Origin of the sequence: Marinobacter sp. F4206 (assembly GCF_019392195.1) — a bacterium.
GTDB lineage: Bacteria > Pseudomonadota > Gammaproteobacteria > Pseudomonadales > Oleiphilaceae > Marinobacter.
Genome location: NZ_JAHXKI010000003.1, coordinates 286,487 through 401,214, shown reverse-complemented (window position 1 = coordinate 401,214; position 114,728 = coordinate 286,487). Strand labels below are relative to the sequence as shown.

At 58.6% G+C, this 114,728-nt stretch carries 109 protein-coding genes and 1 pseudogene (2 of these 110 running past the window's edge); 51 read left to right on the top strand and 59 right to left on the bottom strand.

What is annotated here, in order from left to right; genetic code table 11:
* Window positions 1-367, bottom strand: partial view of a methyltransferase family protein gene (locus KZO34_RS15045; protein ID WP_219477663.1) — the 5' portion only. Its footprint begins 242 nt before the window's first position; 367 of the gene's 609 nt are visible here — the first part of the coding sequence; it begins with the start codon at window positions 365-367; its stop codon lies beyond the left edge, outside the window.
* Window positions 368-552: 185 nt separating this feature from the next.
* On the opposite strand from KZO34_RS15045, the gene KZO34_RS15040 reads away from it, so the two are divergent.
* A complete protein-coding gene (locus tag KZO34_RS15040; RefSeq protein ID WP_219477662.1) occupies window positions 553-2,040 on the top strand; it encodes an amidase in 1,488 nt (495 codons plus the stop codon).
* On the opposite strand, the gene KZO34_RS15035 is transcribed toward KZO34_RS15040, so the two are convergent.
* Entirely contained in the window at window positions 2,007-3,893 is a 1,887-nt protein-coding gene (locus tag KZO34_RS15035) for a sensor domain-containing diguanylate cyclase (RefSeq protein ID WP_308318830.1), read from the bottom strand. The two genes, KZO34_RS15040 and KZO34_RS15035, sit on opposite strands and share 34 nt — an antisense overlap.
* Before the next feature lie 283 nt (window positions 3,894-4,176).
* On the opposite strand from KZO34_RS15035, the gene KZO34_RS15030 reads away from it, so the two are divergent.
* Window positions 4,177-6,057 carry a sensor domain-containing phosphodiesterase gene (locus tag KZO34_RS15030; RefSeq protein WP_219477661.1) on the top strand — a complete coding sequence of 627 codons (1,881 nt, stop codon included), beginning with the start codon at window positions 4,177-4,179 and terminating at the stop codon, window positions 6,055-6,057.
* Here the strand turns inward: KZO34_RS15030 and KZO34_RS15025 are convergent.
* Genes KZO34_RS15025 through KZO34_RS15015 form a run of 3 tightly spaced genes read right to left on the bottom strand, consistent with a single transcriptional unit; the run spans window position 6,045 to window position 10,947 of the window.
* Complete coding sequence (locus KZO34_RS15025; RefSeq protein ID WP_219477660.1) at window positions 6,045-6,761, bottom strand: pseudouridine synthase; 717 nt, start codon at window positions 6,759-6,761, stop codon at window positions 6,045-6,047. The genes KZO34_RS15030 and KZO34_RS15025 overlap by 13 nt on opposite strands.
* Window positions 6,758-9,859, bottom strand: a complete 3,102-nt coding sequence (locus KZO34_RS15020) for an efflux RND transporter permease subunit (protein ID WP_219477659.1) — start codon at window positions 9,857-9,859, stop codon at window positions 6,758-6,760. The genes KZO34_RS15025 and KZO34_RS15020 overlap by 4 nt, the downstream gene beginning before the upstream one ends.
* Window positions 9,860-9,864: 5 nt before the next feature.
* Window positions 9,865-10,947 (bottom strand): efflux RND transporter periplasmic adaptor subunit, encoded by a 1,083-nt coding sequence (locus tag KZO34_RS15015; RefSeq protein WP_219477658.1) that lies wholly within the window; start codon window positions 10,945-10,947, stop codon window positions 9,865-9,867.
* 332 nt (window positions 10,948-11,279) lie between these two features.
* Here KZO34_RS15015 and ilvG point away from each other — a divergent pair, with 332 nt between their 5' ends.
* Together ilvG and KZO34_RS15005 are read left to right on the top strand one after the other, a co-directional pair.
* Complete coding sequence (gene ilvG / locus KZO34_RS15010) at window positions 11,280-12,980, top strand: acetolactate synthase 2 catalytic subunit (protein ID WP_219477657.1); 1,701 nt, start codon at window positions 11,280-11,282, stop codon at window positions 12,978-12,980.
* Window positions 12,977-13,255, top strand: a complete 279-nt coding sequence (locus tag KZO34_RS15005; protein ID WP_219477656.1) for an ACT domain-containing protein — start codon at window positions 12,977-12,979, stop codon at window positions 13,253-13,255. Before ilvG ends, KZO34_RS15005 begins: the two co-directional genes overlap by 4 nt.
* 146 nt (window positions 13,256-13,401) lie before the next feature.
* Here KZO34_RS15005 and cynS read toward each other — a convergent pair whose 3' ends face one another.
* The 4 genes from cynS to KZO34_RS14985 are packed head-to-tail and all read right to left on the bottom strand — an operon-like array spanning window position 13,402 to window position 17,087.
* A complete protein-coding gene (gene cynS, locus KZO34_RS15000) occupies window positions 13,402-13,845 on the bottom strand; it encodes a cyanase (protein WP_219477655.1) in 444 nt (147 codons plus the stop codon).
* 27 nt (window positions 13,846-13,872) lie between these two features.
* Window positions 13,873-14,775 carry an ABC transporter ATP-binding protein gene (locus tag KZO34_RS14995; RefSeq protein ID WP_219477654.1) on the bottom strand — a complete coding sequence of 301 codons (903 nt, stop codon included), beginning with the start codon at window positions 14,773-14,775 and terminating at the stop codon, window positions 13,873-13,875.
* Window positions 14,776-14,832: 57 nt separating this feature from the next.
* Window positions 14,833-15,660 carry a nitrate ABC transporter permease gene (gene ntrB, locus KZO34_RS14990; RefSeq protein WP_219477653.1) on the bottom strand — a complete coding sequence of 276 codons (828 nt, stop codon included), beginning with the start codon at window positions 15,658-15,660 and terminating at the stop codon, window positions 14,833-14,835.
* A 2-nt stretch (window positions 15,661-15,662) separates the two neighbouring features.
* On the bottom strand, window positions 15,663-17,087 hold the full coding sequence (locus tag KZO34_RS14985) for an ABC transporter substrate-binding protein (protein WP_219477652.1): 1,425 nt from the start codon (window positions 17,085-17,087) through the stop codon (window positions 15,663-15,665).
* A gap of 300 nt (window positions 17,088-17,387) precedes the next feature.
* Between KZO34_RS14985 and KZO34_RS14980 the strand changes: the two genes are divergently transcribed.
* Window positions 17,388-19,301, top strand: coding sequence for a sigma 54-interacting transcriptional regulator (locus KZO34_RS14980; protein ID WP_219477651.1), 1,914 nt, complete (start codon window positions 17,388-17,390; stop codon window positions 19,299-19,301).
* 89 nt (window positions 19,302-19,390) lie between these two features.
* Here the strand turns inward: KZO34_RS14980 and KZO34_RS14975 are convergent, their stop codons facing one another.
* From KZO34_RS14975 to KZO34_RS14965, 3 genes are read right to left on the bottom strand one after another with little or no spacing between them, the layout of a single operon-like run.
* The gene (locus KZO34_RS14975) at window positions 19,391-20,572 is read right to left on the bottom strand and encodes a thiolase family protein (RefSeq protein WP_219477650.1); all 1,182 of its coding nucleotides are present in this window, start codon (window positions 20,570-20,572) and stop codon (window positions 19,391-19,393) included.
* 20 nt (window positions 20,573-20,592) lie between these two features.
* The gene (locus KZO34_RS14970; RefSeq protein ID WP_219477649.1) at window positions 20,593-21,744 is read right to left on the bottom strand and encodes an acyl-CoA dehydrogenase family protein; all 1,152 of its coding nucleotides are present in this window, start codon (window positions 21,742-21,744) and stop codon (window positions 20,593-20,595) included.
* A 24-nt stretch (window positions 21,745-21,768) separates the two neighbouring features.
* A complete protein-coding gene (locus KZO34_RS14965; RefSeq protein ID WP_219477648.1) occupies window positions 21,769-22,530 on the bottom strand; it encodes an SDR family NAD(P)-dependent oxidoreductase in 762 nt (253 codons plus the stop codon).
* 104 nt (window positions 22,531-22,634) lie between these two features.
* On the opposite strand from KZO34_RS14965, the gene KZO34_RS14960 reads away from it, so the two are divergent.
* The 8 genes from KZO34_RS14960 to KZO34_RS14925 all read left to right on the top strand — a co-directional run bounded on the left by KZO34_RS14960 (window position 22,635) and on the right by KZO34_RS14925 (window position 32,171).
* Window positions 22,635-23,084, top strand: a complete 450-nt coding sequence (locus KZO34_RS14960; RefSeq protein ID WP_219477647.1) for a MerR family transcriptional regulator — start codon at window positions 22,635-22,637, stop codon at window positions 23,082-23,084.
* Window positions 23,085-23,171: 87 nt separating this feature from the next.
* On the top strand, window positions 23,172-24,338 hold the full coding sequence (locus KZO34_RS14955) for an isovaleryl-CoA dehydrogenase (RefSeq protein WP_219477646.1): 1,167 nt from the start codon (window positions 23,172-23,174) through the stop codon (window positions 24,336-24,338).
* A 167-nt stretch (window positions 24,339-24,505) separates the two neighbouring features.
* Window positions 24,506-26,113 carry a carboxyl transferase domain-containing protein gene (locus tag KZO34_RS14950; protein WP_219477645.1) on the top strand — a complete coding sequence of 536 codons (1,608 nt, stop codon included), beginning with the start codon at window positions 24,506-24,508 and terminating at the stop codon, window positions 26,111-26,113.
* A 14-nt stretch (window positions 26,114-26,127) separates the two neighbouring features.
* Window positions 26,128-26,934, top strand: coding sequence for an enoyl-CoA hydratase-related protein (locus KZO34_RS14945; RefSeq protein WP_219477644.1), 807 nt, complete (start codon window positions 26,128-26,130; stop codon window positions 26,932-26,934).
* A gap of 1 nt (window position 26,935) precedes the next feature.
* Entirely contained in the window at window positions 26,936-28,930 is a 1,995-nt protein-coding gene (locus KZO34_RS14940; protein ID WP_219477643.1) for an acetyl/propionyl/methylcrotonyl-CoA carboxylase subunit alpha, read from the top strand.
* Window positions 28,930-29,835 (top strand): hydroxymethylglutaryl-CoA lyase, encoded by a 906-nt coding sequence (locus tag KZO34_RS14935; RefSeq protein ID WP_219477642.1) that lies wholly within the window; start codon window positions 28,930-28,932, stop codon window positions 29,833-29,835. Before KZO34_RS14940 ends, KZO34_RS14935 begins: the two co-directional genes overlap by 1 nt.
* 17 nt (window positions 29,836-29,852) lie before the next feature.
* Window positions 29,853-30,431, top strand: coding sequence for a peroxidase-related enzyme (locus KZO34_RS14930; RefSeq protein ID WP_219477641.1), 579 nt, complete (start codon window positions 29,853-29,855; stop codon window positions 30,429-30,431).
* Window positions 30,432-30,488: 57 nt separating this feature from the next.
* Window positions 30,489-32,171, top strand: coding sequence for an AMP-binding protein (locus KZO34_RS14925; RefSeq protein WP_257900466.1), 1,683 nt, complete (start codon window positions 30,489-30,491; stop codon window positions 32,169-32,171).
* An 84-nt stretch (window positions 32,172-32,255) separates the two neighbouring features.
* Here the strand turns inward: KZO34_RS14925 and KZO34_RS14920 are convergent, their stop codons facing one another.
* Window positions 32,256-36,383: a hypothetical protein gene (locus tag KZO34_RS14920; RefSeq protein WP_219477639.1), complete on the bottom strand. Its 4,128-nt coding sequence runs from the start codon at window positions 36,381-36,383 to the stop codon at window positions 32,256-32,258.
* 218 nt (window positions 36,384-36,601) lie between these two features.
* Between KZO34_RS14920 and KZO34_RS18855 the strand changes: the two are divergent.
* Window positions 36,602-36,691 (top strand): annotated as a pseudogene (locus KZO34_RS18855) (AMP-binding protein); the annotation flags it as partial.
* Window positions 36,692-36,871: 180 nt separating this feature from the next.
* The gene (locus tag KZO34_RS14915; RefSeq protein ID WP_219477638.1) at window positions 36,872-38,767 is read left to right on the top strand and encodes a DUF3604 domain-containing protein; all 1,896 of its coding nucleotides are present in this window, start codon (window positions 36,872-36,874) and stop codon (window positions 38,765-38,767) included.
* Window position 38,768: 1 nt separating this feature from the next.
* Here KZO34_RS14915 and KZO34_RS14910 read toward each other — a convergent pair whose 3' ends face one another.
* The 3 genes from KZO34_RS14910 to KZO34_RS14900 are packed head-to-tail and all read right to left on the bottom strand — an operon-like array spanning window position 38,769 to window position 40,765.
* Window positions 38,769-39,386, bottom strand: a complete 618-nt coding sequence (locus KZO34_RS14910) for a TPM domain-containing protein (RefSeq protein WP_219477637.1) — start codon at window positions 39,384-39,386, stop codon at window positions 38,769-38,771.
* Window positions 39,387-39,446: 60 nt separating this feature from the next.
* Entirely contained in the window at window positions 39,447-40,205 is a 759-nt protein-coding gene (locus KZO34_RS14905; RefSeq protein WP_219477636.1) for a TPM domain-containing protein, read from the bottom strand.
* Window positions 40,205-40,765 carry a LemA family protein gene (locus tag KZO34_RS14900; protein ID WP_374706537.1) on the bottom strand — a complete coding sequence of 187 codons (561 nt, stop codon included), beginning with the start codon at window positions 40,763-40,765 and terminating at the stop codon, window positions 40,205-40,207. Before KZO34_RS14900 ends, KZO34_RS14905 begins: the two co-directional genes overlap by 1 nt.
* Window positions 40,766-41,365: 600 nt before the next feature.
* On the opposite strand from KZO34_RS14900, the gene KZO34_RS14895 reads away from it, so the two are divergent.
* From KZO34_RS14895 to KZO34_RS14885, 3 genes are all read left to right on the top strand, one after another.
* A complete protein-coding gene (locus tag KZO34_RS14895; protein WP_219477634.1) occupies window positions 41,366-42,148 on the top strand; it encodes a DUF5602 domain-containing protein in 783 nt (260 codons plus the stop codon).
* A gap of 181 nt (window positions 42,149-42,329) precedes the next feature.
* The gene (locus KZO34_RS14890; RefSeq protein WP_257900436.1) at window positions 42,330-42,476 is read left to right on the top strand and encodes a DUF2959 domain-containing protein; all 147 of its coding nucleotides are present in this window, start codon (window positions 42,330-42,332) and stop codon (window positions 42,474-42,476) included.
* 90 nt (window positions 42,477-42,566) lie between these two features.
* Window positions 42,567-44,543, top strand: coding sequence for a hypothetical protein (locus tag KZO34_RS14885; protein WP_219477633.1), 1,977 nt, complete (start codon window positions 42,567-42,569; stop codon window positions 44,541-44,543).
* On the opposite strand, the gene KZO34_RS14880 is transcribed toward KZO34_RS14885, so the two are convergent.
* Both KZO34_RS14880 and KZO34_RS14875 read right to left on the bottom strand, forming a co-directional pair.
* A complete protein-coding gene (locus tag KZO34_RS14880; protein ID WP_257900465.1) occupies window positions 44,515-44,772 on the bottom strand; it encodes a rhomboid family intramembrane serine protease in 258 nt (85 codons plus the stop codon). The two genes, KZO34_RS14885 and KZO34_RS14880, sit on opposite strands and share 29 nt — an antisense overlap.
* A gap of 87 nt (window positions 44,773-44,859) precedes the next feature.
* On the bottom strand, window positions 44,860-45,816 hold the full coding sequence (locus KZO34_RS14875; protein ID WP_219477631.1) for an adenosine deaminase: 957 nt from the start codon (window positions 45,814-45,816) through the stop codon (window positions 44,860-44,862).
* A 246-nt stretch (window positions 45,817-46,062) separates the two neighbouring features.
* Here KZO34_RS14875 and KZO34_RS14870 point away from each other — a divergent pair, with 246 nt between their 5' ends.
* The 3 genes from KZO34_RS14870 to KZO34_RS14860 all read left to right on the top strand — a co-directional run bounded on the left by KZO34_RS14870 (window position 46,063) and on the right by KZO34_RS14860 (window position 49,625).
* Window positions 46,063-47,256: a hypothetical protein gene (locus KZO34_RS14870; protein ID WP_219477630.1), complete on the top strand. Its 1,194-nt coding sequence runs from the start codon at window positions 46,063-46,065 to the stop codon at window positions 47,254-47,256.
* A gap of 106 nt (window positions 47,257-47,362) precedes the next feature.
* Window positions 47,363-47,980: a TetR/AcrR family transcriptional regulator gene (locus tag KZO34_RS14865; RefSeq protein WP_219477629.1), complete on the top strand. Its 618-nt coding sequence runs from the start codon at window positions 47,363-47,365 to the stop codon at window positions 47,978-47,980.
* Between the two features lie 19 nt (window positions 47,981-47,999).
* A complete protein-coding gene (locus KZO34_RS14860; protein ID WP_219477628.1) occupies window positions 48,000-49,625 on the top strand; it encodes a phytoene desaturase family protein in 1,626 nt (541 codons plus the stop codon).
* Here the strand turns inward: KZO34_RS14860 and KZO34_RS14855 are convergent.
* The 3 genes from KZO34_RS14855 to KZO34_RS14845 all read right to left on the bottom strand — a co-directional run bounded on the left by KZO34_RS14855 (window position 49,622) and on the right by KZO34_RS14845 (window position 54,875).
* Window positions 49,622-52,723, bottom strand: coding sequence for an efflux RND transporter permease subunit (locus tag KZO34_RS14855; RefSeq protein ID WP_219477627.1), 3,102 nt, complete (start codon window positions 52,721-52,723; stop codon window positions 49,622-49,624). The two genes, KZO34_RS14860 and KZO34_RS14855, sit on opposite strands and share 4 nt — an antisense overlap.
* Window positions 52,720-53,901 carry an efflux RND transporter periplasmic adaptor subunit gene (locus KZO34_RS14850; RefSeq protein ID WP_219477626.1) on the bottom strand — a complete coding sequence of 394 codons (1,182 nt, stop codon included), beginning with the start codon at window positions 53,899-53,901 and terminating at the stop codon, window positions 52,720-52,722. The genes KZO34_RS14855 and KZO34_RS14850 overlap by 4 nt, the downstream gene beginning before the upstream one ends.
* Before the next feature lie 152 nt (window positions 53,902-54,053).
* The gene (locus KZO34_RS14845) at window positions 54,054-54,875 is read right to left on the bottom strand and encodes a hypothetical protein (protein ID WP_219477625.1); all 822 of its coding nucleotides are present in this window, start codon (window positions 54,873-54,875) and stop codon (window positions 54,054-54,056) included.
* Between the two features lie 156 nt (window positions 54,876-55,031).
* Between KZO34_RS14845 and KZO34_RS14840 the strand changes: the two genes are divergently transcribed.
* Window positions 55,032-55,826 carry a bestrophin-like domain gene (locus KZO34_RS14840; protein WP_219477624.1) on the top strand — a complete coding sequence of 265 codons (795 nt, stop codon included), beginning with the start codon at window positions 55,032-55,034 and terminating at the stop codon, window positions 55,824-55,826.
* Between the two features lie 226 nt (window positions 55,827-56,052).
* On the opposite strand, the gene KZO34_RS14835 is transcribed toward KZO34_RS14840, so the two are convergent.
* The 12 genes from KZO34_RS14835 to KZO34_RS14780 form a co-directional block, all read right to left on the bottom strand.
* Complete coding sequence (locus KZO34_RS14835) at window positions 56,053-57,048, bottom strand: branched-chain amino acid ABC transporter permease (RefSeq protein ID WP_219477623.1); 996 nt, start codon at window positions 57,046-57,048, stop codon at window positions 56,053-56,055.
* 2 nt (window positions 57,049-57,050) lie between these two features.
* Entirely contained in the window at window positions 57,051-57,938 is an 888-nt protein-coding gene (locus KZO34_RS14830) for a branched-chain amino acid ABC transporter permease (protein WP_219477622.1), read from the bottom strand.
* A gap of 105 nt (window positions 57,939-58,043) precedes the next feature.
* Complete coding sequence (locus KZO34_RS14825; RefSeq protein WP_219477621.1) at window positions 58,044-59,258, bottom strand: ABC transporter substrate-binding protein; 1,215 nt, start codon at window positions 59,256-59,258, stop codon at window positions 58,044-58,046.
* A gap of 78 nt (window positions 59,259-59,336) precedes the next feature.
* Entirely contained in the window at window positions 59,337-60,059 is a 723-nt protein-coding gene (locus KZO34_RS14820; RefSeq protein WP_219477620.1) for an ABC transporter ATP-binding protein, read from the bottom strand.
* Window positions 60,056-60,859 (bottom strand): ABC transporter ATP-binding protein, encoded by an 804-nt coding sequence (locus tag KZO34_RS14815; RefSeq protein WP_219477619.1) that lies wholly within the window; start codon window positions 60,857-60,859, stop codon window positions 60,056-60,058. The genes KZO34_RS14820 and KZO34_RS14815 overlap by 4 nt, the downstream gene beginning before the upstream one ends.
* Window positions 60,860-60,930: 71 nt before the next feature.
* On the bottom strand, window positions 60,931-61,755 hold the full coding sequence (locus KZO34_RS14810; RefSeq protein WP_219477618.1) for an alpha/beta fold hydrolase: 825 nt from the start codon (window positions 61,753-61,755) through the stop codon (window positions 60,931-60,933).
* Complete coding sequence (locus KZO34_RS14805; protein WP_219477617.1) at window positions 61,742-62,176, bottom strand: PaaI family thioesterase; 435 nt, start codon at window positions 62,174-62,176, stop codon at window positions 61,742-61,744. Before KZO34_RS14805 ends, KZO34_RS14810 begins: the two co-directional genes overlap by 14 nt.
* Entirely contained in the window at window positions 62,173-63,822 is a 1,650-nt protein-coding gene (locus KZO34_RS14800) for an AMP-binding protein (protein ID WP_219477616.1), read from the bottom strand. Before KZO34_RS14800 ends, KZO34_RS14805 begins: the two co-directional genes overlap by 4 nt.
* A gap of 113 nt (window positions 63,823-63,935) precedes the next feature.
* Window positions 63,936-64,985 carry a proline racemase family protein gene (locus KZO34_RS14795; protein WP_219477615.1) on the bottom strand — a complete coding sequence of 350 codons (1,050 nt, stop codon included), beginning with the start codon at window positions 64,983-64,985 and terminating at the stop codon, window positions 63,936-63,938.
* Window positions 64,985-66,127 (bottom strand): zinc-binding dehydrogenase, encoded by a 1,143-nt coding sequence (locus KZO34_RS14790; protein ID WP_219477614.1) that lies wholly within the window; start codon window positions 66,125-66,127, stop codon window positions 64,985-64,987. Before KZO34_RS14790 ends, KZO34_RS14795 begins: the two co-directional genes overlap by 1 nt.
* A gap of 100 nt (window positions 66,128-66,227) precedes the next feature.
* On the bottom strand, window positions 66,228-67,331 hold the full coding sequence (locus tag KZO34_RS14785) for an AI-2E family transporter (protein ID WP_219477613.1): 1,104 nt from the start codon (window positions 67,329-67,331) through the stop codon (window positions 66,228-66,230).
* A gap of 133 nt (window positions 67,332-67,464) precedes the next feature.
* Window positions 67,465-69,396 carry a type VI secretion system Vgr family protein gene (locus KZO34_RS14780; protein WP_219477612.1) on the bottom strand — a complete coding sequence of 644 codons (1,932 nt, stop codon included), beginning with the start codon at window positions 69,394-69,396 and terminating at the stop codon, window positions 67,465-67,467.
* A 346-nt stretch (window positions 69,397-69,742) separates the two neighbouring features.
* Between KZO34_RS14780 and KZO34_RS14775 the strand changes: the two genes are divergently transcribed.
* The 6 genes from KZO34_RS14775 to KZO34_RS14750 all read left to right on the top strand — a co-directional run bounded on the left by KZO34_RS14775 (window position 69,743) and on the right by KZO34_RS14750 (window position 75,319).
* Complete coding sequence (locus tag KZO34_RS14775; RefSeq protein ID WP_219477611.1) at window positions 69,743-70,696, top strand: hypothetical protein; 954 nt, start codon at window positions 69,743-69,745, stop codon at window positions 70,694-70,696.
* Between the two features lie 67 nt (window positions 70,697-70,763).
* Window positions 70,764-72,158: an ATP-dependent nuclease gene (locus KZO34_RS14770; protein WP_219477610.1), complete on the top strand. Its 1,395-nt coding sequence runs from the start codon at window positions 70,764-70,766 to the stop codon at window positions 72,156-72,158.
* A gap of 105 nt (window positions 72,159-72,263) precedes the next feature.
* The gene (locus KZO34_RS14765) at window positions 72,264-72,665 is read left to right on the top strand and encodes a GFA family protein (protein ID WP_219477848.1); all 402 of its coding nucleotides are present in this window, start codon (window positions 72,264-72,266) and stop codon (window positions 72,663-72,665) included.
* A gap of 84 nt (window positions 72,666-72,749) precedes the next feature.
* Window positions 72,750-73,157: a hypothetical protein gene (locus KZO34_RS14760; RefSeq protein ID WP_219477609.1), complete on the top strand. Its 408-nt coding sequence runs from the start codon at window positions 72,750-72,752 to the stop codon at window positions 73,155-73,157.
* 81 nt (window positions 73,158-73,238) lie between these two features.
* The gene (locus tag KZO34_RS14755) at window positions 73,239-73,952 is read left to right on the top strand and encodes a ZIP family metal transporter (RefSeq protein WP_219477608.1); all 714 of its coding nucleotides are present in this window, start codon (window positions 73,239-73,241) and stop codon (window positions 73,950-73,952) included.
* A 518-nt stretch (window positions 73,953-74,470) separates the two neighbouring features.
* Window positions 74,471-75,319: a sulfurtransferase gene (locus tag KZO34_RS14750; RefSeq protein WP_219477607.1), complete on the top strand. Its 849-nt coding sequence runs from the start codon at window positions 74,471-74,473 to the stop codon at window positions 75,317-75,319.
* A gap of 37 nt (window positions 75,320-75,356) precedes the next feature.
* Here the strand turns inward: KZO34_RS14750 and KZO34_RS14745 are convergent, their stop codons facing one another.
* A complete protein-coding gene (locus tag KZO34_RS14745) occupies window positions 75,357-75,881 on the bottom strand; it encodes a cytochrome b (RefSeq protein WP_219477606.1) in 525 nt (174 codons plus the stop codon).
* A gap of 257 nt (window positions 75,882-76,138) precedes the next feature.
* Here KZO34_RS14745 and KZO34_RS14740 point away from each other — a divergent pair, with 257 nt between their 5' ends.
* The 3 genes from KZO34_RS14740 (at window position 76,139) to KZO34_RS14730 (ending at window position 79,287) form a co-directional block, all read left to right on the top strand.
* Complete coding sequence (locus tag KZO34_RS14740) at window positions 76,139-76,864, top strand: response regulator (RefSeq protein WP_219477605.1); 726 nt, start codon at window positions 76,139-76,141, stop codon at window positions 76,862-76,864.
* The gene (locus tag KZO34_RS14735) at window positions 76,861-78,291 is read left to right on the top strand and encodes an ATP-binding protein (protein WP_257900435.1); all 1,431 of its coding nucleotides are present in this window, start codon (window positions 76,861-76,863) and stop codon (window positions 78,289-78,291) included. Before KZO34_RS14740 ends, KZO34_RS14735 begins: the two co-directional genes overlap by 4 nt.
* An 81-nt stretch (window positions 78,292-78,372) precedes the next feature.
* Window positions 78,373-79,287, top strand: coding sequence for an MFS transporter (locus KZO34_RS14730; protein ID WP_308318829.1), 915 nt, complete (start codon window positions 78,373-78,375; stop codon window positions 79,285-79,287).
* Between the two features lie 11 nt (window positions 79,288-79,298).
* Here KZO34_RS14730 and KZO34_RS14725 read toward each other — a convergent pair whose 3' ends face one another.
* Complete coding sequence (locus tag KZO34_RS14725) at window positions 79,299-79,745, bottom strand: YbaY family lipoprotein (protein WP_219477604.1); 447 nt, start codon at window positions 79,743-79,745, stop codon at window positions 79,299-79,301.
* Window positions 79,746-79,973: 228 nt separating this feature from the next.
* On the opposite strand from KZO34_RS14725, the gene KZO34_RS14720 reads away from it, so the two are divergent.
* From KZO34_RS14720 to KZO34_RS14705, 4 genes are all read left to right on the top strand, one after another.
* The gene (locus KZO34_RS14720; protein ID WP_219477603.1) at window positions 79,974-80,333 is read left to right on the top strand and encodes a VOC family protein; all 360 of its coding nucleotides are present in this window, start codon (window positions 79,974-79,976) and stop codon (window positions 80,331-80,333) included.
* A gap of 65 nt (window positions 80,334-80,398) precedes the next feature.
* The gene (locus tag KZO34_RS14715; protein WP_219477602.1) at window positions 80,399-82,258 is read left to right on the top strand and encodes an amidohydrolase; all 1,860 of its coding nucleotides are present in this window, start codon (window positions 80,399-80,401) and stop codon (window positions 82,256-82,258) included.
* 83 nt (window positions 82,259-82,341) lie between these two features.
* Window positions 82,342-82,671: a hypothetical protein gene (locus KZO34_RS14710; RefSeq protein WP_219477601.1), complete on the top strand. Its 330-nt coding sequence runs from the start codon at window positions 82,342-82,344 to the stop codon at window positions 82,669-82,671.
* Entirely contained in the window at window positions 82,653-82,973 is a 321-nt protein-coding gene (locus KZO34_RS14705; RefSeq protein ID WP_308318828.1) for a DUF3175 domain-containing protein, read from the top strand. The genes KZO34_RS14710 and KZO34_RS14705 overlap by 19 nt, the downstream gene beginning before the upstream one ends.
* A 68-nt stretch (window positions 82,974-83,041) precedes the next feature.
* Here KZO34_RS14705 and mmsB read toward each other — a convergent pair whose 3' ends face one another.
* From mmsB to KZO34_RS14680, 5 genes are all read right to left on the bottom strand, one after another.
* Entirely contained in the window at window positions 83,042-83,929 is an 888-nt protein-coding gene (gene mmsB / locus KZO34_RS14700; RefSeq protein ID WP_219477600.1) for a 3-hydroxyisobutyrate dehydrogenase, read from the bottom strand.
* Window positions 83,930-83,989: 60 nt separating this feature from the next.
* Window positions 83,990-85,063: an enoyl-CoA hydratase/isomerase family protein gene (locus tag KZO34_RS14695; protein ID WP_219477599.1), complete on the bottom strand. Its 1,074-nt coding sequence runs from the start codon at window positions 85,061-85,063 to the stop codon at window positions 83,990-83,992.
* Between the two features lie 34 nt (window positions 85,064-85,097).
* Window positions 85,098-85,877 (bottom strand): enoyl-CoA hydratase, encoded by a 780-nt coding sequence (locus tag KZO34_RS14690; protein WP_219477598.1) that lies wholly within the window; start codon window positions 85,875-85,877, stop codon window positions 85,098-85,100.
* 39 nt (window positions 85,878-85,916) lie between these two features.
* A complete protein-coding gene (locus KZO34_RS14685) occupies window positions 85,917-87,083 on the bottom strand; it encodes an acyl-CoA dehydrogenase family protein (RefSeq protein WP_219477597.1) in 1,167 nt (388 codons plus the stop codon).
* 91 nt (window positions 87,084-87,174) lie between these two features.
* Window positions 87,175-88,665, bottom strand: a complete 1,491-nt coding sequence (locus tag KZO34_RS14680; protein ID WP_219477596.1) for a CoA-acylating methylmalonate-semialdehyde dehydrogenase — start codon at window positions 88,663-88,665, stop codon at window positions 87,175-87,177.
* 163 nt (window positions 88,666-88,828) lie between these two features.
* On the opposite strand from KZO34_RS14680, the gene KZO34_RS14675 reads away from it, so the two are divergent.
* From KZO34_RS14675 to KZO34_RS14665, 3 genes are all read left to right on the top strand, one after another.
* Window positions 88,829-89,704, top strand: a complete 876-nt coding sequence (locus tag KZO34_RS14675; protein ID WP_219477595.1) for an AraC family transcriptional regulator — start codon at window positions 88,829-88,831, stop codon at window positions 89,702-89,704.
* Between the two features lie 105 nt (window positions 89,705-89,809).
* Window positions 89,810-90,238 carry an SRPBCC family protein gene (locus KZO34_RS14670; RefSeq protein WP_219477594.1) on the top strand — a complete coding sequence of 143 codons (429 nt, stop codon included), beginning with the start codon at window positions 89,810-89,812 and terminating at the stop codon, window positions 90,236-90,238.
* A gap of 148 nt (window positions 90,239-90,386) precedes the next feature.
* A complete protein-coding gene (locus tag KZO34_RS14665) occupies window positions 90,387-91,187 on the top strand; it encodes an oxygen-binding di-iron domain-containing protein (RefSeq protein ID WP_219477593.1) in 801 nt (266 codons plus the stop codon).
* A 91-nt stretch (window positions 91,188-91,278) separates the two neighbouring features.
* Here the strand turns inward: KZO34_RS14665 and KZO34_RS14660 are convergent, their stop codons facing one another.
* Window positions 91,279-91,683, bottom strand: coding sequence for a hypothetical protein (locus KZO34_RS14660; RefSeq protein WP_219477592.1), 405 nt, complete (start codon window positions 91,681-91,683; stop codon window positions 91,279-91,281).
* Window positions 91,684-91,988: 305 nt separating this feature from the next.
* Between KZO34_RS14660 and KZO34_RS14655 the strand changes: the two genes are divergently transcribed.
* On the top strand, window positions 91,989-92,726 hold the full coding sequence (locus KZO34_RS14655) for a YebC/PmpR family DNA-binding transcriptional regulator (RefSeq protein WP_219477591.1): 738 nt from the start codon (window positions 91,989-91,991) through the stop codon (window positions 92,724-92,726).
* A complete protein-coding gene (locus KZO34_RS14650; RefSeq protein ID WP_308318827.1) occupies window positions 92,723-93,451 on the top strand; it encodes a glutamine amidotransferase in 729 nt (242 codons plus the stop codon). Before KZO34_RS14655 ends, KZO34_RS14650 begins: the two co-directional genes overlap by 4 nt.
* A gap of 14 nt (window positions 93,452-93,465) precedes the next feature.
* On the opposite strand, the gene KZO34_RS14645 is transcribed toward KZO34_RS14650, so the two are convergent.
* The 3 genes from KZO34_RS14645 to KZO34_RS14635 are packed head-to-tail and all read right to left on the bottom strand — an operon-like array spanning window position 93,466 to window position 96,215.
* Window positions 93,466-93,816 (bottom strand): FHA domain-containing protein, encoded by a 351-nt coding sequence (locus KZO34_RS14645; protein WP_219477590.1) that lies wholly within the window; start codon window positions 93,814-93,816, stop codon window positions 93,466-93,468.
* A gap of 15 nt (window positions 93,817-93,831) precedes the next feature.
* Window positions 93,832-94,569, bottom strand: a complete 738-nt coding sequence (locus KZO34_RS14640) for a Stp1/IreP family PP2C-type Ser/Thr phosphatase (RefSeq protein ID WP_219477589.1) — start codon at window positions 94,567-94,569, stop codon at window positions 93,832-93,834.
* Window positions 94,569-96,215: a serine/threonine-protein kinase gene (locus KZO34_RS14635; protein ID WP_219477588.1), complete on the bottom strand. Its 1,647-nt coding sequence runs from the start codon at window positions 96,213-96,215 to the stop codon at window positions 94,569-94,571. Before KZO34_RS14635 ends, KZO34_RS14640 begins: the two co-directional genes overlap by 1 nt.
* Window positions 96,216-96,371: 156 nt before the next feature.
* On the opposite strand from KZO34_RS14635, the gene KZO34_RS14630 reads away from it, so the two are divergent.
* The 3 genes from KZO34_RS14630 (at window position 96,372) to KZO34_RS14620 (ending at window position 99,323) form a co-directional block, all read left to right on the top strand.
* The gene (locus tag KZO34_RS14630; protein ID WP_219477587.1) at window positions 96,372-97,835 is read left to right on the top strand and encodes a phospholipase D-like domain-containing protein; all 1,464 of its coding nucleotides are present in this window, start codon (window positions 96,372-96,374) and stop codon (window positions 97,833-97,835) included.
* A 129-nt stretch (window positions 97,836-97,964) separates the two neighbouring features.
* Entirely contained in the window at window positions 97,965-98,324 is a 360-nt protein-coding gene (locus KZO34_RS14625; protein WP_257900460.1) for a PA2779 family protein, read from the top strand.
* Window positions 98,325-99,323, top strand: coding sequence for a PA2778 family cysteine peptidase (locus KZO34_RS14620; RefSeq protein WP_308318826.1), 999 nt, complete (start codon window positions 98,325-98,327; stop codon window positions 99,321-99,323).
* Here KZO34_RS14620 and KZO34_RS14615 read toward each other — a convergent pair.
* Genes KZO34_RS14615 through KZO34_RS14595 form a run of 5 tightly spaced genes read right to left on the bottom strand, consistent with a single transcriptional unit; the run spans window position 99,304 to window position 102,786 of the window.
* Window positions 99,304-99,954, bottom strand: a complete 651-nt coding sequence (locus KZO34_RS14615) for a class I SAM-dependent methyltransferase (RefSeq protein WP_219477585.1) — start codon at window positions 99,952-99,954, stop codon at window positions 99,304-99,306. The genes KZO34_RS14620 and KZO34_RS14615 overlap by 20 nt on opposite strands.
* Entirely contained in the window at window positions 99,951-100,961 is a 1,011-nt protein-coding gene (locus KZO34_RS14610) for a CobW family GTP-binding protein (protein WP_219477584.1), read from the bottom strand. The genes KZO34_RS14615 and KZO34_RS14610 overlap by 4 nt, the downstream gene beginning before the upstream one ends.
* A 16-nt stretch (window positions 100,962-100,977) precedes the next feature.
* Window positions 100,978-101,784: an ABC transporter permease gene (locus KZO34_RS14605; protein ID WP_219477583.1), complete on the bottom strand. Its 807-nt coding sequence runs from the start codon at window positions 101,782-101,784 to the stop codon at window positions 100,978-100,980.
* Entirely contained in the window at window positions 101,771-102,376 is a 606-nt protein-coding gene (locus KZO34_RS14600; RefSeq protein WP_219477582.1) for an ABC transporter ATP-binding protein, read from the bottom strand. The genes KZO34_RS14605 and KZO34_RS14600 overlap by 14 nt, the downstream gene beginning before the upstream one ends.
* Before the next feature lie 17 nt (window positions 102,377-102,393).
* Window positions 102,394-102,786: a hypothetical protein gene (locus KZO34_RS14595; protein ID WP_219477581.1), complete on the bottom strand. Its 393-nt coding sequence runs from the start codon at window positions 102,784-102,786 to the stop codon at window positions 102,394-102,396.
* A 152-nt stretch (window positions 102,787-102,938) separates the two neighbouring features.
* On the opposite strand from KZO34_RS14595, the gene rluF reads away from it, so the two are divergent.
* A complete protein-coding gene (gene rluF, locus KZO34_RS14590; protein WP_219477580.1) occupies window positions 102,939-103,871 on the top strand; it encodes a 23S rRNA pseudouridine(2604) synthase RluF in 933 nt (310 codons plus the stop codon).
* A gap of 30 nt (window positions 103,872-103,901) precedes the next feature.
* On the opposite strand, the gene thpR is transcribed toward rluF, so the two are convergent.
* The 5 genes from thpR to KZO34_RS14565 form a co-directional block, all read right to left on the bottom strand.
* A complete protein-coding gene (gene thpR / locus KZO34_RS14585) occupies window positions 103,902-104,447 on the bottom strand; it encodes an RNA 2',3'-cyclic phosphodiesterase (protein WP_219477579.1) in 546 nt (181 codons plus the stop codon).
* Between the two features lie 4 nt (window positions 104,448-104,451).
* The gene (locus KZO34_RS14580) at window positions 104,452-105,210 is read right to left on the bottom strand and encodes an SDR family oxidoreductase (protein WP_219477578.1); all 759 of its coding nucleotides are present in this window, start codon (window positions 105,208-105,210) and stop codon (window positions 104,452-104,454) included.
* Window positions 105,211-105,251: 41 nt separating this feature from the next.
* Window positions 105,252-105,680: an organic hydroperoxide resistance protein gene (locus KZO34_RS14575; protein WP_219477577.1), complete on the bottom strand. Its 429-nt coding sequence runs from the start codon at window positions 105,678-105,680 to the stop codon at window positions 105,252-105,254.
* Window positions 105,681-105,793: 113 nt separating this feature from the next.
* Complete coding sequence (locus KZO34_RS14570) at window positions 105,794-106,486, bottom strand: SDR family oxidoreductase (protein WP_219477576.1); 693 nt, start codon at window positions 106,484-106,486, stop codon at window positions 105,794-105,796.
* Between the two features lie 100 nt (window positions 106,487-106,586).
* Window positions 106,587-106,904, bottom strand: a complete 318-nt coding sequence (locus tag KZO34_RS14565; RefSeq protein ID WP_219477575.1) for a putative signal transducing protein — start codon at window positions 106,902-106,904, stop codon at window positions 106,587-106,589.
* A 109-nt stretch (window positions 106,905-107,013) separates the two neighbouring features.
* Here KZO34_RS14565 and KZO34_RS14560 point away from each other — a divergent pair, with 109 nt between their 5' ends.
* Window positions 107,014-108,090, top strand: coding sequence for an alpha/beta hydrolase (locus KZO34_RS14560; protein WP_219477574.1), 1,077 nt, complete (start codon window positions 107,014-107,016; stop codon window positions 108,088-108,090).
* On the opposite strand, the gene arfB is transcribed toward KZO34_RS14560, so the two are convergent.
* A complete protein-coding gene (gene arfB, locus KZO34_RS14555) occupies window positions 108,081-108,494 on the bottom strand; it encodes an alternative ribosome rescue aminoacyl-tRNA hydrolase ArfB (protein ID WP_219477573.1) in 414 nt (137 codons plus the stop codon). The genes KZO34_RS14560 and arfB overlap by 10 nt on opposite strands.
* Window positions 108,495-108,551: 57 nt before the next feature.
* Here arfB and KZO34_RS14550 point away from each other — a divergent pair, with 57 nt between their 5' ends.
* On the top strand, window positions 108,552-109,220 hold the full coding sequence (locus KZO34_RS14550; protein ID WP_219477572.1) for an SOS response-associated peptidase: 669 nt from the start codon (window positions 108,552-108,554) through the stop codon (window positions 109,218-109,220).
* A gap of 101 nt (window positions 109,221-109,321) precedes the next feature.
* Window positions 109,322-109,819 (top strand): C40 family peptidase, encoded by a 498-nt coding sequence (locus KZO34_RS14545; protein WP_219477571.1) that lies wholly within the window; start codon window positions 109,322-109,324, stop codon window positions 109,817-109,819.
* A 15-nt stretch (window positions 109,820-109,834) separates the two neighbouring features.
* Here the strand turns inward: KZO34_RS14545 and KZO34_RS14540 are convergent, their stop codons facing one another.
* Both KZO34_RS14540 and KZO34_RS14535 read right to left on the bottom strand, forming a co-directional pair.
* Window positions 109,835-110,305: a DUF4442 domain-containing protein gene (locus KZO34_RS14540; RefSeq protein ID WP_219477570.1), complete on the bottom strand. Its 471-nt coding sequence runs from the start codon at window positions 110,303-110,305 to the stop codon at window positions 109,835-109,837.
* Window positions 110,306-110,421: 116 nt separating this feature from the next.
* Window positions 110,422-111,027 (bottom strand): LysE/ArgO family amino acid transporter, encoded by a 606-nt coding sequence (locus KZO34_RS14535; protein ID WP_219477569.1) that lies wholly within the window; start codon window positions 111,025-111,027, stop codon window positions 110,422-110,424.
* 88 nt (window positions 111,028-111,115) lie between these two features.
* On the opposite strand from KZO34_RS14535, the gene KZO34_RS14530 reads away from it, so the two are divergent.
* Genes KZO34_RS14530 through KZO34_RS14515 form a run of 4 tightly spaced genes read left to right on the top strand, consistent with a single transcriptional unit; the run spans window position 111,116 to window position 113,398 of the window.
* Window positions 111,116-111,991: a LysR family transcriptional regulator ArgP gene (locus tag KZO34_RS14530; RefSeq protein ID WP_219477568.1), complete on the top strand. Its 876-nt coding sequence runs from the start codon at window positions 111,116-111,118 to the stop codon at window positions 111,989-111,991.
* A gap of 13 nt (window positions 111,992-112,004) precedes the next feature.
* Window positions 112,005-112,574, top strand: a complete 570-nt coding sequence (locus tag KZO34_RS14525) for an NnrU family protein (protein ID WP_219477567.1) — start codon at window positions 112,005-112,007, stop codon at window positions 112,572-112,574.
* A 19-nt stretch (window positions 112,575-112,593) separates the two neighbouring features.
* Complete coding sequence (locus tag KZO34_RS14520) at window positions 112,594-112,947, top strand: gamma-glutamylcyclotransferase family protein (RefSeq protein ID WP_219477566.1); 354 nt, start codon at window positions 112,594-112,596, stop codon at window positions 112,945-112,947.
* 37 nt (window positions 112,948-112,984) lie between these two features.
* The gene (locus KZO34_RS14515) at window positions 112,985-113,398 is read left to right on the top strand and encodes a DUF2721 domain-containing protein (RefSeq protein ID WP_219477565.1); all 414 of its coding nucleotides are present in this window, start codon (window positions 112,985-112,987) and stop codon (window positions 113,396-113,398) included.
* Here the strand turns inward: KZO34_RS14515 and KZO34_RS14510 are convergent.
* Window positions 113,395-113,994 carry a CPBP family intramembrane glutamic endopeptidase gene (locus KZO34_RS14510; RefSeq protein ID WP_219477564.1) on the bottom strand — a complete coding sequence of 200 codons (600 nt, stop codon included), beginning with the start codon at window positions 113,992-113,994 and terminating at the stop codon, window positions 113,395-113,397. The genes KZO34_RS14515 and KZO34_RS14510 overlap by 4 nt on opposite strands.
* Window positions 113,994-114,728, bottom strand: partial view of a crotonase/enoyl-CoA hydratase family protein gene (locus KZO34_RS14505; RefSeq protein WP_219477563.1) — the 3' portion only. It continues 120 nt past the right edge of the window; the window shows 735 of its 855 coding nt (coding positions 121-855); the start codon falls outside the window, past its right edge; its stop codon occupies window positions 113,994-113,996. The genes KZO34_RS14510 and KZO34_RS14505 overlap by 1 nt, the downstream gene beginning before the upstream one ends.

Here is a 114,728-nt window from a genome sequence, read left to right as displayed (position 1 = left end):
CCCGGCGATCAATGCCGGAACGCCAGTCTTCATGCATGTACGCCTGCAGATAGTTCACCGAAACGAACGACGCCAGCAGCAGCAACATGCCCAGCAACAATACCGGCCACTGGTACAACGCGCTGAACACACCCAGCCAGCCGTCGATATCCGCGAAGATGCGAACCACGCAAACCGACAGAATCAGCGCCCGGAACACGTTAAAGATGTGCCGGTGCCACCAGGGGGCAGATCCACGGTCGCCGTAATTGATGTGGGAGAAATGCATGCGCTGATAAAGGCCCAAGGCCCGGCCAGCAAACTGCAAACCAATCATCAGGAAGAAAATACCGAGGAAGTTTCGTACTAGGGGTTCAATAATGTCCATCGGGCTCGCTTGGTGCTTGATTACACCGCAAGCTTATTACTTGAAAAGTCCTGTGAAAAGCACATTGAGGGGCGATGCAAAAGAAAACCGCTCCGGACCCCGTCACACTTTCCCCAAATGACATGTCTCCCTCTTTGGAAATTCCGTACAGTCAGGAAACGTTGATCTGAATGGAGTGCTTCGCCATGGCCGCTTCCACGGTACCACGATCGGTTCATGCCTTTACCAATGATGCTCTCGGAACGGACGATGCGACGGCCCTGGCCGACCGGATCCGTCGTCGCGACGTCTCGGCGGTAGAACTTGCCGAGGCGGCCATATCCCGCGCACAGGCAGTGGATCTGCTGATTGGCGGTCTGGTCGCATCCGACTATGACAAGGCACTGGAGGCTGCCCGCCGCATCGACACGCAAGCAGACCGTACCGCCGCCGGCTTTTTCGCCGGGGTGCCTACAGTCATCAAGGACAACACGGATATCCAGGGACTGCCTTCTGGCCATGGCTCTGCCGCAGTGCCGGCATCCGTCTCGGACAGGACCAGTCCGTTCGCCCTGCAAATGCTCGATCAAGGCTACGTCTGCCTGGGCAAAAGTGCCCTGCCCGAGTTCGGATTCAATGCGACCACCGAGCCGGCTCACCGGCCGCCGTCGCGGAATCCATGGAATCTGGCTTTCTCGACAGGTGCATCCTCAGGCGGCGCCGCAGCCTTGGTCGCAGCCGGCGTAGTCCCGGTGGCACATGCCAATGATGGCGGGGGGTCCATTCGTATCCCGGCAGCCTGCTGCGGCCTGGTTGGCCTGAAACCAAGTCGTGGTCGCCTGATCGACAATGACGCTGCACGAACCCTCCCCGTCAACATCATTACCGACGGAATCGTCAGTCGGTCTGTTCGCGATACCGCCCACTTCATGGAACAGGCCGAAAAGTATTTCCACCGGCCCGGCCTGCCGGCCATTGGTCGCAACGAGGGACCTTCCGGTGAAGCCCTGACCATCGGTCTGGTTCTGGACTCAGTTAACGGACATGCAACCGACGATGACACTCGTCGCACCGTGGAAAACACCGCGCACAGGCTGGAGAGACTCGGGCACCGGATCGTCCCCATGGACGTGCCGGTTGCTGCCTCGTTCCCGGAGGACTTTGCCCTGTACTGGGCGTTCCTCGCGTTTGGGGTCAAGGCCAACGGCCGCAAGCTTATCCACCCGGGCTTCGATAAAGATCACGTTGATGGCCTGACCGAGGGCCTCGCGGGCAAATTTAAGAAACAGTTTTACCGATTGCCGGCCGCACTCTGGCGGCTGCACCGCTCCTACCATCACTACGCTCGGGCAATGGCCGGTTTCGACGCGGTCCTGACGCCGGTTTTGGGCCACACCACACCGGCGATTGGCCACCTCAGCCCAAACGTACCCTTCTCCACCCTCTTTGAACGCCTCACCCGTTACGTCGGTTTCACGCCGCTGGCCAACGCAACCGGCGCACCCGCGATTTCCCTGCCTATGGGGTTGAACCGGGACAACCTGCCTGTTTCCGTCCAGTTCATGGGCCAGCACGGAGGCGAGCGAACCCTGCTCGACATTGCCTATACACTGGAATCAGAGATGCCCTGGCCGGCACTGCATGAGACCAGCGGTGATTCTCAGACCGGAATGACTGCCGAAACCATGCTCTGACCGTTGCCCTTCCGGGCAACAACCCGGTTACGCCCCTGGCCCTTGGCTTCATAAAGGGCCTCATCCGCCCAATTGAAGATGTCCTTGGTGGCATCGGCCTTTTCGGGTGAAACACTGCAAACTCCGGCACTGACCGTGAGGTGCAACACGTCACCGGAAACCCGGAACGCCGTCGCCTCAATGTCAGAGCGGATTCGTTCCGCAACCCGGATAGCTCCGTTGACCGGGGTGTCCGGCAGCAGGACAACAAACTCCTCGCCACCATAGCGCGCGGCAAGATCCTGGGGACGCGTTACATGTCGGCGAATACACTGGGCCACCATTTTCAGGCAATCATCCCCCACCAGGTGGCCATAGGTGTCGTTGAATTTCTTGAAGTGGTCAATGTCCAGAACCAGCAGCGACAATGGCTCCTGGTAACGGAAAGCCCGAACAACGGCAGACTGGAAAGTCCGGTCGAAATGCCCCCGGTTTTTCAGGCCGGTCAGCGCGTCGGTGGCGCTCAGTTCCAGCAACTGCTCGTTGAGACTCTCAAGATCCCGGGTTCGCGCATGCACTCGTTCTTCGAGCAGAGTGTTGGCCTCGCGTTGCACCTGCAGCGATTTCTCCTGCGCCATTCTCGCCTTACGCTCTTCCCTCAAAAGCCGTTGCTGAGCCCTGAACGCCCGTTTCTTTTCCCTGTCCAGGCGGTCCGCCAGGGCAAGAGACAACAGAATCACACCCAGCGCCGACCCAACCTGGGTGGCATTCTCAGTCAGAAGGTTACGGGGCAACACCGTAAACTTGCTCAGGGCCAGAACAATGCCGCCAAAGAGCATAAAGACCCACGCCAGAGTGTAATAACGCGCGGCCGGATCTCGTCTGCGCCAGCGGATGATGCTGAGTGTAAGCATGGTCGAACAGCCCACGAAGGCCACCAGAATGGTAGGAAGGATCAGGAGCCTGTAGGGCACCAGTAGTCCCCCCGCCGCCAGCAAACCCGCTGCCATGATCACGGCAACGGTCCACCGGTTAAAACCGGGATGATTCTCGCGGGTCACGTTGATGAAACGGATACTGAACGTGCCGCCGAACAGCACCGCCAGGTTCAGGAACACGATGATCGACTGGTCGTTCCACCAGGTCGACTCCGGCCAAAGGTACTGGAACGCCACTCCATGGAGACTGGCAAGAAACAACGGCATGGCGGTGATGTAGCCAACATAGTGCAGAAAGCTCCGTTCGCCGACCGCCATGAACACGAACAGGTTGTACAGGATCATCACCAGGACAATGCCGTAGTAGATCCCTTCAAACATGGTTCGGGACTGCTCGGCCGCGTAGAAACTGTCCTGATTCCAGAGGATGAGGGGAACTTGCATGGAGCTGGTGGTATTCACCCTCAGGTAGACCCGGGTCGGTTCATCAGCGGCCAGCGTAAGAGGCACGACGAAATTGCGGTGTTCGATGGGCCGCTCGGAAAAGGGTTGCTTGTCGCCAAGCACAAGAGACTCGGCGCCTGAGGTCTCCGGATCAATGTAGATTTCGATACGGTCCAACACGGGATAGCCGATCTCGAGAAAGGTCTGCGCCTGGTTCGCCGTTGTGTTTTTGAGCGTGACCCGGAACCAGAAGATGCCGCTCCCATACCCCAGGCTGACACTGTCGCTACCGTTGCGAGTCCAGTTTGCCTCATCAAGCGCTGTCACCGTCTTGATGTCCGCCGGGGCAGCAGGCTCCTGCCAGTAATCGACAAACCGGGAAAGTTCTACGCGAGTGGAGCCCGATTCCCACGTCGCCAACGCCTGCGCTGAAACTGCAGCAGCGGGCCAGGCAAGCAGGAAGAGGCACAAAAAACCGACGACTCTTTGCACAATGGGCCTCAATGAACCACGGATTACATTTTGTTATTGTCGTTGGTCGGATTATGAGCTAAAAGGGCAGACTTCGTCCCTTCTCGCTACCAATCGACGCAAATCGACAATAAACTGATACAAAAACCAACTCGAGCCGATTTCAGGGCGACATGCCCGCAAGTAGACAGGCATTGGCGACCCTGTCATATTTTGAGGATGATTCAGGGCTTTCCGACGCGTTAACACGCTTTTCCGTGGTTGTTCGTTCAATCGCAAAACACCAGAAGAACTGTGCTCCACTATGCGTGACAGCGAGATACTGGTTACCCATCACAAGGCATTGATGGAACTCAGCCACGATGCCGACTTTATTGAGCAGCCAAGACATCACAAACTGGCAGCCCTGACCGAATTGTGCGCCCGGCGTCTCAACGTGGAACGGGTAAGCATCTGGTCATTCCCCCCCAAGGGCGACCGTATCAACTGCGAGTGGCTCTACGATGCCTCCGCGGCCCCGCCCGACAGGGCCAATACCGGCGGGCCTCTCAGTCTCTACCAGTCCGAACACCCCGCCTACTTTGCCACCATCAGTACGGAAAGGGTGGTTGCCGTGGACAATGCGCAGGAAGACTCGAGAACCCGTTCATTCGCAAGCAACTATCTCGCCATTCACAACATCAACGCCATGCTGGACGCGCCCATTTTCGACGGTGCCCGGATGAGCGGTGTGATCTGCCTGGAGTCGCGTAATCACAGGCTCTGGAGCCCGCCTGACATTTCACTGGCGGTGGCCGTGGCCGACACCGTGAGCCTGATGAACACCCACGAAGCCTGGATCCGCTCCAAACAGGCACTGGACTACGTAACCCGTTTCGACTCCCTGACCGGGCTCGCCAACATGGATTCGCTCAGGGATCGGATCAACCACCTGATCAGAAAGGTCAGGAAGCGCGATCGTGGCGGACTTGGACTGATCTGGATTGATATCGATCGACTCAAGATCATCAACGATGGGCTCGGTCCCCAGGCAGGCGACCAGGTCATCGCCGAAGTGGGCCGGCGGCTCAATGACCTGCAACTCACGGGCAAGGATTTCCTGGCGAGGATTGGCGGGGATGAATTTGCCGTGATTATCCGAAACAAGACCCTGCCCGAGCTCCTGGTCAGTGCCGCGGAGCTCATTCAGCAACGAATCCGGTCGCCTATTCGGGTCAATGAACAGGATCTGATCATCAGTGCAAGTTTGGGCATCAGCCACTTTCCCGGAGACTGCGACGATGGCGAAGAGCTGCTTCGCAGCGCGGAAGCCGCGATGTATCACTCCAAGTACCGTGGTCGGGGCCAGTCCACCCAGTACGACTCGGAAATTCAGATGACGGCCCGCTCCCGATTCGCCGTCGAAAGCGAATTGAGGTTGGCCATGGAAAACGATGGCCTTGATGTGTTCTATCAACCCATCATGGACAGCACCGGAACCCGGATAGAAAGCGCGGAAGCCCTGGTTCGCTGGCATCACCCCGACCGGGGCTGGCTTTCTCCTATCGAATTCCTGGATGTGGCCCGCAGCGCCGGCCTTATGTACCGGCTCGGCGAATGCGTCGTGGAGAGGGTGTGCCGCGACTGGCGGGCATGCCGCGCCAAAGGCATCAACCTGGCCACCATCTCGGTAAATCTGGCGCCGGAACAGGTCATGGTGAGCGGTTTACCGGGATTAATCCGCGACGTCTGCGGCAGCTACGCTATGCCCGTCAGTGCGCTTCAGTTCGAAGTGACCGAAGACGCCCTTCAGGGTGAGCTCCGGGTACTGAGCAGGGTTCTGGAAGATCTGGTGGATTCCGGCGCCATGCTGGCAATTGATGACTTTGGCACCGGATATTCATCCCTGGCCCGGCTGAAATGCCTGCCATTTTCCCGCATCAAGATTGACCGCTCGTTCATCAGGCACCTGCCGGACGATGACAACGACAGGGCCATAACCCTATCCACGATCGGCCTGGCCCGGGGCCTTGGCCTCTCCATCGTCGCGGAAGGTGTCGAGACGCAAGCCCACGAACGCTGGCTATTCGAAAACCATTGCGATTACCTTCAGGGATTTCGCTACAGCAAGCCGCTTCCCATTGAAGAGCTCACCCGGCGCTTCTACTCAACCGAGCCCCTCATCCTGAGCCATCAAAGGCACTGAAAGATAGACATAACCTGCTGAAAGCTCTGCTCAGGTTCCGACCGGATTAGGATGGATGCGCCCGTGGCCGGGTGCGCAAACTCGATTTGGGTGGCCGCAAGCATCAACCTCGCCTCCCCGAAACGCTCGGCGAAATACCGGTTGTGCCGGCCACGACCGTGATTGGCGTCGCCAATGATCGGGTGGCTGATGTGTTTCATGTGCCGGCGCAACTGGTGTTTCCGGCCAGTTTCCGGATACAGCTCGACAAGGGCATAGCGACTGGTGGGGTATCGCTCGATGGCCACTGGAATTTCGGTCGTCGCCAGCGTCCGGAAGTGCGTACGAGCCGCTCTGACCGGCTGCTCCACACCCTTCTGGCGGCGATCTTCAGGCTCTTCCCGGAGCGGGTGATCAATCTCGCCACGGGCGGCGGGCCAACCGCGCACCAGCGCGCGATAGGTTTTGCTCACCTCCCCCGCCATCATGGCCTGCCCCATCTTGCGGGCGGTGTCTGGATCCCTGGCAAAAACCAGTATGCCGGAGGTGGGGCGATCCAGCCTGTGCACCGGGTACACATGGTCTCCGTTATTGAGCGCCCGGGCGTACTGGAGGGCAAACTCGGTCTCGTGCCGGTCGATGGGGCTTCGATGCACCAGCAGGCCCGCGGGTTTGTGCACCACCAACAAAGCCTCATCTCGATATAGAACATCCAGCGGGTTCATGAACCGTCCCGAATTACCCGCTGCCTGATCCAGCCCCGAACGTTGCGGACGCGGGCCCCGGCGTTCTCCCCCAATACCAGCAGTGCCGGAGTCAGCAGCAGGGTCAGGAGCGTCGCAAACGCCAGTCCGCCGGCAATGGCGCTGGACAGCTGGGTCCACCACTGGGTAGACGGAGCGCCCAGACCCAGGGCCGGCGTCAGCAGATCCACGTTGACGCCCAGCACCATGGGCGTCAGCCCCAGTATCGTCGTGATTGCGGTCAGCAGTACCGGCCGCAGACGCAGGCAACCGGTTTCCAGCGCAGCCTCGAACGCCTCAAGTCCGTCTTTGCGCATCTGGTTGTAGGTATCGATCAGGATGATGTTGTTATTCACCACAATCCCCGCCAACGCAATGATGCCCATCCCCACCATGACGATGCCGAAAGACTGGCCGTTCAGCAGCAGCCCAAGCAAAACGCCGGCGGTGGACAGAAGAATGGCGGACAAAATCAGGAAGGTCTGGTACAGGGAATTGAATTGGGTTACCAGGATCAGCAGCATCATCGCCACCGCAACCATGAAGGCGCTGGCGAGGAAGTTTGAGGCCTGCTGCTGGTCCTCGTTCTCACCAGCGAACTTCACCGATACCCCTTCCGGCGGCTCCGGCATATCGGCCTGAAGACTGCTCAGCATTTCGTCAACCCGGCGGCCCGGCGCAAGCTCGGATTTGATGGTCACCGTCCGCTGACCATCAACACGGACGATGCTGTTGGTTTTATCGCCTGGCTCCAGATCCACAAACTGGGACAGCGGCACCTGGCCACGGCCGGTATTGATGGTCTGGCGTTGCAGGTGGTCCAGTTCGCGCCAATTGTTGGGCACCCTTACGGCAATATCCACCTCGTCCCGTACATCCTCCGGCCGGTAGGTAGCCAGAACCAGGCCATTGGTCACCAGGCGAACGGCACTGCCCACACTCAGCACATCGGTCGAGAAGCGGGCCGCCGCCTCGCGATCAACCTCCAGTCGCCATTCGATGCCGGGCAAACTCCGGTCATCCTCGATATCAACAAAGCCGCCCATGGTGTTCATGCGGTCCTCGATCTGATCCACGTACGCATTCAGCTCGCTGCTGTCTCGACTGCTGACCTGCAGCTCAATGGGCTTGCCTTCCGCCGGCCCACCTTCCTGCTCACGGAACTCCAGTTGTACCCCCGCAATATCATCCGTTCGCTTGCGAAACTCCTCCAGAATGGCGCTTGCAGGGCGGCGGCTATACCAGTCGGTAAACTGGAACTGCAGAACCCCGATGACATCCGGCGCCATCCGGTTGCCGGCACTGATCATGGACCGGGCGTACAGCGCATTCACCTCAGGCATGCCCTGAAGCCGCTGCTCCACCTCACGGACGATCAAATCCCGCTCCCGAATGGACAGGTCGCCCCGGGCCCGGATCTGAACCTGGGCCGAATCGGGCTCGACGCTGGGGAAAAACTCCACCCCAAAATTGAATTTGGCGTAAGCGACGTAGATCACCACGATGACGCCAAGAACGCCCAGCAAGGTCGTGCCCGGCTTTTTCAGTAGCACCGACAAGAGGTGCCGGTAGTGCTTCATCATTGCCCCGGTATCGTGGCGCTCTCGAGCGCGACGACCACCGCTGGCACCACCCAGCACCGGCAGGAATACCAGTGCCATGGCCAGGGACGCGGCCAGACAGATGATCACTGTCAGCGGCAGGAATTTCATGAACTCCCCGACCACGCCGGGCCAGAATAGCAACGGCACAAAAACCGCCAATGTGGTGGCGGTCGAGGCGATGATCGGCCACGCCATCCGGCTGGCCGCCTCCGCCCAAGCCGACCGGACCGTCTGCCCTTCAGACAGGTTACGATCCGCCAGTTCCGAAACCACGATGGCGCCGTCCACCAGCATCCCCGCCACCAGTATCAGACTGAACAGGACTACGATATTGAGGGTCAGTCCCAGGCCCCAGATCACCAGGATGCCGGTCAGGAAGGCACCGGGAATGGTCAGCCCGACCAGTATGGCAGAGCGGGGTCCCATGGCAGCAATCACCACAATGATGACCAGTACGATGGCCGTCAGCACGTTATTCAGCAGATCGCTGAGGATGTCCCGAACCTCGTCCGACTGATCCATGATGTAACGCACCTCCAGGGTATCCGGAAGCTGGGGGCGGGCCTGTTCGACCAGTTCCCGAACCTGGGCCACGGTTTCGATGATGTTGGCGCCAGTCCGTTTCGAGACTTCCAGCACCAGGGCCGGCTCGCCGTTGATACGGGCAAAGCCGGTGGGGTCCTTGAAGGTACGCTGCAACATGGCCACATCGCCGAAGGTCACCACGGTATCCCCGTCCACCTTCACCGGCATGGACATAACGTCCTCGATGGTCTCGATCACGCCCGGCACTTTCAGCGCCATGCGGCCGTTGCCGGTATCCAGGGAGCCTGCCGCCACCAGCTGGTTGTTGCGGGTCACCAGAGCCGCCAACTGATCAAAGTCGATGCCATAGCTTTCCAGCACCTGGGGATCAACCACCACTTCGAGGAGATCTTCCCGGTCACCGCCTATTTCAACTTCGAGCACTTCCGGGATGGCCTCGATGGCGTCCTGAAGCGCCCGTGCAACGGTAATCAGCTCCCGCTCGGACAAGGGGCCGGAGAGGCCAACGGACAGAACCGGAAAAAGCGACACATTGATTTCATTGACCCGGGGTTCATCCGCTTCTTCCGGCAGCTTGCTGCGCGCGGTGTCCACCTTTTCCCGGACATCTTGCAGGGCCTTGTCGGAATCGAAGCCGGCATCGAATTCCAGCATCACCGAGGCCGATCCCTCCGAGGCCCGGCCACGCATTTCCTTCACCCCCTCAAGGGAGCGAAGTTCCTGCTCCATGGGCCGGACCAGCAGACGCTCAGCATCCTCCGGGCTGATGCCGTCGAGGGTCATGGACACATAGATGATGGGGATGGTGATGTCCGGGTTGGCTTCCTTGGGGATGGTCTGAAACGCGGCAATGCCGCCCAGAATCAGAAACAGCAGCGTCAGCAGCGTGGTTCGGCTGCGATCCATGGCGGCAAAAATCAGCGTTCGCATTCGGCTCAGCCCCGGTCTTCAGCGGCGTCAACCGGGCGAACCTGCTCACCCACGTTGACAAACCCACCGCCGCGGGTGATCAGGCGGATTTCATCCGGCAGGCCGGTCACCCACGCGCCATTGGTGGCAACGCTGAGTAACTCGACGGTGCTGAACACCACCCGGTTTTCCCGGTTCACGTATTTCACTCCGGGTCGGCCGTCGTCCCCGAGCGACAGATAGGCCGGTGAGATGAACATGGCCTTCACCTCGGGCAGGGCAATCCGGAAACTCGCGCTACCGCCCGCTACCCGGCGAAGATCAGGATTCTCGACGGCAATCTCCACCGCAAAGCTCCGGGTCTCCGGATTGGCCGCGCTCGCCACAAAAGTGACAATGCCATCAAGCTGTTTGCCGTTCAGCAGATCCACCCTCACCCGCTGCCCCGGCGACACCTTGCCCGCGGACTGCTGAGGGATTTGCCCGGTGGCCTTGAGACGGTCAATGCGGACCAATTCGAACAGCGGGGAACCGACTTCGACCAGAGCGCCCTGGTCGACATCCCGCGCATTGATAATGCCATCAAAGGGTGCCTTGGGCGTCAGGTGGGCGACATCCAGTCTGGCCGCCGTCAGCTCGGCGTTCGCCGCCGCCAGCTCACTCTCGAGATTGAGCAGCTCGGACTGAGAGGCCAGGTTGTTCGAACGAAGCTTGCGGGCAGCAGCAAGCTCCGCCTCCAGGCTTCGCACCCGCGCCTGCCAGCGTTCGACAACAGTCCGGCGGCCATCATCGGACAATGTCAGCAGGGTGTCTCCTGACGTCACATGTTGGCCCAGGTCGACCTCAATTTTCTCCACCGTGCCCGCTACCCGGGCACTGATCATGACCGTGTGCCAGGGCTCCAGTTGCCCCTGAAGCAGCAGTCCCGGTTCGTGAAGACGGGCAATTAGCGACTCAACCTGAACACTGGTCAACTCCCGGTCGCCCTGCTCCTTCATCTCCGGAGCCGCCTCGCTCGCCACCTTGACGTCGCCGGTCGCCATCCACACCACCAGCGCGATAACGACCAGAAGCGACAACCCCAGGGAACCCCACTTTCCTTTACTCATGAAACGTTCGCCGTGCCTGAAAACCGTGATTGGGTCCGGAGAATTCAGGACCCGAGAAAAAAACCGGCAAGAAACGGTTGCAACCGGTTAAACGCGTGGGGTAGATTCTACACAGAAATATTTTACGAATTCAGAGCAGATTGTTCATTTTATGAATCTCAACGCAGTAATTGTCCTTGTGAAGCTTGTCCTGGTGGTCGTGGTACCGTCCGGGGGCTTTTGCGTGGACAAGCGGGTGAGATAGCAACAACCTGACAAAACACCAAAAAGCCCCCGGCACCGAAAGGTCCCGGGGGCTTTTTTTTGCAGCAATAAAAAGGGAAAAGACGACCATGAACGGCGCACAGCACATTCTCGACGCGTTCCATCGCCATGACATCCGCACTGTATTCGGCTACCCGGGCGGCTGCATCATGCCGCTATACGACGCACTGGTGGACGATGTCGGCACCGAGCACGTGCTGTGCCGCCACGAGCAAGGCTGCGCCCTGGCCGCCGACGGCTTTGCCCGCGCCAGCGGCCAGCTCGGAGTATGCATCGCCACCTCCGGCCCCGGCGCCACCAATCTGATTACCGGAGTCGCCAACGCCCACCGGGATTCCATACCCATGCTGGTGATTACCGGCCAGGTTCCTTCCGGCCTGATCGGGACGGATGCCTTCCAGGAAACCGATGTTCTGGGCATGACCCTGGGCATCGTCAAACACAGTTATCTGGTGGACAGCGCCGATGACCTGCCCACGATCATGGAAGAAGCCATACAACTGGCCCGGAGTGGCCGGCCAGGGCCGGTCTGGGTCGATATTCCCAAAGACATCCTGCTCACCGAGACCCTCGCTGAGGCCGCATCACAGGCAACGCCCGACCAGACGGACGATCCCGACCTGGCTGAAGCCCTGGCCATGCTGCGTGCCGCCCGCAAACCCCTCCTCTATAGCGGCGGCGGGGTGAGCCTGGCCCACGCCGAGACCAGTTTCCGGGCCTTTGCCGAGGTATCCGCCCTGCCCAGCGTTGTCACCCTCAAAGGGATCGGCAATAACGGCAAGCACAGTGCCCATCACCTCGGCATGCTGGGCATGCACGGCTCCCGGGCGGCCAACCGCGCGGTGGACGAATGCGACCTGTTGCTGATCATCGGCGCCCGTCTCGACGACCGCGCCACCGGCAAACTCGACGCCTTTGCCCCCAACGCCCGGATCATCCACATTGACGCCGATGCCGCGGAGATCAACAAACTGCGCACCGCAGACCTGGCCATTCGTGGCGACCTGACCAACATCCTTGCTTCACTCACCGAGGAACTGGCAACAACGCCACTGGCGATTTCCGACTGGCAGCATCAATGTCGAACCTGGAACACTACAGGCGGCTTCAGCACTGCCGACAACGAGGAGCCACTCGCCCCCATCACCGGGCCAGCGTTTGTCCGTCAATTATCCCGGATCACACCGGACAACACCGTTATCGCCTGCGACGTCGGCCAGCATCAAATGTGGGTGGCCCAGCACTACCAGTTTGATCACCCTCGCCACCACCTGTCGAGCGGCGGCCTCGGCACCATGGGCTTCGGCTTGCCCGCCGCCATTGGTGCCCAGTTTGCCGATCGCAAAGGCACGGTCATCAACGTCGCGGGCGACGGCTCCTTCATGATGAACGCTCAGGAACTCGCGACCATCCGCCGCTATGACCTGCCCGTAAAAATGATCATCCTCGACAACCAGTGCCTGGGCATGGTCCGCCAGCAGCAGGAACTGTTCTACAACAACCGGGAAAGCCAGATCGATCTGGATGACAACCCGGACTTCGTAGCCATGGCACGGGCCTTCGACATTCCCGCCCTGCACATCGAACGCACCGACCAGATCCGCCGTGGCATCGAAACCATCCTTGCGTACGACGGCCCGATGCTGCTGCACGTCGCCATCGCCCGGGAAGAGAATGTCTGGCCCATCGTCAAACCCGGTGCCAGCAACCGCGACATGATCGACGAATCCCAGCGCACCGCCAAACCGAACAAGGAGCACGTTGCATGAACCCTCAACCTTACACCGGCACGCCCAGCTATACCCTCACCTGCCAGATGAATCACGAAGCGGCGGCCATGGAACGTTTGTGTCAGGTCATCCGGATTCGCGGCTTCCGGATTGCGAAGATGGCGGTGGAATCAATAGGCGATGAGCTGGAAATCGCACTCACTCTGGAGGGCTCAAGACCCATCGCCATGCTCAAATCCCAGCTGGAAAAGCTGCACACGGTGGGGGAAGTCATGCTCGGAGTGCAGGAGATACCACAGTCAAAAACCGCCTAGCAGCGGTACAACAGACCTATCTGCGCCGTCGATCGGGCGTGGGGAGGGATGCTTTTCTGCCGGGAAAAGCTGTCTGAGCGCAGCGAGTTCTTTTCCCACAAGAAAAACATCCCTCCCCGCGCCCAGGCACCATCAGATAAAGAAGGTTACCAGGATTTGTAGGGCAGGAACTTCCCGTTCATGGTGACGACAACGCGATCGCCCTTCGGATTCTCCTCCTTCTCGACGTCCATGGTGAAATCGATGGCACTCATGATGCCGTCGCCGAATTTCTCGTGGATGAGCTCTTTCATGGTGTCACCGTAAACACCCACCACCTCGTACAAGCGATAGATCAGTGGATCCTGTGGAACGGCTCCGTCCCAGGCTTTCTTTGGACAAACCTGCAGAGCTTCTGCCACCGGCTTATCCAAGCCGAGAAACTCACACAGAGCGAAGGCTTTATCTTCGCTGAGGCTGTTCATACCCAGAGCCGCCGAAGTGGTAAACACCGGGGACAGGCCGATGGTCTCGGCGATGGCTTCCCAGGTCACTCCCTTGGAGAATTTCGCTTCCAGGATTTTTGCGGTCATCAGTTCTTTGTGCATCATGGCGGTTTCCTCTCTTGGCTTTTAACGTCAGACATTCGCCGCGCGAACGGCAGTTTCGGATTCGGATCCGGCAGACGCCGGATTTGCCTGGGCAACGCCCTTGGCAGGTTCAACAACTTTCGGAGTGCCGTCTTTTTCAGGCAGGGCCCCTCCACTTCTATTGACCAGGAAGTCCACCAGGTAGTCCCGGGTTTTGTGGTAAGCGGGATTCTGGAATATCGTGGCCCGTGCCCGAGGGTGCGGAATGTCTACCTTCACGCTTTCAGCGATGCGGGCATTGGGGCCATTGGACATCAGGAAGATTCGATCGGAGAGCAGGATCGCCTCGTCCACATCGTGGGTGATCATAAATACGGTCTGGCGGGTTTCTTCCCAGATCTTTACCAGCTCGTCCTGGATTACGCCCCGGGTGAGCGCGTCCAGCGCGCCAAACGGTTCGTCCAGCAGAAGAAGTTCCGGCTGAGTGGCAAAAGCCCGGGCGATACTGACCCGCTGACGCATACCACCAGAGAGCTGTGACGGTTTGCGGTCGAGCGCGTGGTCCAGACCCACCATTTTCAGGTAGCGTTCGCTGTGCTCTTTAACTTCCTCCTTGGACCACTTTGGCCAGCGGGCACGCACTGCGAAAACGATGTTGTTCACCGTGGTTTTCCAGGGCAGCAGGCTGTAATTCTGGAACACTACACCTCGCTCAAGCCCTGGCCCCTGTATTTCTTTACCGTTCATTACCACGTTGCCGGCGCTGGCTTCGTCCAGGCCTGCCAGCACGTTTAGAATGGTGGATTTGCCGCAACCAGAGTGGCCGATGATGCAGACGAATTCGCCTTTCTCCAGGGCAAAGCGGATATCTTCGAAGACGGTCAGCTCACCGCCCTGCCCGTCTGAATAGACTTTGGACAGGCCATCTACTTCGAGGAATGACTTACTCATAACAGGTCTCCATTCGGAGGGTTGGGACCGGCACCGGTTGGCCGGTAGCCGGACCACTCATTCTTTGTATTCCACCAGCTTCTGGGCCTTGCCCAAGGCCAGGTCGAGCAGCATGCCCACCACCCCGATCATCAGAATGGAGAAGATCACACTCGCCAGATCCAGGTTGTTCCATTCGTTCCACACGTAGTAGCCGATGCCAGTACCACCCACGAGCATTTCCGCGGCAACAATGACCAGCCAGGCAATGCCGATAGAGATGCGCATACCGGTGAGGATCGTCGGCGCGGCCGCTGGCAGAATCACCGTTATGGCGGTACGAAGTGGCCCGAGTTCGTGGGTGCGAGCAACGTTCACCCAGTCCTGTCTCACATTCGCAACGCCGAACGCGGTATTCAGTAACATCGGCCAGATCGAACAGATAAAGATCACGAAAATGGCGGACGCGTCAGAATCCTGAATGATGAACAGGGCCAGCGGCATCCAAGCCAGTGGCGAGATGGGGCGCAGCAGCTGAATGTACGGGTTCAGAGCTTTGTACATCAGTGGCGACATACCGATCAGGAAGCCGATTGGCAATGCGATAGCCATTGCCGCAAGGTAACCGGTCAGCACCCGGTAAACCGAATAGGCCAGCTGGATACCAATACCCTTGTCATTCGCGCCGGCATCATAGAACGGGTTAGACAGCTCTTCCCACGCCAGCTTGAGGACCGCGGAAGGGGGCGGCACTCGGGATTCCTGGTCGGCACCACCCATCAACATTTCGTACTCGCTCATTCCGGTCTCAGCCTCTGGGGGCTGGGTTGCCATTTCCCAGAGCCCCAGAGCCAAAACCAGGAACGAAACCGACAGCAGCGCTGCCCGAACGTTCAAGGAGGCCATGTTTACACCCTCCCGATATCGAAGCTGCGTGCATACTCTTCCGCACGATCCGAATCGAACGTCTTGCCCATGATGGTGTGGGTCTTGTAAGTCCTGTCAGGGGCGGTATAACCCAACTCTTCCATAATCTTGCCGGTCTCGCCCGCCAGGTAGACCTGCTCGGCGATGCCTTTGTAGTCCACATCACCTTCAATGTAGCCCCAGCGTTTCATCTGGGTGAGGATCCACACGCCCATGGAGTGCCACGGGAATGGATCGAAATCGATACGGTCCGGAACATTCTTCACTTCGCCCAGGCCGTCTGCGTAATAGCCGGTAAGCACTTGCTGAATTACCGGTGCCGGCTGATTCAGGTAGTTCTTGGGTGCAATAACCTCGGAAATTTCCTTGCGGTTGTCCGGGTTATTGGAGTACTGGGTTGCGTCGATGATCGCGCGCAGCAAGGCACCGTAGGTGTTCGGATTCTGGGTGGCAAACTTCTGGCTACAAGCAAAGGCACAGCACGGGTGCCCTTCCCAGATATCCTTGGTAAGCATATGAATGAACCCGACCTTTTCCCATACCGCACGCTGGTTAAACGGATCTGGTGAAAGGTAACCGTCCAGGTTGCCGGCACGCAGGTTAGCGACCATCTCGGGTGGCGGAACCACTCGAATCTGCACGTCTTTGTCCGGGTCGATACCGTTTTCGGCCAAGTAATAACGCAACAGGAAGTTATGCATGGAGTATTCGAACGGCACACCGAACTTGAAGCCTTTCCACTGCTTAGGATCCCGTTTGTCCTTATGATCCACGTGCAGGACAATGGCCTGCCCATTGATGTTCTCAACCGCCGGCATAATGAACGGCTCCGGTGTGGAGCCGGCGCCCATAGACATGGCCAGGGGCATGGGAGTGAGCATGTGGGAAGCGTCATACTCTCCAGCAAGGGACTTGTCCCGGGCTACGGCCCAACCTGCGGTCTTGGTCACGGTGACATCCAGGCCGTAACGCTCATAGAAACCCATGGGGTGCGCCATAATGATTGGCGTCGCGCAGGTGATCGGAACAAATCCGACGTTCAACTTGGTTTTTTCGAGCTTACCGAGCGATTCCTTCACGGCCGCCTTGGCCTTATCCAGAGGAAAGACGCTTCCCAACAAGGCCGCTGCACTGCCTGCCCCCATCATCTTCATGAAGCTTCGGCGGCTATGGTCATTATGGCCGAACACCGAGCGGACGACGGCGCTTTCAATGGCCCGGTCCATCATGGCCTCGGAATCCATGGCGGCTTCTGAGGCAATTGCGTCCCGGCTCTGTGATTGCTGAAGATTCAGGGACACCGACGGCGTTTCCTGCCCGAGTTTGCATTCCGGGCATCCGCAGGTTTTTGCGTGAATCAGAGACTGGTCACCGTTAAACGGATTGCCAAGGCTTTTCGTGGTCATGGGGCACTCTCCCTACTCTCAAATTGTTTATGCACTCTCACGGTGCAAAAAAGGAGCATCTCAAGTCCGGCACTGAAACATCAGAGAACGGGCAGGGGCTTCTTATAGAGCTATCGCAGGGTTCGTGCCAAGTCTTGAAAAACATCTAAGGCTTTATTTTATAACGCCTTTTTCTAAAGTAGTGAGTGTCGCCTTTGCTACGATATTTCGTGTTTCACGATTTTTCGTATCTCAGACTACGATTTTTCGTCGTTGGCATAAGATTTGTTGTGTTCTTTTTGAACTACTCAGGACATTGCCATGAATCCCGACGCCATAGATGCCTTCGATACCGCCAACTGGATTGATCATTTGCCGGAGGCCGCCCTGCTGGTAGACGCCAGCCGGGACCTGATTCTGGCGGCCAACAGTTCTATGGGCCGGATGATCGGCACGGATAGGCAGTCACTTAAAGGCACACCCTGCACCCGCCTGTTCACCGATCAACGCCCACAACTGATTGCCTTTACGGAAGAGACACTGTTCCGAAGCCACGGCTGGAGCCGGGACTTTATTCTCCAGCACCGGGATGGCCACACGGTTGAGCTGGAAATCTCTTCTTCCCGGGTCGGGGAAGCGGAATCCCAGAGCATATTGCTGCTGCTTCGAGACCGGCAACAACTTCGTACCCTGCGCGAACGGCACGATGCCAACCACTACCACCGGGGCGGTCTGCTGGAATGGCGGCGAGTCGAAGAGCTGTTCAAAGACATGGAGCGTGAGAACCAGCTTATCCTGCATGCGGTGGGAGAAGGCATCTACGGCGTGGATGCGGAAGGGCGAGGCACCTTCGCAAATCCCGCTGCCGAACGAATGCTGGGCTGGCGAATGGACGAACTCATGGGCCGGGTTCTACATCGGGTTGTACACCACTCCCACGCGGACGGGAGCCTTTACCCTCTGAAGGACTGCCCAATTTACGCAGCCTTCCGGGATGCCAGCGTAAAGCGCGTCGGCGAAGACTGGTTCTGGCGGAAGGACGGCAGCGGCTTTGCCGTGGAGTACACCAGCACGCCCATTCTCGATAACGGACATCCGGTAGGTGCTGTGGTGGTGTTCCGCGACATCTCGGCCCGCCAGGAAGCCCGGAAAGAACTGCAGAACGCGCTGGAGGAAGTGAAGAGCCTGAAGCACCGCCTGGAAATGGAAAACGCCTACCTGCAGGAAGAACTTAGCGCCGAACACCATTTTCACGAGCTGGTGGGGCAGAGTGAAGCAATCAAGGGCATCGCCCGACGCATCGGGCTGGTCGCACCCACCGATGCCAACGTGCTGGTGACCGGGGAGTCAGGCACCGGCAAAGAACTGATTGCACGGGCCATCCACCAGGCCAGCGATCGCCGGGACCGGCCAATGATTCGGGTGAACTGCGCGGCGATCCCGAAAGATCTGTTTGAAAGCGAGTTCTTCGGCCACATCAAGGGCGCCTTCACCGGAGCGGTGAGCGACCGTACAGGCCGCTTCGAACTGGCCGATGGAGGCACTCTGTTTCTGGACGAAGTCGGTGAGATTCCACTGGAGCTCCAGGGCAAACTGCTGCGAGTCTTGCAGGACCAGCAGTTTGAGCGGGTGGGCGAAAACCGCACCCGAGCGGTCAATGTCCGGGTGATTGCCGCCACCAACCGGGACCTGAAATCGGAAATCCAAGCCAAGACATTTCGGGAGGACCTATACTTCCGCCTGAATGTCTTCCCCATCGAATCGGTGCCCCTACGCCGGCGTCTGGAGGATATCCCCATCCTCGCCCAGGAATTCCTTAGCCGGGCCTGCCAGAAGTTCAACCGGCCCACCCTTGTATTGCGAGAACGAGACGTGGAAACCCTGAAGGCCTACCCCTGGCCGGGCAATGTGCGGGAGCTGGAAAACGTGATCGAGCGACAGGTAATCACCGCAAACGGCTGCCTTGATCTGGACCTGCCGGGACAGGATTCCCCGGCCAGAGCACCAGCGGCATCAACACCGCCGCCCAGGCACTTCAACGGCGAGCTGATGACCGAGCAGGAATTGAGGGACCTGGAGAAAAAGAACCTGACGCAGGCCCTGACCATGAGCAATGGCAGGGTATTCGGCGATGACGGCGCGGCGACCTTGCTGGGCGTCAAACCGACCACCCTGGCCTCAAGACTGAAAAAGCTAAAGATCGAACCGCTTCGATTCCGGTCAAAGAATCATTAACTCTGTAAACCCGTCATGATAAATCCACCGGCCACCCCGCAAGCCCGCCCCACAGCAAGGCAGGCTACATTGAGCAGCGATCTCCCAAATCAGATCAGTTCAATGGCCACGGCAGTGCCTTCGCCCCCGCCAATGCAGAGAGACGCCACACCACGCTTCAGGCCACGCTGTTTAAGCGCATTGATCAGGGTCACGATGATCCGTGAGCCTGAGGAACCAATCGGATGACCCAGGGCACAAGCGCCACCGTGCACGTTGACCTTTTCTGCGGGCAGGCCAAGTTCGTTGATCGCAGCGAGGGTTACCACCGCAAAGGCCTCATTGATCTCGAACAAGTCCACGTCGTCCACCGACCACTCGGCCTTCTTCAGGACCTTCTCGATGGCGCCAATAGGAGCCAGAGTGAATTCGGACGGCAGGCGCGCGTGGGTAGCATGGGCCACAATCCGCGCCTGCGGAACGAGACCGCGGGCATCGGCCTCAGCGGCCGAAGTCAGCACCAGGGCCGAGGCACCGTCGCTGATGGAGCTGGAATTGGCCGCCGTCACCGAGCCGTCTTTGGCAAACGCCGGCTTCAGGTTGGGAATCTTTTCCGGCCTGGCATTACCCGGCTGCTCGTCGATGTCCACCAGGGTGTCGCCACCGCGGCCAGCGACACTCACGGGGACAATCTCGTCCTTGAACCAGCCATTCTCAATGGCGGCCAGGGACTTCTGCAGTGAACCGATGGCAAACTCGTCCATGGCCTGCCGGCTGATGTCGTACTTGTCGGCCGTGCGCTGGGCAAAGACACCCATCAGGCCACCTTCGTAGGCATCCTCAAGGCCATCCAGAAACATGCTGTCGAGCACCTGGCCATGGCCCATGCGCATGCCGGCGCGCGCTTTGGGCAGCAGGTACGGCGCCTGGCTCATGTTCTCCATACCGCCGGCAATCATGATGTTGTTGGTCCCGGCCTTGATCTGGTCGTGCGCCATGATCACCGCCTGCATGCCGGAGCCGCACATTTTGTTGATGGTGGTGCAGCCGGAACTGTCCGGAATGCCGGAGGCGCGAGAGGCTTGACGGGCAGGCGCCTGCCCGAGGCCCGCGGGCAAAACGCAGCCCATGATCACTTCCTGGATGTCTGCGGGTTGCAGGCCCGAGCGCTCAATGGCGGCCTTGATGGATTCCGCACCCAGTTGCGGGGAACGGACCGAGCTGAGCGAGCCCATCATGCCGCCCATGGGAGTCCGGGCCGAACCAGCAATCACTACACTGTTGTCACTCATGATTTTTCCTCTCTAACCAATCAGCCCTTGCCCAAAACGGACCGGGCAATAATTTCTTTCATCACTTCCGAGGTGCCGCCATAAATGCGCTGCACCCTGGCATCGATGAAGTTCCGGGAAATCGGGTATTCGGTGGTGTAGCCATAGCCGCCAAACAGCTGCAGGCAGCCATCGGCCACCCGACACTGCATCTCCGTGGCGCTGTACTTGGCCATGGAGGCGGTCGGTGCATCCAGCTCGCCAAGGTCGTACTGGTCGATGCACTGGTCCACGAACGCCTTGTTCACCCGGTAGTCGGTTTCCATTCGGGCAATTTCGAAGCGGGTATTCTGCAACTGGGCCAGCTTCTGACCGAACAGTTCCCGCTCCTGAGCGTAAGCAATGGTCAGGTCCAGGGAGCCCCGGGCAGCGGCAACACCAAGGGCGCCAATCACCAGGCGTTCACGGGGCAATTCGCGCATCAGGTACATGAAACCCTGTCCTTCCTCACCGAGCAGCGCGGACGAGGGAATGCGCATGTCGGAGAAGAACAGCTCGGAGGTGTCTCCGGAATGTTGGCCTATCTTGTCCAGATTCCGACCCTTGCTGTACCCCGGCAACGAGGTGTCCACCAGGAAGAGGCTGATGCCCCGCGCTCCGGCTTTCGGGTCGGTCTTGGCCGCGACAATCACCATATCGGCATGCTGACCGTTGGTGATGAAGGTCTTGGAGCCGTTGAGGATGTAATCGTCGCCGTCTTTCACCGCGCTGGTGCGGATCGCCTGCAGGTCGCTGCCCGCGCCGGGCTCGGTCATGGCAATGGCGCCCACGGCTTCACCGGAGACCAGCTTTGGCAACCACTGCTGACGCTGCTCATCATTGCCCATGTGGCTCAGATAAGGCGCAACGATGTCCGAATGCACCATCACGTTGGTGGACAGCGCACCGAAGCCCAGTCGTGCCAGCTCTTCGCCCACCACCACAGAGAACTGGAAAGGTGCGCCAATGCCGCCACAGTCCTCGGGCACATCGACGCAAAGCATCCCGGCATCACCCAGGGTGTTCCAGAGTTCGCGGGGCACCAGCCCGGTTTTTTCCCAGGCTTCGTAATGCGGCGCCACTTCCTTTTCCAGGACCTTGATCACCGACTCCCGGAACATCGCCAGTTCTTCTTTATCAACAGACACGGTCATGTATGTCTCCTGCAATTGAATGCTTCACTTCGGCGCCATGCGCAGGGCACAGTCCAGACGAACCACTTCACCGTTGAGAATCGGATTGCGGACCATCTGGTCCACCATCATGCCGAACTCCTCCGGCTTGCCGAGACGCTTCGGGAAAGGCAGCGTGGCCGCCAGGCTTTCCTGAACCTCTTCGGGCATACCCGCCATCATGGGGGTCATGAACAGGCCCGGCGCAATCGTATTTACACGGATGCCCTCACGAGCCAGCTCACGGGCGGACTGCAGGGTCAGTGAGACCACCCCGCCCTTGGACGCACTGTAGGCCGCCTGGCCGATCTGGCCTTCGTAGGCCGCCACCGACGCGGTGTTGATGATGACACCACGCTCACCTTCTGCGTTGGGTTCACGCTGGGCCATATCGGCCGCCGCCAGCCTCAGGATGTTGAAGGTCCCAATCAGGTTGACCTGAATAACCTTGCTGAAGTTCTCCAGCGGCATCACACCTTCGCGACCCAGAATTTTCGAGGCCGGGGCAATGCCCGCGCAGCTTACCGCCACGCCGCAGGGGCCATGGGCTTCCCGCGCCGCAGTGATCGCCGCTTCGGCACTGTCCGCAGAAGTCACATCGCAGTGCAGGAAAATGCCGCCGATCTCTGCAGCCACCTTCTCACCCTGCTCTTTCTGCACATCCAGGATCGCCACCTTGCAGCCAGCCGCCGCCAGCGCACGGGCCGCGCCTTCGCCAAGTCCTGATGCTCCGCCTGTTACAATGGCCGCCACATTTTTGAATTCCATCGTTTACTCCTGCTCTAAAGACACTTTTTGTTCGAAATCTGACCGTAAAAGCACTTTACGTTTACGTAAACTTTATCTAACCTAAGTCGAAAAAGGAATTCTCCATGATGAAAAAAGAAACCTACAGCATCAGCGAACTCGCCAAGGAGTTCGACGTGACGACCCGGAGCATCCGTTTCTACGAGGATCAGGAACTGCTCAAGCCCACCCGGCGCGGGCAAACGCGGATATTCAGCTCCAAGGATCGCGTTCGGCTGAAGCTGATCCTTCGGGGTAAACGCATGGGGTTCTCACTGGCGGAAACCAAAGAACTCTTTGACCTGTGGGACGAAACCCTCAGCGGTAACGAAAAGCAGCTGCTGCTGATGCTGGAAACCCTGAGCCGAAAACGCGCCCAGCTGGAACAGCAGAAGAACGACATTGCGCAGGCAGAAATGGAAATGGACACCGCCGAGGCGCGGTGCCGGGAAGCGCTGGCAGACCTGCAGACAAGAAAAAAAGAACAGCAGGTGTCAGCCAACGAAGAAGAGACGACAACCGCCGAACAGCGATGAACCCGCAAGGCATCTACCCTGCCCTGCGCCATGGCTGTCCGGTTATGAATCCTCGTAAGCCAGAGATCCAAATAAAAGGTAACCGACATGAAATCACAGTACTCAGAGCTCAACTTCGGCCTTGGTGAAACCCTCGATATGCTGCGCGAGCAGATCAATGGCTTCGCCGCCTCCGAAATCGCCCCGCGCGCCGAAGAAATCGACCGCAACAACGAGTTTCCCATGGACCTCTGGCGCAAGATGGGTGACATGGGCCTGTTGGGCATTACCGTAGCCGAGGAATACGGCGGCTCCGATATGGGGTACCTCGCCCATGTGATTGCCATGGAAGAAATCAGCCGTGCCTCGGCCTCGGTTGGCCTGTCTTACGGTGCACACTCCAACCTGTGCGTGAACCAGATTCACCGTAACGGTACCGAAGAGCAGAAGCAGAAATACCTGCCCAAGCTGGTCAGCGGTGAACACGTTGGTGCCCTGGCCATGTCCGAGCCCAACGCCGGCTCCGACGTCATCTCCATGAAACTGTCGGCCCGAGACGAAGGCGATCACTTCGTACTGAACGGCAACAAGATGTGGATCACCAACGGCCCAGACGCCCATACCTACGTGATCTACGCCAAAACCGACACCCAGGCCGGCTCCAGAGGCGTGACCGCCTTTATCGTCGAACGCGACTACCCGGGCTTCAGCCGCCACCAGAAGCTCGACAAACTCGGCATGCGCGGCTCCAACACCTGCGAACTGGTCTTTGAAGACTGCAAGGTGCCCCGCGAAAACATCCTGGGCGGCGAAGGCAATGGCGCCAAGGTACTGATGAGCGGCCTGGACTACGAGCGCCTGGTTCTGTCCGGCGGCCCTCTGGGCATTATGCAGGCGGCCCTCGACGTAACCGTCCCATACATCCGCGAGCGCAAGCAGTTCGGCCAGGCCATCGGCGAGTTCGAACTGGTGCAGGGCAAAGTGGCGGACATGTACACCTGGATGAACACAGCCAAGTCCTACGTCTACATGGTGGCCATGTCCGCTGATCGCGGCGAAACCACTCGCAAAGACGCCGCCGGCGCCATCCTCTACTCCGCCGAAATGGCGACCAAGCTTGCCCTGGACGCCATCCAGCTGCTCGGCGGTAACGGCTACATCAACGAGTACCCGACAGGTCGCCTGCTGCGTGACGCCAAACTCTATGAAATCGGCGCGGGTACTTCCGAGATCCGCCGCATGCTGATCGGTCGTGAGCTGTTCCTGAACAAGTAAGAACAAAGCACCAGGAAGCCAGTACCCAAGTATGACGAGGGTCTGACGGGGTGGCACTTCGGGAATGTTGGAGGCCAAGGATGGCCGGAAACAAGCGCACATGGACGTGCTCGTAGCGGTTCCCGAAGTGCCGCCCCGGCAGGCCCGACACACGGACTAGATGCCCTATGACAACACTCCAAAGTAAAATCAATCCAAGGTCGGAAGAATTCCAGGCCAACCAGGAAGCCATGGCGCAAGCCGTTGCGGACCTGCGGGACAAGGTATCCACCATCCAGCAGGGCGGCGGCCCCTCCTACCAGGAACGCCACATCGCCCGCGGCAAACTGCTGCCCAGAGAGCGCATCAACCGCCTACTGGACGACGGCTCCCCGTTCCTGGAAATCGGCCAGTTCGCCGCGTACAACGTCTACGGCGAAGAAGTACCGGCGGCGGGCGTGATTGCCGGCGTTGGCCGGGTCTCCGGCACCGAGTGCATGATCATCGCCAACGACGCCACCGTTAAGGGCGGTAGTTACTACCCACTGACCGTCAAGAAGCACCTGCGGGCCCAGGAAATTGCCCTGGAAAACCGCCTCCCGTGCATCTACCTGGTGGACTCCGGCGGCGCCAACCTGCCCCGCCAGGACGAAGTCTTCCCGGACCGGGACCACTTCGGCCGCATCTTCTACAACCAGGCGCGCATGTCTGCCGACGACATCCCGCAGATCGCCGTGGTCATGGGCCTGTGCACCGCCGGTGGCGCCTACGTGCCGGCCATGGCCGACGAATCCATCATCGTGCGCAACCAGGGCACCATCTTCCTGGCCGGCCCGCCGCTGGTGAAAGCGGCCACCGGTGAAGTGGTCAGCGCCGAAGACCTCGGTGGCGCTGACGTGCACTGCAAAATCTCCGGTGTTGCCGACCACTACGCGGAAAACGACGCCCACGCCCTGGAAATCGCCCGCCGCAGCATCTCCAACCTGAACCGCCGCAAGCCGGCCGATGTGGAGATCCGCAAGCCCAGGGCACCGCTGTACGACGCCGAAGAGATCTACGGCATCGTCGGCACCGACCTGCGCAAACAGTTCGACGTGCGTGACGTGATCGCCCGCATCGTCGACGGTTCCGAGTTCGACGAATTCAAACGCTATTACGGCCAGACCCTGGTAACCGGCTTCGCCCACATCCACGGCTACCCGGTCGGGATCATCGCCAACAATGGCATCCTGTTCAGCGAAGCCGCCCAGAAAGGCGCCCACTTCATCGAACTGTGCTGCCAGCGCAACATCCCGCTGCTGTTCCTGCAGAACATCACCGGCTTCATGGTCGGCCAGAAGTACGAGGCCGAAGGCATCGCCAAGCACGGCGCCAAGATGGTCATGGCCGTGGCCTGCGCCAACGTGCCCAAGATCACCGTGCTGATTGGCGGCAGCTTCGGCGCCGGCAACTACGGCATGTGTGGCCGCGCGTACAGCCCGGACTTCCTGTGGATGTGGCCGAACGCGCGTATTTCGGTCATGGGTGGCGAACAGGCCGCCGGCGTACTGGCCCAGGTCAAACGCGAAGGCATGGAGCGCAAGGGCGAGGAGTGGAGTACCGAGGAAGAGACCAAGTTCAAGCAACCGGTAATCGACAAGTACGAAGAGCAGGGCCACCCCTACTACGCCAGCGCCCGACTCTGGGACGACGGCGTGATCGACCCGGCTCAGACCCGGGAAGTGGTTGCCCTCAGCCTCTCCGCCACCCTTAACCGACCCGCGAAGCCTACGCGCTTCGGCGTGTTCCGGATGTAATCGGGAGACCTGCCATGACAGAACAAGAAACTGCGGTTCTGCTCAAGCGCCGCGCCGAAGGTATCACCGAAGTGGTGCTGAACCGCCCGGACAAACGCAATGCGTTTGACGACGTGATCATCCAGCAGTTGATCAATGCGCTGACCGAAGTCAACGACGACGCGGACACCAAAGTGGTCATCCTGCGCTCCGAGGGCAAGCACTTCTCCGCCGGCGCAGACCTTGGCTGGATGCGCCGCATGGCCGACAACACCCGGCAGGAAAACCTGGACGATTCCCGGGAATTGGCCCGGCTGATGAACGTGCTGAACCACCTGTCCAAGCCGGTCATTGGCCTGGTGCAGGGTGCCGCGTTTGGCGGCGCGGTGGGCCTCGCCGCCTGCTGCGACATTGTCATCGCCACCGAAAAATCCAGCTTCTGCCTGAGCGAAGTGAAACTGGGCCTCATTCCGGCGGTGATCAGCCCTTACGTGGTGCGTGCCATCGGCGAACGCCAGGCCCGCCGGTATTTCATCTCTGCCGAGGTGTTCACTGCTCGGCAGGCCGAAGAATATGGCCTGGTCCACATCGTTTGCGACGATGTCGAGGCCATGGAGGCGCGCTGTAACGGGATGCTGGAGCAGCTCGCTCTGAACGGTCCGGAAGCCATGAAAGCTGCCAAGGATCTGGTGTTCGCCGTCAGCCATAAGCCAATCAATGACACCGTGATTGACGACACAGCACACCGCATCGCCGACACTCGCGTGGGCGAAGAAGGGCAGGAAGGTTTGAGTGCCTTCCTGAACAAGCGCCGCGCCAACTGGATTCCGGAGAACAAGTGACATGTTCAGCAAAATACTGATCGCCAACCGGGGCGAAATCGCCTGCCGGATCATACAGACCGCCCACCGTATGGGTATCCGTTGCGTTGCCGTGTATTCAGACGCGGACGCCAACGCTCGCCATGTTGCCATGGCCGACGAAGCGTTCCACATTGGCCCCGCCCCAAGCTCCGAGAGCTACCTGCGGGCCGAGAAAATCATCGAGATCGCCAAGGAGAGCGGTGCCCAGGCCATCCACCCGGGCTATGGCTTCCTGTCGGAGAACACCGAATTTGCGGAGGCCTGCGAAGCCAACGACCTGGTGTTTATCGGCCCGCCCTCTTCCGCCATCGCGGCCATGGGTTCCAAGTCCGCCGCCAAGGCCATCATGGAAAAGGCCGGCGTACCACTGGTGCCGGGCTACCACGGCGACGACCAGTCGCCGGAAACCCTGCGCACCGAAGCTGAAAAATGCGGCTTCCCTCTGCTGCTGAAGGCCGTGGCCGGTGGGGGCGGTAAAGGCATGCGCGTGGTCGAAAACATGGGCGAGTTTGACGACGCCCTGGCTGCCGCAAAACGGGAAGCCCAGAACGCCTTCGGCAACCCGGACATGTTGATCGAACGCTACCTGACCCAGCCACGCCACGTGGAAATCCAGGTATTCTGTGATCAGGATGGCGAGGGTGTGTACCTGGCCGAGCGGGACTGCTCCGTGCAGCGCCGGCACCAGAAGGTGCTGGAAGAAGCACCAGCCCCGGGCCTGAGCGAGAAAACCCGCAAGGCCATGGGTGAAGCTGCCGTGCGCGCAGCCCAGGCCATCAACTACGTGGGTGCCGGTACCGTCGAATTCCTCTACGACGTGGACGGATCGTTCTTCTTCATGGAGATGAACACTCGCCTGCAGGTCGAGCACCCGGTCACCGAAATGGTGACCGGCCAGGATCTGGTGGAATGGCAGCTGAAAATCGCCTGGGGCGAATCGTTGCCGCTGGCCCAGTCCGAGGTAAAAACCCGCGGCCATGCCCTGGAAGCCCGTATCTATGCCGAGGACCCGGACCACGACTTCCTGCCGGCCACCGGGCATCTGCGTTACCTGAGCACCCCCGATGAAAGCGCCCATGTGCGCGTCGATACCGGCGTGACCGAAGGCGACGACATCAGCATTCATTACGACCCCATGATTGCAAAGCTGATCGTGTGGGACGAGACCCGGGACCAGGCCATCAACCGCATGGTCCAGGCACTGGAGAACTACCGCATCGCCGGAGTGAAGACCAACATCCGCTTCCTGCATGCGCTGGCCGATGCCCAGCCGTTCCGGGAGGAGGACCTGACCACCGGCTTTATCGATAGCCATCGGGATCTGCTGTTCCCGAAGTCCAAGCTCGACACCCACAAGGCCCTGGTACTGGCCGCAGGCTTTGTTCTGGAAGAGCGCAAATCCAGCGAGCCGGCGTCCACCGATCCGTGGTCTCCGTTTGGCCGCCGCAACAGCTGGCGCATGAACTCGGAATACGCCCAGCCGCTGCAACTGCAGGTCGGCGAGGAGATTCACGACCTCAAGATTCTCGAGCGGGACGACCGTTACCAGGTGTTCGTCGGCGACAGTGTCTACAACCTGACTGCCCGACTGGACGACGATTACCTCCAGGCCGTCATCAACGGCCACCGGATCAGCGTGCACGGCAACCTTCACAAGGACCAGCTGGTGCTGTTCTACGAGGGCGATACCTTCCAATGCAGTATCTATCGTGAGACCTACGGGTTCGAGGACATGGCCGGCGAAGGCAGCCTGGAGGCACCAATGAACGGTGCCATCGTTGCCGTGCAGGCCAAGGTCGGCGACCAGGTAACCGCCGGTCAGACCCTGGTCATCATGGAGGCCATGAAGATGGAGCATGCCATCAAGGCCCCGGCCGACGGCACCGTCAGCGAGATTTTCTTCGCCGAAGGCGACCAGGTCTCTGAAGGTGCCGAATTGATCGCCATTGAAGTCAGCGAAGAGGGAGCAGAGTAATGGCCTTCCCCAAACAGGTTCGCCTGGTGGAGATGAGCCCCCGGGATGGTTTACAGAACGAGCCCGGCCCGGTCATCGCCACCCGGATCAAGACCGGACTGATCGACCGCTTGGCCGACTGCGGCCTGACCCACATCGAGTCCGCCAGCTTCGTATCCCCGAAGTGGGTGCCGCAGATGGGCGACGCCGCCAAGGTCATGGCCGGTATCAATCGCAAGCCTGGCGTCCGCTATTCGGTGCTGACGCCGAACCTTCGCGGCTTTGAAAATGCCCTGGAAGCCGGGGTGGATGAAGTCGCCGTGTTCGGCGCGGCCTCCGAGTCGTTCAGCCAGAAGAACATCAACTGCTCCATCGCCGAAAGCCTTGAGCGCTTCCTGCCGGTGATGGAAGCCGCCAACAAGCACAACATTCCCGTGCGCGGCTACGTCTCGACGGTTCTGGGTTGCCCCTATGAAGGCGACATCGCCCCGGAGCAAGTGGCCAAAGTTGCCAAGGATCTGGCCGATATGGGCTGCTACGAAATTTCCCTGGGCGACACCATCGGCGTCGGCACCCCGCTGAAAGCCAAGCGCATGCTCGAAGCGGTCGCCAAGCACGTTCCGGTCGAGCGCCTGGCGGCGCACTTCCACGACACCTATGGCCAGGCCCTGGCCAACCTCTACGCGGTGCTGGAGGAAGGTGTCGCGGTGATCGACGCCTCCGTCGCCGGCCTCGGGGGCTGCCCCTACGCCAAAGGTGCTTCCGGCAACGTCGCCACCGAAGACGTGCTATACCTGCTTAACGGACTCGGCATCGACACCGGCGTGGACCTGAACAAACTGGTCGCCACCGGCGACTGGATCAGCGGCCAGCTAAGACGTCACAACGGCTCGAAAGTGGGCCAGGCCCTCGGCGGCAACTGCTGAAACCATAAGGATCTGACATGAACCAGAATAAAAACGTCGTAGCCCTGGATCTTCCGATCCCCGAGATTTCCGATATGCCGGAGGACACCCGGAAGTACTTCGAGATCTGCCAGGAAAAACTGGGCATGATCCCGAACGTGCTCACGGCTTACAGCCAGAACCTGAAACAACTCGAAGGCTTCACCCGCCTGTACAACGAGCTGATGCTGGGCGAAGGCGAGCTCAGCAAGCTGGAGCGGGAAATGGTCGCCGTGGTGGTCTCGTCCGAGAACAAGTGCTTCTACTGCCTGGTGGCGCACGGTGCCGCCGTGCGGGTACTCAGTGGCGATCCGACCCTGGGCGAGCACATGGTGATGAACTACCGCAGCGCCAAACTGGACAAGCGCCAGCGCGCGATGCTGGACTTCGCATCCCACCTCACCCGCTCACCGGCAACGGTCACGGAAGAGGACATCCAGGCCCTGCGCGACGCCGGTCTCAGTGACCGCGCGATCTGGGATCTGAGCAACCTGGTCGGTTTCTACAACATGTCCAATCGCGTCGCGATTGCCAGCGATATGCAACCCAACCCTGAATATCACAGCCAGAGTCGCTAGCGGGGTTAGCCCTGCTTGCCCTCGACTACAACAACAATGGAGGCAGAGACAATGAGCATGACTCTCCCAAGCTACACCAGCGGCACTTCAGAGACACCGCTGCTGGGCATGACCATCGGCGAGATGCTGGACCGCACCGCCGAGAAGTACCCGGACACCGAAGCCCTGGTGTGCCTGCACCAGGACATTCGCTGGACGTACAAGGAATTCGTCGAGAAAGTGAACGAAGCTGCCCGTGCCTTCATGGCCATTGGCGTGAAGCGTGGCGACCGGGTGGGCATCTGGTCCCCGAACCGCTATGAGTGGACGGTGACCCAGTTCGCCACCGCCAAAGTCGGCGCCATCCTGGTGAACATCAACCCGGCCTACGGCATGCACGAACTCGAATACGCCATGAACCTGGCGGGCATCAGCGTGCTGGTGACCGCGGACAGCTTCAAGGCGTCTGATTACCGCCAGACCCTCTATGACCTGGCGCCGGAACTGAAAGCCAGCCAGCCCGGCGAGCTCAAGGCCCGACGCCTGCAGGACCTGCGCGCGGTGATCAACCTGGATACCGAAAAGCACGACGGCATGTGGACCTGGAACGAATTCGTCAAATTCGGCAGCGACGTCAGCCAGGACGAACTGGACAAGATTCAGGCCAAACTGCAGTTCGATGACCCGATCAACATCCAGTTCACCTCCGGCACCACCGGCAACCCCAAGGGTGCCACCCTCACCCACCACAACATCCTGAACAACGGGTATTTCGTGGCGGAGAGCCAGCTTTTCACCGAAAAAGATCGCCTGGTGATCCCGGTGCCGCTGTACCACTGCTTCGGTATGGTGATGGGCAACCTCGGCTGCATCACCCACGGCTCCACCATGATCTATCCGGATGAAGGGTTTGAGCCCAAGTCTGTGCTGCAGGCCGTGCACCAGGAGAAGGCGACGGCGCTGTACGGTGTGCCCACCATGTTCATTGCCGAACTGGCAGACCCGGACTTCGAGACCTACGACCTCTCCACGCTGCGCACCGGCATCATGGCCGGCTCCATCTGCCCGGCCGAGGTAATGAAGCAGGTCAATGGAAAGATGAACATGAAAGAGGTCCAGATTGCCTACGGCATGACCGAGACCAGCCCGGTGTCCACCCAGACCAGCTCCCTCGACCCGTTCGAGAAGCAGGTGACCACCGTGGGCCGCACACAGCCGCACCTGGAAACCAAGATCGTCGAGCCGGGCACCGGCAACGTGGTCCCGCGCGGCGAGATCGGCGAGCTGTGCACCCGCGGCTACAGCGTGATGCTGAAGTACTGGAACAACGAAGAGAAAACCCGCGAAGCCATCGACGACGCCGGCTGGATGCACACCGGCGACTTGGCCACCATGGACGAGGACGGCTACATCCAGATCGTTGGCCGCATCAAGGACATGGTGATCCGGGGCGGTGAGAACATCTACCCGAAAGAGATCGAAGAGTTCCTGTACACCCACCCGGCCATCGAGGAAGTCCAGGTGACTGGCATTCCCGACGAGAAGTACGGTGAGGAACTGATCGCCTGGGTGAAACTGCGTCCGGACGCCGATCCGGTCGATGCCGACGATCTGATCGCCTTCTGCAAGGGCCAGATCGCCCACTTCAAGATCCCGAAGAACTACAAGTTCGTGGAGGAATTCCCGATGACCGTTACCGGGAAGATCCAGAAGTTCAAGATGCGGGAGATTTCGATTGAGGAGATGGGGCTGAAGAAGTAATCAAAAAAAGCGCCCGGTATCCCCGGGCGCTACAATCCTTTTCATAGCGCCAGAAAAAATGACTTCAAATTGCTCATGAGGTTCTTATTTTACCCCCACTGTGAAAGCACCCTGATCAGCTAGAACCCCTAAAAGCCCAGCGAGATTGCCTCCATTGTTGATATAATTGAGTGTTTGGCCTCCACTCGAAGAGATGGATTTCTGAGAGAGAAGAATCTCTCCACTTGGTCCCGTCGCCCATGATCCATCAGGGGGCTCCATTCCAAAGGCCGCTGAACTGCAGTGGAAGTCGAAAGCATCAACTCGCTCCAAAAACCCTCGACTACTCATACAGGTTGACGCTGCCCACCCAATCACCTCCGTTTGGTTAGAAGTTGCAACAACCTCATTCCCATGGCGAACCCTATAATTCCCTTCTATGTTTTGGGATTGCTGGTGGGACACCCCATAAGCAAAAAGACCCGAACGTAGATCAAGGTAGTGAATGGTTGCGATTCTATTCCCACCATCTTGGGCATAGTCGCCTGCCTCGATACCAAACTCTCCAAACCTTGTCATATGGGCAAATTTCGGAGATCCCTCACAATTTGTATAAGAACTGCTATAGCAAATAATGTTTAGCTCGGAATTGGGAATCACCGACTGTCCATTTACTTCCAACCATTTGTCGGCGGAGAGTCTCAGTTCCACCTCTCCAGTCTTATTGAAGTCAACGGCCAACAGAGCTGATCCCATTGAACTTGCAGAGGTATCAGTACTAAATTCTGCCCCTAAAACCCCTGGCGTGGCAGCCCCTACGTCCAGAGACAGCCTATTAACATCGCTGATATACACCTCAAAATCATTACCCCAACTTGTGATCGTTGTTTTTACCCACCGAACCGACTTCGCTATTTTGCCTGCCCCATCAAAGAACCAGCCCCCGCTGATTTCTCCATTTATAGGCCGGCTTGCAATTTCACGCCATCCATCGGGATGGGTAACGAAGTCGTACAATGCAGACGAAGTTGAGGGGGTATTTGGGCGAGCGTAAAGCGTATCGGTGACTGAATCATTTACTACCGCCACCAACCATTCATCACCAACTCCGTCGGCCACTATCGCAGCGCCATGCACATTCCCCGGGGCAACAGAAAACAACTTGCCGCCCTGATAGATCTCGCTGGAGAATCCCGCCTCCCCAAAATATCTGGAGGAAGGCCCACTCCAGCTTAAAATTTTGGTGGGAGTATCACCCACGTAATGGCCCTTCCAATCAATGTTTCCGAAGGCTGCATCCTCAGTTGCTGTTGCATTCCAACTGCCATCATGAGTCAAAGACGTTGCACCAGATGAAGTCCGAGCAACCAATCCATGATCAGCCTTTTCCTCAAGCTCATAGGTCTTAGCCTGAACAACTTGGCCTTTGGTGCCTATGGCTTGAATCGAGAGGAAAACCCGCTCATCGGACAAACCAGATATCGTTACCTTTCGCTGAGTGCGCCCGAACTCCGCCAATTTCTCCCACGCAGGATTCTCATGATTATTCTCTTTCTGTTGCGCCACCACTGGGTCATGGGTGAGATAAGCATCGAATCGCGCAATATATGGCTCATCGGCCGACTCAACCGACCACTCGATTTCAGCGACTGTAGGATCTTCGGAATCGCGAAATGCCTCCACTATTTCCGGAGGTGAGATCTTTTTGGGTACCACCTCCACGTCGACCCGTCGAAAGGGCGTTGCCGCATCAGAAGCGCTTCCCACTTGTGAAATCTGGACAAGATTCCTATAAGTTCGGATTTCACTGGATCCCTGATTGTTGAAGCTCATTGATAGCGTTTGGGTTTCCCCCGGCTGAATCTCACCACCATCGGGGTAGACCGTCAGGTAGCTGTCGTTCTGATAGCCTGCTCGCCAAGTTAGTGACTGCCCACCGACATTTTCGATGGACACTGTGCGGGCAATAGTTGAACTGTCACCCTCTTCGATGATCTCCGATATGCCGGTCCCGTTTACCAGCATGGATGCGGGCGCCGGACCGCAGGAATTGAGCTTGTTTTCAAAGATCTTGGCTTCTTTTAAACCGATGTTGACTCGCAGATCTGCCGGTGAGATTCCGACAACGTCAAAAAACTTCTTGCCGCCCGTGGCCTTCCACTCAAGGACACTGTCCAACCCTGCGTAAATGCCATAGACGAGCGAGTCGCTGCACGCCGACTCAATATCGTATGACGCGCGCATTTCGGAATAGGCCTCGAAATTGATCGCAGGCCCCATCAGATCGTAGATCTGTACCGTGGGCTCCGCCGCAGCATACATCCGAAACCGGGCCTCACCTTCAAGAAACGGCTTTGCGGGGCTCCAATCACTGCCGTAACCGCTCGAGTACTCCCAGCCTGCACCTTTCGAATAATAAACGCCGGCAAACACCGAGGAGCTCACAGAGGACTGCAGACCCATCTGCCCGATGACCTCTCCGTTGCCGCCCATATATACATCGACGTAAGGGTTCAGATATACGGGCACGAATCCAATCAAAAAGGTTGTTCGCGCGAAATTTATACGACCAAGGAACTCCCGTATAACATCATTGCCGTTCGCATCTTTTGGTGTCTTAACGGATCCCTCGACTTTGAGCGCAATGTTCGCTTCATTGCTGATGGATGGAGAAACCTTGAAGAACTGTAGCCCCTCATAGAACTCGAAGGACGCACTCACATCCAGCTCAAAAGTCACATCGATGCTTCCCGATAGTTCAATCAGCTTTTCATTGACCTCCCAAACATTGTTGAAAGGGTCAAGCGATTTACTATCGGTATCGTTGGGCTCTACCGCCAAACTGATCACAGAGGGATCGTTGCTTGGCTGCACCAATAGCTTATAGGGTTTGATCCTGAGTGACTGGGACGCTTTGGAAACCTGAGAGCTGGGATACTCAATCGACTCGATGTCATCCGCCGAAAACACCTTGCTGAACGTTCCCGTCCCTTTTTCAATCACATCCGTGAGCTTGGCTTGCGCATAGCCGAACTCCACTGAGTCAGGGTAATTGATAACGTCCAGAATGCTGACGAGGAGCGCTTTTCCATCGACAATGAGCGAGGCCTTGTCGCCTGCCGAAAGGTTCATCAAGCGGCTTTTCAAGGTAGGATCGGAAGGCAGATCCACGGTAATTCGGTCAGCTGTGACCTCGCCGGTAAGCCCCTCACCCAGACCAACAAAATTCGCTGCAATCGAGACTTCGGTGTAGCCGAAGTTAATTTCCACGACGCGGTCACGCTTAAAACTGCTCAGTTCACAGCGAGTCCCATCGGCGCTGACTTTATCGCAGCCATCCCATCCCAGTATCTGACTGTCCGAGTCCGGGTAGGCGGTCAGGTAATAACTGTTCGAGCGACTCTTGGCGACGTGAAAGCGGGTTTTAATCTGCGACGGGTCGTAAACCCGTTCGCCATTTTCATCCAGCACATACCCGGCGCCGAAACCGACCAGCGTTATGCCGGCATATTGGGAGATTGATTCATCCTGCGCCAGAGAAACGCTGCCACCAAAGAGGTTTTTGATTTTAGTGTCAATCTCATCCGCGGGCGTGCCAGAGAGCACCTGAGCCACGTAGGATTGCGAGTCGCAACAGAGGATCGAGAAATCTAACGCCAGACTGTCGATGTGCTGCGGGTCATTTGGATTGAAGTCGAGCACATCCCGGTAGTTTACCGAACCGTCACCATTGAGGTCCTCAGAGAGGAACAGGCCGGCAAGGTTGTCCAGATACCGGAGCGAGTCCGTCCGTTCGGATCGTTGCACATACCGTTTCGAGATGCGCCATACCAAGTCGGTCAAGGGGCTGACATGGATGCCGTTGCGGACCTCTTCGGCAGAGGCTACAGCGAAGACTTTTGCGTTTTCAGAAACCGACAGTGACTGGCCGCTAATATCGGTGCCACCACTTACCCTCACGACAACCAACTCCTCGGACGACAGTGCACTGAGGTCGACTGTCCATTCACTCGCACCCAAGCTCCCAGATCCGTCACTTACCGTTGTTTCGCCATAAATTGCAGTACGGGAGAGGTCGGTAATCGTTACATCACCGCCAACGTTCTTCAGAAAGTAAGCGTGGCTGGTTCCGGAAGGCGTATCTGGGCCTCCTGATGAATTATCGCGACAGCCAAGGAGGGTCAAGAATACGGCGAACAGTACGAAAAACTTCAGAGATAATCGTATGGGCATGATCAGTCCTTTAATCTACAACAACAGCATTTCCATATTGAGGCGGCACCTTAACACAATTTAATGCGAACGAACGATGACCAACTCACAACCGCCATAACCCACTGAAACGAAACCATAGATCCGCAAGAAGAGGCAGCTCAAAGGACGTTGAGAACAGCTACCCGAAAGCGTCATGGCGTTCCTGCAGCCCCCATCCCTACGTCGAGAAGCTACAGGTGACCGGCCTCCCGATGACCGTCACCGGGAAGATCCAGAAGTTCAAGATGCGGGAGATCTCGATTGAGGAGATGGGGCTGAAGAAATAAGCCCTCCCCTTCCTAGCGAAAACCAACAAAGCCCGGCTCGTTGTCGGGGTTTTTCGTTTCCGGACTGTGCGTCTACTCGCCACCTGCCAAAGAACTCTTGAACGCTGGACAAAAACTTTGACCGTAGGGGTTCCGAGTGCAAGACTCAAAGCAATCTCCGCTACCGGAAGGGAATCCGAAATGCGCCTGTTCACGCCCACCGCTGCCCTCGTAACACTCGTCTCGATACCGGCCTTCGCGCAGGATATCGCCGTCAATGAAGAAGACATCGACATTGGCGGACAGAAGTACTCGCCCTATCTTTATCAGCGCTACCCCGACCGGGTGTTCTTTGGCGACACGCATCTCCACACCAGCTATTCGACCGATGCGGGGATGGTTGGCAACCGGCTCGGACCCAACGACGCCCTTCGTTTTGCCAAGGGCGAACAGGTTATCTCGTCAACGGGTCTTCCGGCTCGTCTGATCCGGCCACTCGATTTTCTTGTCGTCGCCGACCATGGCGAGAACCTCGGCCTCGCGCCGATGATCGAGGAGTCGAATCCCGAGCTACTGCGCGATCCGCAAGGCAGGGAATATCATGACCTGGTGAAGGCCGGAAAGGGCTGGGAGGCCTACCAGATCTGGAAGCAATCCGGGGCCACCCTGAAGGACTCGATGCCAAACCCGAAGCTTCAGGCACAAATGTGGAACCGAATCATCGACGCGGTCGACCAGCACAACCAGCCCGGCGTATTCACGGCGTTTCACGGGTTCGAATGGACCTCCACGCCCGACCTTCGAAACCTCCACAGGGTGGTGATTTTCCGTGACGATGCTGAGGCAGCGCGGCAGGTCGTGCCGCTCAGCATCTTCGACACAACCGACCCCGAGGATCTCTGGAATTACCTCGCCATGTACGAGGAAAAGACGGGAGGCAGCGCCCTCGCCATCCCGCATAACGGCAACCTGAGTCAAGGCCTCATGTTTGCCGTCGAACGGCTTAACGGCGAACCTTTGGATGCAGAGTACGCCGAGCGCCGGATGCGGTGGGAACCAATCTACGAGGTCACGCAGATGAAGGGCGACGGCGAGGTTCATCCCATGCTCTCGCCCAACGACGAGTTTGCGGACTACTACCAATGGGACAAGGGCGACTTCGGGCTTAATCCAAAGGAGCCCGAGATGCTGCCACACGAATACGCCCGAAGCGCGCTCAAGCTGGGACTGAAACAGGCAGAGGCGATCGGCGCGAATCCGTTCAAGTTCGGCATGATCGGCTCGACGGACAGCCACACCTCGCTTTCCACAACCCGGGAAGAGAATTTCTTCGGCAAGTTCTCCGGCACCGAACCCGCGACCGAGGCGCGCTACACGGACCTCGTCACCCAGGACCTGCGAGAAAACGGAGACGGCAGCCTCGACGTCTACCACTGGGAGTCGCTCGCCTCCGGTCTTGCCGCCGTCTGGGCACGGGAAAACACGCGCGAGGCGATCTGGGACGCGATGGCGCGCAAGGAAGTCTATGCAACAACGGGCGGGCGTATGCTGGTTCGCGTTTTCGCCGGCTGGGACTTCAAACCGGATGAGGTGCACCGCCCCGACTTTGCCCGCCAGGGCTACGAGCGCGGCGTGCCGATGGGCGGCGACCTTGCGACAGCGCCGGACGGCGCCGGCGGCCCACGCTTCATGGTTCGCGCGTTGCGCGATCCCGATGGCGCGAACCTCGACCGGGTTCAGATCGTCAAAGGCTGGCTCGATGCCGGCGGCGAGCTGCAGGAACGCATCTATGACATAGCCGTGTCTGACGGCCGCGAGATCGGCCCGGACGGCCGGGCGACGACACCGGTCGGCAGCACGGTCAAAGGTGCGGGCTATACCAACACGATCGGGGAGGCAGTACTCGGCGCCTTCTGGGAGGATCCTGACTTCGACCCTGCGGAGCGAGCCTTCTACTACATCCGGGTGCTGGAAATTCCCACGCCCACATGGATCGCCTATGACGAGGCAGTCTTCGGCAAGCGCGATGCGCCCGACGAGGCTCTGCGCGAGTCCCAGGAGCGCGCCTATACCTCGCCAATCTGGTACACGCCGTAGATCAGGACAGAATCACCAGATGATCGGGCAGTTCATTACGCTCGTGGGTGGCGGGCACATGCTCTTTCAACAATTTGCCACAGGCGGCAATGCAGTCAAGAAACCCCTGCCGGGTCTGGCCCTGATGCACCTTTGCGGTGAAGTCCGCGACGATGCCTTCCCACACCGAGTTGTCCAGCACATCGGCAATGCCCTGATCCACCAGAATCTCCACGTAGCGTTCCGCTTCCGAGACGAAGATCAGCATGCCGGTGGAGCCTTCGGTATGGTGCAGGTTCTGCTCCAGGAACTGCCGCCGCGCGAGGTTGGACGCCCGCCAGTAACGCACCTGCCGGGGAATCAGGCGGGTGTTGATGCCGGGTGCGCGGAACAGCAGGCTGAGCAGGATGAACGCGCCCCACTGCACCAGCATCAGCATGTCGGCACCGAACCAGTTGCCGAAGTAATTGGCAATGCCCGGCACCAGCAACGCCAGGATGCCGGCCCAGAGCAGTGGAATATAGCTATAGTTATCGGACTGGGCCGTCAGTACGGTGACCAGTTCGGCGTCGGTTTCCCGCTCCACCTCGTTGATGGCGGCGGTAACGGCTTCCTGATCGCTTTTGCTTAATAGTGTCATGATTCTTTCATTCTCATTGTCGGGTGAAGGGACTCAGCGCGCTCGGCTATCGGTGCGGAGCTACCAGCCACCGGAGGCACCGCCGCCGCCGAAGCCGCCTCCACCGCCGCCAAAGCCACCCCCCCCGAAGCCGCCGCCCCGGCCGCCCATGGCACCACCCAGCAGAACACCACCTAACAGGGCTGCGCCACCGCGCCCACCACGGCCACCGCGACTGCCGATAAAGAAAATCACGGCCATCAAGATGAAGAAGAACAGCGCCACCATGCCGGCTTTGGGCTTTTCCTGGACGGCACCGGTCTGCTGGCCCTGGGCAACGGCCATGGGCTCGCCACCGAGCACCTGTATCATGGCTGCGGCGCCGTTAAAGATACCGGCCTGAAAATCCCCCTGACGGAACGCCGGGGTAATAATGCGATTGATGATCACGGAGGAGTCAGCATCCGTCAGCCGGCCTTCAAGGCCGTAGCCCACCTCAATGCGGATTTTGCGGTCTTCCTTCGCCACGATCAGCAGGGCGCCGTTGTCCTCGCCTTCCTGACCGATACCCCAGTGCCTGCCCAGCTGGTATCCGAAATCCTCAATCGGAAACCCCTGAAGGTCCGGCAAGGTCACCACCACCACCTGTTCGGTGCTGGCCTGCTCGTGGGCTTGGAGCATCTGGCTCAGGCGCGACTCCACCTCAGGAGACAGCATCTCCGCGCGGTCCACCACCCGGCCAGTCAGCTCGGGAAATTCCGGCGTGGACTGGGCCCAGACGGTGGCCGGCAGCAAAACCAGCAACACCAACAGCAGGCTCTTGTGGAGCTGGGCAGCCATCAGAATTCCACCGCGGGCGCTTCGTCCGCATTTTCCGTGGTGGCTTCAAAGTTGGCGCGGGGCTCCAGATCGCTGTAAAGAAGGGTGTGCCAGATCTTGCCCGGGAAGGTACGCAGTTCGGTGTTGTAGCGCTCCACTGCCTGAATGAAATCCCGGCGCGCGACGGCAATACGGTTTTCCGTGCCTTCCAGCTGAGACTGCAAGGCCAGGAAGTTCTGATTCGACTTCAGATCCGGATACCGTTCCGACACCGCCATCAGCCGGCTCAGGGCACTGCTAAGCTCACCCTGGGCCTGCTGGAACTGCTGTAGCTTCTTGGGGTTGTCGAGAATGCTTTCGTCCACCTGAATGGAGGTGGCCTTGGAGCGCGCCTCAATCACCGCGGTCAGGGTTTCCTGCTCCTGGGCCGCGAAGCCCTTGACGGTTTCCACCAGGTTGGGAATCAGATCGGCCCGGCGCTGGTACTGGTTTTCCACCTGGGACCAGGCAGAGGTGACCTTCTCATCGTAAGTGGGAATGTTGTTGATCCCACAGCCAGTCAGTAACAGAACCAGTGCCATCAGCGGTGCCAGCTTCCAGACAGTCCATTGTTGAAAGGGTTTATAAACGATTCCCATAGTGCTTTTCCCGGTGGTGAATACATGAAAAAGAATGATGCCTGGCCCTCAGGCAGAGGCATCGAACTACCCTCTCAGTGGGGGCATGGCCAGTGTTTTCAAGGTAATCAGGGTGTTCCAGCCCCACATCCGTTATGGAATAGGGCCGCTCCTGAGAGTAAAAACCCGAAGGCTTGGTGCCGGGCCACAGCCCCGCAGCCCGCTGGTAACCCAAGAGTCATACGGACGCGTTCGCAGAACTCCCCAAAATCGCATGAGAAATGAGGGTAACTATCTAATGGGGGTGGATGGCTGAGTGCCTGACAGGTTAAGAGCTATAAAAATGCTCTACCCGCTTCAGATTCTGGTGATATATTAATCAAATCCAGCCAAATCCCATTCTGGTGGTGGTGAGACCAAGCGTGCCGACAGGATGCGTGTTCCCTGCTGTCAGCCCCGCCTGCCACTTGTGATCTCCTTTGCGTTAGCCCGATGGGCGATGGTTCCCGAACCATGCCGGCCGTCGATGTGTGCGAACGGCAACCATTATTGAGGAGAGATGCCATGAAACCTGCCCTTTTTCCGTTCCGCCCTGCCCGCTCCATCGGTTTGTCGGCACTGCTGGTTCTTTCGGGCGCAGCGATCGCCGCCGACCCCCAGGTGTTTACGGGGGAACCCGTGGCGGTCGGAAACGGCTCCGCGCGCGTGGTTTTGGCGCTAAACGCCGAGAATGAGCCTGAATCCGTATCGGTGCTAATGACCAGGGACGCTCTGGAAGGGCTGCCGGAAGCCAGCGCCGAGCAAGAGGTCTGGGAGTTCTCATTACCCATGCCGGATAGCGCCCCGGCGACCGGATACGACCATGTCGTTCTCGACTGGAATCCGGCCGGGCACCTTCCCGAAGGTGTTTACGACCTGCCCCATTTTGATGTGCATTTTTACCTGATCGGAACGGACGAGCAGGAGGCGATCACGTTCCACGGCGAGGGCCGGGAAGTGGCGATGGCCGCACCGGACCCTCAACTCGTGCCCGAGGGCTACGTGATCCCGCCTGATGCCGCTGTCGAGAGAATGGGGATGCACGGCCTGGATCCGGCCGGTGCCGAATTCCAGGGGGAAGTCTTCAGCCACAATTTCATTTACGGTTACTACAAGGGTGAGTTGATGTTTGTGGAACCGATGGTATCCCTGGCTTACCTCCAGTCACTGCCGGAGATGACCACTCCCGTGAAAAAGCCCCAGCGCTACAGCTATCCGGGCTGGTATCCGGGGACTTACGAGATCGGTTTTGACGCCGGCAAAGACGAGTACCGGATCGCGATCCGGGATTTGCAGAGGTATGAGTGAAGCAAAGAGCACTAACGACGATTGAAAGAAAAACCCCGGTCCAGGCCGGGGTTTTTGCTTTGCGTTACGAGTCGGGCACCAATCAGGCCTTCCGACGCAACCGCCGCCAGATGGCCAACGGGGCCAGCAATCCCAGGACAACCCCGAAGGAGCCACACCCACCGCTACCGAAGTCTACTTCATGCCCAACCCTGTCCGCCCAGGCGATCGCTCGCTGGAGAACGAGCTGGCGGGTATCCGCCAGGACGTGGATGGGCTGATCCGCAATATGGAGCAGTCAATCGCGGAGTCCGAAGCCTTTATTCGGCATTTTGGTGAAGACGGGTAACACCTAGCCACAAAGGGCCAAGAGGGCTACAGTCAAAACGAAGGTCGAATCAAGAGCCGGACCATTCGGGGCAAACAGGGAGTAAAAGCTATGGAGCACCAATACGCCGACCCTGAACTTGGGCCAGCCGTGATGCAGTTTGATGCGGCGCTGGCCGATTTCGCCCGCGCCCGTCGCTCAGATCCCCAGTCATCCAGCCTCGCCCTGCTTGAGCGGACCCGGATGCTGATGACACTGCCGGGTGGATTTGACGCCTTGTACAGACGAGTTCGCGGGCTGGAATCCGCCGGCATATTCGGCACGAGTGATTGGTCAAAGCCGGCGATTCTGCAGCCGGCACTGGCGAAGCGCTCGCTGCGCGAAGCGGGCGCCGTGACAACGGTGGTTGAAGCCATCAGCGAGCTCCGGATGCTTGCGGTCACTCGCGGGGATTACTTCCATCCGGGCATCTCTTCGGAACAGGCCAGGCACTTCCTGACCCAGGTGATGGCGCTGAACCTGGACTTGCTGTCCGGTCAACTGACGGAAGCAGACCGGGAACGCCCCAAGCAACTCGGTGTCATCGTACACCAGCTGTACCAGTACCTGATTTCTCATCTGGGTTACGAAAGTCTGCTCGACAGCCTCGTTGCAGAAGTCTGGCGATTACTGGATCAGGGGCCGGTCCAGGTAGACAGCATCCGCGAGATGATTGGCCAGATTGCAAAGTGCCTCTATGACCCGGAAACGATAACCATAGACAACGCCGACGCCACCCGCCTTGTGCACTCATTGTTCGCGCCCACCCCAGGCAGCATCGAAGACCCGGGCTTGGAACTGTATGGCCAACGGCTGGCTCAGATGGACGATGCCGGCCTCAACTCCGAGGCGACTCATTTCGCCCGGAGCATGCATGACACCGGTCTTGCCTCGCCCTACCACGCGGTTATGCTGAGATTCCTGCGCAAAACTGGCAAGGACGACCTGATCCCAACCACGCTTGGGCTCACCATGACGGGATTGGACGACCTTTACTGCTATACCGAGCTGGTCCACGCCCTGATCGACGAGGCCATCTACCCGGAAAGCTGCCAGGCCGTTTTCGGGCTTACCATGATGCTGGAGCGGGGTTCGCTGTTCACTCCGTCGGTTGCACAGGCACTGTGGCGTCATATCAAACTTGAGCTGTCGGAAGAGACGACATCGGCGCTCGAAAGCACGTTTGGAAATGCCCAGCCGGCCAAGGTGTTCCTGCTGGCTGGCGTTCTCAACCTCCTGGGCCAGCCGCTGGGTGTCGGCCAGGGCAATAACCCCAGCTGTCAGTCGGCCATTGGTCTGTCGATGTGGGCTGCGAACGAGGCCGACTACTTGCTTCAGGTTCTGGCCTGGGCCGCCCGGGATAACGAGGTTCTGGGGCGCTTCGAGGGTGCAGAAGTCTCGTCCAGGAATCTGGAACCGGGATTGGTCAAGGAGGCACCGGTGGATGTGGATCCGGTATCACTGATTCTGATTCCGCACCTGGACCGGATCTATGGTGAGATGTGGCGGCGCTGCCAAGGCCGGGATGATGACGCCCACCGCTGGATAAATCCGGAATTTTACGGGTGGTGGGTCAGCCACGGCTTTCGGGTGGTGGCCGACATTCATACCGGAGAGGTGCACGACTACGACGGCTTCGTTCGCCATTTTTACGCCAGCTACCACCCGTTCTACAATGGCCAGATGCCCGTCATACATGCTCAGCCCGCTGGCATCGCCGTCACCGACAGCGCCGCCCGTTTTGTCGGCCGCCATGCCATCAACATCCTCAGGGTCGGGCTCAGCCCCGAAAACGAGACGCGGGTCTACTTTTTTAATCCCAACAATGACAGTGGCCAGGACTGGGGTCAGGGCATTACCTGTTCCACCCGCGACCACGGCGAATTCCGGGGGGAAGCCTCCTTACCCATTGCCGAGTTTGCCTCGCGACTGTACGCGTTCCATTACGACACGCTGGAACTCGGTGACGTGAATGAAGTACCGGATGAGGAGGTCGCCCGGGTCATGGAACTCGGCCACACTAGCTGGGCGGCACCCCCAGCCACTTGAGTTGAGACAGCGCACTGCCGAACCACCAGGCCATCAGCCACAGCCCGGCCAGATTAAACAGCAGGTGGGAGCCGTCAATGTGAGTCAGGTTGGCAGTCAACAGCCGCCACAATTGCCCCTGCCCGAGAAGCGCGCGGTGGTATTGAAGCCACTGACCAACAGGCAACAGCCAGACCAGCACCATCAAGGCACTGATTGCGATGGGAACGAGAGGCCGGTTTCGAAACATTGACAGCAAGAACAGCACCCGTAAAGTCATTCAGGTGCCATCATATATCGATCACCCGCCGCCGGTCAGGCTTACCGTGAATGCAATTTACGAAGTGTGTACCAGCGCCGCATCAAAACCGTTTTGAGCAAGCCGCTGAGCCTGATCGTCCGTCATGCCCAAATCCTTCCGCAATGCCTCGAAGTTCTCCGTCATGTAGCCCCCGAAGTAGGCAGGGTCGTCGGAATTGACGGTTACCTTCAGGCCACCCTCCAACAGGTCCAGGATCGGGTGCTGCTTGAGACTGTCGTATACCTTCAGGCGTATGTTGGACAACGGACAAACCGTGAGCGGGATCTGGTCCTTGCGCAGGCGTTCGATCAGGGCCGGGTCTTCGGTGGCGCGAACGCCGTGGTCGACCCGCACGACACCGAGTTCGTCCAGCGCCTGCCAGATGTACTCGGGCGGGCCTTCCTCACCGGCGTGGGCCACGGGAAGCAGGCCCAGTCCGCGGGCCCGGGCGAAGACGTTCTTGAACTTGGAAGGCGGATGGCCCATTTCACTGCTGTCGAGCCCCACCCCGATAAAGTGATCCCGAAATGGCAGCGCCGCATCCAGGGTTCGCTCGGCCTCATCCTCGCTGAGGTGCCGTAGAAAGCACAGAATCAGCCCGTAACTCAGCCCCCACTCGGCGTTCGCCTCTTTCAGGGCCCGGGTGATTCCGTTGACCACCGTTGCCATATCAACGCCCCTGTCCGTGTGGGTCTGGGGATCGAAGAATGGCTCAACATGGGTCACGTTCTGGGCGCGGCACTTCTCAAGGTAGGCACGGGTCAGGTCGTAGAAGTCCTCTTCCCGCAGTAGCACCTGCGCGCCACTGTAATACAGGTCCAGGAAGTCCTGCAGGTTGCCGAAATCATAGGCCTTGCGCAGCGACTCAACGCTGTCATATGGCAACGCAATGCCGTTGCGTTGGGCCAGCCGGAACATCAGCTCCGGTTCCAGGCTGCCTTCGAGATGAATATGCAGTTCGGCCTTTTTCAGGGCGTTCAGGTCAACAGACATAGGGTTTCCCTCCATTAACGGGTAATTACTCCTTAGAGGATGGAGGCATTCCTGTAAACCCCTCCAAAGACAAGAATCATGAATCGAGCTTCGCTTCGCCGAATTCTTGATTCCGCCGTCTCGCTTTCACGCACGGCTCTGCTATGTTTTAAATTGCGCAGGAGGTCGTCACGTCATCGGGGCCGGCTCGAAGTGCCAGGACCGGCGTTCAATGTTGAGCTTCAATGGAAGAGCCGATTCACTCCTATGGTCACTCTACTGGCGATCGTCACCCTCGTTATCCTGTGCTGGCGGCTTTACTCGAAACGCGTGCAAAATTCCGAGGCTTACCAGGCCGGAGTGGTCCCGCTCGCCAACATCATGGATATCGGGTTCGTTGCTATGACCCCGATTATCGTGCATATAACCGGGCTCGCCTCAGGCCTGGCCATGGCGGGACTCTGCGCGCTCGGCTTCGCGATGGGCTGGGTGATCCGCTACAACATTCGCCGGTTCGAGCCAGTTTCCGGCCAGAAGGGCCTCCTGCATAACATTGAACACATTGCCCAGTGGGCGCTGGTGCTAGCGAGCGTTGTAAACGTCGCTTACTACCTGCAGCTGATGGGTGCGGCCATTATCTACCCGTTCCCTTTCGCCGGCGTTGCTGCGTTTCCGACGATCATCGCTGTTGTTTCGCTTTTGGCCCTTGGCGGCATCGGCTTTTTTCATGGCCTGGGCAAGCTTAACCAGATGGGCCAGCGGACCACGGCTTTCAACCTCGCCGCCGTCGGCGCGATCATCGTCGCATTCCTGGCGTACAACCTCGAAGTAGCCTTGGCGGGAAACTGGTCGTTACCCGATTACCGGCCAGAACTAACCATCGAAGGCGGACGCCAGATCCTCGGTTTCTTCGCGCTCGTCCAGGGGTTTGAAGCCTCTCGCTATCTCTCCTCGGAATACAGTGCCGAACTGCGTATCAGCACCATGCGGAAGGCACAGATTATCGCCTCTGTTGTTTTCGTTCTCTTCCCGTTATCGACGCTCCTCCTGTTTGCGGAGGTCCGCCCTGAGCCAACGGAGGCGGCGGTCCTCCAGATTGCAGAAGTGGCAAGCCCGGTACTCCCCTGGCTGGTTCTGGCCCTGGCGATTGGAAGCCAGGCCTCCGCCTCGGTGAATGCGATATCCTCCCGTTCTCATGTCTTGGAGGAGATCTCCGGTAACCGGCTACCTCTACGAGTTACCTTCCCGCTGCTCGCTGCCGGGGCGATCGCAGTGGTTCTGGTTACCGACGTGCTTTCGGCTGTCGCTGCTGCATCCCGCGTTTTCGCGGTTTTCTTCGCGCTCCAGTGCCTCATCGCGCTACTCCTGGCCGGCCGCCATAAAGAGTGGCCCAAATTCGCAGGCATCCTTGCGGTCGGCCTGGCGATGGTTATCATCGCAATTTTCGGGATTTCTTCCTGATCGGCGTGAACCACCGAAGCCAGCCTGAACATCCGCTAAAAAAGCGTTGACGGCGTTTGTTCAACGTGATGTTATCGTCGTTAACATTGTTACCGGCGTTAACTTGATGGCTCAACCTGTTACCACCCGGCAAGCCCCCTACCATCACGGCGACCTACCGCAGCAGGCGCATCGTCTGGCCCTCGAAATTGTGCGCGAACATGGCGACGCGGCCATCAGCTTACGGGCACTGGCCAAGGAAATCGGGGTCAGCCCCCCGGCGTTGTACCGTCATTTCGTTGATCGCGAAAGCCTGCTCGCCGAACTCGCAGTCAGCGGTTTTAAGGTGTTACGTGAGCGATTGCTGACGGTAGGCTCATCCAATCCGCGGCAGGCACTGATTGATATTGGCCTGGTGTACGTATCTTTTGCCCAGGACGAACCCAACCTGTATCGGCTGATGTTTGGCGGGCGGGTGTTGCCCCGGGGCACTCATCCTCGCCTGGACGCAGCCGGCAAAGGTGCGTTCCAGGTACTGGAAGACACCATCGCCCGGGCTCAGCGAGTCGGTTACCTGAAACCTGTGCCGCTGGCACTGATGACGGCTGCGGCCTGGTCGCTGGTCCATGGGCTGTCCCAACTCACCATTGATGGCCATTTACCGGTGGCCGAGGCGGAACCGCAATTGGCAGAAGGGGTCCTCACCCTTCTGCTGGACGGTTCCAGAAGCAGTACCCAACAATAAACACGCAAGGACCCGCACTATGAGCAGCCCCAAACCCAGCACCATCCGAGTCGGTCGCCGTTATCGAGCCAATCGCCTGGAGGGCCCCTACGACGCCATCGTCATTGGCTCCGGCATCGGCGGTCTCACCGCCGCGGCCTGCATGAGCAAACTCGGAAAGAAAGTGGTGGTGTTCGAGCAGCACTACACCGCCGGCGGCTTCACCCACAGTTACGATCGCAATGGCTATGAATGGGACGTGGGTGTGCATTACATTGGCGACATGGGCGCAGACCATACCCTGAGCAAGCGCCTGTTTGACCACATCACCGATGGCCAACTGTCGTGGGCTCCGATGGACGACCATTACGACCGGATCTTCATCGGCGACCGCCACGTTGATCTGGTGGCCGGGCCGGACGCCTTCAAGGCGGAACTGAAAACGGCGTTTCCCGGCGAAGAGCAGGCCATCGACACCTACCTGGATTATCTCAAGCAGGTTGCCAAGGCCATGCCCGGCCTGGTGGTGGGTAAAGTGCTACCGGATATGGCCAGCGGCCCTTTGCGGAAACTGGTCACCAAGGCCACACCGGATTATCTCAACAAAACCACCCGGGAAGTCCTCGAGAGCCTGACCAGCAACCAGGAACTGATTGCCGTACTTGCTGGCCAGTGGGGCGACAATGGTCTCCCGCCGGCTGAGTCCAGCTTCATCATCCATGCCCTGATCGCCCGGCATTACCTGTATGGCGGTTACTACCCCATCGGCGGGGCGTCGGAGATGGCGAAGACGATTATTCCGGTTATCCAGCAAAGTGGCGGAGAAGTGTTTACCTACGCGGATGTCACGGAAATACTGATCGACAAAGGCAAGGCTGTGGGCGTGCGCATGGCGGACGGCGAGGAGGTGCGGGCACCCATGGTGATCAGCAACGCCGGCGTGTTCAATACTTTCGGAAAACTGTTGCCGGACGGGGCGCCAGAAAAGGATTACTACCAGCAGAAGCTGCAAACGGTCGAACGCTCCATGGCCAGCAACTGCCTGTACATCGGCCTGAAGGATACGGCGGAGAATCTGGGACTACCAAAGACCAATTACTGGATCTATCCCGGCCCGAACTACGAAAAGAATCTCAGCAACTTCATGGCGTCACCCGAGACCGCTGACATTCCACTGACCTACATCTCGTTTCCCTCCGCCAAGGACCCGAGTTTTGAGGAACGCTATCCGGGACGCGCAACCATCGAGATCGTGGCCCCGGGCCCTTACGAATGGTACGCCCAGTGGGCCGACAAAACCTGGGGTAAGCGCGGTGAGGACTACGAGGCCGAGAAAGAAGCCTATGCCCAGCGTCTGCTGAAAAAGCTGTACGAGAAATTCCCGCATCTGGAGGGCAAGGTGGACTACTACGAACTCTCCACGCCGCTGTCGACAGACTACTTCTGCCGCTACAGCAAGGGCGAAATCTACGGCCTGAACCACACCCCGGACCGCTTCGAGCAGGATTGGCTGAAGCCGAAGACCCGCATTCCCGGCCTCTACCTGACTGGCCAGGATGTGATGACCTGCGGCGTGGTAGGCGCCATGATCGGCGGCCTGCTCACGACGATTGCCGTCAGCGGTCTGAAAGGGCTGCCCTTGGCCAAGCGAATGTTTGTCGGCTAGGAGGCTTGTGACCGCCGGTCTCGCAGCGACTGGATCCATTTATAGAAAATCGGCACCAGCAGCGTGCCAAGAATGGTGGCCATCACCATGCCGCTCAGCACAGTGATACCGAGACTGATGCGGCTGGCCGCTCCTGCCCCGCTGGCGAGCACCAGCGGCAGCACGCCGAGCACGAAGGACAACGCCGTCATCAATACCGCCCGGAAACGCAGGACGGCGGCCTTGTTGGCGGCTTCTTCGGCACTCAGCCCCGACTGCCGCAGCTGCATGGCGAATTCCACGATCAGGATCGCGGTTTTGGTCGATAGCCCCACCAACAGGACCAGTCCAACCTGGGCGTAGATGTTATTGGCAAGCCCCACCAGCCAGAGCCCCGTCATGGCGCCAAAGATGGCCATGGGCACGGCACCGATGACCGCAACCGGAAGACTCCAGCTTTCGTATTGGGCCACCAGGAACAGGTAGACGAAGACGATGGCCAGCAGGAAGATGACCACGGCCAGATTCCCGGCCTGGATTTCCTGCAGGCTCTGGCCGGCCCAGCTGAACTCGTAGCCTTGTGGCAGATTCGCCGACAGCGCCTCCATGGTGCCGATGGCATCGCCACTGGCAAAGCCAGCGGCGGCTTCACCGGAGATCGTCACCGACCGCTTCAGGTTGAAATGCTGGATGCTTGACGGCCCGAGTACCGGGCGAAGCGACGCCAGCGTGGTCAGAGGCACCATGCCACCGTCACGGTTGCGAACGAAATAGTGGGACAGGTCTTCAGGCCGCTGCCGGAACTGACCTTCCGCCTGCAACAACACTCGGTAGTTCTTGCCGAAGCGGGTAAAGTCGTTCACGTACAGCGAACCGAGCTGGGTCTGCAGGGTAGAGAATATATCCGACAACTGGATGCCCAGCGCCTTGGCCTTGTTGCGGTCTACTTCCAACAGATACTGGGGAATATTGGCGCGATAGGTACTGTAGACCCTCGAAAGTTCACTGCGCTGGTTGGCCTCGAAGATCAGGCCGTTCATCACCTGGGCCAATTCGGACACGTCTCGCCCAAGGTTGTCCTGTAGCCGGAAGTCAAAACCCGATGAGGTTCCCAGGCCGGGGATCGGGGGCGGGTTGAATACCATGACCTGGGCTTCTGAAATGGCCCACAGTCCGGAATACAACCGTGGCAAAATGGCTCGAAGCCCCAGCTCCGGCTCTTCTCGCTCTTCCCAGTCCTTGAGCATCGCGATGCCGAGGCCGTTGTTGGAGCCGCTGCCACCCAGCAAAGAAAACCCGGAGACCGAAATGAAATCAGTGACGGCGGGATCCTCCAACACCAGGTCGGTGACCTTGGCCAACACCGCATCGGTCCGCTCCAGCGACGAGGCATCCGGCAACTGCACATCCACAAACAGGAAGCCCTGGTCCTCCGGTGGCACGAACGCCATTGGAACGGACTTGAACAGGCCCACCATGCCCGCAAGCACCGCAACCACGACCACGGCCACCAGGGCGCTCTTGCGGAGCAGTCGGCTGACCACCGCCGAATAGCCCCGCGTGCCCACTGTGATGGCCTGCTCGAACGGTTTGAGCCAGCCAATGGACTGGTTACCTCTGCCCAACAGTGAGACACAGAGTGCGGGACTCAATGTCAGCGCGTTGATGGACGAGATAATCACGGCCACGGAAATGGTCACCGAGAACTGCTGGTACAGCGTGCCAGTAATGCCGGGCATGAAGCCCACGGGCACGAACACCGCCAGCAGCACCAGGGTGGTTGCAATCACCGGCCCGGTTACTTCCGCCATGGCCTTGGTGACCGCGTCCCGTATCGGCAACTTACCTTCCTGAAGGATGCGCTCGACGTTTTCGATGACCACGATGGCGTCGTCCACCACAATCCCGATCGCCAGCACCAGACCGAACAGGGTGATGGTGTTGATGGAGTATCCGAGAACTGCCATCACGGCGAAAGTCCCGATCAGGGAGACCGGAATCGCAATGGACGGTATGAGCGTGGCGCGCCAGTTCTGCAGAAACAGGAACACCACCAGGATAACCAGGCCGACCGCCTGGAAGAGCGTGATGATAACCTCGTCGATGGAGCGGGTAATGAATTCCGTGGTGTCGTACAGGATGGAGTGGGAGACGCCGTCCGGGAAGGTGGTGGCAGCCACTTTCACCACCTGTTTCACCTGTTCCGCAACATCCAGGGCATTGGCGTCCGGTAACTGGTAGATCACTACGAATGCGGTGTCCTGATTGTTGAGCTTTGCAGTGGACGTGTAGGAACGGGAACCCAGCTCAATGCGCCCGACATCCCGAAGCCGCAGAAAACCCCCACCCGGCCTGGCCCGAATGATCATCTGGCCGAATTCTTCGGGGTCCGACAGCCGCTCCTTGCTCTGGATGGTGTAGACAAACTGCTGTCCCTCGGGCACCGGCGCCTGCCCCAGCTTGCCCGCCGCCACGATCTGGTTCTGTTCCTGTATTGCGGCAGCGACGTCCGCAACAGTGACATCGAGAGAGGCCATGCGCCGCGGATCAAGCCAGATCCGCATGCTGTAGTCCTTGGCGCCCATGACCTCCGCTGACGCCACGCCAGGGACTCGTCCCAGGGTTTCCACCAGGTTATTGGAGGCGTAGTTGCTGAGGAAAATGCCGTCCAGGTCCGGCCGCTCGGACGTCAGGTTGATCCCCAGCAACATATTGCCGGACTGCTTGCTGACCACGACGCCCTGTCGCCGGACCTCATCGGGCAAGAAGGGTTCCGCCAGCGCGACCCGGTTTTGAACGTTGACCTGGGCAATATCCGTGTCGGTGCCACTCTCGAAGGTCAGCGTGATGGTCGCCGTGCCCTCACTCGACGCCGTGGACTCGATGTAAATCATGTCCTCCACACCGTTGAGCTGCTGCTCGATGGGGCGGGTGACGGCCTCCTCCACCACCTGGGCGCTACCGCCCGGCAAGGTGGCGGTCACCTGGATCTGAGGTGGCGCCATGTCCGGGTACATATTGACCGGCAGGAGCCGCAAGGCCATCAATCCCGCCAGGGTGATGAGTATTGAGATGACAAACGCGAACTTTGGCCGCTGGATAAAGACGCTGCTGATCATTGATCAGCCTCTTCGGTCTCCCTGAGCGCGCCGGTTTGGGGATCGATCCATTTCCGTACCGGATTCACAGTGGTCCCCGACCGGACCTTCTGCAATCCCTCCACGATCACCCGCTCCCCGGCCTCCAGGCCACTTTGCACCACCATCATCGAACCGCGGCGTGGGCCAGTTGTTACAAAGCGCTGTACCACTTCCTGCCGGTCGTTTATCAACAGCACGAACGTGCCCTCGATGGTTTCCTGGATCGCCATTTGTGGCACGAGCGCGTGCATTTCACCAGACTGCCCCTGGATCAGGACCGTCACATAGAGCCCAGGCAGCAGTATCGAACGGGGATTCGGGAAGACGGCCCGAATGGGTACGGTGCCGGTGCTGCTTTCCGTGCGCACGTCGGTAAAATCCAGGACACCATTCTGGTCATAGCTTTCACCGTCGGGCAAGGTGAGCGACAAGGTCAGCTGGCTGGCAATGTCCCGCGTTGAACCGGAGTTAGCCCGACGGAATGCGACATAATCCGCCTCATTTACCTCGAACTGAACGTAAATGGGGTCAGTGACCAAGACCTCGGTAATCGGACCACTCGAAGGGTTCACCACCGCACCCACGTCAAAGTTGAGCTTGCCGACCCAGCCATCAAAAGGCGCGCGAATTTCTGCGTAATTCAGGTTGGTTCTGGCTTTATCGACGGCAGCCTCTGCAGATTGCAGTTGGCTTTGGGCAGCATTGAAACGGTCCTTCAGCTTGTCCAGGTCAGCATCGGACAAAAATCCCTTGCCGGCCACCTCCTCGCCTCGCCGCAGGTTCTTGGTGGCCGATTCCAGCTCTGCCCTGGCGGCGGCCAACTCGGCCTCCGACTGCTTGAGGCTGGCGCTGGCCGTCGTGTCTTCAAGACGGAGCAGCACCTGGCCCTGGCTTACCCGAGCCCCCTCTTCAAACAGGATCTCACGTATCTCGGCTTCAATCCGGGCGGTGATGTCAGCTTTCGCTGAGGCAGCAGTCCTCGCCACGAATTCACGGGATGGTCGCACTTCCGAATCCTCGACCACCACCACGGATACCGACGGCGGCTCGGCCTGCGGTGGCTCGGGGGACTCTGAGCACCCCACAACCACGATCAAGGTCAGGACAAAAACCGGAAGATGCTGAACGCGTTCCTTACGAGCAAAAGAGCTGGCCATCGATTCCTTTCCCTCTTTGATACACTCACATACCACAAGAATTCAGAGAGCTACTTCCTAGATTAGTCGATAGGCTCGAAAAGCGTGGATAACGGGAGAGCACAGGAGTTCTGTCTGTCCTGAGGAAGAATCGATCGGTTCACTGCCGGCTTTTATTCCATGTTTGTCAGGTACCACCTGCCCTCGCCATTCCGGCAAATCTGCAGTTCCTCATGTCTAAGCAGTTTACCTTTCTTGAAACTGTCGAGCGCGACCATCCGGCAGGATTCGCCACCCTCGAACGAATCCGAAACCAATTCAAATCGACCCGTGATCGAACCATCGGAGGTCACAAATTCCTCCGAATCCCCAACTTCTGCCGTATTCAGGAAGGCCTGTAGCCGACTCTCCAGCCTGGCACGGTCTTCGTCCGACAGTTTAACGTCTGAAGGCACCAACACTTGTGCTGCATTTCCAAGCAGGTTGATCGGCGCTTTTATAATCCCGGTGATGACGTTGGTAAACGCATTTTCACCGGCACTGGACGCGATCTCGTTCGCATTCGCCACTATTTTTTCGACCCGATTGAGGGTCGGAGGAATGGTCTGGCGGATATTCTGGCTTTCCTCCAGCACGGACGGAATGACGGTTCTATAGGCTTCGAGTTCGGCGAGTACCTGGGGCACAAGAGAACGAACCGAGGCTACCTCAGCGCGAATTTTCCCGGATTCCTGCAACACGGAGGGCATCAGCAATCGTACTGCCTCCGTTTCTTTGAGGGCATCTCCGGCCAGGAATCTCAATTTTTCTGCCTCGTCCAGAAATTCCGGCGCCAGCTCAACCGCGGGCTTGACCGACTCGACAATCTCGGATGCCTTTTGAAGGCCCTCGGATATCCGGTCGGCGCTTCGGATCACGGCGTAGCCAAAATAGAAAATAGACGCCGCAAGCACCAATATGCTCAGCGTTCGAAAGGATTCGGATAACGTCTTCACGGAGCGGCCTCCCCGACCCTGGGGCCCCACAAGAGGTATGAAAAGATTAGACCAGCAACTGACGACCGTCTACGGCAAGACCAAGCCCCTGACACTTACCTGACAGATGATCAAAGGTGGCTATACTCAGTGAAGTTATTGGGGGGTGAATAAAAAATGCGCTATCAGGAATGGCTGGATTCGCTGTCCATTGAGGCTTTTTTTCTCTCCTTTATACTCATCACTGTGGTGGTTGCAGAATGCGGGTACCGGATCGGTCGCTGGTGGCAATTTCGCACCCCGGGTGACAAAGAAGGTCCCACGAACATGATCGTCGGCTCCCTTCTCGGTTTGTTGGCATTCCTGCTGGCGGTGACCATGGGCATGGCCTCGGACCGTTTTGATACCCGCCGCGTCATGGTCCTAACCGAAGCAAATGTCATCGGAACCACCTATCTCCGAGCCGGGTTTCTGCCTGAAAACGAGGCGTCAGAGACTCGAGCCCTTCTTGATGAATACGTCCCATTGAGGATCGTGCTAAACGACCCGCAAGATGTGCCCGATAGAATCAACCGGTCCCTTGAACTGCACAATGAACTCTGGGCCATCGCCGAGCGTCTTGCCAAATCGATGCCTGAATCGGACATTCTGGCACTTTACATTGAATCACTTAATGAACTGATCGACATTCATCAATCCAGGCTGACCGCAGGAATATACGCGCGTTTACCCGGCACGGTACTCCTGCTCCTGCTGGCCAGTTCGGTCCTCACCCTGGCCATGGTGGGTTACAGTGCCGGCCTCACGGGCCGCCGCAGCCCGCTTACCGCGATCGGAATGATTGTGGTATTAGGCGCCGTGATTACTCTGCTCCTGGATCTCGAACGCCCCCGCAGCGGCCTGGTCACCGTAAATCAGCAACCAATCATTGACTTGCAGCAGTCGATAACAACCGACGCCGGGGAGACTTGAGGGATTTACAAGTTTGAACGCATTTGCCTGGCAGCTGCTATTTCCCGCCGCAAACATCGACAAAAGCCTGTCACTATGACAACTCTGTCCATCGCTCACTCCTGCCGACTCTATCCATAGTTACAGCGTAACCGATAAGGTGATTGGCGATGGCAGTGATTACTTCAGGCCAAAAACAAAAAGGCCACTCCGGAGAGCGGCCTTTCAGGATTGCTTTGGCAACAACCTAGCCCAGGTTTTTCTTCACGAACTTCTGGATTTCACCCACGATACCGCTGCGGAAGGCCAGCACCACCACAATGAAGATACCACCGAGGATCGGGTCGACCCAATCCCTCAACGCGCCTTGGGACAGCTGGTACTCAATGTTCACCACAAAGGTGGCACCAACCACAGGCCCGAGCAGCGTCCCCATGCCACCGACCAGTGTCATCAGGATAACCTCGCCCGACATGTGCCAGTGGGCATCGTTCAGGGACGCCAATTGGAACACCACCGACTTCATTGACCCGGCCAGACCCGCCAGGGCGGCAGAGATCACAAAGGCCAGCACCTTGTAACGGTTCACGTTGTAGCCAAGAGATATCGCGCGGGGCTCATTCTGCTTGATCGACTTGAGTACCTGGCCGTAAGGACTGCTGACAATCCGCTGAACCAGCAAGTAACAACCGAGAAACACCGCCAGCACGAAGTAGTACATGTTCAGGTTGTTCTCGAGGTTGATCAGCCCGAACAGGTGGCCCCGGGGAATGCCGTGCATGCCATCCTCGCCGCCGGTGAATTCCGACTGCACGAAGAAGAAGAACACCAGCTGGGCCAGCGCCAGGGTGACCATTGCGAAGTAGATGCCCTGGCGACGGATCGACAGCAGGGCAAACGCCAGACCCAGCACGGTGGCAAGCGCGGTACCCGCGAGAATACCCACCTCCGTGGTCAGGCCCGAGTAGTTGCTGAGCAGGTACCCTGTAGTGTAACCACCGGTTGCCAGGAACGCGGCATGGCCGAAGGACAGCAGTCCGGTAAAACCAAACAGCAGGTTGAAGGCCACCGCGAACAGTGCAAAGCACAGGATCTTCATCAGGAAGACCGGGTACATGACGAACGGTGCCGCCACCAGAAGCAGGACCAGCACGCCGTTGAGCAGCATTTTCTTGCGGTCCTCGATCTTCTGCTGTTCCAGAATGGCTTTTTGAATGTCGGCCGGATTGAATGACTGGCTCATGGTTACGCCTCCTTACCAAACAGGCCTGCAGGCCGGAACATCAGAACCACCACCATGACCAGGAAGATCACCGCGGATGAAGCAGGCGGATAGAAGGTTTTCGTGAGCCCTTCGATTACCCCCATCAGGATACCGGTGATAATGGCACCACCGATGGAGCCCATACCGCCGATGACGACAACCGCGAACACGGTAATCAGAATGTGGGAGCCCATAACCGGCGTCACCGAGTAGATCGGTGCAGCCAGGACCCCGGCGAACGCCGCCAGCATGACGCCAAAGCCATACGTGAGGCTCACCAGCAGTGGCACGTTGATACCGAAGCCCTGCATGAGCTGGGCGTCTTCCGTGCCGGCACGCAGGTAGGCACCGAGCTTGGTCTTTTCAATCATGAACCAGGTGCCAAAGCAGACAACCAGGGCAATCGCGATGACCCAGGCCCGGTAGTACGGCAGGAACATGAAACCGAGATTGATCCCGCCCTTGAACAGGTCCGGCATGGAATACCTCATGCCAGACACGCCATAGATGTTCGTTAATACACCCTGAAGCAGCAGGGCAATACCGAAGGTCAGCAACAGACTGTAGATATGATCCTGGCCCGCGATGCGGCGGAGCAGGAAATACTCGATGATCACCCCGACCACACCAACCAGCAGTGGCGCCATGAACAGCGCAACCCAGTAGTTGACGCCCAGAACGTCGAACAGGATGACGGTGGCCATCGCACCGAGCATGTACATCGCCCCATGGGCAAAGTTAATAATCTTGAGCAGGCCGAAGATGACCGCCAACCCGAGACTCAACAGCGCGTAGAATGCGCCGTTAATGACCCCGATCAGAAGCTGACCAGACAGCACCGCAAGGGGGACACCGAAAATCATGGACATGTTGCTAACTCCAAAAGCAGCGCGGACGTTTTACCTGAAACCGTCGTTGCAGATTCCGGGGACTCGCCGGCCATGCCGGCCGGAGAGTCCCCTGGGGTTACGCTCTTACTTGCTGGTTACCAGCGGGCACTTGCTCTCGGAGAGCGGACGGTAGGCTTCATCTGCGGGAATGGTGCGCAGAATCTTGTACAGGTCCCACTCGTTCTCGGACTCGTCCGGCGTTTTCACCTCGGCCAGGTACATGTCGTGCACCATCCGGCCGTCTTCGCGGATCTTGCCGTTGGTCGCAAACATGTCGTTGATCGGGGTGTCCATCATCTGCTTGCGCACGGTTTGAGCGTCGTCAGAACCGGTCGCTTCTACCGCTTTCAGGTACTGCATGGTGCTGGAGTAAACGCCGGCATGAACCATGGTCGGACGTACGCCGGTCTCTTCCATGAAGCGGTCAGACCACTCACGGGCCTCGTCGTTCATGTCCCAGTACCAGCCCGTGGTCAGCTGGATACCCTGTGCGGCCTCAACACCCAGCGCGTTGACGTCGGTCAGGAACAGCAGCAGCGCAGCCAGGGTCTGGCCGGACTGGGTCACACCGAATTCACTGGCAGTGTTGATCGCGTTGGTGGTGTCAGCACCGGCGTTGGCCAGGGCAACCACATCGGCACCGGAGGCCTGGGCCTGCAGGATGAACGAGGAGAAATCAGGTGTCGGGAACGGATGACGCAGGGTACCGATGATCTCCCCGCCGTTTTCCTTGACCACTCGGGACACATCGCCCTCAAGGGCATGGCCGAAGGCATAGTCAGCGGTCAGGATGTACCAGGTCTTGCCACCCTCTTTGACCACGGCGCTGGCGGTACCGTTGGCCAGCGGATAGGTGTCATACACGTAGTGGATGTGGTTCGGGGTGCAGTGTTCGTTGGTGATGCTGGAGGCCGCAGAGCCGGAAATGATACCCAGCTTGTCGTTCTCTTCGAGGATGTCGCTCACGGCGATAGAAACAGAAGAGGCTACGAGGCCGGCAACCAGGTCGACGTCTTCGTTCTCAACCCAGCGACGCACGGTAGAAGACGCTACGTCTGCGCTGTTGCGGTCATCGGCGCTGACGACTTCAATCTTGGCACCGTTCACCTTGCCACCGAAGTCGGCAATGGCCATTTCCATTGCTTTCAGGCCGTTTGGTCCAGCCAGGTCCCGGTAGGTACCAGACATGTCCGCCAGATAACCGATCTTGACGGTATCGTTTGAAACGGCGGCCTGGGCACCGCTGGCCAGCATGGCTGAGGCAACGGCTGTGGTCAGAAGCTTTTTCATCATTGTCATTGTTGTATCTCCGCTACTGTGTTGCGTTGGTTCGGGTTTATTGTTGCTTTTCTTGCTTTCGCTCTTGCCTATCCGGGATCACACACCCAAATAGCGATCCAGTACTGACTGTTTGGCACTCAACTCGTCGGCACTGATTTCTTCCACAATCTGCCCGTGCTCAACCACGTAATGGCGGTCGGCCAGGGGCGCTGCGAAGTGGAAATTCTGTTCCACCAGTACGATGGTCAGGCCTTTCTCCTTCAGCTTGACCAGAACCTCGCCCAGCTTCTCGACGATCACCGGTGCAAGGCCTTCGGTGATTTCGTCCAGCAGAAGCATGTTGGCGCCGGTGCGCAGAATGCGGGCCATGGCCAGCATCTGCTGCTCACCACCAGAGAGCTTGGTGCCCTGGCTGAAGCGACGCTCATAGAGGTTGGGGAACATGGTGTAAATCTCTTCCAGGCCCATGCCACCGCTACGCACCACCGGTGGCAGAGTGAGGTTTTCCTGGACGCTGAGTGCGGAAAAAATGCCCCGATGCTCGGGGCAATACCCGACACCCAACCTGGCAATATGATGCGGGGCGCAGGACATCGTCTCTTCCCCGTTAATCATGATTGAGCCGGTGCGGCGACCTACCATGTTCATGATCGCCTTCAGGGTGGTACTGCGGCCAGCGCCGTTGCGGCCCAGCAGGGTCACCAGCTCACCGCGGTTAACCACCAGATCCAGCCCGTGCAGAATGTGGGACTCGCCATAAAAAGCGTGCAGTCCCGACACCCGAAGCTGTTCGTATTCCCGGTCCGGACGCTGACTCATTGGGCCGCCTCCGCTTCGTTTTCCTGACTCGGGGAACCGCGTTCACCGCTGTCGCTGCTGCCCATATAGACCTCGCGAACACGCGGATCGGCAGAGACGGTATCGTAGTCGCCTTCGGTAAGTACGGCCCCCTGGGCCAGGACGGTAATCCGGTCACAGAGCTTGCTGACAACACTGAGGTTGTGTTCAACCATCAACACCGTGCGGCCCTGGGCAGCCTTGCGCACCAGCTCCACAACACGGTCAACGTCTTCGGCGCCCATGCCCTGGGTGGGCTCATCAAGCAGCAACAGCTCCGGCTCCATGGCCAGGGTTGTGGCCAGCTCCAGGGCCCGCTTGCGGCCGTAGGCCAGTTCGACGGTGGCGGTGTTGGCGTATTCGGCCAGTCCGACCGAGTCCAGCAGCTCCATGCAACGCTCGTTGAGTTTGTTCAGCGAGGTTCCGGATTTCCAGAAACTGAACGAGGTACCCTCGAAGCTTTGCAGGGCCACCCGGATATTCTCCAGAGCCGTCATGTGGGGGAATACCGCCGAAATCTGGAACGAGCGCACCACCCCTTTGCGGGCGATCGCAGCAGACTTCATCGCGGTAATGTCCTGGCCGTTGAACAGGATCTGGCCACGGGTCGGAATGAGAAATTTGGTGAGCAGGTTAAAAACGGTGGTCTTGCCTGCCCCGTTGGGACCGATCAGGGCGTGGATGTGGCCTTTCTGAATCTTCAGATTCACGTCGTCGACCGCGACAAACCCCTTGAACTCTTTGACAAGGTTGCGGGTCTCCAGAACGTACTGTTCACTCATGAGCCAGTCTACCTTTGTTATTGTTGTACATTTGAACTAGTTTACAGGTTAAATTGACGTCTACGTAAACGTCAACAGGTATTTTCGGTATTTAAAGCCAGTTCCCTTAGCAAAAAGTCGCAGACCAGATCCAGAACCTGCTCCGGCTTCTCAAGATGGGGCGAGTGCCCGGTGTCTGGCAAAAACACCGCTTCGGCCTTTGCCCCAATGCCTGCAACGATGTCGGTTACCTGCTCAGGCATGCCGTATTCGTCGTCCTGCCCCTGCATTATCATAGACGGACATTGGATAGCCGCCAGCCAGCGCCCGAAATCCATGAAGGCCTGGAAGCCTTCATCCAGCCAGACGGTCTGCCAGGCGTTGAAGAGATCATCGGTGCGATCACCGTGGTAGCGCTGCAGCTTTTCGCGAATATCGGTTTCCCGATAGCGCACGGCCATTTCCCGGATTCCGTCGAGGGTAAGGTGGTCCGCGTAAATGTGCGCTGCCATGGTGACCAGTGCTTTGGCACGGTCGCCCAGGGCGCCGGCGGCAATCAGGGCGATCGACCCGCCGTCGCTGTGGCCGATGAGCACCACCTCTTCAATGCCCAGCTCATCCAGCAGGCGCGGCAACAGGAGCTCGCCTTCCTTTTCCTGGTAATCGTAGGGACGTGGCAGGGTTTCATCGGAGGAACGGCCGTAGCCCAGACGGTTGTAGATCAGAGCATCACACCCGGTGGCCTTTGCCAGGCGTTCCGGGAACCGTCGCCACAGGGCAATACTGCCAAGGGATTCGTGCAGAAAAACCAATGTTGGCCTCTTCTTCCCGCCCTCGCACTGCCCTTGATGGCGGATTCGACGAACCTCCACGAACATGCCCTGCCCCAACGGCACCATCATGTCACGCGTCTGCATGGCGGGGCCGTTCGGGAGGTATGGAGTACGTCATGGTGGAATGGGCAACCGGGTCCTCGGCACCTTCCGAGTAGACGAAGACTTCACCGACGCCCATGGTCCGACCCACCTTCAGCATCGTTGCCCTCGCCCAGATGGGCTTATGGGCCACCGGCTTGCGCAGGAAGTTGATGTTGAGGTTGGTGGTTACCGCCAGCGGTACCAGACCAATCTTGCTGAGCAGCGCCGCATAGAGGGTAACGTCTGCCAGCCCCATCATGGCGGGCCCCGAGACCGTTCCACCCGGCCTCAGGTGCTCCTCGTCCACCTCAAGTTTCATTTCCGCCCAGCCGTCTCCGAGCTTCTGCAGGGTGCCGAACGCGGCACCCTGCGGGAACTGCTCGTCGAGAAACGCCTGCAGCTCTTCAAACGTGATGATCATGCGCCCTTTTCGTCCTGCGCACGGTTACGGAGAACGAAGCGCTGAATCTTGCCGCTCGGCGTCTTCGGCAGTTCATCCACAAACTCGATCTCACGCGGGAAGGCGTGCGTGGACAGGCGACGACGTACCAGCTCCTGGAGTTCGTCCTTCAGGGCCTGGTCATCCCCTGGTGCCTGGTCGCTCTTGATCACCACGTAGGCCTTGATGATGGAGCCACGCTTTTCGTCGGGCTTGCCAACCACGCCGGACTCAGCCACAGCGGCATGCTCCAGCAGAGTACTTTCCACGTCGGCCGGGCCCACCCGATAGCCTGCGGTGGTGATAATGTCGTCATCCCGACCACTGAAGGAGAAGCAACCGTCTCCGTGGCAGATCACCATGTCACCGGTAAGGTAGTAGCCCTTCACGAACGGGTCTTTCTCGCCCCAGGTGTAGCCATCGAAATGGAACAGTGGCGATGCCGCGACATCCACGGCGAGCTGGCCTACTTCGCCGGCACCCACCTCTTCATTCTTCTCGTTCAGAGCGACCACCTTGTGGCCCGGGGAGGCATAGCCCATGGACCCTTCGCGTACCGGATGCTCAAGGCCATGGAAATTGCAGCAGGTCATACCGGTTTCGGTCTGACCGTAGTGGTCCTTGACCGGGCAGAAGTGACGATTCTTGATCCAGTTCACCACTTCCGGGTTGAGCGGCTCGCCGGCACTGCTGGCCACCCTCAGACCCAGATTTTCACCTTCGGGCAGTACGTGATCGTTGGCCTTAAGCAGGCGATACGCCGTCGGCGCCGCCGCCAGGTTGGTGATCTTGTATTTGCGGATCATGTCGTAGGTGGATTCCGGCGTGAAACCACCGGGATTGAAATGGGTGGCGTGGCCCATCAGCAGCGGCCCGACCACGGCATAGTAAAGACCATACGCCCAGCCCGGATCGGCCACGTTCCAGTATTTGTCGTCTTCGCGGAGATCGATGGCGTACTTCATGTATACGTAGAACGCCAGCAGCGCCCGGCCAGGAACGGCAACGCCCTTGGACTTGCCGACGGTGCCGGAGGTGAACATCTGCAGGAACGGGTCGTCTCCGGTGATCATCACCGGCTCGAACTCGCTGGACTGGCTGGCCAGGGTGGCCTCGAAATCGGCAACCTCGGCATCAATGGCGCTGGCATCCACCGCAACAACCGGCGGGCAATCCTTGACGTCGTTCAGCTTGGGATAATTTTCCGGATTGGTCACCACCAGCTTGGTGCTGGCGCGCTCAAACCGGTACTCGATGGCCCCGGAACCGAAGGCCGTAAACAGGGGCTGGTAAACCGCACCGGCACGCAGGGTACCGGCGATAACAATCAGCAGTTCAGGCGTACGCGGCAGGAGGGCGGCAACCCGGTCACCTTTACCAATGCCCTTAGATTTCAGGTAGTTGGCAAAACGGGCGGAAGCTTCCTTCAGTTCGGCGAAGGTCAGGGTGCCATCACCACCATCGTCTTTTTCGTAGTAGAGCGCGACTTTCTGGGGATCACTCGCCCACTTGTCACAGATCTCGTGGCATACGTTCAGACCGCTATCCAGGCGGCCGTCCAGGACCTCCGCTTCCAGTGCGGCAGGATCAAAATTGTTGTACACGGAGGTGTATTCCGGAAGGCTCATTTTCAACTCCTGTTGTTGTTGTCGTTGAATCCACGAGAGCAAGGTTTATCACAGGGTTCACTTTACGTAAAGGTAAACTTTAGACCAAAAAGGCAGAAAACCGACCGCTTTTATTAAGGGGAGAAAACGGGCCTGCTCGACAGGATATGGTGCAGGCTGTCGCAGTCCACCATGGGGTCGTCACAGTTCACGACAACATCCGAACGGGCAATGACGTACCCCTTGCCGGTGATGTGGTTTTTCACCACCTGGTACTCACCTTCCAGCTCAACCGCGCTGAGCTGGCCAATGAAGCCGGTTTGGCGCAGGGAAATGGTCTCCAGCCGGTCACCGGGCTTGATGGTGCCTTCGTAATTCATCAGGGCGAGACGCGCCGAGGTTCCGGTTCCGGTGGTGCTGCGGCAGATCACGCCGGGGTGCACGTAGGTGGCTGACCGGGAACGGTAATACCCCTCCGCCACATGCTCCACCGGGCCCATGAAATGCAGGAACGGCAGGGGACCAACATCACCCAGGGTATAGTGGGAAAACCCTCGCTCGGCCTGGATGGCCTCGACGATGGCGTGGGCCGTTTCCGCCAGTTTGCGCTCCTCATCGATAGTCAGATCGAAGCCCAGCTCCCGGGCATCCACCAGCGCATAGAAACCGCCGCTATAGGCCACACTGTAGGTCACAGTGCCCAGGGACGGCACGTCGATGGTCGCCCTGTAGGTGTGAATGTAGCTGGGAAGCCCTTCGCAGGTAATCGCCTCGACCACACCGTCCCGCACCAGCGCTTCAATCTGGACCAGCCCGGCCGGGGACTCCAGCATGAACTGCTGGCGGCCTTCCTGTTTCGGCACAATACCCGCTTCCAGCACGGCGGTGGCAGTACAAATGGTGTTGGAGCCGGAATAGATGGGGTAACCCATCACCTCCATGATGATGTAGCCGGCCGCCGCCCGGGGGTCCGTGGCCGGCACCAGCAGATCGACGGACATCTCGGGGATGCCGTGGGGCTCTTCCAGCAACAACCGGCGCAGGCCATCGGCGTCGTCCCGCAGATATTCCATCTGGGCCCGCACGGTGTCGCCCGGGAGCGGATCGATGCCGCCGGTGACAATCCGGCTGACATCACCGCCGGCGTGGGTATCCATCAACTGAATGGTCAATTCCGGTTTCATTAAACGTTCTCCAGCGACCAGGGTTTGCCGTGATCGTCCCACTGGGCGTCGGGAACAATCACGATCTTGCCGAGATAGTTGCTACCCCGGTTCACAAAGTACTCCTCGGCGTGGTGCAGATCCGAAAGCCGGAACGCGCCGTGCAGAACCGGTTTGAGCTGCCCGCCCCGAATCCAGGCCATCAGCTGATCGGCTTCCTCGCGGGTGCCGTGGGAGACGCCGAAGATCTGTACCTGGTAGAGGTAGATCCTGGTCCACAGAATTTCGCTGATGTTACCGCCGCTGGCCCCGGCAATGCTCAGGCGCGGGTAGGTACTACGGGCATTCATGTCGAAAATCATGGTGTCGATAAAGATGTCGGTCATCTCGCCGCCAACCAGGTCCATCACCGCGTCAATGGGCCGGCCTCCGGTTTCCGCCTTGACCCGGTCAACGAAGGTCTCCATGTCGGAGCGATCAAGCACCGCTTCGGCCCCCAGCTTGATAAGGGCATCCGCCTTGTCCTGTTTGCTCAGGGCATAGGGAATGGCGCCAATAATGCGGCACAGCTGAATCAGTGCGGAACCGACACCGCCACTGGCGCCCGTGACCAGCACGCGATCACCGGCCTTGAGGTTGGCGGACGTCACCATGTGGTAGGCGGTCTGATAGGAACACATGCCCATGGACGCCAATTCGGCGTCCGACAGCTCCGGGTTCGGGATGTGGTGAAACTGGTCGGAAGGCAGCGCGACGAACTCGGCGTAGCCACCATCGGCACCGTGGCCAAAGTAATCCGGCGTCAGGTTAATGTCGCGGCGGTCGTTGGCGTAAATGTTGAAATCCAGCAACCCCCGTTCGCCGATGCGGCCTTCATCCACACCGTCACCGACCGCGACAACGCGGCCAGCGATATCGGCACCCTGAATGCGGGGAAACAGCAGGGTCGGCTTGCCGCCCATCTGGAACGACGTCATCTCCCCTTTCTTGGTCGGGTACAGCCCTTCCCGGGCCTTGCGGTCGGTGTTGTTCTTGGCTGTCGCCGTCACCTGCACCAGCACCTCTCCGGGCCCGGGTTTCGGCGTCGGCACATTCTGATACTCAAGTTTGTCGACGCCACCGTGGCCGGTGAGAACCATGGCTTTCATGGTGGTCGGTATCATGGGCGGGCGATCCTCCCTGTCTGCTGAGTGATGGGTATCAACTCAGGATAGGTTAGATCGGTAGAGGTGTCAGTGGGTGTTGCAGGTATCCTTTGAGCGCCTATCTGGCAATCACCCGGTACACCGGTCGAAGCTTGGGGATCTGCTTGAGCACGACCTGGATGACCGTCATCAGAGGTACTGCGAGCAGCACCCCAACCGGCCCCCAGAGCCAGCCCCAGAAGAAGATCGAAACAAAGATGACGACCGGGTTGATGGCCATGCGAAAGCCATGGACCCAGGGCTCAATGAAAAAGCCAACCAGGGTGGTGAGTGCCAGGAAGCCCAGCGGCGCAATCGCCATCATCCAGAGCACGTCCAGACTGATCGCCGACACCACCGCCAGCAGGGAAATGGTCAGAATCACGCCAAGATAGGGTATGAACCGGGCCAGGCCGGCAATCAAGCCCCACACGGCAGGGTCCGGCAGGTCCACCGCCCAGCACATCAGCCCCGTTGCGAGACCGACGGCCGTGTTGCTCAGGGCCAGAACGCCGAGATACTGGGCGATTTCGTGCTGGGAATCGTGGGTAATCCTAAGCACGGTTTTCCGCTGATCTTTTGGTAGCTGGCGCACGAGATTCTTGATAATCCGATCACCGCCGACCAGCAGGAAATAGGTCAACGCCATGGCCAGCATAAACCCGGCGATACCGTTCCGTGCCTTGCTCATCAGCTGGCTGCGCCAGGAGTCGGTTTGCAGGACCACGGTGGTGGGTTTGGCGGCGCCACTCTCGGACAACTCCTCCATGGACTTCTCGACCTTCTCGGCCGACTCCGTCACCTTGCTGATCTGCCGCTTGATCTCACTCTGCCCCACCAGTAACCGGGAAATCCCCTGGGGCGCCTCTTCGGCCCACTTTACCACCGGCGTGGCGACCGCATAGGTCACCCCGGCAATCCCCGCCAGCACCAGCAACACCAGGAACAGGGCACTGACCATCCGGGGAATGCGGAAGGCAACGTAGAGCTTTTTCACGATCGGCGACAGCAACAGACTGGTCAGAATCGCCAGGATGATGGGCAGGACAATCTGGTGCGCCACATACAGCGTGTAAAGGATACCGAGGGTAAACAGGCCATAGATCGGGGTGGAAAGATCGGAGGAGATGAGAGGCCGTTTGCTACCGTCCGCTGGCGCGTTATTCGTTTGCTGGTCGTCCACGATGAGCGAGCTGTCCTGGGTTGTATCGATTCGGCCGACCGGCAGACACTTATCAATCCGCAGCCCGGCACCTGAGTGACTACACTTTACCCGTCCAGACACCGGATCGCATCAGAAAGACGTTACTGTCGAGTCACGTCTCCATACCCCGGGGCCGCTCCGGAGACTGTGCAGACTGCCCGGTGCCATGGCCCGGCCCGCCGCCCGAATTCATCCGCACGAGTGGTCCCGAGACCGTCACGCCGCTCGGATCGACCTTCATAAAGCTGCCTCCGGCCACGAGAGTCACTTCTGCGCCAGCTTCAATGACAATCTTCATCCCGGCACGATGGTGAATCTCACGACCCGCCTCCACAAGCTGGCCAGCACCCTGCATGCCGTGAAAACTGCCCCCGACTGTCAGGCTGTGATCACCGCCCGTTTTTTCCCGCCGTTCGCCACCCACGGTTTCATGGGCATTACCCTGCACGTAAGTGAACCGGTTGCGCTCAACCGTAAGGTGACTGTCGTTGCCAACGACTTCGGTGCGGTTGTGCCCGGCAATCAGGTCCAGATCCTTCTGGGCGTGGAGGTAGATCTGCTCCCGGTCGGCCTCGTCCTCAAACCGCAGTTCATTGCTGCCCTTCCCCTTGTGGGTCCGGGTTTTCAGGGTGGTGCGGGTTTTGTGTTCCGGCAAGGCGTACGGGGGCGTGTTGGCCCCATGGTATGTTCTGCCGGTGATTATTGGCTGGTCGGGATCGCCATCCAGGAATGAGACAATCACTTCGTGGCCAATTCTCGGCAGTGCCATTAAACCATATCCACCACCGGCCCAACCCTGACTCACCCGCAGCCAGGCGCTGCTGCGCTCGTCGTTAGCGCTGTCGCGATCCCACGGAAACCGCACCTTGACCCGGCCGTGCGCATCGCAGTGAATCTCCTCGCCTTCCGGACCGGTCACCATGGCGATCTGGGGGCCGTCCATCAGCGGACAGTTCGACGAGAGCGGACGCCAGTGATGATCGGCAGGCACCGCGTTGAAGAAGTTGTGATAGGAGGTCGGCGCGGGACCGGCGGCCTCTTCCAATGCCTGGGGCTGTTTACCCATGTGGGTGACCGCCGTAAGCAGCCAATCCCTGTTCAGATCGGAATGGGGGTGGCCGGTGAGTTCGAACCGGGCTCCGGCTGTGAAGTCCGGACGATTGCTCTCGCCCGTCGCGGTGCTGGCATCGTTCCGCAGGGCATCCAGACGGGATTCGGTATACGGGCGGGCACTGGCGTCGGCCTTGAAGCGGCCGGGGTAGTCGAAGTGCTGGTAGTCGTCCCGATGGCCAGGGTTAGTGGCACCCCGTTCGTGCAACAGGGCGTAGGCGGGATTCCTGAACGTATAATCCTTCAAGGCAACGGAGGCCACCCGGACCCGTTCCTGATTGGCGAACCGGAAGACGCCGGGCTGACGTACGCCACCAATAGCCATCGCTGTGTATGGGGATGATTGAAGTTTCGGAGCATCGCCGTGGTGGTCTGCGAAGACCAGCGCCGGTTGCTCGCCCCCGTCCACACTGCCGTGCTGATACCGGTAGTGCCAGCCCTCTTCCGCCGCCAAGCGCTCAACAAACGCCAGATCGTTTTCCCGGTGCTGAACGCAGTATTCCCGCTTCTCCGGTGCGCGCTTGAGGTCGAAGACAGCATTCACAATACCCCGTTCTGCGAGCAATGTTCTGACAATCGCGTCGGTGGTTCGGGCCTGAAAGATACGGCTGTTGCGCATTAGCTCCATGCGCCAAAGCGGCGGCTGGAACACCACTTCGTAGTGAGTACGACGATGGCCCGCATCCCCGCGGGCAAATTCACTGACCACACCGGTGAACCGGCGAACGGGGTTACCATCCTGCCAGATCACCAGGTCCAGGGGCTGCTCCAGCAAATCCTGAGCGCGAACGGTCGAGTCGGTGCTGGCCAACTGCAAACGGCCATGAAAGAGTTCGGAGAGGCCTTCGGTCAGCGCAAAGCTGACGAGGGCAAATAAATCTGGGGAATGTTCACCAATACGGACGGTGAACTGCAATCCGCTTGCCTCGGGCATGTCTTCAGTCCTTTGAAGGTATGGCAATGTCATAACGAGAACGCCCAGCACGATCCTTGGCTGGAATCCCAATAAAACCGAGCGGAAAAGTACCAGCACCGCTCGGGATAATCAACGAACCAACAGCTCGTCTACGCTTCCGGATACGGCGTTAACCGGAATTATACGAACGCGTTCGCAAAAGTCCGGGAGAAAGACGGGAATCTTCTGTAAGTCTCTGATATTTTGAAGGCTACGATTTTAAGTCCCTTGAGTTATACGCCCTCGGCGAGGAAACAAAGATGGTGAGAAAGGGGCGTATAACTCCGGCGGGAACCGGTTCGAAACTCTCCAGGTTACTGATTGTTTGGTAGCTTTAGGTAAGCTGGGGCGTCTTGAAAATTTGAATTATACGAACGCATTCGTTGAATACGCTGTTAAGCATTACTGGGATTTTATGGAAGCATCATCGGTATTCAACCACGTGACTGTAATAGAGTCGTTGCCAGAAAGTGATTCCAAAACTGGGCAATGGATCTACGATGATCGGCTCTTGCACCTTAATTCGATCTATCCGCCTCTCACCTCTGAACTTATCCAGCTCACCAGTTCAGAGGAATTTGTAGAATGCTTGAGGAGCCTCTGCTTAAGGATTGAATCTGAGCGGTCCATTCCGCTGCTCCACATTGAATGCCATGGCGACAAGGATGGTTTGCAAATGGGTGATGGTAGCCATTTGCCGTGGAATAGGCTTAAGAACGAACTCATCAATCTAAACCGTGCGACGCGTTTTAATCTATTACTGGTAGTCGGTGCCTGTAACGGAGCTTATTTAATCGATACTGCGAGCCACATGGATGGAGCTCCGTTTTTTGGCGTTATCGGGGCGGAGTGCGAGTTGCATCCTGAAGAGCTGAAACAGCGGTTCTCAAATTTTTATAAAGTCCTATTTGAATCTGGCGACGCGAACAAGGCCATGGACTCAATAAATGAGAACGTTTCGGATGAATCCAGACACTTTATGTTCCTTGGAGCGAGGAGGTTTTTTGCGGAAGGATTCAGGGCATATTTTCAGCAGTATTGTCGCGGCAAGCCTAAGAAGGCAAGAACAGAGCTTTTAGTAAGCCGTGTTTTGCAGGATGCTAAAGTAAAGAAACTCGGGATAAAATTTGCCAGAAATGAAGTAAAAAAGCATTTGGCTAATCCCAAAGATGACTTTGAGTTTTTTAGAAATAGATTCTTTTTTGCTGACGACATTCCGAACATATTTGAGCGACTTCCTCTCGACTACGAGAAGGTCATCAATGGATCATATGCTTAACAAGTCGCGCCACTCGGACGCACTAAAGTGCGCCGTTGCGCTCTGGCGTTAACTGTAAGGATACAAAGTGCAAATACAAGAATTAGTTAATAACGCGAAGTTTACAGTGCTTCTAGGTAAGAACGGTTCGGGTAAAAGTACCCTTCTGCGTAAAATTGACTCATCAGGAAATTTCAGTACGAAATATATAACTCCTGAGCGTGGTGGGACGCTTAAATATGAGCCTGGTGTTGAACATAATATCTCAAACAATCCGAATTGGCTGAGAGACACTAGAAGGAAAAATCGTACAGAAAATTTCCGTCAACAAAGTACAGCCCAGTTCCGAAATCTTGAGGTAATGGTACTTCGAGAAATAGAGAAAGACCTCAGCAAGAGAAAAGACGAAAATTACACGTTTGATACTACAATAAATTATATAAATGAGCTGCTTCCTAACATCAACCTGAAAAGAAGTGATAGAGGGTTTGAAATATCTAATGACCAAGATGAAGCAGTAGATGAAAACAACATATCGAGTGGTGAATCAGAGCTTATAGCATTGAGCATCGAAGTTTTGGTGTTTTCAAGATCAACACAAGACAATAAAGTTTTGCTGTTAGATGAGCCAGATGTGCATTTGCATCCTGATCTACAACATAAATTTGTTGAATTCGTAGAGAAGATAGCCACAGAATTCAATTTTAGAGTGGTCTTGGCAACCCACAGCACAGCTATTGTAGGCGCCTTCAAAGAAGGCGCGGACTTGCAAATTGTTCCTATAACAGAAAAAAACCAAAATGAGTTTTCATTTTTTAAATATGATCCCGTTTGCCATGAAATTTTACCGGTTTTTGGTGCGCATCCTCTTTCTAGTCACTTTAATAAGACACCAATACTTTTAGTTGAGGGAGAGGATGATAAGAGGGTATTTGAGCAAATAGCCAGAAGTAGTCAGGGCGCGATTCGGTATTATCCTTGTGTTGTTGGTTCGGTAGACGAAATGAATAAATGGGAGAACTGGCTAAACACATTTCTCCCATCTATCTATGATGATCCAAAAGCTTTTTCGATTCGCGATTTGGACGACTCAAGCCAGTCAGACATAAACGATATTGGGTTTGTTCGTAGAACACGTCTTAATTGCTACGCAATAGAGAATATTCTTTTAACGAACGAGTGTTTATTAAAACATGGATATAACCCTGAAGATTTCTGTTTAAAAATCGGTCAATGGGTAGATCTAAATCCAGAACATCAAACAACAAAAACACTTATCAACCTCCGAGATAATTTCGATCAAAGAAGAACCAGAAAAATAAAAGATGTCAGAAATGTTATTCTTGCATTGCTAGGTACGGCGAAACCCTGGGAAGTGTTAGTGGGCCAACTGATAGCGACCGAACTCCAAGCAAGTGGAACCGATGAAAATTCACTGAGGACCTATTTAGGTGACAAAGTCGTTGAAACCCTGTTCAGTTAACAATCGGCTGCACGGCGACCAGTTCTCTGCCGCTTCGCGGCTCCAAACCGGCGCGTGAGCCGGGCGTTATGTGTGCGTCACCTGCAGGCCATAGAAGGGAATCCTATGACTAGGCATGTTGGTTCTTGCCTGTGTGGCACAGTGAGATTTGAGGTCCATGGGGACTTCGACAGCTTTTACTTGTGTCATTGTGAGTATTGCCAAAAGGATACGGGATCTGCTCATGCGGCAAATTTATTTTCGCATTCGGCTAACCTGACCTGGCTGTCGGGTGCAGAGGCTGTGACTTCCTTTACGCTTCTGGGTACTCGCCACAACAAAAGCTTTTGTAGGGCGTGTGGTTCAGCATTACCGAGCACTCAACTTACAGATCTGCTCGTCGTTCCCGCAGGGAGTCTGGACACTGAAGTTTCTGTGTTGCCAACTGCGCGCATCTTCACATCGAGCAGAGCGGTTTGGGATGGGGCGATTGGTGACGTGCCAGAGTTCGAGGGCCTGCCAGAGTAAGCTAATATCACATAGCCAGCGGCTGTTGGCGGACGCGCCTACGCTGGCGCTCCGGCACGCCGCAAAGCCAGGGCATTACACCTCATGAATACAACAGAGTTCATCGTCTACTATGCAATAGCGGTATCAGCGATCTGTTTGCTGCTCATGCTGGTGCGTTTTTCGCAGCTAAAGCCATTGTTCAGGGCGAGAAAAACCTCGGCTTTGATTGAGCAGAATCATCGTGCTGCTTTGGACAGGTTGGTTCAACTGGGTATCAGGGTTGAAGGGAAGGGGCCTATCCACTTTATCGCTCCTCCCCCTTATACCCCTGACGAAGAATTGGTGGTTGGCGCGGAGATGGAAGTCTGGGTCTCACACCAACTGCCAGACGTTGTTTTAACGGCCCAGCCCAGTTTCTCAACGCTGTTGGCCAAGGCCGTTAAGCCTGCTTTGTTGGTTACGTTTCTTTTTTCTATGCCTCTGATTTTTATCGTTAGGGGGCAGTTTTAGTGCAGTGTAACAAGTCACGGAAGGCGGACGCGTGAGACGCGCTGCTTCGTTTCAGCGTTATGCGCTACAAATGGAAAGATCGTGAATAACTTAGTAATCCTTGTTGGGCTCACATTGGCAGCCGGATTGGCGATGCTTTTCGGTGCGCTTCTGGCCAGCTTCGGAAAATTCAGATCACGATGGGTTGAGGCAGAATTCAGTCACAGCATCATGGCATTTGGTGGCGGCGCTCTATTATCTGCGGTGGCTCTCGTATTAGTTCCTTATGGTATGGCCAAGCTTGATCCGTTGATAGCATCTACTTGCCTCCTGGTTGGCGGGCTCATTTTCATGATGCTTGACATTTATCTTCTAAAGCTGGAGACGCCGGCCAGTCAACTCGTGGCGATGCTTCTTGATTTCATACCTGAATCAATAGCGCTTGGAACTGCATTTGCAATCGGAAGTACAGACGCGGTGTTGCTTGCGGCGCTAATCGTATTGCAAAACATCCCAGAGGGGTTTAACGCATATCGTGAGTTGAACAGATCTTATAAATTTGGTCCAAAAAAAATTATGGCCATTTTCTTTTTGATGGCATTTCTGGGTCCTATTTTTGGGGTATCCAGCTACTTATGGATGCAAAACCAAGTTATTGCCATTGCTGTTATTGTGCTTGTGGCTTCTGGAGGTATTCTGTATTCCATATTTCAAGATATCGCCCCAAGAGTAAAACTCGCAAAACATTGGGCGCCTCCGATGGGCGCGGTGCTAGGTTTTGTGCTTGGTATGGTTGGGGTGATGGTGATCAAATGATGGGCATAACAATCGCATGCACAGGAAAGAAGTGGATGTTTATCGTAGTTTATGAGTTTGAAATAAAGGAAGGTACCGAGGCTTCGTTTCGTGAAGCATGGCTTGAAGTGACGAAAAAGACCACAAATTAGCCGATGAAAAGTACCAAAAAGCACGTAATGAAATGCGGAATTGCCTAGTTCAGTCGACAATAGTTTATAAGTTGGAAGTGAGCGACGATTATCTGCAGCCGAACCTGGCTTCAGATTGCTAACAAGTGCGTTAATGGGACCGTTTTGTTCTGCTGCCGTTTCGAAAAGCGGCCCGTTACGCCAGAGTTACAAGGTCAACACTCAAACGGCGTTCAAGTGGTTACCTGCGATCTAAAGTACGTCATTGATCCCTACATGGTCGCACAAGGCATACGGAAGGCAATGACACCGCGCAGTGGCATGACACACGAGCCAACCTTTGGACCGTGAGCTCGATTTCAGTAATCATGATGATAGTGCATACGCTTATCCAGACCGGAGAACACCATGCCTTACCCCCTCGTGACTACCGATTGGCTGCAGGAAAATCTGGATAACGAACGGTTGGTTCTGATCGACGCGAGTATGGCCACGGTCATTGGTAAGGAGCCGATTGTTTATGAGCACCCGGTGTGGATCCCGGGGAGTCGCCAGATTGACCTTGAAGGAACGCTCTGCGATACCGGATCTCCCCAGCTTCACGCCTTTCCGACAGAGGAACAGTTCACGGAGGAAGCCCGCAGGCTGGGCATAACGCCCGACAGTCTGGTGGTGCTCTACGATAACCAGGGTATTTACTCGGCTCCCCGGGCCTGGTGGATTTTTCGGGCCATGGGTCTCGAGAACGTTTTTGTGGTGGACGGCGGCTTACCGCAATGGTTGGCCGAAGAGCGGGATAGCGTCCCGGCTCCGATTAAAAATACGGCTTCGTCCGGCAGCATGCTGGGCAGTCTCGACCGAAGCCGGGTTCGGGATTCCGCCTACGTTTTACAGCATCTGGCAGACGAGCGGGTAACGGTGATTGATGCCCGATCCCGCGCACGCTTCCTGGCACAGGCGCCGGAGCCCCGCCCCGGCGTGCGCGGTGGCCACATCCCTGACTCCCTCAACCTGCCGTTCACCGAGGTATTGGAGGGGTATCGGTTCAAGCCTCCCAGCAAGCTGGCGGCTGTGTTCGCCGAGCTTGATCCGTCCGTTCAACCTGGCAACGGGCATCAACTGGTGTTTTCCTGTGGTTCCGGGATCACCGCCTGCATCATCCTGCTGGCGGCGGAGTTGGCGGGCTATGACCAGCTGTCGCTGTACGACGGCTCCTGGGCGGACTGGGGCAGCGACGAGTCGCTGCCAGTGGCCTAGCCGGGAAGCCGGCTGATTGCAATGAGCTCCCTGGCCATCAGGCCATGCGCTTCATGATCCGGTCACCCAGCAGGTACTGGTGCGCCAGAGCCGCCGCCACGTGGACGCCGATCATGACCCAGAGCACGTTGGCCAGCACTTCATGCACCTCTTCCCCGTTGTCTTCCAGCCACTCCACTTCCGGGCCGCGGCCAAAAACCGTCCAGCCGAAAAAGGTAACGGGATCGCCTTCGCCGATCGACGTCGCCAAGCCTGAGAGCGGCATCAGGATCATCAGCGCATACAGCGCGATATGCCCTAACCTCGCCATGTTCGCCCAGTGAACGGGTGGTGACAGACGCGAGCGATTCAGCCATCGCCAGAGGCCACGAAATATCACCAGCCCAAAAATCGCCAGGCCCAGGCTCTGGTGCCAGGCCATTAAAGAGGCCCCGGAAAAGCTGTGTTCCAAAGCTTCAAACCACACTTCGCTGGCAAGCATCGCCAGCAGCAGAACCGCCATTATCCAGTGTACAGCCCGGGAAACGGCACCATATCGGTTTTCAGCGTCCATTAATGTCATCGCGATTCTCCTTATTCAAGTGGTGGTGATCTTCTCCATGGTCGAACTCCCTGATCGGTGAAGTCCTCGACGGAATGTCATCGTTGATCGGGACTCACTACACCAAAGAAACGTCGCAGAATTGTCTCGGTGGTACGCCAACTTTGTCGCAACTTGTCGCAAGCCCGGGATTTGAGACGGTTTTTGACAAGATCGCATCCATGCAGGAAGGGGACTCCCCTATAATCAGGGCAGACGGTAATCCAACGGAGTAACGAGTGAGCGACTCTCCCAGTATTCTGGTGGTCGATGACCATCGCGACATCCGCGACCTGGTCGGTCGTTATTTGCAGGAGCACGGCTTGCGAGTGCTGCTGGCGGATGGCGGCGATGCCATGAAGCGCCAGCTGAGACAGCAATCCGTCGACCTTGTGGTGCTGGACATAATGATGCCCGGCGATGATGGCCTCACGCTCTGCCGTTACCTTCGTGAGCACACCCAGTTGCCGGTGATACTGCTGACTGCCATGAGCGAGGAAACCGATCGCATCGTCGGCCTGGAAATGGGCGCCGACGATTACCTCACCAAACCCTTCAACCCCCGCGAGTTGCTGGCCCGCATCAAGGCGGTTCTGCGTCGTACCACTGCCCTGCCCCCCCAACGCAGTCCCATGGCCGGGCAGTGCCTGGCATTTGAAGGCTGGAAGCTGGACGTCGATCGTCATCAACTGGTTGATCCGGAAGGCGTCGAAGTCTCCCTGAGCACCGCCGAATACAAGCTCTTGCTGGCCTTCCTGGAACACGCCGGCCGCGTGCTGTCCCGTGACCAACTGATGGACCTGACTCTCGGCCGAGAGGCGGATGCCTTCGACCGGAGCATCGATAACCATGTCAGCCGGTTACGCCGCAAGATCGATCCGAATGTCCGTAGCCCCAGACTGATCAAGACCATCTGGGGTGGCGGGTACCAGTGGATTGCTTCGGTCGAAGAGGCAGAGCAATGAGGTTGTGGTTGTGGCCCCGGCGCGCCGGTGGACAGCTGGCGTTGTTACTGATTCTGGTGCTGTTGGTAGCACAGATCATCACTATCGTTATCCTGGCTGACGAGCGACAGGGCGCTTTACGAAGCGCCAGCCTGGAACATGTGCTTCGGCGGGTTGCCGACGGCTACACCCTGGCTGATACCACCGACCCGGAGCGGCAGGCGCGTATCCTGCGGGCACTCTCCAGCCCGACCTTACGACTGTCCATCGACCCCTCGCCGTATTTGCCCGAGGATCAGATCTACGGCATGGCGCGTCGACTGGCCGAGGAACTGGGCCTGCCACGGGGACAAGTGCGAACGGCCATGGAGGCGGATGAAGACCAATGCCCTCAAGGTCAGAAGTCAGACCAAGATACCCATCGGGATCGTGAACGACACGACGATGAGGACGGTGTGCATCACGAGTACGAGGAACACAGGGGTGACGAAGACCATCGGCATGACCGGCACGAATGCCCACCTGTTCTGTGGGTTTCTCTCGAATTGTCTTCAGGCCAGTGGTTTAACGCCCGGGCCCAGCCATCGGCTCCGTCCTGGGTATGGCTCAAGGCAACGCTGACCAGTGTGGGCATTACCGCCGTGCTGCTGACACTGACGCTATTGTTGGCGATCCGTCGAATCCTGCGCCCGATGAACGAGTTGAGCCGCGCCGCCCATGCCTTCGCGCGGGGCGAAAAAGTCCGAATACCGGAAAAGGGGCCTGAGGATGTCCGTGAAGTAACCCGAGCCTTCAACCAGATGCAGAACCAGGTCGGCCGTGCCCAGGAAGACCGGGCAAGACTGCTGGCGGCCCTGGCCCATGACCTCAGGACACCCATCACCGCCATGCGGCTGCGGGTGGAGATGCTGCCGGAAGGCGAGGACAGGGACCGCCTTCTCGATTCCCTCAGGGAGATGCAGCATCTGGCCGAAGCCACCCTCGATTTCATCCGGGGCAGTACCACCGAACAGCATCGCCGTTACGATCTGGCCACCCTGCTGGACAGCCTGTGCGGTGATTTACAGGAAATGGGGTTGGCGGTGGACTGTGAAGAGAGTCCCAGATGCGTGCTTCAGGGCCAGCCGGAAGCCGTAAAGCGCGCCCTGCGTAATCTGATCGAGAACGCGGTAAATTATGGCGAACAGGCGGACGTGAAACTGGAATCCACGGACCGGACGGCCGTGATCACCATCACTGACCTAGGGCCGGGGATTCCCGAAGCCGAACGGGAGCGGGTGTTCGAGCCCTTTTACCGGCAGGAACAGTCCCGCAGTCGCGAAACCGGTGGCGCCGGCCTTGGCCTGGCCATCGCACGCACCCTGATTCGCGGTATGGGGGGTGAGATCCGTCTTGGCGCCGGTCCGAATGGGCGAGGTCTTAAGGTGTCTGTCACCCTGCCGCTTTGATTCAGTCGGGCCAGCCGGCCATCATGTCCGGGGTAGAACATGGAATTCACTAGTCAATGGAGAGACCTGAAATGACTGGCGGTGCTCCGAAGCCACGCTCCCCCCGCGCTCCGTCATCGCATCATGGCGGGGTTCATCGGCAATGTCGTGGAGTGGTACGACTTCGCCGTATACGGCTACCTCGCCGGCGTGATCGCGCCTGTTTTTTCCCGGCGGGCTATCCAACGGCCGCCCTTATCGGGACTTACGGGTAGTTGGGCCAATATTGGCTCGATGACCGGCTCTCTGCTCGGCGTGGCTGCGGCCGCACTGGTCACCAATACCTTTGATACACAAACCCTGGACGATTGGGCCTGGCGCCTGCCGTTTCTGGGTGGCGCAATTCTCGGCATCACCGCCATCTCCATTCGCCGTAATTTGCATAATTCCGAACGCTTCAGCCAACACCACGAGAACCGCGAAGAGACGTCTCCGCTCCTGCAAGCCTTCACCACCAATCGCTATGAAACTCTGGTGGCGCTGGCCTTCGCCTCCAGCTACGGAACCTGTTACTACATCGCCTTTGTCTACTTGCCTGAATGGCTCTCGGCACAGCAGCTGATGCCACGCAGTAGCGCGCTGCTGATCAACACGGTGATGATGATGCTCACATTCGTTGCATGGCCTCTCCATGCCTGGATGCTTGACTCCGGAGGATCGACCACCGCCGTAATCGCGGCCCATGCACTGGTTTTTCTGCTGCTGGCCGTTCCACTCGGATCTGCGCCCGCGCTCTTTGTCGAACTGTTTCCAGAGAGCGACCGCCTGTCCGGTTATTCCGTGGCGTTCAATCCTGGGCTGGGCGTGTTTGGCGGCCTCACACCGATGATCGCTACAGCGCTAATCGCGACCACAGGCCTCCTGACTGCACCTGCAATGTATCTGGCTATTGCCGCCTTCATCGCCGTACTGTCGCTAATGCTGATGCCCGATCGCAGCCGAGAGCCCTTGCGATGAGCGGCACGGTCTCAGCGTGCCTGGCTGGCAGACACCATGATTCGCACCGGCTCTCCCGGCTCACCGGCGAATGGATCGATGTGCTCGGTGCTCGTGAAGATCAGCTTATCGTCCTTGAGAATCCTGGCCCGCAAGCCGTAGGTCATTCGCTCGTCGATCGCCGACGGATCGTAGACAAGCCTGAAGGGATACGGGGGCGCCTTTCCGTCCACGACATAGGTGTAGTCGGTGAGGACGGTGGCGGGTGCGTCTGCCCGGGACTGATCCTCAAGGGTCACGATGACTTTGGCGCCGGGCGGTAACGCGATGCGTTCGCGGTACCAGACTTCACCGGTAATGACTTGCATTAACGAATTGTCGGGTTGTTGCCGGGATTCCGACATTGATGCCTCCTGGGTGCTGCAGGCCGCGAGTAACACCGCGAAGATGCCGATTGCCCAACCTGATTTCACGTTCATTGTTCTCTCTCCCTGACTCGTGCTCTCTTTCTGCATCAAGAATGAAACCGGGACAGATCTGTTTTTCAGCCACAATGGTCGTGGCGCACCAGCGTCCCGTTGTCTTTAATAAGTACGTATAGCCGTCCTCAGTCGCCACAGCCAATGACTCTTGTGGTCGGTCGGTTGTCGGACCACTGGCCCCACTGGTTATCGTAGCCCAATGCGTTATGCATCAAGGAGGAAGCTTTGAAAGAGACCGGGAAAATCAACTATGTCGAAATACCCTCAAGAGACCTTGAAGCTACAAAACAGTTCTTTGGCGATGCCTTTGGATGGTCATTTGTAGATTACGGCCCTGAATACGTAGCGATTGAAAACGCTGGCCTGGATGGTGGGTTCTTCAAATCGAACAATGTCGCCAGAACCGGCAATGGAAGTGTATTGGTTGTTCTTTATAGCACCGACCTGGAAGGTTCTCTTGGCAAAGTAAAATCGGCTGGCGGAAAAGTCGTTCAGGATATTTTCTCCTTTCCCGGTGGCCGCCGTTTCCATTTTAGTGATCCAAATGGCAATGAGTATGCCGTCTGGTCAGAGCTAGAGGCATAACTATCACAGGCACGGCGACGACTTTACCAACGGCTTTATGGATTCGCCCTGCAAGGAGCAGCACTATGAAGAACCTGATTCCGACCCTGTTCAGCCTGGTTTTTTTTGCCAGCTCTCAACCTACCCTGGCAAGCGTTGCCGCAGACACGGTTTTCCTGAACGGTAACGTACTAACCATGGATGACAGTCAGCCGATGGCAGAAGCCGTTGCGGTTAAGGACGGCGAGATCATCTCTGTTGGCAACACGGCCGATGTCATGACCTCCGTTGGCGACAATACCCGCAAGATCGACCTGGACGGCAAAACATTGCTTCCAGGCTTTGTCGATTCTCACGGTCATGCCTGGATGATCGGTTTCCAGGCGTTGACGGCCAATCTCCTGCCGCCACCCGATGGCGAGGGCAAGGACATCGAGTCGTTGATCTCACTGCTTGAGGACTGGGCAACATCCAATAAAAAGGCGGTAAAGGACGTTGGCTGGATCATTGGGTTCGGGTATGACAACTCGCAACTGGCTGAGCAGCGCCACCCTACCCGTCATGACCTGGACCAGGTATCGAAGGACATTCCCGTTGTGATCATTCACCAGTCAGGCCACCTTGGCGTCGCCAATTCCAGGGCTTTGGAGATCGCAGGAATTGATGCCGATACCCAGGACCCCGACGGCGGGGTGTTCCAGCGCGAAGCGGACGGGAAACAACCCAGTGGCGTCGCTGAAGAGTACGCGTTCTTCCAGCTCCTGCTCGCCTTTGGTAAGTCACTCGACCAGAAAACCATGGATACCTTTGCTGTTGAGGGCGCAAAACTTATCGCTTCGTACGGATATACCACGGCTCAGGAAGGCCGTGCCACGACAGCCAGTGTGAATGCGATACGACGGGTCGCAGATGCCGGTAAGCTGAATATCGATCTGGTCGTCTATCCGGATATTCTGGAGGTCGACAACATTGAGCCAACCCGTGACTACACCAACCGTTTTCGGATCGGTGGCGCCAAGCTAACGATAGATGGATCGCCACAAGGCAAGACGGCGTGGCTAACCCAGCCCTACTACGAGCCTCCTCCGGGAAAGGATGCGGATTATGTAGGCTACGCCGCCATCACCGAAAAACAGGCGATGGATGCGGTTGAAAAAGCCTACGCGAACGACTGGCAGATTCTGACCCACACGAACGGTGACGCCGCCATAGACCTGCTGATCAAGGCCGTATCCGCCGCACAAAAAAAGTTTCCGGCCGTCGATAACAGGCCAGTGCTGATTCACGGCCAGACCCTGCGCAAGGACCAGGTCGGTCCGTTGAGGGAACTGGGCATCTTCCCATCGCTTTTCCCGATGCACACGTTTTACTGGGGGGATTACCACCGCGATTCGGTGCTGGGTCCTGAGCGGGCCATGAATATCTCTCCCACCGGCTGGCTCATGGAGCAGGACATGATGTTCGGGACCCATCACGATGCGCCGGTGGCGTTGCCCGACTCCATGCGGGTTCTTTCTGCAACCGTTACCCGCCGCTCACGCAGCGGAGCGGTGATCGGAGAGAACCACAAAGTCCCGGTGGATACCGCGCTCAAGGCGATGACAATCTGGCCGGCGTGGCAGCATTTTGAGGAAGATCGAAAGGGAACAATCACCGTAGGCAAGCTTGCAGACCTTGTGGTGCTCTCTGACAATCCGAAAACGGTGCCTGAAGATCAGCTGGACGATTTGCGGGTACTGGCAACCTACAAAGAGGGCGTCGCCGTGTACGAACGACCCGAGACAGCCGCGACTCGGTCCTCCCCCGCTTTGTTTGGTCTGTCAGCCATTGATTCCCACGCCGGGGATCATGATTTCCCGGACGCCAACCACCTGCATGGCGATGGCTGCTTCAACCCGGGTTTGAGTCTCCTTATTAAAGCTGTCGCAAGTGGAACAGCGGATTAGGGCATGTTCTGTCGCATTTCACAGAGCCCAATGGCAATGAGTATGCTGTGTGGTCAGACACACAGGCATAGGACAATATCCCCATGAAAAAAGTAGCAGGTCTTGCGGCTGTTCTGGCTTTGGTCAGCCTTAATGGCTGGTCAGAGGAGATCGACTACGACAAGCGCAACATGCATATCTTCTGCGCCTCCCACCTGTCGATGATCAGCGAAATGCTGGATGAAAACGGCGATCAGCAGCAGGCATTGACGATGCTGTCCAACCGGCACCGCAAGGAAGCGAGAAAACTGGGCGCCACCGAAACCCACTTTGAGGACGTGAGCGCCTACCTGCGCAAGACGCGCAATAACAATGAACCAAAATGGAACCGGCTCACCAGCCAGAGCAAGCGGGTGTGCCTGCCAAACTCCTGATGGCAAAACCGATGAAGGGCACGGAACACTGGTCACAGAAGGTCACGGAATCGAGCGATGCCCTGGATCTTGAGCGCGGGGTGTTTTCCCTGGAGGATCCCCGGGAGATCGCCCGTTCGCTTAAGCAGTCAGCGGAGCACAGCACCCGACGGAAGTCAGACCCTTACCGCTCCGCGATGTCGATGCTGACGTTCTACATCAACCGGGCCGGCAAGCAGCTCGCGCCGGAGCAGCGCGAGCGCCTGGAAGCGGCCAAGGACGAGCTTCGTGCCCTCTTCGGGAAACCGCGCAAACGTCAGTGACAATGGCCACCCGCTGCCAGTCCGAGGCTACCGAACCAAGGGCACGAACGAACCGTGCCCTCTGGCTATCACTCGGGCTTGTACAACCGCTGGATGCTTGAGAAGTCCAGGGTGCCGTTGCCCTGCCCCGCGTGAATCTCGAAAAGATTACGGGCCAGGGAGCCCATTGGAATCGAGGCGTGGTTCTTCACCGCGTTGTCGAAGGCCAGGCCAAGGTCCTTGTTCATCAGGTTGACCAGAAAGCCGCCTTCGTAATTGCGGGATGCGGGCGCCGCTTCCATCACACCCGGCCACGGGTTGTAAACGTTCAGGGCCCAGTTGCCACCGGAACTTTGCTTCATGATTTCGGACAGTACGGCCGGATCCAGCCCGTTCTTGACGCCGAGCGCCAGGGCTTCGCTGGTGCCCGCCATCAGGATGGCCAGCAGCATGTTGTTGCAGATCTTGGCAACCTGACCGGAACCGTGAGGGCCAGCGTGGAAGATGTTCTTGCCCATGGCGTCCAGAATCGGCTTGGCCTTGCTGAAGGTTTCTTCAGCGCCACCGCAAATGAACGTCAGGGTGCCGGCTTTGGCGCCACCCACACCGCCGGAGACCGGCGCGTCCAGGAACGGAATATTCCGGGCCGTGGCTTCCTCGGCAACGCCACGGGCCGTTTCCGGGGCAATGGTGGAGGAATCGATCACCAGGGTGCCCTCGGGCAGGTTGGCCAGCAGGCCATCTTCGCCGAGGTAAACCGCTTCCACGTGCTGTCCGGCTGGCAGCATGGTGATGACACATTCCGCGCCCTTCGCGGCTTCATGGGCGGTCTCTGCCGTCTTCGCGCCTTCGGCGACCAGCGCCTGCACGGCGTCTTTCGACAGGTCGAACACGGTGACGTCGTGCCCGGCCTTAACCAGGTTGCCGGCCATGGGACCACCCATGTTGCCGAGGCCAATAAATGTAATCGTTGCCATATCTCTTCCCCTTATTGTTCTATTCGATTGAGTGGGCCACCGGTTCTGGTGGCCGTTTGGCTATGATTTGAAGAAATCGTCGATCCAGGCACTGTCCATTTCCGCCAGGGAGGCATAGCGCCACCGTGGCTGCTGGTCCTTATCGATCAACAGCGCCCGGATACCCTCGGCGAACTCACCCTTGCTCAGGCACTTCTGAGACAGCACCAATTCCTTGTCCAGCACCTCTCTCAGGCTGTCCTGCTTGCAGTTGTGCAAGTGGTGCCACACCAGTGCCAGGGATGTGGGTGACGCCGATGCCAGGGACCTGGTCGCCTTGGCTACCCAGCTGTCACCGCCAGTCAGCTCTTTCAACTGGTTGACCACGTCTACCAGGGAATCCGCGTCGGTGACCCGGTTGATCTCGTCAAAGTGGGTGCGAATGGGCGATTCCGGCATGGCATCGGCGCTTTGCTGCTCAAACTGCCTCAGAACACTGCCAACGACGGCGTGGGCATCCTCACCCAGCCAGTTGCGTTGGCGGAGCCCATCAACCACCCCGGCTTTGAGATCGTGCTTGATCAAACGGTCCGCAAGGCCGGTGAACACCGCATCGGCGCCGTTCATCCGGGCGCCGGTCAGCCCAAGGAACAGCCCCGTGCGCCCGGGGGTACGGTTCAGGAACCAACCCGCCGCAACATCCGGGTACAGACCAATGGTGATTTCAGGCATCGCCAGTTTCGAGCCTTCGGTCACCACACGGTGGGAGGCGCCTTCCAGGATGCCCATACCACCGCCCATGACGATGCCATGGCCCCAGCACACAATGGGCTTGGGGAAGGTGTGGATGAGATAATCCAGCTCATACTCCTCGGTGAAGAACGCTTCGCCTTCACTGGCGCCCTGGGGCTCGGTCATGCTGCGGTACAGGGCCACGATGTCGCCACCGGCGCAGAAAGCCTTGTCACCCTCGGCCTCCAGCCAGACCGCGCGGATGCGGTCATCCTCCGCCCAACGCTTGAGCTGGGGCGTCAGCAGGCGAATCATTTCCAGCGAGAGCGAATTCAGGGCCTTGGGCGTGTTCAGTCGCGCCACGGCAATCAGCGCGTCATCGCCGGTTGTCCACTCTTCAAATACGATGGGTTGGTCACTCATAACAATTCCTTCAACCGTTGCACTGCAGCGGGTTTCAGCGGTTTTTCCATTCCGGTGCACGTTTATCGAGGAACGCGTTGACGCCTTCCTTCTGGTCTTCGGTGGAGAACAGCTCCACGAAGAGTTCGCGCTCCATGCGCCAGCCATCGTCATGGCTGCGGCCGTCACGGGCACTCATGACCAGTGTTTTGCAGCGGGCGGTGGAAGACGGACTCTGCTTACACGCCATTTCCGCCAGCTCCAGCGCTTTCTCCAGGCTCTTGCCGGACGGGACAACCTCTTCCACCAGGCCGATCTGCAGGGCCTTGTCTGCCTTGACGCGCTCCCCACACAGGATCATGCGCTTGGCCCAGCCCTCACCCACCAGCCAGGGCAGGTTCTGGGTGCCACCGGCACAGGGCAACAGGCCCACACCGGCTTCCGGCAGGGCCATCTGGGCATGCTCTTCGGCAATGCGGATGTCGCAGGCCATGGCACATTCCAGACCGCCGCCCATGGCGTAGCCGTTCACCGCAGCAATGGACACGCCCCGGAAATCGCTGAGTGTGGCAAACGCCTCACCGAACAGTTGAGCCATCTCGTTGGCCCGGGCCTTGTCGCCGTCGGCGAAGGTTTTCAGGTCGGCGCCGGCGGAGAAGAATTTTTCGCCCTGGCCGGTTACCACCAGTGCGAAGATGTTCCGGTCCGCGTTCAGTTCACGGATGGTCTCTCTCAGGGCCGGCAGGGATTCCGCCGTCCAGGTGTTGGCCGGCGGGTTATTGATGGTCAGTACCGCAATGTGTCCGCGTTTTTCGAGCTGAATCAGGTCGCTCATGATGATTCTCCTGTTGTCCTTGCGGTGTTCTTGAATTCGTTACTGGATCGCTTCCGCCACGCCATCGTCGAGCAGGCGACGGGCGACGATCAGGCGCATGATTTCGTTGGTGCCCTCGAGGATCTGGTGTACGCGCAAATCACGCAGATAACGTTCCAGCGGGTATTCCCGGATGTAGCCGTAGCCGCCATGCAGTTGCAGCGCCTCGTTCACCACGTCGAAGCAGGCATCGGTGGCAAAACGTTTGGCCATGGCACAGTGCAGTGTTGCCTCGGGGTCGGCGCTGTCGAGCTTGAAAGCCCCCAAACGCACCATCTGGCGGGCCGCCACCAGATTGGTCGCCATGTCGGCAAGTTTGAACTGCAGGGCCTGGAACGCGGCCAGGGGTTTCCCGAACTGCTCCCGCTCGTGCATGTAGTTGCGGGCTCGCAGCAGCGCGGCCTGGGCGCCCCCAAGTGAACAGGTGGCGATGTTGAGCCGGCCGCCGTCCAGGCCTTTCATGGCAATGGCAAAGCCGTCGCCCTCTTCGCCCACACGATTGGACGCGGGGATGCGCACGTTCTCCAGACTGATCATACGGGTTGGCTGACTGCGCCACCCCATCTTCTCTTCGTTCTTGCCGTAGGTGATGCCCTCGGCATCGGCGGGAATCACGAATGTCGAAATTCCTTTGGCACCGCTGTCCGGCGCGCCGGTTCGGGCCATCAACACCAGGATATCGGTACTGCCCGCACCGGAAATGAATACCTTGCTGCCGGTAATCAGGTAACTGTCACCGTCTCGAACGGCCTTGGTGCGCAAGCTGGCCGCGTCAGAACCGGCACCGGGTTCAGTCAGGCAATAAGAGGCCAACCACTCGCCACTGGCGAGCTTCGGCACGATTTCCTGCTTCAGATCATCCGAGGCAAAACTGGCTACCATCCAGGTCGCCATATTGTGGATGGTCATGAAGGCTGCGGTGGACGGGCAGGCTGCGGCCAGCTCCTCGACAATCACCGAGGTGTCGAGACGGGACAAGCCCATGCCACCGAGGGATTCCGGTGTATACAGGCCCATGAAGCCCATTTCGCCGGCTTCCTTCATGACGTCGGTCGGGAAGATATGCTCGTCGTCCCACTTTGCCGCGTGCGGCGCCATGGATTTCTCCGCAAAGGCGCGTGCGGCCTCACGGAACGCCAGCTGGTCTTCGGTCAGATTAAAGTCCATTGAATCACTCCAGATCTAAGAGGTCGGGTTGCGGCGGGAAAAAGGGGGCCGGAAACAAGTTCCGGCCCAACGTACCCCACCTACAACACACTCAACGCAACTGGATAGAGAAGTTCGCCTCGGTGCTCGCCTCGCTGGAGAACCAGCGGGACGTAACCGTCTTGGTTTCGGTGTAAAAGCGCACGGCCTGCTTGCCGTATGCGTGCTGATCACCGTAGAAGGAGCCCTTCCAGCCGGTAAACGAGAAGAACGGCAGGGGTACCGGGATGGGCACGTTCACACCCACCTGGCCTACGTCGATCTCGTGCTGGAAGCGACGGGCGCAGCCACCGGAGGCGGTAAAGATGGAGGTACCGTTGCCGTAAGGGCTGTTGTTGATCAGCTCGATGGCGTCACCCAAGGTGTCGGTTTCCATGCAGCAGAGAACCGGGCCAAAAATCTCCTCGTTGTAGACGTCCATCTCGGTGGTCACGCCGGAGAACAGTGTCGGGCCTACCCAGTTGCCGTCCGGCAGACCGTCAACGGTGCAACCGCGGCCATCGAGCAGCAGGTTGGCGCCCTGCGCTTCACCGGTCGCAATCAGGGATTCAACACGGTCCTTGGCCTTGGCGCTGATGATCGGGCCGTAGCTGGCGCCGGAATCGTCCCAGGCACCCGGGCGAACCTTGGCCATGGCTTCCTTCAGTTCCGGAATCCACTGCTGGGCCTCGCCCACGAATACCGCCACGGAGATGGCCATGCAACGCTGGCCGGCCGCACCCACGGAGGCGCCTACCAGGGCATTGATCACTTGCTGCTTGTCGGCATCCGGCATGATGACCATGTGGTTCTTGGCGCCGGCGAAACTCTGTACACGCTTCATGTTGCGGGTACCGGTCTCATAGATGTAACGGCCAACCGGTACAGAACCGACGAAAGAGACCGCGCGAATGGCCGGATCGGTCAGCAGGGTATCAACCTGTTCCTTGCCACCGTGAACGACCTGCAGCACACCTTTCGGGGCACCGGCTTCTTCAAACAGCTCAGCCAGACGCATCGGCGTCAGCGGATCCTGCTCGGACGGCTTCAGGATGAAAGTGTTGCCGCAGGCGATCGCCATCGGGAACATCCACAGGGGAATCATGGCCGGGAAGTTAAACGGGGTGATACCCGCACACACGCCCAGCGGCTGGGTCCAGGAATGGGTGTCTACTCCCCTGGCTACGTTTTCGACGGTTTCGCCCATCATCAGCGAGGCTACGTTGGCGGCATGCTCGACCACCTCGATACCGCGCCAGACGTCACCCTTGGCATCTTCAAAGGTCTTGCCGGTTTCCTGGGACAGGATTTCGGCAATGTCGTCGTGATGTTCTTTCAGCAGTGCCTGGTAGCGCAGCATGACCCGGGCGCGCTCGGACACAGGTGTTTCTTTCCAGGTCTTGAATACTTCACCCGCGTATTTGATGGCCTGCTCCATTTCTGCGTGCGTGGTGCACGGAGCCTTGGCGATCACTTCGTTGGTGGCGGGGTCCGTGACGTCGATCCAGTCCTGGGTCTGGCTCTGGATGAATTCACCGGCAAGGTACAGAGGTACATTTTTCATAGCGAAATCCCTGTTTGTTGTTATGAGGGAAGTAAGCCGAAACCGGTGGGGTTCCGACCACGAATACAAAAAGACTAGCACGGGGTTCGCGGGAGGGTGATTGACTAAATTTCGCTCTTGATGGACTATCTTTCGATTACAGACAAAAACATCGGCAACGACAATGACACAGACCTCACAGTGGCCGGTACCGGAGGACAGCGTCCGCTATGTGGTACCGGCTCCGATTATCCGGCTGCTCTCCAGCCACCCACTGACCCGGGACCTGTACCCGCTGGCGTTCGGCCACTATCGCCGAGCCGCGGGACATCACATGCACCGGGAACACCACAGCGACAATCTTTTGATTTACTGCACTGAGGGCAAGGCGTTCCTGAATGTGCTGGGCGAACCCTACACAGTGGAGCCCGGCGATCTGCTGCTGTTACCGGCCGGCGCCCACCATCGCTATACCTCGGATCCGGATAACCCATGGACAATCCATTGGGTCCACTACACCGGTCCCCTCGCCGAGGAATTCCGCAACTACATGGGCTTTTCCGGCACCACACGGATTCGGCACCTGGGCCGCCAGCCCCGCCTGCTGGTGGACTTTAACGGCCTTCTGTCAGTGCGGCAGACCGGTTTCCGGGCCCGTGGCCTGATCCACGCCGCCAACCGTCTGCGCCAGCTGATGGCTGCCGTTCCGCTCAACGCGGACGAAACCAGCCACGAGCAAAAAGCGGAACTGGACACCATTCATAATTACATGCGGGAACATCTGGATGAGCGCATTGCCCTGGATGAGCTTGCCGATCTGGCCGGCTTGTCTCCGGCGCACTTCGCAACCCGCTACCGGCAGCAAACCGGCACCTCTCCCATACAGCACTTCCTGCATCTGAAGGTGGAGCGGGCTTGCCAGATGCTGGATACAACCGGGCTCAGTTTTGCCGACATAAGTCGCCGCCTCGGGTACGACGACGCTTACTACTTTTCGCGGTTATTCAAGAAGGTAATGGGGCAATCGCCACGGGACTACCGGCACACGGCCCGACACTGAACCGGGCGATTCGGGCCAGAGTCTGATCTGTCTACGACCGCGACTTTCGTTGGAAAAATTAAACGGATACCCTTGAGCGACATAACGCATAAGAAGAGTGAGCCTATGGCCGTATACACCATTGAAATCAAAGAAACATTTGAAGTCCCGCGCAGCAAGGTATTTGCCCTGTTTGCCGACCACCATCGTTTTGGCAAGTTGCTGGGAGCACCGGTCAAGCGCATCAAAGACAGCGATCAGGCTGATCCCAACGGTATCGGGTCCGTCCGCAAGATCGGTATCGGGCCGGTAGGCCTGAAAGAGACCGTGCTGAATTTCGAGCCGGATTCGCTGATCGAATACACCATCACCAGCATGAGCCCCATCAGGAACCACATCGGTCGAATCCTTTTCGAGGATACCCCCGAAGGTCATACCCGCATCCACTACACGATCAGCTTTGAAGATATCGTGCCGTTTACCGGAAAAGTAGTCAGCACCGCCCTTGAACAGGGCATTCGCCGTGGCATCAAACGCGTCCCCGAGCTGGCCTGACGGCCGGACGCAATACAAAACCTTACTTGATGAATATCAGATAATTGACCTGAGGCAATAGCTCGATTTGGTCAATTTTGTAATCTCCGCGCACTTTGCAATATCCGGCTATCGGGCCGGATATTCCATTTCCAGCGGGAGACCAAGCATGGCAGCAGAGCCGATAGTTCTGTTTGATAACGGGCACCACAAGTGCCTGATGTTCGATTCACTGGTAACCGGCGAGGGGGTACAGTCCAACCAGTTCCTGATCGTTGATGGCAAACATGAAGCCTTGATTGATCCGGGCGGGGATCTCACCTACACCCCCCTTTCCGTCGCTGCTTCGCGGTACATGAACATCCGCGACATGGATTATGTGTTTGCCTCGCACCAGGACCCGGACATCATCGGCGCCATTGACCGCTGGATTGTTCACACCCGGGCCAAGATTGTTACCTCCAGGCTGTGGGCGCGGTTCCTGCCTCACCTTGTGTCCGGTTACGTCACCAGTCAGCTCAGCGGGAGCGTCTACGACAGGATTGTGAGCGTGCCCGACGCCGGCGCTAATGTGAAATTCGGGGATTCCTACCTGCAGTGCCTGCCAGCCCATTTCATGCACTCAGTCGGCAACCTCCAGTTTTACGATCCGGTCGCAAAGATTCTGTTCTCCGGCGACCTGGGCGCATCACTCGGTGGCGAGGACGACCACCTGCCGGTGAAGGACTTCGACAAGCACATCCCCAGCATGATTGGCTTCCATCGGCGCTACATCGCCTCACAAAAGGTCTGTCGCCTCTGGGCGAACATGGTAAGAGACATGGACGTGGATATGATTGTGCCGCAGCATGGCAAACGTTTCGAAGGGCCGGCGATGGTAGAGCGGTTCCTGGACTGGGTCAGCAACATGGAGTGCGGGATTGATCTGATGACGCAGGAGCACTACCAGCGCCCCATCGACTACGTTTAATCAGGAAGGAACGGCCCCGGACGGCTGTTCCTTGATGCCGGCATGAGGAGATTCAAAGCGAACCTGACTGCCGGCGAAAGTGGGGGCGATCTTAGTATTCGTGATGAATGCGCCCCCGATGACCGGTCCGCCAGTCTTTCTTACCGTCCCTGCCATGCATTCCTCGATCATCCGGATACCCTGCCGCCGTGGAAGGCAGGTTCTCGATGTCCTCGATACTGCGCACCTCGCCGGTTGTCGTGGCATACCCCGAAACCCTCTGAGGCCCGGTTTCCACATAGTCAACCGAGGTCACGGCTCCCCGCTCCAGCATCACCCTACGACGCTCCTCAACGCTGGCCTGGCGGTTCTGCATCCCCATGTCAGAATACATCCCGGTTTGCTGGGCCATCATCATGCCCTGATGGTGACTCTTACGCTCCCAGTTATCCCCATAGGACGGCGCAACGAACAACGTCAAAGCCAGTGTTGCCGAACAAATCAATACCCGTTTCATTGAGATACCCTCCTTCTGAAGCCCGATATCCCCGGACTCAGGAACAGCATCATCGGATCAGCCAGATAAATCTGACTCCCAGCCAAGAATACGCGCCGGGTAGGGTTTAGAGGGTTAATTCGGCAATTCGTTACAACAATTTCACCGAAACTTCATCATGCGGACATCTTTCTCTGATCCACGCACCTGAACAGGCAAGTGGGCCGGCCGGCGCAATAGACAGGGCGGGGTCAAATAAGCCTGTTCCGTAGGGGCATAGTTGAGTAAAATCCGGCCCTTTCCCAAGAAATAGAGAGGCAGCGCAGATGGGCAGAGCCTACCAGAACCGCAAAGAATCCATGGCCAAGACGGCCGCAGCGAAAACCAAGGTCTACAGCAAGTATGGCCGTGAGATCTACATGGCGGCCAAATCCGGCGGTACGGACCCGGATGGCAACCTGTCCCTGCGTGGACTGATCGACCGCGCCAAGAAAGACCAGGTGCCGTCTCACGTTATCGAAAAAGCCATCGACAAGGCCAAGGGTGGCGCTGGCGAGGATTATTCCCCGGCCCGTTACGAAGGCTATGGCCCGGGCAACTGCATGGTGATCGTGGACTGCCTTACCGACAATCCGAACCGTACGTTTGGCGATGTGCGTCTTGCCTTCACCAAGACCAAATGCAAGATCGGCACGCCGGGGGCCGTGGCGCACATGTTCGACCACTGCGCCATTTTCGCATTCAAGCACGACGACGAAGAAGCCGTGCTGGAAGTCCTGATGGAAGCCGATGTCGACGTGACCGACATTGAGAACGAAGACGGACTGATTACCGTGTTCACCCCGAACACCGAGTACGCCAAGGCTCGCCAGGCTCTGGTCGATGCCTTCGAAGGCATTGATTTTGAGGCCGACGAAATCCAGTTCCTGCCGAAAACCACCACCCAGGTGGAAGGCGATGACATTCCCCTGTTCGAGAAGTTTCTCGACATGCTGAATGATCTGGATGACGTTCAGAACGTGTTTCACAACGCCGAACTGCCCGAGCCCGAGGAATCCGAGTGAGCCGACGGGCACGCGTAGTCATCCTCAAGACCGGAACCACCTACCCCACGATCAGGGAGACCTCCGGTGACTTCGAGGACTGGTTCGTTCGGGGGCTTTCCGACAATCTGGCGCTCACCGTCGTCAACGTCGAACGCGGGGACTCTCCCGGCGCCCCGGAAGACTGGGACGGCATTGTGATCACCGGCTCCCCGGCGATGGTCAGTGACCGCGCAGAGTGGAGCGAGGCCACGGCGCACTGGCTGGCCAGGGCTGTCGACAAAAAGGTTCCAGTGTTCGGCGTGTGCTACGGGCACCAACTGCTTGCCCATGCCCTGGGCGGGGACATCGGGTACCACCCGGAGGGTCGGGAAACCGGCACCTGGTCAATCGAGCTGCTGCCGGATGCCCAATCCGACCCACTGTTCGCAGACCTGCCAGACACCTTCAAGGCCCAGCTGACCCACAAGCAGTCGGTCCTCGGTCTGCCGCCTGGAGCCGTTCTGCTGGGCCGCAGCCGTTTCGAGCCCCACCAGGCGTTCCGGGTGGGCGAATGCGCCTGGGGCGTGCAGTTCCATCCGGAATTCACGGACGCCATCATGAAGGCCTATCTGAACGTGCAGGCGCCGGAACTGACCACCGAGAACCTTGACCCGGAGGCGCTCCTTGCGGCCGTCGAGCCGGCTCCGGTGGCCTCCACCCTGCTGCAGCGTTTCTCCGATCTGGTGTTGGAAAATGTGAACTGAACGCGCCCCCGCGTTCAGTCCAGAATGTAGGCCGTTTTCTCCAGCGCGTTCTCTTCTTCGTCAATAAAGCGAAACTCGTTCCAGCCGACCCGCACCATATCGTTGCTGTTCAGCCGCTGACGGCTCTCGATTCGGATGTCGTTGACGAAGGTGCCATTGGTGCTGTCGCTGTCAGTGATGTAGTAGTCAACGGTATCTTCGAGGTAGGCATTGGGGACAGCCTCGATGACTGCGTGGTGTCCACTCACGGAAATCTCGTCGATCTGGATATCATTGTCGGCGCGCCGGCCAATCCGGGTCTGGGGTTGGCTCAGCTCAAACGTGTTGACGACCACGTTGTCTACCAGCTGTGAAAACGATGCCATGTCAGGTTCCTCTGCTTAATTCAGGGTCATTAAAACTACAGACACGTTGTCCGATGCCTGATTGTCCAGGGCGGTTTCAATCAATGTCTCCACGGCGCATTCCGTGCTGCGTGCATCCTTGATAAGGTTTTCCCAGTCCGCCTGCGGGACGGAATTGGTGAGGCCATCCGAGCACAGCAGCAGGTGATCACCTGGTTGGAGCGAATGGCTGGCGTAGCTGGTTTCCAGCGGATCCATCGCCCCCACGGCCCGGGTCAGTACGTTGCGGAACGGGACGTTATGCGCATCCGCCTCGGTGATGCTGCCATCTTCAAGCATGTTTTGGACCACGGTGTCGTCCCGGGTCAGGCAGCGGGCCTGCCCGTTCCTAACGAGGTAACAGCGCGAATCCCCCACGTGAGCCACATGCGCGGTATTGTCCTCAACCCACGCCACCACCAGGGTGGTTCCCATCTTGTCCAACTGGGGGTCAGTCCCCCGACGGACCTGAATCCGGTCATTGGCGAGCGCAAGCGCGGCATTGAGACTCTCAGGTGATGCCATCTCACCGGCAAACAATCTCGGCATGAGCGCTTCCATGACGGAATCGGCGGCCAGTCGACTGGCAATCTCGCCGCCCTGGTACCCGCCCATGCCATCGGCAACCAGCATCAGCGCCGCATCGCCATCGTCACGGACCTGCCAGGCCACCACGTCCTGATTGCTCTCCCGGACCGCTCCGGTATGGCTTCGTCCGGCGAGGTGAAGACTCATCAGGAAACCTCCTTCGCTTCCCTGACCGCCAACCGCCGGACGGCTTCGGCCATGGTGGCCGCAGAGGCAAAACGCTTGTCCGGCTCGCGCTGGATTGCCTTGTTGATCAGCCTCACCAGGCCATTGGGAAGATCGGCATTGAATTCACGTACGCTCCGCGGACGCTTGTTGAGAATCTGGTAGGTCAGGTTTGCGAGCGTATCCCCCTGGTAGGGTGTCTCGCCGCTTACCAATTTGTACAGGGTGACACCGAGACTGTAGATATCCGAGGCACCGGTGACCTTCTGGCCCTTGAGCTGCTCCGGCGACATGTAGAGCGGGCTGCCCATCACGCTTCCGGTGCGGGTTCGGGAATCATCGGAAATCTTGGCAATGCCAAAATCAGTAATCTTGATGGCGCCGTCGTCCGGATTGTAGATGATATTCCCGGGCTTGATATCCCGGTGCACAATCTTCTGGCTGTGGGCATAAGCCAGCGCATCCGCCACCTGGGCAATGATATCGAGCACCGTGGGCAGTGGCAGTAACCGGCCCGGCTTGCCAAATTCACTCAGGGACCGGCCCTGGGCATAATCCATGGCGATGTAGGCGAGATCCGCCTCTTCGCCCACGTCATACACGGTCACGATGGCCGGATGATTGAGCCGACCGGCGGCTTCGGCCTCCCGGAAGAATCGGTCTTTGAGCTCCGCGAGATGGCCGTCATCGAATGCCTGGTAACTCAGAGTCTTGATGGCAACGGTCCGGGCAATCTTGGGGTCTTTGCCGAGGTAGACCACGCCCATGGCGCCCCGCCCGATCTCCCGTTCAATCTCGTACCGGCCGAGGGTCGGACGGCTCAGGGACTGGGCCGGCATCAGCAAGGTGCGGGTACTGTCGAATCCGCCGGTTTGCATGGACGTTGTTTCCGGCGACATTTTTTCCAGTGCCGACAACCGCTCAGCGGCGTCCCGGAAGTTCTTCCGGTTGTCCAGAATACGCCGGTAAGTCTGAACCGCTTTCTCGTATTGGCGCTTACGCTCCTGCTGAATGGCAATTTCATACCGTACCTCCAGCGCATCGTCACAAACCGGGCACGCCATCAGTGCGTCGAGGGCCTCGTCAGTGTGCCCCTGTTGCAGCAGCAGCCTGGAAAGACGCACACGGGCTTCCCGTACGTTGGCTGCCAGCGCGCGAATCTCACGATCCGGCTGAAGCCAGAACAGCATCGCCACAAACCCGGCAACCAGCAGGGTAATGACCTCGCCCAGCGGTAACCAGTCGCTCTGATAGAAGGTCAGCGCCGCCTGCAGAACAACCAGGGAACCTCCCAACAGGAGTGTTACCGGGAGCGCCACGGCGGCACCCATCCTGGGAATAGCCAGCACCAGATAGAGTGCCGAGACAACCAGGCCGACACGAATGGCCATATCGGACCAGGCCGGCTCGGACAGACCCCGCACCGCCAGGGTCGATTGCAGCGCATCGGCAGGAACCGGAACCGACAGGTTTCCGGATTCCGGGGCCCCCAATAAACCGAGCAGGACTCGGTCGGCCCAGCTCAGGAACGCAAAGTGATCACCGGCGAGGGCAAACACCACCGCCGCAACGACCACCACCAGTCTCAGACTGAAAAGGTGCGAGAACAGAAAGAAGAGTGAGTTCACAGGCAACGTTATTCTAAATGATTGATCTGGCTAGTTTAGAAACAGCCGCCTCCGGGCGATACCCGCAAAGAAGTGTTTTTTGTAAGTGTTTGTTTACCTGCGAGGGAGCTCACGTATAGTAGCCCGAGCATTAAAAAGGACGGTGGACCCACAGACATGACATTGAAGTTGCTGATTGCCCTGTTTTTCCTCCTACTGGGCGGACTTGGCCTCTATCACACCAACAAAACACTGCCCGCCGGCATCAGTTACCGGGGCACCGTCTCGACGCTGCAAGACCCGATTCTGCTGACCGATGTCACCCGCCATCACGTCGACGGCACGGAAACCCGGGATCAGGAGATTTTTGACGAGGTTCTGCGCCTGATCGGTGGCGCCGAAAAGTTCATCCTGCTGGACATGTTTCTATACAACAGCACCAAACCGGAGGACGTAACTCACCGTCCCCTGGCACTGCAACTGACGGACGCCCTCATTGCCCGCAAACGGGCACGGCCGGAGATCGAGATGGTCGTCATTTCCGATCCGCTCAACACCATGTACGGTGGCTCCCGATCGCCTTTGTTCGAAACCCTGCGCCAAGCCGGCATTCAAGTTGTCGAGACCAGCCTGTCGCCGATGCGGGACAGCAACCCGGCCTGGTCGTCCATTTGGCGGCTTTGCTGCCAGTGGCTGGGCAACGATCCTGACGGGGGCTGGATGTCAAACGCCCTGGGCGATCGCAAGGTTACCCTACGCAGCTATCTGGCATTGCTGAATTTCAAGGCCAATCACCGCAAACTGCTGGTGGTGGACCAGGGACCCGAGTTACGGGGACTGGTTACGTCGGCCAATCCCCACGACGGCAGCAGTCGGCACAGCAACATCGGCCTGAGTTTCACCGGGGACGCCGTCGCCGATCTCCTGAGAAGTGAACGGGCGGTACTGGCCATGTCCGGCGCCGGTACCTCCTCAGTCGATCGTTGGATTGCGATCGCCGAGGGCCTTGAGGCGCCGGCAGAAGACAGCAGTCCTGGCGCCAGGGCTTCGGGCAGCGTGATGGTGCTCACCGAATCGGCCATTCGTGCCACGGCGCTGGATATGATTGACCGTGCCGACTCGGGCGACCGTCTGGATCTGGCAATGTTTTATCTTTCCCATCGCGGAATCGTTGAGAGCCTGCTGGCGGCCCACAGTCGAGGCGCCCGGCTGCGGGTGTTGCTGGACCCCAATAACGAAGCCTTCGGGCACGCCAAAAGCGGCATTCCCAACCGGCAGGTGGCCATGGAACTTCACCGGGCGGGGGTGTCCGTGCGCTGGTGCAATACCAGGGGCGAGCAGTGCCACAGCAAGCTACTGATGTTACGACCTGAACAGGGCGACATCGAGATTCTGCTGGGCTCCGCCAACTTTACCCGCCGTAATCTGGATGACCTCAACCTGGAAACCAGTGTGTGGCTGGCGCAATCGCAAAACGCACCTCCTGCTCGCAAGGTGATTCATCTTTTCAACGAGCAGTGGCGGCTCGGCCCCGGCAATGACCCGGTCATGAGCCTGCCCTACGAGGCATGGGCGGACGAATCCGGAATTCGCTACTGGCGTTATCGCATTATGGAATTTACCGGGCTTTCAACGTTCTGATATGCAACAAATGAAAATATTGTATGTTGAACAGCCATCTATGTCTGGTCTATGGTCATAACACATAACCAGAAGCAGGAGCCCAAGATGTCCGGTATCAGAAAACACCTGAGATACGTTTCGTTTTTCATGGCCTTGATGATCAGCTTGGGGTCAGTCTGGTCTTCTACCGCCTCCGCCGCCATGGTCGGCACCGGCGAGATGATCAGTGGCCAGGAAATCCAGTTGGATCGCCAGCAACTGACGGATATGCTGGAAACCCAGGAAGTGCAGGACAAACTGGCCGAAATGGGTGTCAGTGACGATCAGGTCCGTGACCGGATCCAGAATCTGACGCCACAGGAACTGGCGGATTTCGAGCAGCAACTCGCAGAAGCACCCGCCGGGCAGGACGTGGTTGGCATCATTGTGCTGTTCCTGCTGGTATTCATCGTTACCGACATGCTGTGTGCAACGAACATCTTCCCGTTCATCAACTGCATTCGGTAAGTGCCCTTTACTATCCCTCCCAAGCCGGCCGGCGGCCTGATCAGTCTTCTACTGGTCCTGCTGCTGGCCGGCTGCGCTTCCGCTCCAAAGTGGCCCTCTGCCCCCCCTGACAACAAGTCCCTGCTGACACGCACGGTTCTGAAGGATGTGCCTTTCTACCCCCAGGAACGCTATCAGTGTGGCCCGGCCTCGCTGGCGATGATGCTGAACAGTCAGGGTCTGGACACCGATCCGGAACTCTTGCGCGATCTGGTTTACATCCCCGGCCGGGAAGGTTCCTTGCAGGTGGAAATGGTGGCTGCCGGGCGTGCTCACAACATGCTGGTTTACCCCCTGGATGGCAGCCTGGAAAGCCTGCTCGAGGAAGTTTCAGCGGGCAATCCGGTGCTGGTGATGCAGAACCTGCTGTTCAACTGGTGGCCGCAGTGGCATTTCGCTGTGGTGATCGGCTTCGATCCGCAGAAGCAGACCATCATCCTGCACACCGATACCCGGGAACGTCATGAAACCACTGTGGAAGTTTTCGTAAACACCTGGTCCCGATCCGACAACTGGGCCGCCGTAATGCTGCCACCCGACCGGATCCCCGCGAGCGCCGAGGCATTAACCTACCTTGCCTCAGCCAACGATCTTGAAACCACAGGGCGAACCAACGCGGCCATGACGGCCTACCAGACTGCAGAACGGCAGTGGCCGGATCAGCCGGCCGCCATTCTGGGCCAGGGCAACATTGCCTACACCCGCCAGAACCTTCAGGAAGCGACCAACCACTTTTCCCGCCTGGTCGCCCGGTTCCCCAGCGAGGCCGTCGGCTGGAACAACCTGGCCCACACGCTGGGTGAAACGGGATGCGTCGAAGAGGCCAAACAGGCCCAACGCTGTGCCTCAGCCCTGGCACCCGAGCGGTTCGGAGCTCAAATCGAACCAGGCAAGGCTGATCAGAGCCCGGCAAGCTGCCCCACCCTGGTGTGCCCTGCCCTCACTGAGCCTCGGCAGTAACCGGTTTCCGGAACAGTGCCACGTCTTTTCGGGGCACTGTCAGTTCCCAGCCCAGCCGTTCGGCAATAACCGATAGCGTCTGCTCCCGGTAAAACACCACATGGGTTGGGTCCCGACGGTAATGCCAGCTTGCAAACCGGGCGTCGTCGGTCTGGAAACAGGTCATGATGCCGAGCCATCCGCCGGGCTTCAGCAGCCGATCCAGTTGCCGGAACACCTTCCACGGATGGTGCAGGTGCTCGACCACCTCGGTGCAGGTCAGAAAATCATAGCGTTGATCGAGCGCATCCGCGTTGGGGTAAAAAAACGGATCATAAATGCCCATATCCATACCCGCTTCAGTCAGCATCGCGGCAAGCTCGGGGCCAGGTCCGCATCCGAAATCCAGCCCGGAAAGCCCGGGCTCGAGCCGCTCCAGAAGCGGCTCCGCCAGCTTGGTCAGAAACCGGCGATAACCGGGATCCCCGGACTCGTTTTCGTGGTGTTCGTAGATCGCCTTTTCCTCGGCTTCCGTCAGCCGACTGGATTCCGACATCACCGTCGCTTCGCAGGCGGGGCAACGCAAGTAGTGCTGCGCCCTGACCGTCTGAAAATCCACCAGCTGCCCCTGCTCGCACACCGGGCATTTCATAGCGTTCGGACACTGGGGCTAGCTGACTCCTGAAGCCCCGCAGCCGCCTGGACCGCATGGTCCAACTCGGTTTCCGGCAACTCCGCGGCACTGATGACCTCAATCCGGGACAGATCGCGGGGTTCACTATCCATCATCGACAATGAACCATCCACCATGTTGAGCGTGCGCCAACCGTCCAGGCAGTGAATAACCGCCTTGAACCTCTCAAACCGGCTGTCCATGGCCAAAGCCATGAGTCGCTGCTCATCGAACCGGAGTTCCGGATGGATCCGCCAGCCCAGGCTGACGTACCCCTGCCCCTCGTTTCGGACCCGTTGCCAGGGCTCTTCCTGAATGTCGGGCACGGGCGCAACGCTTTTCTGTTGGTGATGATGATGGGCGTGGGGCGTCGTTACTGTGGGCAAATCGGTCTGGCCATCCAGCCACTCGGGGCTCAGCCGGCCCTGACTGGTCCGGAAAACGGCCTGCTTTGGGGACGCCAGGGCGGCAGCCCAACGCTCGAAGGCGCCAATCTGCTCCGGCGAGGCCAGATCAGTTTTATTGGCGACGAGAATGTCGGCGGCCGCCACCTGATCACGGAATTGCACATTCTCAAGAACCCGAGGGTCCTCAAGCTTGCGTGGATCAACCAGCGTGATGACCGGCCCGAGCTCAAGCACCGTGGCGTAATGCTCGTCGGTCAGGATCTGGAGGATCTGTGACGGATGCCCCAACCCCGTCGGCTCGATAATCAGACGATCAGGCCTGGCCTGCCTGATCAGCTGATTGAGACCAACCTGCATGGGCAAGCCGGCCACGCAGCACATGCAACCGCCGGGTATTTCCTTGATGACGGCACCCTCCGACTGCAGCATCGCGCCGTCAATGCCGACTTCACCAAATTCGTTGACCAGCACGGCCCACACCTCGCTTTCGGGCTTGGCTTTCAGCAGGTCCAGAATTGCCGTGGTTTTGCCGACCCCCAGGAAACCGAGGATCAGATTGGTAGGAATGGATTTTTTCATGAAAGGTATCGCGGCCTTATCGATTCTTCTGTGTTAACAAACGGTCCAGCCGGAGCCGCTCACGATCATCGAACAGCCGTCGACTGCCCCAGGACACGGCCATAAGCGTTCCGAAACCGGTACCGACGGTTATCGTGAGCATCACCAGGATCTGGTATTTCACCGCCACCGCCGGCGGGCTGCCCGCCAATATCTGGCCGGTCATCATGCCCGGCAGGCTGACGATCCCGGCGGCGGCCATCGCGTTGATGGACGGCATCATACCGCTTCGCATGGCGTGCCTGCGGATGTCTTCAAGGGCCTCACGCCAGGGCTCGCCAAGCATCAGGCGGTTCTCGATGATCGTGCGCTGGCTCCAGACCGATTCGTTCAGACGGTCCAGGCTCAGGGCCACACCGGTCATGGTGTTACCCAGCATCATGCCCAGCAATGGAATGGCATATTGTGGCGCGTACCAGGGCTCGGGACCAATGACGACCACCAGTGTCAGCACTGTCACCGTAAATGAGGAGACAAACATGGCACCGGTGCCGATGCCGAAGGACCAGAACCCCCGCAACCGGCGCTGCTGGCGCGCCATGACTTCCCGGCCGGCCACCAGCAGCATAACGGTGGCCATCAGGGCTACCCAGTAAAACTCAGACGACGCGAACAGTGCTTCCAGCACCAACCCGATCAGCGCAAGCTGGATGACCGTGCGCGTAGCGGCAATGAGCAGACTGCGGGCAACGCCAAGCCGGCTTGCCAGGCTGACACCTGCCAACACCAGAATGAGCGCGGCGGCCAGCGCCAGCTTCCACCAGGCGAGATCAATGACTTCCATGCATCAGCTCCAGCGTATGGCCCCGAATGCAGTAATGCCTGCCGGACACCCGTTCAATCTGGGCGATATCGTGGGCAACCCAGATCACCGGCAGGTCCCGTTTCCGGATTTCCTCAACCAGCCAGTCTTCGACCTGACGGGTCATGGCGTCATCCAGGTTCGCGGTGGGTTCGTCCAGCAGCAAGACTCTGGGATTCCGGGCCAGAGCCCGCAAGACAGCCAGACGCTGTCGCTCCCCCGACGACAACCGGTTCACGGCCCAATCCATCACCTCAGGCGGGAATCCGAGCGCGCCGGGAACGTCCCGGGCATCCGGGCCAAAATGTGAACCCACGTCCTCGAACCACCACTGACTGTCCGCCGGCACCAGCATCACCTGCTGGCGCCAGACATGCCCGGGCACCGCCTCCTGGGAGGTATCATCCAGCCGCACCTTACCCTCGTGGGGGTCCAGGTCTGCTACAGCCCGAAGCAGGCGACTCTTGCCGCTGCCAGAGGGCCCGGACACACAGACGATGTCACCGCCGTGAAGCGAGAGATCCACTCCCTCTAGCGATCCCACGGAGAGCTTTTCCAGGGTCAACGTCGTCACTTTTCTCTCCGAACGGCTCAGGGTTGCTCATTCTTGTTGAGAAACATCTGAATCAGGCGATCCGACAGAAAGACATGGGCAAAAGCCGGATACGGCAGGTAATGCGACAGCAGCGTTGCGGCTGTCAGGGCATCGAAGCCGGTATCCAGGAAAACCCAGGCGCCAAACGCCAGGAACAAAGCCCCCAGAAAACCGCCATAAATCCAGAGCGCCCGTGACCGCTCTTCCGGCAGGGGTTCCCGCTTCAGGGCGCGAGCAATGGAGAACCCCATATAGGCCGCAATCAGAACGGCAATCAGGACAGACGGCAAGACGCCGGTGAATCCAAGAAGAAAACGGCACAGGTAGTTCGCCAGGAAAAACAGGATAATACCGGTGACCGAGACAATCGTGATGCGTGTCTTTTCCATAAAGACCTTATTGTTGTGGGTGTATGCATTCGAGCCATGAAGTGAATAAGCCCAAATCATGGCAGAGCAGCTGGGAAAGCACCAGCACAGAGGCTGTAAGCCCGATACACCCCTGCTATCATGTGCCCACTCAGCCACCGACCGGACCACAGATGACCACCAGTTCCTCCACCCGTCTGAACAAATACATCAGCGAAAGCGGACTCTGCTCGCGGCGGGAGGCCGACCGTTACATCGAACAGGGCAACGTCTACATCAACGGTAAACGCGCCACGGTGGGTGATCAGGTGTTGCCCACCGATACGGTTAAGGTCAACGGCCAGGTGATTGAGCCCAGGGCGGAAGAAGATCTGGTGTTCATTGCCGTCAACAAGCCGGTCGGCATCGTCAGCACCACGGACACCGCCGAGAAGCAGAATATCCAGCGGTTTGTCGGTCACAGTGAACGGATATTCCCCATTGGCCGGCTGGACAAGGACTCCCAGGGGCTGATCTTCATGACCAGCAACGGTGACCTGGTGAACAAGATTCTCCGGGCCGGGAACAACCACGAGAAGGAATACCTGGTCACCGTCGACAAGCCCATCACCAAAGACTTTATCAAGGGCATGGCCAGCGGCGTACCGATCCTCGGCACCGTTACCAAGCCGTGCAAGGTCCAGCAGGAATCCCGGTTCGTGTTTCGGATCATCCTGGTTCAGGGCCTGAATCGCCAGATCCGCCGGATGTGCGAACACTTCGGCTACGACGTCACCAAGCTTGAACGCATCCGCATCATGAACATCAGCCTGGGCGGCTTGCCGGTCGGCCAGTGGCGGGATCTCACGAGCAAGGAGCTGGCAGTGCTGTTCGATGCCATCAAGGATTCCTCATCGGAAGCCCCGGCGGGAACACGGAAACAGCCCCGTCCTGCCAAACCAGGCAGCCGTCCCGGTGGCAAGGGCTCCGGCAACAAGGCGCGAAAGCCCGGCACTGGCAACAAGCCGGTCGGGAAATCCCCGGGCAAACCGCCAGGGCGCTCGAAAGGCACGCCTCCGATCAGCCGCAAACCCAAAAAACAGCGACAGCGCAGCCCCAAGCGCTAGGGCTCGTTCAGTCGTGCAAGGGCTCTCGCTCTACTGGGCGAGCTTTGAGAGTGGGAAACGTTCGACCACGGTGTAGACTGAACCCGCGCCACCCTGGGTACTTTCCAGCAGGACAATCTCATCAACCGGGAGCCTGCCAAAACAGTCCTCACTGTGTTCCGCCAGTAATCCGGTCACCGAACCCCGCTGTTTCCTGAACCGTGCCAGGGTAATGTGGGGCCGGAACGGTCGCTTCTCAAAATGGAAACCGAGACGCCCCAACCGCTCTTTCAGGGTGGCATTAACCGCCGTCACCGGCCCCTCGGGACTGACCCCGGCCCACAGGTTGCGCGGTGTTTGCGGTTGGCCGAAACACCCCACACCCCTCACCTCCAGCTCGAACCGGGCCAGCGGCAGCTCCCGCAGAGCCAGGCTAAGTTCCGGAAGCGTCTCCACGTCGACATTGCCGAGAAACAGCAGCGTCAGGTGCAGCTGCCCGGCACTCTGCCATTTGGCACCGGCAACCGGAGCCCTCACCTGCAGTAGTCTGTTTTTGACCGGCGCCGGAATTTCCAGGGCGAAGAACAGCCGCGGCATTGCCCTAATCCTCGTAAATCATCTTGCGGACCATGCCTCCGTCGACGACGAAGTTCTGGCCGGTAATGAAGCCGGCTTTCGGCGATATCAGATAACCCACCAATGATGCGATGTCATCAGGCACACCGACCCGGCCGGCCGGATGTTGAGCGTGATCCGATTTGGCCAGCGGCGGAACGCCTTCGGCGCTGCCCTGGTGGGCCCGGGTATCTATCCAGCCGGGACTGATGCAATTCACCCTGATCTCCGGGCCAAGGCTCATGGCGAGGGCGTGAGTCAGAGCGACAATACCGCCCTTGGTGGCCGCATAGGCTTCGGTCTCCGGTTCGGACTGCAGGGCTCGGGTGGAGGCCATGTTCACGATGGCACCGCGAGATTTTCTCAGGTGCGGAACCGCGTGCTTGGTCACCAAAAACGGGCCGGTGAGATTCACATCCAGCCGACGCTGCCAGTGTTCAAGGCTCAGTGCTTCGACAGGACCGGTTTCAGGATCGGCGATACCGGCGTTGTTGATGACGGCATTCAGGTGACCGCCCCAGGACAGGGTTTCCTCAAGCAGCCGCTCGACATCGGATTCGCTGGCCACATCGCCGGCAACAAACTTCAGCTGCCCCTGGCCATCTTGTTCCAATTGTTTACCGACAGCGTCGTCGAGATCGCTGAAAACCACGTTCCAGCCTTTGCTGGCCAGATGCTGGACAATACCCCGGCCAATGCCCTTCGCACCGCCGGTTACCAACGCAACTCGTTCATCAGGATTCACGGCGGCCTCCAGTCACGGAATCATCATTCTATCGTCGCGGCCTAGTCGACGCGTTTGAGGGTTACATCGATGTTGCCACGGGTGGCATTGGAGTATGGGCAGACCTTGTGCGCTTCATCAATCAGCTGCTTGGCCTGGACATCGTCCATACCGGGCAGACTGATGCCCAGCTCTACCTCGATTCCAAACCCGCCCGGGATCTGCCCGATACCGACCGTGCCTTCAATCGAGGCATCTTCCGGCATGTCGAGCTTGTCACGGCCGGCCACAAACTTCATGGCGCCGATAAAACAGGCGGAATAACCCGCGGCAAACAACTGCTCAGGGTTAGTGCCTTTGCCACCGGCACCGCCGAGCTCCTTCGGCGTGGTCAGCTCGACATCCAGTACACCGTCGGAGGAAATGGCACGGCCATCACGACCGCCGGTGGCTTCTGCAGAGGCACGGTAAGCTACCTGTTCAATTGACATTACATTCTCCTTCTCTTCTTCGATAGTGGACCCTGAGGTTGTTGAATCAGTACCTCAGGGCGTCCCCGGGGTGGAGCGTTTTCCCCGCCAAGGCGGGGACTGAAACGGAAAGGCTATTTTTCGGCAGGCGTAGGACGCACCAGAATCTCGTTCACATCAACATGGGCAGGCTGGGACACCGCGTACATCACCGCATTGGCAATGTCCTCCGGCTTCAGCGCATGTTCCGGGCGCTCATCAAAGAACGGCGTGTCCACCATACCCGGCTCAATCAAGGTGACGCGGATTCCGGAACCCCGAAGCTCTTCGCGAACGCCATAACCGATAGCGGATACCGCCCACTTGGTCGCACTGTACATGGAGCCCGGAATCGTTACCCGACCGGCGGCGGAGCCGGTCAGCAGCAGATGCCCCTTACTCTCCCGGAGTGCCGGCAGGCAGTGCTGCACCGTCAGACCCACACCATAGATGTTGGTCAGGATCATGTCTTTCCAGACTTCCGGATCGGCTTTGCTGAACCCGCCAGGTTCACCACCGCGACCCGCATTGGCAAAAACCGCATCAATCTGTCCGAAGGTCGACCGTGCCTTTTCGACCATCGCCTTCTGGTGATCGCCATCCTGAACATCACACTGGACCGTCAGAACGTTTGAGTCGCCCCCCAGCTCCCGGGCCAGCCCGGTAAGTTTTTCCTCGGAACGCGCCGCCAGGACCAGTCGATAACCCTGTTCGGCGGCCGCTCTCGCAGTGGCCGCGCCAATACCGGAAGACGCGCCTGTAATTAGCATAACCGGCTGATTTGCCATAATTAGGCTCTCCAAAGGTGTAAAAGGTAAAGGTAACTACGATTCGGACGATGCAGCCGATCAACGGACCCTTGCCCACAGACTCAGGCCGCCTTGACACTTAGTAGAGATTGATCAGAAACACTGCGACGATGGCGAGTGCCAGCAGGAACCAGCGGGCGTAAAAATCCGGCTTGTCGTCGCCGCCATCAGCCGCGACGGTCGCATGACCACCCGCCTCGTATTCGCGGACCAGCTCTCTGGCCCGGTACAGATCTTCGTCCTCAACATGGACATTGCTGAAGCCGGCTGCACCGATTTCTCCCATGGCGCCCTGCAGGTAGTGCCCACCCACATGGGCTTCAATGCCGTTGGCGTTGAGCAATCCCGCAACGATGTGTGCCTCGGTGATGTCTCGGGCCCGATAGGCTATTTGCATCGCCCCGCTCCTTCTGTGATCTTTGAGGGCAGCACCCGCCGTAATCAACGGGTATCATTTAAAGCATAGTTCGCCCCTTTGTCCGGGGCCACTCTGATACGGACGCCCCATGCTCTGGATTCTTCTGGCTATCGTTGCACTGATTATCGTCGTTACTCTCGTGCTGTTCCGGGTCGAAGATTTATCCCACCTCGACAATCACGACCACCCGGTCCGGGACGGAGTTCCGAGCGACGCTCACCAGGAAGTGCTTGGCCGCATCCGTGAACTCGGGCAAAGCTCCCGTGGGCTCCGGGGCAAGGCACGCCTGACCGCGTTGCGGGAACACATGGACGGCCTGAGCGAGGGCCTGGACCTGAAATCCGAGTTTCGTGCCTGCGACAGCCCCAGGGGGGAATGGGTGATTGCACCGGGCGTCGACACCCGTCGACGCGTCCTGTACATCCACGGCGGCGCTTGGGCTGCCGGCAGCCCCAGGAGCCATCGAGCGATCACCGATCAATTCTCCCACCTGGCCAACGCGGCGGTATTTGCCGTGGATTACCGGCTGATGCCAGAGAATCGTTACATGGACGGTGTCCGGGATTGCCGGAAAGCCTATGCCTGGCTGCTAAAACACGGGCCGGACGGCCCCGGGGAGGCTTCCTTCGTGGTCATTGCCGGTGATTCCGCAGGCGGCAGCCACGCGCTCGGACTGCTGGCCTGGGTCCGTGACAATGGACTTCGCCAGGCCGATGCCGCGGTGGCCCTGTCGCCATCCACCGACCTGACCCTGACAGCCCCCAGCAACCGGGATAACATCCGAACCGATCCGCTGCTCGGGCCGGCCTTCGGGGGGCTCTCAAAAATCCCCTTACCGGTCATCTGGTGGGCAACCCTCGCCGCGTTTCGGGTGTCCCCGGCCAGTGCCGTCGCGTCCCCGGTACGGGGTGATCTGCGCAATCTTCCGCCGACCCTGATTCACGCCAGCGATACCGAAATGCTACTGGACAACGCCCGCCGGTATACCGCCAAGGCCCGGGCCGAAGGCTCACCGGTGGAGCTGCACACCTGGGCCGGCATGGTCCATGTGTGGCACATTTTCGTGTCACTGCTGCCCGAGGCGGACGAAGCGTTCGAAGATATTGGCGAGTTCTTGCAGAGGGTCGAAGCCGGCGGTGACGAGGCAAAGGCCGTTCAAACCTGAACCTTGCCCCGAAGCGCCTTGGTCTTGCCCTTCTGGGTCTTGCGGTCCACCCGCTTGCGCTGAGCAGAGCGGGACGGCTTGGTAGGCCGGCGGGCCTTGCGTGGCTTGACCGCTTCCAGTATCAGGTCCTTCAGACGTTTCAGGGCGTCTTCCTTGTTCAGCTCCAATGTCCGGAAGGATTGTGCTTTGATAATAAGGATGCCGTCCTTGCTGATACGCTGGTCATTCAGCGCCATCAGGCGCTCCTTGTAGAACGGAGGCAGGCTCGAGTGCAGGATATCGAATCTCAGATGAACGGCCGAGGCGACCTTGTTCACGTTCTGGCCGCCGGCTCCCTGGGCCCGGATCTGGGTGATGTCGATCTCCCAGTCGGCAAGTTCAACAGCATTGGATAGTTTCAGCATTTGACAAGGGTAACAAATCCCGAGGCGTCAGGCCTCGAAAACCCGGTAACCCGAGATATGTGCGGAAGATTCACCTTTTATACACCCCCGGAAACGCTGATCAACCATTTTTTCCCGGACGGGCTGGAGGTGATCGGTCACTTCGACCCTGAGTACAACATTCCTCCGGGGGTGGGCATTCCACTGATTCGCACCAGCATGAACGGTACGTTCATCCTGACGCACTCGCACTGGGGCTTCAGGCCGGTGTGGGCAGGCGACACGGCCCCTGCCCCGATCAACGCCCGGGCTGAAACCGTGGCCACCTCCAGGTATTTCAGGGAGGCTTTCGCCCACCACCGCTGTCTGATCCCGGCCAACGGCTGGTATGAATGGAAACAGACTGAGCGTGGCAAGGAGCCTTACTACCTGACGCCCGCCAATCCAGAGCAAACCCCAGCCATTTTCTTTGCCGGCATCTGGACACCGAGAGAGGGCGACAACACCACCGCCTGCGCGATCATCACCGAACCGGCCAGCGAGACCCTCAAGCACATCCACGACCGCCAGCCAGTGGTACTGGATCCTGATTGCCTCAGTGGCTGGCTGGATCCTTCCCTCACTGACCGCGATGGCATTCGTGCGGCCACCCATCGCCTCCCGGTGACTCAGCTGGAGGCGTTCCCGGTCTCGACCGAGGTCAACAACCCGCGCCACAACACGCCAGATCTGATCAACAGGGCCTGATGCCGAAGATCCAGGTTCACTCATTAAGAATAAACCGTAACCTGACATCCGGACGGTTCGATAATAAGGTTTGTTATAAATCTTGTTATCGGAGTTACGGAATGGCAGTCACGCTCAGACAATCACTGATACTCGTGATTCTGGCCTTTGCGCTGGGCGGCTGTGCCAGCAACCAGAACCTGCGAACCGGAAGCGGTAGCGGGCTTGCACCGATTGAACCGGTTCACTCATCGGAAAAAGCCCAGAGGCTCTGGCAGGTCTATGAGCGTTATGCAGGCGTGCCCTACGAGTATGGTGGCACCTCGGCCCAGGGGTTCGATTGCTCCGGGTTTATCCTCACCGCCTACCGGGAAGGGCTCGGCCAGCAGTTACCCCGCACAACCTCACAGATGCTCCGGTATGGCAAAGCCATTGCACCCGGGGCCATCCAACCGGGCGACCTGGTGTTCTTCCGAATCCGGGGCAAGGAGCAGCATGCCGGCATCTACATGGGCAATGACCGCTTTATCCATGCCTCCACGTCCGTCGGTGTCACCCAGTCGAAGCTGGACGGTTACTATTGGAAAGACCGGTTTACCGAGGCTCGGCGGTTCGACTAGACCGGTCAATTCGCCCTATCGTTTCTCGCGCACGTAAAGAACCTTGTGAACCCGGGCGACCAGCTCGCCGCTTTCGTCCGTTATCTCAACGTCCCACTCAGGCAGGTATTTCTCACCGCCCTCGGTTTTGCGGCGGATCTCCTCCAGACGAACTGCCGTCAGATCGAAGTGCGCAGTCACCGTGCCCTTGCCCGGCCGGACAAACTCGATACTGGCCGATTTGTCCCACACGATGTAATCGTTACCGAGCCGGCGCATCAGCAACAGCATGTAGAGGGGGTCCACCATGCTGTAGAGCGACCCGCCGAAGTGGGTACCTACGTAGTTGGTGTTGAACCAGTGCTGGCGCATTTCGACCGTCGCGGTACTGAAATCGTCGGCGATATGAGTCACTTTGACGCCGGCGCCCAGGTAGGGCCCGAAGGTGGTCAACCTGCGCCGCAAGGCCCCGGCGCTGGCAAACCACTGGCGGATTTTTCTGTTCATGGGTACGCCCCTGCAGTAAATTCGGCTTTACATAGCAGCCTATCTTCTACAGGTGCAATCGCGGATGCAACAGAAATTCATACAGTCGTTTGATTTTCTGCCCGGTGTCCCGGAGATTACAATCCACCAAAGGCGAGCTGCAGGGCGATGCCGGCCATCATCAAACCGATGACACCATCAATGATGCGCCAGGCCGTCGGGCGCGACAGGATGGGCGCCAATGCCGAACCACCCCAGGCCACCAGCGTGAACCACAGGATCGAAGCACTGCTGGCACCGGCCAGAAATGTGGTGGTGTTCTCCTGCTGCGCGCCCACCGCGGGAATCAGCAGCAGGGTATCGAGATAGACCTGGGGGTTGAGCAGTGTCACCGCCAGGGTGGTAAACAGCACACCCTTGAGGCTGCGCCGGGTGATTTCGCCGGCTTCCAAGGCCGCGCGGCCGCGACTGGCCCGGTAAAATGCCTGCACCGCCAGCCAGCCGAGAAACACCACGCCCAGCCAGCGCAGGATTTCCAGCGCCTGGGGCATGGCCATCAGGGCCGCGCTGACACCAAACATACCCAGGGTAAACAGGGACACATCTGCGATCATGCAGATTCCGGCGGACCACCAATGATGCTCACGGCGGATCGCCTGGCTCAGAATGTAGGCATTCTGGGCACCGATTGCCACGATGATGCCACCGCAGACCACCAATCCTGTCAGATAACTTTCCAGCACAGCATGAACTCCTCAGTCGATGGCGCAAGAATAACGATTCCCGGCTATACTGGAAATTCATACTCATAATGCTGCATAAGTTTTACTAATGATTGACTACAAACTGCTGGAAGCACTGGCGACGGTCATCGAATGCGGCGGCTTTGAGCGCGCCGGCGCTGCACTGGGATTGACCCAATCCGCTGTGTCTCAACGCATACGGACACTCGAAATACGCCTGGGCCAGCCGGTCCTGGTTCGCAGCCCTGCCCTGAAGGCAACGCCGGCCGGACAGAGGCTGTTGAACCACGTGCAACAAGTTCAGCTACTGGAGCGCGATCTCGCCCGTTCCATTCCCGCTATTTCGGAACCGTCTGCCCGGCTTCGAATTGCCCTGAACGCCGACACCCTGGCCACCTGGTGGGCAGAGGCCATAGGCGCGTTTTGCAGTGACGAGGCCCTGCTGCTGGATCTGGTCATCGAGGATCAGGACATTGGCCTGCGCCGCATGCGCGAGGGCGATGTGGCCGCCTGCCTGTGCAGCAGTCCGCAACCCGTCGCTGGCGCGCGCAGCGTGCCGCTGGGCAGCATGGCCTATCTGCCTTTGGCCACCCCGGATTACGTTCGACGTCATTTCGGTGACGGCTTCAACGAACAGAGCCTGGAGACCGCTCCGGCCATCGTATTTGGGCCCAATGACCAGCTCCAGCATCGTTTTCTCGCCCAGTGCGGCTTTCATGGCAGCGTGCCACACCATCTTTGCCCATCCTCGGAGGGGTTCGTGAAGCTGGCGTTGGCAGGTATGGGTTACGGCATGATTCCCGAGATGCAGGCACAAAGGGAGCTGGACGCTGGAACACTGATCAGCATTGCACCCGGTAAGTCCTTGCAAGTACAGCTATACTGGCATTTTTGGCGACACGGCGGCGGAATCATGGACCGATTGACTGATACCCTGACAGCCGCCAAACCATTCACTTACTAAAGGAGCCCTGGGAATGGCCACACTGATTGCGGGTCTGGTTCTGTTTCTCGGTATTCACTCACTCTCCATCGTCAACGAACCATTGCGGAATCGCCTGCAGGCCTCGCTCGGCGAGATACCGTTCAAGGGCCTCTATTCAATTATCGCCCTGATCGGACTGGTTCTGATCGTGATCGGCTACGGCGCAGCCCGACTGGAGCCCACCGTCCTGTACACGCCGCCAGGCTGGTTGCGGCACCTGGCGATGCTATTGCTGGTGCCGGTGTTTCCGCTGCTGTTTGCCACCTATTTGCCCGGACGCATCAAGGCCACGCTCAAACACCCGATGCTGGTTGCGGTCAAACTGTGGGCCCTGGCCCACCTGCTGGCAAACGGCATGTTGCACGATGTCATTCTCTTCGGAGCCTTCCTGGCCTGGGCCGTTGTCGACCGGATCTCGCTGAAGCGACGCCCCCAACGCGCGATCCCTGCCCTGCCGGCAGGGAAAGCGAATGACCTGATTGCCGTCATTGGCGGGTTGGCCGTTTATGTCGTCACGGTCGTCTGGGCCCACCAGTGGCTGATCGGCGTGTCACCCATCTGAAACCGGCAGTGTTGACACCATGAAACACCTGGTCGCGGTTTACGGCACCCTGAAACGTGGCGGCTCCAACAGCGGTTTGCTTCGCAGCGGGACCTTTCTCGGTGAAGACTCACTCACGGAGCTGACGTTATATGACCTCGGCCCCTACCCCGGTGCGGTGGCCAGGCCTTCGGACGGAGTGGTGGTCGAGGTGTATGCCGTTAACGAGCGAATCCTTGCAGAGCTGGACATTCTTGAGGACTATTTCCCGGCGGCACCAAAAGACAGCCTTTACCTGCGAAAACGCACGGCAACCCGGCACGGCTCTGCCTGGGTCTATATTTACAACAGGCCGGTTGGAATGCACCGGCGCATAACCTCGGGCGTCTGGTGATCAGCGCCCGCCCAATTGCACTGACAAGGACCCGATCTTGGACCTGACAACGCCTGCCCTGCTGTTCCCGGCAATTTCACTGTTGCTGCTGGCCTACACCAATCGCTTCCTGGTCCTTGCCCAGCTGATCCGCCAGCTAAAACAGATGGACACAGAGGAAGATCACGGGCTGATTGCCCGCCAAATCAACATGCTCCGGAAACGAATTGTGTTGACCAAGCGCATGCAGGCTTACGGCGTACTGAGCTTTTTCCTGTGCACCGTGTCGATGTTCCTGCTGTTCCTGGGCGCGGAGATGCCAGGCATTGTGGCGTTCGGCATCAGTCTGGTTCTCCTGTCGCTCTCTCTGCTTTACTCCCTGTACGAGATACAGATATCCACCAACGCCATCAACGTCGAGCTGGCCAGTTTTGAGGCGCGCAAGAGCGCCCCGCGTGAGGATACCAATTAAGGGATATGCCGGGGCGAGACGCCAAACCAGTGTGGGAAACGCAACAGGCAGAACAACGCGACCATGTCATACACCGCATGCCAGATCATGACCATGGAAAGGCTGTCGGACAGGACATAAGCGGTGCCCAGCAGCAATCCGAGCCCCGTGGCGACGAGAAAGTAGGTGAAGGAAATGTAGTGCACCAGACCGAACAGCAGCGAAGCGACCGCAATGGCGGTTACCTCGCCCAGACGGCCCGTGAGCCAGCCCTGTACCGCCCCCCGGAACAGCAGTTCCTCGCCAACCCCGGCGATAACGGATAACGCCACCAGAACCGCCCCCCCAAAACTGGCGGCAAAGTCGTGAAGGTTTCTCATCTGGCGCTCGAGATTGTCCGGGAACAGACCGGGAATGCGCGTGAGCGCAATCAGCACCCCATAGGTACCCAAAGCACCCAGGCAGCCCCAGGCAACACTCTGCAGCCAGGACAACCCTTCATTTTGAACCGGAATACCGAAGACCAGTATTGCCACCAGCCCCGCCACACCAATGCCGCCCTGGAACAACAGGGCGGAAAGGGGAGCGATTCCGGAACGGGAACGCCCGACAGCCATCAGGACTCGAACAGGCCTTTTACCGGGAGAAGGTCGCCGTACTCCGGCACCTGTTTCTGGGCCTTGGCCTGGAAGGTTTTCATCATGTCGCCCGGCCGGAACATGCCCGCCTGCCAGGTCGCCATGTAGCGGAGGCTGTCTTCCACGGAGTGGTCACGGCTGTAGTTGAGCATTTCCTTACAGCCGGTCACTGCCAGCGGGGAATTGGCCGCAATCTGGCCGGCGATTTCCATCACGCCTTCAAGCAGAGCGGTCTGATCCGGGTAAGTCGCATTCACAAACCCAAGATTCTGCGCTTCCCGGGCAGAGAATTTGCGGCCGGTGTAGGCGAGTTCACGGACCACGCCCTCAGGCATCAGTTTCGGCAGACGCTGCAGGGTGCCGACGTCCGCGGTCATGCCCAGCTCGGTCTCCTTGATGGTGAAATAGGCGTCCTCGGTGCAGTACCGGCTGTCGGCAGCACACACCAGGTCCAGGGCACCACCGATGCAGCCACCGTGAATCGCGGCCAGTACCGGCAAGCGAATTTTCTCAAGCGACGTCAACGTGTCCTGCAGCTGCAGAACCACGCGCCGCAGGTTTTCTGCCATACGGCCCGGATCACCGCTCATGGGCACGGCTTTGGGATCACTGAAAACACCCAGGTCCATTCCGGCCGAGAAATGCTTGCCGGTGCTGGAGATCACGATCACCCGGGCGTCGGTATTGGCTTCAATGTCCTGCATGCATTTCGG

Bases quoted from the DNA above. Each gene is read 5' to 3' on its own strand.
- KZO34_RS15040 (WP_219477662.1), top strand. From the start codon at position 553: ATGGCCGCTTCCACGGTACCACGATCGGTTCATGCCTTTACCAATGAT.
- KZO34_RS15030 (WP_219477661.1), top strand. From the start codon at position 4,177: ATGCGTGACAGCGAGATACTGGTTACCCATCACAAGGCATTGATGGAA.
- KZO34_RS15025 (WP_219477660.1), bottom strand. From the start codon at position 6,761: ATGAACCCGCTGGATGTTCTATATCGAGATGAGGCTTTGTTGGTGGTG.
- KZO34_RS15020 (WP_219477659.1), bottom strand. From the start codon at position 9,859: ATGCGAACGCTGATTTTTGCCGCCATGGATCGCAGCCGAACCACGCTG.
- KZO34_RS15015 (WP_219477658.1), bottom strand. From the start codon at position 10,947: ATGAGTAAAGGAAAGTGGGGTTCCCTGGGGTTGTCGCTTCTGGTCGTT.
- ilvG (WP_219477657.1), top strand. From the start codon at position 11,280: ATGAACGGCGCACAGCACATTCTCGACGCGTTCCATCGCCATGACATC.
- KZO34_RS15005 (WP_219477656.1), top strand. From the start codon at position 12,977: ATGAACCCTCAACCTTACACCGGCACGCCCAGCTATACCCTCACCTGC.
- cynS (WP_219477655.1), bottom strand. From the start codon at position 13,845: ATGATGCACAAAGAACTGATGACCGCAAAAATCCTGGAAGCGAAATTC.
- KZO34_RS14995 (WP_219477654.1), bottom strand. From the start codon at position 14,775: ATGAGTAAGTCATTCCTCGAAGTAGATGGCCTGTCCAAAGTCTATTCA.
- ntrB (WP_219477653.1), bottom strand. From the start codon at position 15,660: ATGGCCTCCTTGAACGTTCGGGCAGCGCTGCTGTCGGTTTCGTTCCTG.
- KZO34_RS14985 (WP_219477652.1), bottom strand. From the start codon at position 17,087: ATGACCACGAAAAGCCTTGGCAATCCGTTTAACGGTGACCAGTCTCTG.
- KZO34_RS14980 (WP_219477651.1), top strand. From the start codon at position 17,388: ATGAATCCCGACGCCATAGATGCCTTCGATACCGCCAACTGGATTGAT.
- KZO34_RS14975 (WP_219477650.1), bottom strand. From the start codon at position 20,572: ATGAGTGACAACAGTGTAGTGATTGCTGGTTCGGCCCGGACTCCCATG.
- KZO34_RS14970 (WP_219477649.1), bottom strand. From the start codon at position 21,744: ATGACCGTGTCTGTTGATAAAGAAGAACTGGCGATGTTCCGGGAGTCG.
- KZO34_RS14965 (WP_219477648.1), bottom strand. From the start codon at position 22,530: ATGGAATTCAAAAATGTGGCGGCCATTGTAACAGGCGGAGCATCAGGA.
- KZO34_RS14960 (WP_219477647.1), top strand. From the start codon at position 22,635: ATGATGAAAAAAGAAACCTACAGCATCAGCGAACTCGCCAAGGAGTTC.
- KZO34_RS14955 (WP_219477646.1), top strand. From the start codon at position 23,172: ATGAAATCACAGTACTCAGAGCTCAACTTCGGCCTTGGTGAAACCCTC.
- KZO34_RS14950 (WP_219477645.1), top strand. From the start codon at position 24,506: ATGACAACACTCCAAAGTAAAATCAATCCAAGGTCGGAAGAATTCCAG.
- KZO34_RS14945 (WP_219477644.1), top strand. From the start codon at position 26,128: ATGACAGAACAAGAAACTGCGGTTCTGCTCAAGCGCCGCGCCGAAGGT.
- KZO34_RS14940 (WP_219477643.1), top strand. From the start codon at position 26,936: ATGTTCAGCAAAATACTGATCGCCAACCGGGGCGAAATCGCCTGCCGG.
- KZO34_RS14935 (WP_219477642.1), top strand. From the start codon at position 28,930: ATGGCCTTCCCCAAACAGGTTCGCCTGGTGGAGATGAGCCCCCGGGAT.
- KZO34_RS14930 (WP_219477641.1), top strand. From the start codon at position 29,853: ATGAACCAGAATAAAAACGTCGTAGCCCTGGATCTTCCGATCCCCGAG.
- KZO34_RS14925 (WP_257900466.1), top strand. From the start codon at position 30,489: ATGACTCTCCCAAGCTACACCAGCGGCACTTCAGAGACACCGCTGCTG.
- KZO34_RS14920 (WP_219477639.1), bottom strand. From the start codon at position 36,383: ATGCCCATACGATTATCTCTGAAGTTTTTCGTACTGTTCGCCGTATTC.
- KZO34_RS14915 (WP_219477638.1), top strand. From the start codon at position 36,872: ATGCGCCTGTTCACGCCCACCGCTGCCCTCGTAACACTCGTCTCGATA.
- KZO34_RS14910 (WP_219477637.1), bottom strand. From the start codon at position 39,386: ATGACACTATTAAGCAAAAGCGATCAGGAAGCCGTTACCGCCGCCATC.
- KZO34_RS14905 (WP_219477636.1), bottom strand. From the start codon at position 40,205: ATGGCTGCCCAGCTCCACAAGAGCCTGCTGTTGGTGTTGCTGGTTTTG.
- KZO34_RS14900 (WP_374706537.1), bottom strand. From the start codon at position 40,765: ATGGCACTGGTTCTGTTACTGACTGGCTGTGGGATCAACAACATTCCC.
- KZO34_RS14895 (WP_219477634.1), top strand. From the start codon at position 41,366: ATGAAACCTGCCCTTTTTCCGTTCCGCCCTGCCCGCTCCATCGGTTTG.
- KZO34_RS14890 (WP_257900436.1), top strand. From the start codon at position 42,330: ATGCCCAACCCTGTCCGCCCAGGCGATCGCTCGCTGGAGAACGAGCTG.
- KZO34_RS14885 (WP_219477633.1), top strand. From the start codon at position 42,567: ATGGAGCACCAATACGCCGACCCTGAACTTGGGCCAGCCGTGATGCAG.
- KZO34_RS14880 (WP_257900465.1), bottom strand. From the start codon at position 44,772: ATGTTTCGAAACCGGCCTCTCGTTCCCATCGCAATCAGTGCCTTGATG.
- KZO34_RS14875 (WP_219477631.1), bottom strand. From the start codon at position 45,816: ATGTCTGTTGACCTGAACGCCCTGAAAAAGGCCGAACTGCATATTCAT.
- KZO34_RS14870 (WP_219477630.1), top strand. From the start codon at position 46,063: ATGGTCACTCTACTGGCGATCGTCACCCTCGTTATCCTGTGCTGGCGG.
- KZO34_RS14865 (WP_219477629.1), top strand. From the start codon at position 47,363: ATGGCTCAACCTGTTACCACCCGGCAAGCCCCCTACCATCACGGCGAC.
- KZO34_RS14860 (WP_219477628.1), top strand. From the start codon at position 48,000: ATGAGCAGCCCCAAACCCAGCACCATCCGAGTCGGTCGCCGTTATCGA.
- KZO34_RS14855 (WP_219477627.1), bottom strand. From the start codon at position 52,723: ATGATCAGCAGCGTCTTTATCCAGCGGCCAAAGTTCGCGTTTGTCATC.
- KZO34_RS14850 (WP_219477626.1), bottom strand. From the start codon at position 53,901: ATGGCCAGCTCTTTTGCTCGTAAGGAACGCGTTCAGCATCTTCCGGTT.
- KZO34_RS14840 (WP_219477624.1), top strand. From the start codon at position 55,032: ATGCGCTATCAGGAATGGCTGGATTCGCTGTCCATTGAGGCTTTTTTT.
- KZO34_RS14835 (WP_219477623.1), bottom strand. From the start codon at position 57,048: ATGAGCCAGTCATTCAATCCGGCCGACATTCAAAAAGCCATTCTGGAA.
- KZO34_RS14830 (WP_219477622.1), bottom strand. From the start codon at position 57,938: ATGTCCATGATTTTCGGTGTCCCCCTTGCGGTGCTGTCTGGTCAGCTT.
- KZO34_RS14825 (WP_219477621.1), bottom strand. From the start codon at position 59,258: ATGACAATGATGAAAAAGCTTCTGACCACAGCCGTTGCCTCAGCCATG.
- KZO34_RS14820 (WP_219477620.1), bottom strand. From the start codon at position 60,059: ATGAGTCAGCGTCCGGACCGGGAATACGAACAGCTTCGGGTGTCGGGA.
- KZO34_RS14815 (WP_219477619.1), bottom strand. From the start codon at position 60,859: ATGAGTGAACAGTACGTTCTGGAGACCCGCAACCTTGTCAAAGAGTTC.
- KZO34_RS14810 (WP_219477618.1), bottom strand. From the start codon at position 61,755: ATGCAGACGCGTGACATGATGGTGCCGTTGGGGCAGGGCATGTTCGTG.
- KZO34_RS14805 (WP_219477617.1), bottom strand. From the start codon at position 62,176: ATGATCATCACGTTTGAAGAGCTGCAGGCGTTTCTCGACGAGCAGTTC.
- KZO34_RS14800 (WP_219477616.1), bottom strand. From the start codon at position 63,822: ATGAGCCTTCCGGAATACACCTCCGTGTACAACAATTTTGATCCTGCC.
- KZO34_RS14795 (WP_219477615.1), bottom strand. From the start codon at position 64,985: ATGAAACCGGAATTGACCATTCAGTTGATGGATACCCACGCCGGCGGT.
- KZO34_RS14790 (WP_219477614.1), bottom strand. From the start codon at position 66,127: ATGATACCGACCACCATGAAAGCCATGGTTCTCACCGGCCACGGTGGC.
- KZO34_RS14780 (WP_219477612.1), bottom strand. From the start codon at position 69,396: ATGCCCGAGGCAAGCGGATTGCAGTTCACCGTCCGTATTGGTGAACAT.
- KZO34_RS14765 (WP_219477848.1), top strand. From the start codon at position 72,264: ATGACTAGGCATGTTGGTTCTTGCCTGTGTGGCACAGTGAGATTTGAG.
- KZO34_RS14760 (WP_219477609.1), top strand. From the start codon at position 72,750: ATGAATACAACAGAGTTCATCGTCTACTATGCAATAGCGGTATCAGCG.
- KZO34_RS14750 (WP_219477607.1), top strand. From the start codon at position 74,471: ATGCCTTACCCCCTCGTGACTACCGATTGGCTGCAGGAAAATCTGGAT.
- KZO34_RS14745 (WP_219477606.1), bottom strand. From the start codon at position 75,881: ATGACATTAATGGACGCTGAAAACCGATATGGTGCCGTTTCCCGGGCT.
- KZO34_RS14735 (WP_257900435.1), top strand. From the start codon at position 76,861: ATGAGGTTGTGGTTGTGGCCCCGGCGCGCCGGTGGACAGCTGGCGTTG.
- KZO34_RS14725 (WP_219477604.1), bottom strand. From the start codon at position 79,745: ATGAACGTGAAATCAGGTTGGGCAATCGGCATCTTCGCGGTGTTACTC.
- KZO34_RS14715 (WP_219477602.1), top strand. From the start codon at position 80,399: ATGAAGAACCTGATTCCGACCCTGTTCAGCCTGGTTTTTTTTGCCAGC.
- KZO34_RS14710 (WP_219477601.1), top strand. From the start codon at position 82,342: ATGAAAAAAGTAGCAGGTCTTGCGGCTGTTCTGGCTTTGGTCAGCCTT.
- mmsB (WP_219477600.1), bottom strand. From the start codon at position 83,929: ATGGCAACGATTACATTTATTGGCCTCGGCAACATGGGTGGTCCCATG.
- KZO34_RS14695 (WP_219477599.1), bottom strand. From the start codon at position 85,063: ATGAGTGACCAACCCATCGTATTTGAAGAGTGGACAACCGGCGATGAC.
- KZO34_RS14690 (WP_219477598.1), bottom strand. From the start codon at position 85,877: ATGAGCGACCTGATTCAGCTCGAAAAACGCGGACACATTGCGGTACTG.
- KZO34_RS14685 (WP_219477597.1), bottom strand. From the start codon at position 87,083: ATGGACTTTAATCTGACCGAAGACCAGCTGGCGTTCCGTGAGGCCGCA.
- KZO34_RS14680 (WP_219477596.1), bottom strand. From the start codon at position 88,665: ATGAAAAATGTACCTCTGTACCTTGCCGGTGAATTCATCCAGAGCCAG.
- KZO34_RS14675 (WP_219477595.1), top strand. From the start codon at position 88,829: ATGACACAGACCTCACAGTGGCCGGTACCGGAGGACAGCGTCCGCTAT.
- KZO34_RS14670 (WP_219477594.1), top strand. From the start codon at position 89,810: ATGGCCGTATACACCATTGAAATCAAAGAAACATTTGAAGTCCCGCGC.
- KZO34_RS14665 (WP_219477593.1), top strand. From the start codon at position 90,387: ATGGCAGCAGAGCCGATAGTTCTGTTTGATAACGGGCACCACAAGTGC.
- KZO34_RS14660 (WP_219477592.1), bottom strand. From the start codon at position 91,683: ATGAAACGGGTATTGATTTGTTCGGCAACACTGGCTTTGACGTTGTTC.
- KZO34_RS14655 (WP_219477591.1), top strand. From the start codon at position 91,989: ATGGGCAGAGCCTACCAGAACCGCAAAGAATCCATGGCCAAGACGGCC.
- KZO34_RS14645 (WP_219477590.1), bottom strand. From the start codon at position 93,816: ATGGCATCGTTTTCACAGCTGGTAGACAACGTGGTCGTCAACACGTTT.
- KZO34_RS14640 (WP_219477589.1), bottom strand. From the start codon at position 94,569: ATGAGTCTTCACCTCGCCGGACGAAGCCATACCGGAGCGGTCCGGGAG.
- KZO34_RS14630 (WP_219477587.1), top strand. From the start codon at position 96,372: ATGACATTGAAGTTGCTGATTGCCCTGTTTTTCCTCCTACTGGGCGGA.
- KZO34_RS14625 (WP_257900460.1), top strand. From the start codon at position 97,965: ATGGCCTTGATGATCAGCTTGGGGTCAGTCTGGTCTTCTACCGCCTCC.
- KZO34_RS14615 (WP_219477585.1), bottom strand. From the start codon at position 99,954: ATGAAATGCCCGGTGTGCGAGCAGGGGCAGCTGGTGGATTTTCAGACG.
- KZO34_RS14610 (WP_219477584.1), bottom strand. From the start codon at position 100,961: ATGAAAAAATCCATTCCTACCAATCTGATCCTCGGTTTCCTGGGGGTC.
- KZO34_RS14605 (WP_219477583.1), bottom strand. From the start codon at position 101,784: ATGGAAGTCATTGATCTCGCCTGGTGGAAGCTGGCGCTGGCCGCCGCG.
- KZO34_RS14595 (WP_219477581.1), bottom strand. From the start codon at position 102,786: ATGGAAAAGACACGCATCACGATTGTCTCGGTCACCGGTATTATCCTG.
- rluF (WP_219477580.1), top strand. From the start codon at position 102,939: ATGACCACCAGTTCCTCCACCCGTCTGAACAAATACATCAGCGAAAGC.
- thpR (WP_219477579.1), bottom strand. From the start codon at position 104,447: ATGCCGCGGCTGTTCTTCGCCCTGGAAATTCCGGCGCCGGTCAAAAAC.
- KZO34_RS14575 (WP_219477577.1), bottom strand. From the start codon at position 105,680: ATGTCAATTGAACAGGTAGCTTACCGTGCCTCTGCAGAAGCCACCGGC.
- KZO34_RS14570 (WP_219477576.1), bottom strand. From the start codon at position 106,486: ATGGCAAATCAGCCGGTTATGCTAATTACAGGCGCGTCTTCCGGTATT.
- KZO34_RS14565 (WP_219477575.1), bottom strand. From the start codon at position 106,904: ATGCAAATAGCCTATCGGGCCCGAGACATCACCGAGGCACACATCGTT.
- KZO34_RS14560 (WP_219477574.1), top strand. From the start codon at position 107,014: ATGCTCTGGATTCTTCTGGCTATCGTTGCACTGATTATCGTCGTTACT.
- arfB (WP_219477573.1), bottom strand. From the start codon at position 108,494: ATGCTGAAACTATCCAATGCTGTTGAACTTGCCGACTGGGAGATCGAC.
- KZO34_RS14550 (WP_219477572.1), top strand. From the start codon at position 108,552: ATGTGCGGAAGATTCACCTTTTATACACCCCCGGAAACGCTGATCAAC.
- KZO34_RS14545 (WP_219477571.1), top strand. From the start codon at position 109,322: ATGGCAGTCACGCTCAGACAATCACTGATACTCGTGATTCTGGCCTTT.
- KZO34_RS14540 (WP_219477570.1), bottom strand. From the start codon at position 110,305: ATGAACAGAAAAATCCGCCAGTGGTTTGCCAGCGCCGGGGCCTTGCGG.
- KZO34_RS14530 (WP_219477568.1), top strand. From the start codon at position 111,116: ATGATTGACTACAAACTGCTGGAAGCACTGGCGACGGTCATCGAATGC.
- KZO34_RS14525 (WP_219477567.1), top strand. From the start codon at position 112,005: ATGGCCACACTGATTGCGGGTCTGGTTCTGTTTCTCGGTATTCACTCA.
- KZO34_RS14520 (WP_219477566.1), top strand. From the start codon at position 112,594: ATGAAACACCTGGTCGCGGTTTACGGCACCCTGAAACGTGGCGGCTCC.
- KZO34_RS14510 (WP_219477564.1), bottom strand. From the start codon at position 113,994: ATGGCTGTCGGGCGTTCCCGTTCCGGAATCGCTCCCCTTTCCGCCCTG.